The organism is Streptomyces sp. H27-C3 (assembly GCF_030063415.1).
Classification (GTDB): domain Bacteria; phylum Actinomycetota; class Actinomycetes; order Streptomycetales; family Streptomycetaceae; genus Streptomyces.
Genome location: NZ_JASITA010000024.1, coordinates 1 through 115,343, shown reverse-complemented (window position 1 = coordinate 115,343; position 115,343 = coordinate 1). Strand labels below are relative to the sequence as shown.

The window sequence follows — 115,343 nt, the reverse complement described above, 5'->3', positions numbered from 1 at the left end:
TGCTGGGCGATCAACTCGCCGATCAGCCCGTCCCCGGGGTTGTCCTGTTTCCGCTCAACCAGCGCCCCGAGGTAGTCGTTCAGCTGGTCCCGGGCGCCCTCCACATCCGCGGAGGAGGGTCCGCGGAGCAGCCGTCGCGACTGTTCCTCGAAGAACTCGTGGTCCTCGTAAGGGACTCCGAGCAGCGCGCAGATGACCATCGAAGGGACGGGCAGGGCGAAGGCGGCGACCAGATCCGCCGTGGGTCCCTGCGCGATCACCGCGTCGAGCTGCCGGTCCACCGTCTCCTGGATCCGCGGGCGCATCGCCGCCGTCCGCTTCAGGGTGAAGCTCGGAATCAACATCCTTCGCTGCACGTGGTGTTCCGGGTCGTCGACCCCGAGCAGGGCTATCCGGCGCGCGCTGATGCCGGCGACGCGCTCGGTGGGCATCGGGAAGTCCGGGTTCTCCCGGTCGGCGGACAGCCGCGGATCGACGAGCAGGGCGCGGGCCTCGGCATGCCCGGTCACCGCCCAGATCCGCCGCCCGTCGTAGAGGGTGACGTGGGCGAGGGGCCGCTCCTCGGCGGGGGGCTTGTACTCGGTAGGCGGGTGGTACGGACAGGTGCGGTCCTGGGGGAAGAAACGGTCTCGGTCATGACTGCCTCACTGGGGGAGAGGGCGTTGTACTGATCACGTGCTGATCCAGTACTGCTCGCCACTACTCACTACATGCCCAAGGCATCTAATTCGTCTACGCGATGTTCGGCCAACCCGTGCCGGGGATCTCGCCTTCCGCCGCGCCGCGCCGGGCGCCGACGCACCGGCTGAATCTGACGCTGTACGGGTGCTTCGCCTCAACCGCGCGGAGCGAAGTCCAGTATCACCTTGCAGTCCAAGGCCGCGGCGAGGCGTTCCAGGACCGGCAGAGTGGGGGTGAGCTTGCCGGACTCGATGCGGGAGATCACTGCTTGCCCGGTGCCTGCCCGCTCCGCGAGCTCCGCCTGGGACAGCCCCTGCGCGGTCCGCCAGGTGCGCACGAGATCCGCGGTGCTCACCGCGTCCCTTCCTGCTCCTGGCCGTACGGGTAGAGGGCGCGGGTGTCGATGATCCAGTCGCCGACGGGAATCTTGTCGCCGAAGCGATGGTGGACGGTGTTCTCGTACGCACCCGCCTTGGGTTCCCAGTGATGGACGCAGGTCGAATCACGTGGATCGACGATCACGTAGTGGGGGATGCCCATGACCGGATAGTCGCGCACCTTGTCCACGTAGTCGTTCTCCGGGTTGGAGGGGGAGACCACCTCGACAACCAGGGCCACGGCGCTCGCGTCGATCGCACCCATGGTCTTCATCGCGGCTTCGTCGACGACGACGACGTCGGGGCGGCGCATCTTCGCTGCCAGTGGGTGCTCGATGTCGACGGTGTACGCGGCGAGGTCGTCGTCGAGTTGCTGCGCGAGCTGGTTGGTGATGCGCATCGCGTTGAGGTCGTGTGCGCCCGACGCGCTCATCATCATGACGAGCTGGCCGTTGCTGATCTCCACGTGCGGACTGAACGGCGCGGGCGGTTCGAAGCGATCGGCGAAGTCACGCAAATGCTGATAGATCGACTGCTCGGTCATCCTTCCAAGCTACATGACCATTTAGTCATATGCTGCGGCTGTCCGTGACGGCGAGACCGCGATCTGCGTACGCACGAAAGCGACTGTGTCCGTTTCAGCTGCTGAAACGGACACAGCCGCGCCGCGGCGACTACCCCCGCACCGCGGGGGGTCACGTCAGCAGTTGCCGTTCGTGGGCCTGCCCGCGAAGCGGTCGCTCAGCCAGTCCATCGCCGGGAAGGCGCCGATCGTCACGCCACCGATGTGGCCGAGCAGCGGGTGGGAACGCCACTGGACCTTGGCGCCCTTCGCGCACCAGTCGGCGCGCAGCTGCTTGCCGACGTTGTACGGGATCAGCTCGTCGAGGCCGCCGTGGTAGAGGTACACCGGGTGGTCGGGGGCGTGCGAGCCGAGCTTCGACTCGTTCAGGCGCCGCTGCCAGTCGGGCTCGTTCAGCGGGTTCTTGACCGTGACGTCGGAGATGCGCTGGAAGAGGCCGGCGACGGTGTCGACCGCGACGCAGTTCTTCTTCATGAAGTCGACGTACGTGCGGCCCTTGTCGTTGAGGTACGAGTCGAGCTTCAGCTCGGGGAACGCGGCGTTCTGGCCGGTCGCGGCCATCAGGATCAGACCCGCGCCGATGTTGCCGTCGTTGAAGTCGGCGACCTTGAGCAGGTCGGCCGGTACGCCGCCGGTCGCGGTGCCCTCGACCTTGAGCTCGGGGGCGTACGAGTCGTGCAGTTCGGCGGCCCAGCTGGAGGCCTGGCCGCCCTGCGAGTAGCCCATGATGCCGACCGGGGAGTCCTTGGACAGGCCCGCCTCCGGGTGGCGGAGCGCGGCGCGGGCCGCGTCCAGGACGGCCTGGCCCTCGGCCCTGCCGACCGTGTAGGTGTGGTCGCCGGGGGTGCCGAGGCCCTCGTAGTCGGTGACGGCCACGGCCCAGCCGCGCAGCACGGCCTGGTTGATGAGGTTGGCCTCGACGGTGGTGCCCTTGGGGAAGCCCGCGCTGGGCGCGCACTGGTCGGCGAGGCCGACCGTACCGACCGCGTACGTCACCAGCGGGCGCGGACCCTTCCTGCCGTCCTTGGGCACGATGACCGTGCCGGACACGACATTGGGCGCGCCCTTGGCGGTGGTGGAGCGGTAGGTGATGCGCCAGGAGTCGGTGTTCGTCGGCTGGCCCGGCAGCGGGTGGAACGAGGTCCGGGCGGAGCTGACGAGGTCGCCGGGGGCGGCGCTCTCGGCGGGGGTGTCCTGGGCGACGGCGGTGGGCGCGGCGGACGTGAAGGCGAGTGCGGCCAGGGTGGCCACCACTCTGTTCCTGATGTGCGTGCGGCTCATGCGGCTCTCCCAACGTTCCTGTGGGGGCTGGGCTCGTTGCCGAGACCGTAGTGACTGACCAGTAGGTACGGAGCTGACCGGGAAGCTCAGCTTTGCTGACCCTGAATTCCAAATTCCAGCAGAGAGATCCAATGCCGGGCCGCGTGACACGTGCGCCGAGGGCGTGGATGTGCACGACCGGACCCGCCCCGGCTGCCCGCCGCCGCTGGTCGGGGGCCTGCGGGCGCAGACGGAGCGGGCCCCGGACTGCCGCACCCCGGAGGCCGGTGCCCGGTACCGGCAGGTTGACGGTGGGTCGATCAGCCCGACCGGGGCGCCTCGCTGCCAGGCCCGTGTCCCGCCGCCGAGCCGATCACCCGGTACGCACCCGGCGTCGTCCCCGTCCAGCGGCGGAAGGCCCGGTGGAAGGAGGTGTCCTCCGAGAAGCCGAGCCGCGCCGCCAGCTCCGCGATCGGCTCCCGGCCCTCGGCCAGGCCCGCTATGGCCGCGTCCCGCCGCACGGCGTCCTTCAGTTGCTGGAACGACGTGCTCTCCAGCTGGAGCCTGCGCCGCAGCGTCGCCGGGCTGACCGCCAGACGTGCCGCCGTCTCGCCGAGTGACGGGAGGCGGGGTGACGCCCGCAGCGACTGGGCCAGGTCGCGGCGTACCTGCTCGGCCACCGTCGTGCCGTACTCGCGGCGGCTGAGCAGCTCGAAGGGGGCGCCGCCCAGCATCGCGTCGACCGCGGGCTCGTCACGGATCAGCGGGGCCGTGAGCCAGTGCGCGTCGAAGCCCGCCGCAGTACGGTCCGTGCCGAAGCGGACGGCGCAGCCGAAGAGCGTGTCGTACTCGTCCTTGTGCGGCGGCGGCGGATAGTCGAAGTCCGCCCAGCGCAGCGGGATGCGGCGGCCGACCAGCCAGCTGCACAGCCGGTGCCAGATGATCACCAGGCACTCGGTGAGGAAGCGGTCCTCGTCCCGGCCGAGGTCGTTGCGGACACTGAGCACCGCCTCGCCGCCCGCGCGTTCCAGCGCGAGATCGGGCCCGCCCGGGAACAGCCCGTAGAACGCGGTCCCCCGGTCGATCGCTGTTCCCAGGTCACGGCACCCCAGCAGGGCGTAACACATCATCGCGAACGTGCCGGGCCGGCTCGGGGCGGGACCGAGGCCCAGGAACTCGTCCTCCGTGGCGCGGTACAGCGCCCGGAACAGGCGGGCGAACTGGGCGGCGGTGACGCGCGCCCGGTCGTCACCGAGCAGCAGGGGCGGGATGTGGCCCGCCTGGAGCAGCGGCACGGTGTCGATGCCGCGGCGCTCGGCGCCGCGCAGCAGGGCCCGCACGTGGTGCACCGTGATCGTCCGCTTGGCCATGGTCATGGACGGTAGCCGTCCAGGCACTGAGCGCCAAGGTCAGCGGTGGTGACGTTTCCGGTCATCGCCGCGGGACCGCAAACGTACCTACCGTCGAGTACATGACTCGACGACGGCCTGACACGCTCGCGGAGTTCATCGAGTGGGCGGGCGAGCGGTACGCGGACCACCCGGCCCTGCGCTTCAAGCGCCGCACCGGGGCGGAGGGCGACGGATGGGAGACGGTCTCGTACGCCGAACTCCGTGATGTCGTACGGGAGACCGGCCGCGTCCTGATCGGCGGTCTGGGTGTCGCCCCGGGCGACCGGGTCGCGATCCTCTCCGAGACACGCCCCGAATGGACGTACGCGCACTTCGCGGCGCTCGCGGCGGGCGCGGTCGTGGTGCCCGTCTATCCGACGGCGGGCGACGAGGAGCTCGCCTGGGTGCTCGGCGACTCCGGTGCGTCGGTCGTGATCTGCGAGAACGCGGACCGGGCTGCCAGGGTGGAGGGTGTGCGCGGCGGCCTCCCGGCGTTGCGTCACGTGGTGCGGATGGACGCGCTGGGCCACGGGGGCCGGCCGGACGCCCCGGACGGGCCGCTCGCAGCCGCGCCGCTCGCCGAACTGCTCGACCGGTGCGCGGCGGTGCGCGCCGACGACACGGCGGAGATCGTCTACACCTCGGGGACGACGGGCCCGCCCAAGGGCTGTCTCCTCACCCACGGCAACATCGGCGCCGTACTCGACGCCAACCTCGACCTGATCGAGGGCGGCCCCGGTGACCGCACGTACCTCTACCTCCCGCTCGCCCATCTCCTGGCCCAGCTCATCGAGTTCACCACCGTCCTGCACGGCAGCGAACTCTGCTACTTCGGCGGTCGCATCGAGGACGTGGTGGCCGAGCTGGCCGAGGTCCGGCCGACCCATCTGCCCTCCGTGCCGCGCCTGTTCGAGAAAATCTACTCGGTGGTGCTGTCGCTCGCGGAGTCCCAGGAGGGCGGGCGTGAACGCTTCGCGGAGGCGGTACGCATCGGGGTGCTCGCGGCGGACGGGCAACTGCCCGAAGGGCTCAAGGTCGCGTACGAGGAGGCCGATCAGCGTCTGTACAGCCTGGTCAGGGCGGCCTTCGGCGGCCGGCTGCGCTGGGCGCTCACCGGGGCCGCCCCGATCGCGCCGCAGACGCTGGACTTCCTGCGGGCGTGCGGCATCGCGGTCTTCGAGGGGTACGGGATGACCGAGTCGGGTGGCGCGATCTCGCTCAACCACCCGGGCGCGGTGCGCTACGGCACGGTCGGCCGCCCGATCGCGGGCTGCGAGGTGCGGATCGGCGAGGACGGCGAGGTGCTGGCGCGCGGTCCGATGGTCTTCCCCGGCTACTACGGCAACGAGCGGGCCACCTCCGAGACCCTCGACGCGGACGGCTGGCTGCACACGGGGGACCTGGGGGCCCTGGACGAGGACGGCTACCTCTCGATCACCGGTCGCAAGAAGGACCTGATCATCACGTCCTCCGGCAAGAACCTCACGCCCTCCCAGGTCGAACTGGCCGTGCAACAGTCCCGGTTCGTCTCGCACACGGTGCTGGTGGGCGACCGCCGCCCGTACCCCGTCGCGCTGATCACGCTCGACGCGGACGAGGTGGCCCGATGGGCTGCCAGGACGGGCCACGACCCGGCCGACCGCGACGCGGTGCGGACCCTGGTCCAGGAGGCGGTGGACGCGGCGAACGCCCAGGTGTCCCGGCCGGCCCGGATCCGCGCCTTCGCGGTGCTCGATGAGGACTTCACGGTGGACAGCGGGGTGCTCACGCCGACGCTGAAGGTGCGGCGGAAAGCGGTGGTGGAGCGGTACGCGGGGGTGATCGAGGCGCTGTACGCGGAGGGGTGAGCGCGCGCTCACCGGTATCTCCCACCTGACTCTCGAACCCCCTGGCGCGGCAAGCCCGTTGCTCGCCGACGTATCCGCTGCGGGTCGCGCCGGGCGAGGTCGTCGGCTGGTCGGCGAGTCCGGCTCGGGCAAGTCGACCACGGCCAAGGCGGGGGCGCCTGGCGCGGGCGCGGGAGATCCAGATGCTCTTCCAGGACTCGTACGTCTCCCTGGACCCCAGGCTCACCGCCCGCCAGGGCCTGACCACCGCGCTGCGTCTGCGCAGCCGGGACGAGGCACTGGCCGGGGAACTGCTGGACCGGGTCGGGCTCGGCGCCGCGAGGCGGGGGCGAGGCCGCACGCGCTCTCCGGCGGGCAGCGCCAGCGCCTCGCCAGCGCCAGGGCGCTCGTGGTCGACCCCGAGGTGCTGGTCCTGGACGAGGCGGTCGCCGCGCTGGACGTGTCCGTCCAGGCGCAGATCCTTCAGCTGCTGTCCGGCATCCGCCGTGACACCGGGGTCGCCCCCGTCTTCGTCAGCCACGATCTCGCGGTGGTCCAGCACATCACCGACGACAAGGTGGTCATGCGCCGCGGCCGGGTCGTGGAGCAGGGCCCGAAGGCCCAGGTGCTCGCGGCGCCCGCCGATCCGTACACCCGGCTGCTGATGGCCTCGGCGCCGCGGGCCGACTGGGACCCGGCGGACGCGGTCGCGGCCCGCGTCACGGTCTGAGCGGGGGGCACCGCGCGGGCAGGGGGCACAGGCAGGGGCCCTGTCCTCCCCGCCTGGGCGGAAAGGAAACAGGGCCCCTTGAGTACTGCTACTTCGACCGCGATCCGGTCGGTCCGGGCAAACTAGTTGGCCAGGGTGACATTCTCCGCCTGCGGGCCCTTGGGGCCCTGCGTGACGTCGAAATTCACGAGCTGGTTCTCCTCAAGCGAGCGAAAGCCAGACGCGTTGATCGCGGAATAGTGGACGAAGACATCCGGGCCGCCGCCGTCCTGGGCGATGAAGCCGAAGCCCTTTTCAGCGTTGAACCACTTGACGGTTCCGGTAGCCATAAGCCCTCCCATGGGCCAAAGGGTTGCCCTGCTCCAGAACCTGCAAGAAGTCTGAAAACTACAAAAGCCTGCGGCGTCACATGCTCCGCAGGCTCTGTACTGCAAGGGAAACCAAACTGCAACTTGTGGCGAGCGTAGCACGCGTCATCAGGCAAGCGGTAGAGGGAAAGATCACCTCATACGGATGTTTGGTACGGGTGCTCGACGGGCTCCTGGAGGGGCGCCGGAGAGGCGTCCGGAGGAATGGCAGGACGGGTAGGAAGGCCCCCGGCGTCACCATCCGAGACGTACGGGGCTAGCCTCACGATGTGGACAATTCAACTGCTGCCGACCACCGTCGCAGCCGGCCACGTGTCGGCCACATCCAGTTCCTCAACTGTGTGCCTCTGTACTGGGGGCTGGCCCGTACCGGAGCGCTTCTCGACTTCGAGCTGACGAAGGACACCCCGGAGCGGCTCAGCGAGCAGCTGGTGCGCGGCGACCTCGACATCGGCCCCGTCACCCTCGTGGAGTTCCTGCGCGGCGCGGACCAGCTCGTGGCCTTCCCCGACCTCGCGGTCGGCTGCGACGGCCCCGTCATGTCGTGCGTGATCGTTTCGAAGCTGCCGCTGGAGCAGCTGGACAGGGCGCGGGTCGCGCTCGGTTCGACGTCGCGTACGTCCGTGCGCCTGGCTCAGCTGCTCCTGGCCGAGCAGTACGGCGTGCAGCCCGACTACTACACGTGTCCGCCGGACCTCGGCGTGATGATGCAGGAGGCGGACGCGGCCGTACTGATCGGCGACGCGGCCCTGCGCGCCTCGCTGCACGACGCTCCTCGCCTCGGCCTGCAGGTCCATGACCTGGGGAAGATGTGGAAGGACTGGACGGGCCTGCCGTTCGTCTTCGCGGTGTGGGCGGCGCGCAAGGACTACCTGGAGCGCGAGCCGGTCATTGTGAAGAAGGTGCACGAGGCGTTCCTGGCCTCCCGTGACGTGTCCCTCGAAGAGGTCGCCAAGGTCGCCGAGCAGGCCGCCCGCTGGGAGGTCTTCGACGCGGAGCTGCTGGAGCGCTACTTCACGACGCTGGACTTCCGCTTCGGTCCCGACCAGCTCAAGGGCGTACAGGAGTTCGCGCGGCGCACCGGGCCGACAACCGGCTACCCGGCGGACGTCACGGTGGAACTGCTCGGCTGACACTGGGCAGGTGGCATCACGGGGACGGAATGGGCCCCTGCGTGTGCTCACTGATCCACTGGATGGTCCCGTCCCTCATGCCCTTCACCTACGTCTTGGCGTTGTGCTCGCCGCCCTGGATGACCTGGAGGCGGGTCTTCACCGGCCCCTTGCCGTAGGTCTTGACGAAGGTGCGCAGGCTGCCCAGCCCCGACTCCTCGGTGCCGACCCGGAACGCCAGGTAGACGTCCTCGCGGCCAGGCCCGGCCGGTCGCGTGGCGAGCGCCTTCGCCCGCCGCTCCGGGTTGTTGGCCTGCTTCTCCTTCTCGTGGCCGGCCCACACGGTGAGTCGGGCACGGTGTCGGGGTCCGAGGCGATCACGGCCTTGAACGGGTGGGGCCGCTTGAGGACCGACTTGAGGCCGACGAAGCCGCCGGACGACGAGCCCATGTAGGCCCAGCCGTCACGGGACTTGAATGTACGGAAATTCGCCTTGACGAAATCGGGAACGTCGTCCGTCATCCAGGTGCCCATTTTCGGCTGCCCCGGAATGTCGCTGCCGTCGTAGTAGTTCTTGTCGTCCGGATTGAGTCCGTCCCTCACCCAGGCGGTCGCCGGGCACGGGCCGCTGCCCGAGCGCGCGGTACGAACCCTGGGAGCGGGACTCGCGGAGGCTCTGGCGGCTGTACACGAACTCGGCCTCGTACACCGCGATGTGAAGCCGTCGAACGTGCTGCTGACGATCGACGGTGCCCGCCTGATCGACTTCGGCATCGCCCGTGCCACGGACTCCACCGCCTCGCTCACCTCGACCGGCGTCTCGATCGGCTCACCGGGCTAGCCGACGCAGCAGCTGCTCACTGGTCCTGACGGTGGCGGGCGCGCTGGCGGTAGCAACGATCGGGGGCGCTTCGTCCTGGACCTAATGCCGGGCGGACCCGACCCGCACGAACACCCCGGGCTGCACGACGGGCAAGGAGACGATCACGTACACCCTGGAACGCGACGGCACACTGACACTCAAGACGGCGGGGGCGGGGCCGGGGGAGCCTACGGGGGTGCTGCGGCGGAAGGAGTGATCAACTAGTGGGTCCTTCGCCCGCGTCTTCGGGCGAGGGGCTCGCGTGACCTGGTCATCGGATTCCTTCGATCAGCTTTTCCAACGCCTCGTCGGCGTTGTCCGCGAAGAAGGTGACGGAGTCCATGCCGGTGAAGACCGTGCCGTCCGGGGCCATGCCCAGGTACCCATTACGGCGGTCGATCATGCCGATGGGATAGAGGTACGACCCGGCTTCCTCGCTGAGCACCTCGAAGATCTCGGCATCCCACGTGGCCAGGGTGGGATCGAGATTGATCTCCATGCGTGCCATCGTCCTGCCCGCGCCCCGCGCGGGAACCGCCAACCCGCCGAATTCGGCGAGAAATCGTCGAGCCGCCTCGTGAATCTCGAAGCCATCGTGCTCATGGAGGGCGCTCTCCCAGGCAGCAGTGGAAATGGAACGCCCTGGGTGCCATCCCGCTGCTCTCAGCACACTGTCGGTCTCAGCCGACCACTTCCGCTGGATTTCTTCATTCATCGTCAGGTCACCGCCGGAATTCCGAATTGGTCAAGAACATGTTGACACGACGAGCAGGGAGCCTTCGGCGCACCGTGCTTCGGGTTGCCCGACGCGCGTACGTCCACGGCGGCGCTCACGCCACCCCGTGGGTTGACACCCGCGTTCATGGCGTTCGACAGCATTTCCGCCTCGCCGCAGCGTCCGTGCTGGTTCCCCTCAGGCCGCAGGTGCTGCGGGACCCTGTCGTACGCGGCTTGTACGTCCGGGTGCAGATTGTGGTCTCCACCGCCGTCCCCGGCCATCCCGTAGGACTTCTCCAACTTCCGCAGATGCTTCGGAACATCCTCGAACTCATCCTGAAACGCCTTCGCGGACTTCCCCGCCCACTTCAGGACCGCTTCCTCACTGGCCATCCCCTCGACCAGCCGCAACGCATCCGACACATCATCAGCAAAATCCTGCAACTCCCGCGACAGGGACTTCACCCGCGGCGGATCACCCGGCGTCGGATCCTTCTCCAGATCCAACACATGCCAATCACCCGGCCGATGCCCCGCCATCCCACATCCCCCGTCACGCCCGTATCACCAGCAACCGTACGCACGAGCGAAGCTACAAGGCCCGGTGTTCGCACGCGAAGAAGGCTGGATCCCCCGCCCAACCGACACCAACATCACATCGGCGTAGTCACCGTCATCGTCTCGCTGTCCCCAAGGTGCAGCAGGCCCTTCCCCGGCGTGACCGGCCCCCCGACCATGCTGCGCGTCGTCCGCGTGCCGATCAGTTCGCCGCTCGACGAGTCCTGGGCCGACAGCAGAATGCCCCGCCGCGCCTTCTTCGCATCGACCTGCCAGCCGCTGAAGCCGCTGCACACGTCTTCCTCGTCGCCCGCGATGACGAGCCCGAGGCCCCGCTCGGCGCCCCGCTGGATGAGGCGTTTGAACACCGGTTCGGCGTCGCAGTCCTCCAGCAGTTCGCCGTCGTCGACCAGTACGACGACCGGAGCCTCCGGTGTCGCCGATTCGAGTGCTTCCTCCAGGTCGTCGCCCTCGATATCGTCCTCGATGAAGACCTTCAACACGCCTTCCTGGCCGTCGAGTTCACGCAACGGTGACGGGCGCGGCGCGGCGATGACGAGGCGTACGCCCTGCTTGAGGTAGGAGCGGGCGAAGTTCATCAGGACCGTGCTGCGGCCCGACTTCGCCGGTCCCGCGATCACGAACGACGGCACGCCCCGCCCGAGGTCCGGGCCGAAGCCGTTCAGATCGTCTCCGCCGATGCCCACCAGCGCCCACAGCGGGGACACCGACGCCTCCGGGTCGCGCATCTCCCAGGCCGCGTCGAACGAGATGCGGCTCGGCAGCGTGTCGACCCGGAACGGGCGCATCGCGCGGGGCACCGCCGCGTCGCGTTCCGTGGCCGCCTCGCCGATCGCCGCGATCGCCGCCGCCTGGCCCTGGCCCGTGGAGTCGGCCGAGAGCAGGGCGAACTGCGTCTCCGTACCGCTCTCGTTCTTGAACGCGCGGCCGGGCGGAATCTCGTCCGGCACCTTCCGCGAGTTGATGCCGATCATCGAGAAGTCGGAGCGGTCCGCGAGCCGCAGCGCGTACTTGTCCTCGGTGAGGGAGGAGATGCGGCCCACCAGGATCTGCCGGTCACCCGTCATCACCATGTGTACTCCGAGGCTCGCACCCTCGCGCATGATGATGGTCAACTCGTCCGTCAGCTCGCCGTGGTTGATCTCGCCCAGCGTCGGCAGCCAGCCCTCCCACCGGTCGAGAAAAACCACGATGTGCGGCAGCCGCTCATTGACGGGCACCACCGAGCGCTGCTCGCCGATGTCGGCGAACCCCTTGTCCGCCAGCAGTTCCTGACGTCGGGTCAACTCACCCTTGAGCCGGTTGATGAGCCGGATGGCGCGTTCGGTCTGGGCCCGGCCCACGACCGCGCCGCAGTGCGGCAGCCGGGTCAGCGCGTTCAACGCGCCGTTGCCGCAGTCGATCCCGTACAGATGGACATCGGCGACCGAGTGCGTACGGGCCAGCGAGCCCGCCATCGTACGGAGCACCTGCGAGCGGCCACTGCGCGGTGCGCCGCCGATCAGCAGGTGGCCGAAGGTGCTGAAGTCCATTGCGACGGGACGCCGTGCCTGGTCCGACGGCAGGTCCTCGACGCCGTACGCGGCAGGTGGCAGCGCGCCCTCCACCTGCCCCACCGGCACCGGAACGTCGTCGAGCAGCAGGCTCTCGTCCAGCGCGGGCAGCCACGGGCTGTGCTGGGAAGGGATGCCGAGCCGTTCGTTCGCGTCCCGCACCGCGTCAACCAGGACCTTGAGGTCGGTGATCTCCTCCTCCTCGCGCGCCTGCGACTTGGGCTTGCGCAGCGTCGCGCGCCCCAGGTCCTGCCAGTCCAGCGGGCCCGCCCACGGGGCGAGGGTCTGCGGATCGGTCGCGCCCGGCCTGCGGCCACCGACGCGCCCCGACTGGAAGGGAACAAGGGAGGACGCGCCCAGGCGTACGTACGCACGACCGGGGTTGCTCTTGGAGATATTCCCGGCCTCGGGGGAATCGATGACGTCGCTGGACTCGCTGCCGTCGGTGACGCGCAGCGCGATACGGAGGTTGGTGTTCGCCCGAATCTCGGGGGAGACGACACCGCTGGGGCGCTGGGTGGCGAGCATCAGGTGGATGCCGAGCGAACGGCCTCGCTGCGCGATGTTGACCAGGCCCGCGACGAAGTCCGGCAGATCGCGGACCATCGACGCGAACTCGTCGATGACGATGAGGAGTCGGGGGACCGGCGGCTGCGAGGGGTCGCGACGCACCAGGTCCTGGTAGTCCTCGATGTCCTTCGCGTCGGCGGCGGCGAGGATGTGCTCGCGGCGCTTGAGCTCGGCGCCCAACGACTCCAGGGCGCGCTCGACGAGGTGCGCGTCGAGGTCGGTGACCATGCCGACGGTGTGCGGCAGCTTCACACAGTCCTTGAAGGCCGAGCCGCCCTTGTAGTCGATGAGTACGAACGTCATCGACTCGGGGGTGTTGGCGACCGCGAGCGAGGCCACGATGGTCTGCAGCAGCTCCGACTTGCCGGAACCGGTCGTGCCCGCGATCAGACCGTGCGGCCCGTCGCGCCGGATGTCGATGCCGAAGGGCCCGTCGTACGACTCACCGACGACGGCCATCGTCGACTGCCCGCCCATCCGCCAGCGCGCCGCGACCGCGTCACCGGTCGGCGGCTCCAGCTGGAGGACGTCGAGCAGCCTGCTGGACGCGGGCAGCGCGGAGTCCTCGGACTCACCGCTGATGTCGCGCAGGGGAGACAGCGCGCGGGCGAGACGGGCACACCAGGCGGCGGACACGAAGTCGGGGCGTACACCGAGAACCCGGACGGTACTGGTCTGCTCGACGCGCAGCCGCAGCATCGGGACGCTCTCGGCCTTGGGCGCCTCGGTGCCCGTCGCGTGCCAGGCGTGGAAGGAGGGGAAGCCGCCGGGGGCCGTCGGCTGCGGGGATGCTGCCTCGACGTTCTGCGCCTTGGGGTCCGGCTCCTCCGGCTTGGGCTCGGCGACGACGATGGCCTGGCACTCGCCGGGCAGGAAGCGGTCCTCGGAGTCGAGGCACACCGCGTAGATCGCCACGCCGGGACCCTCGCGCAGCAGCCGCACCACACCGGGCATCGAACGCAGCCGGCGCGAACCGTCCCACACGACGACGATGTCCGGGTCGGAGAAGACCGCGCCCTTGCTGCCGTTCTGCTTGGCCGCCTTCAGGCGGGCGTCGAGGAGCTGGGTCAGCTCGCCGATGCGCGCGCCGACGGTCTCGGCGTCCGTGCCGATCAGCACATTGGTGTCATGGGCGCCGGACGGCCGGGTGTGCGGCAGCCAGCGCACCCAGTCCCAACTGCTCTGTGCGCCGACCTCGGTGAGTACGTAGAACTGCACATCCACCGGGCTGTGCAGCACCGCCGACTGGGCCACCGCCCACCGCCCCAGGGACCGGGCGGAGTCTCCGGGCCCGGCGATACCGATGACGCCGAGGGTGCTCAGCGACAGTGCGACCGGGGCGTCCTCGATCTTCCAGGTGACCTGGCGGCGGTGGTCGTCCTGCTCGGGGTCGTCGAGCACCACTTCGGACGGCAGCAGGCCGGTGCCCATGCGCAGCACCAGATGGTCGTGGTCGGTACGCCGCCGTTCCCACAGCCGGGTACGGGGCCCGGTGCCCAGCGACAGCGCGGTGGCCGGGTCCGGGTACGAGCGACGCCGGTCGAACCGCTCGGTGATGAGGGCCTCCTGGGCGTCCTTCTCGATGCGGGCCTTGTGCTCCTTGTATTCCTTGAGGAGCTTCGCGTGGGATTTCCGGCCGTGCTTCTTGTCCATGAAGTAATTGCTGAAGAGCAGGATCGGGCTCATCACGGCCATGATCAGGTAGTACCAGCGCCCCATGACCAGCACCATGACGATGGCCATGACCAGCGGGAACAGCGCCATCAGCCAGGGCAACGGCCGGGTTTCGTGCTCGCGGGGCGGCGTCGGCAGCCGGAAATTGGTCTGCCGGTCCGCGGGACGCAGCCGGGGCGGCCGGTTGTAATCAAGTCCGCCACCGTCCTCGGACCACTTGAGTGCGGCGTCCGGAGGCGAATAGCGGGAGATTTCGAGGAGCGTGTTCCCGACGGCCAGCTGGGCATCCAGCGGCCACTCGTCGCCCTCGACCTCTTCGATCGCGGTGCCGTCGAGCGTGACACCCTTCTTGTCCCCCTGTACGGCGACTTGGCAGGTGCCATCGGTTGCTACTGACAACGTCAGCGCGCGCTGCGGAAGTTCGGGGTCGTCGATGCGGATGTACGTACCGGCGCCGCTGCCGATGTCGTAACGGCCCACACCGAACCGGTGCACGGAGCCGGCCGCGGGGCCGCTCACGACCCGCAGTTCGACCAGCCCGGCGGGTTCGCCCGGCAGGCAGCCCGCCGGATCGTGGAGGCTGACCATGGCACCCTCGCGCAGCGGCGAGGTGGCGATGGTGGCGGAGGCGTCGACGGCGAACCCGTCGACGTACAGCAGGGGGGACCCGTCCCCCGCCCCGCGCTGGCTCCCGATCGGGATGATCTGCGCACCGCCCGCGCCGTGCCCGACGTGCCGCGCGAGCTCGCGCGCGATGTCGCCGACCGAGGACTCGGGATCGGCGTCGAGGACTACATCGGCGCTGGCACCGCCGAGCGGATCGACGACGGTCAGAGTCAGGCGCACGCTCGTCCTCCCCAGGAACCTGCGACCGCCTCCGGAACGAGCGCCGCAGTGACAGTGACGATATCCGCTGCGCCCTTCCCGATGGCAACGGGTGGCGAAGCGCTGTGCAGGAGCTCACGACAGAGACTGCCCCGGTCGGGTGTGCTAGCAGAGGCCCCGCAGGTAGCCTCGTGCCCCAGGCGGACGGACGATCACACCATCTGCCTCATGGGAGCCACGGGGGTTGGCCCTGCGGCGCGTAAGAAAGCGAGTGAGCCTCATGGCCAAAGACGCCGATATCACTTATGAGGAGATGCGGAAGGCCGCGACTCAGGTCGACACGGCCAAGACGAAGATCGAAGAGAAGCTCACCAGCCTTGAGAAGTTCATCGAGGGTCTGGTGAAGAACGGCTACACCACGAGCAAGGGCTCGCAAGCCTTCGAGGACTCCTTCAAGGAGTTCACGAAGGGCGCGAAGGACACCATCGAGGGCCTCACCGGCATGGCTGACTTCCTCAAGAACGCGGCGAAGGCGTACGAGGACCTGGATGACGAGCTCGCCAAGGGCGTCAAGGGCAAGTAGGCGCCGGCTGACGCCCGGTGCGATGGATCTGCGTCCATCGCACCGGGCTTTTTCGTGTGACAGAGTGCGGAAGGGACTCGGTGGAGTGGGCGACCACACCAAAGCGGATTTGGAAGTGATCCGCAGCATGGGCAAGGGGCTTAACCATGTCAAGAAGGCGTTCGACGGACTCGACAAGCTCGGTGAAAAGCACGGGGACGACTTCGGCAACGATGATCTTGCGGACAAGTTCGAAGACTTCGCGGGCAATTGGGAGATCAGCCGCGAAAAGTTGACCAAGGAGGTCGAGGTGTTGGCCGGCATCGCCAAGGCCGCGGCCGAGGCCTATGAGGAGATCGACTCCCAGTTGGCCCAGGCGATTCGCGGAGCCCAAGATCCTAAGAAAAAGGGGAAGTAGCGTATGGCGGGACGCCCACGCGACTGGAGCCCAGTGGCAGACAGCGATCCCATCCCTGGTGATCCTGATCAGATGGCGGCTCTGGGCAAACAGTTGCGTAAGACTGCCGATGAACTGGAACGCCAGATCAAGAATCTCCGGGCCGTTGTCGACGTTGATGCCTGGGACAGCGATGCGGGGAAAGAGTTCCGCGAGAAATCGAAGGGCAGCGTCAAGAAGCTAGAGGCTGCCTTCAAGCGATACAACACCGCAGCCGGCGCGATCGGTTCGGAGGTTCAAGAGGTAGCGGGAAGCCACCAGGACAAGCTCCTTGCTCCGCCGAACAACTACGCGTCCGACTTGAACCGCGCTCAGGAGATGGCTGACGCGGCCCTCAAGGATGCTCAGGACGCAGATACGCGGAAGGGTGCGGCCGAGAAGAGCCTGGATGGCCTGTCCGGGAAGAAGGGGAACGAGGACAAGGAGGGGTTCGAGGACAAGAAGAAAGCGGCCACCGGAGAGATCGAGTCGGCCAAGGCGAAGATCGGTGAGGCGAAACGCATTCGCGATGACGCGGCGAAGCGTGCCCGCGAGTCCATTGACGACGTGATTTCCCACGATTCCCTCAAGGACGGCTTCTGGGACACTCTTGTCAAGTCGATCGCAGACGTCACACAGATGATCTCCACCTGGTGCGGGATCCTGTCACTCGTGGTCGGTTGGATTCCTGTCATCGGACAGGCACTTGCCGGAGTGTTGGGCGCCGTGGCCATGATCGCTACGTTGATAAATACGTTGGCTACACTTGTTCAGGTTCTCCAGGGAAACGCCGAATGGATGGATCTGGGAATGGCGGCACTCGGATTCGTGATGATGGGTGTCGGGAAGGCGTTCTCGAAGGTGGCCGGTAAGTTCGCAGACAAGGCGCTGAAGCGCATTGATCTTGCAAAGACCGCGAAGACATCGAGGCAAATCGGCAGAAATAATAAGAAGTTCAATCAAATCTCGGGTAAGAAGAATCGTCTCGATAGGACGGATGCCTGGAAATCTCTCAAGGAGCCGTTCACGGAACCGTTCTCGAAGGGTGCGTGGAGTAAGAACTTGCAGGCGCTCAGGCCTGGGAATGGGAATTACGACTCCGCGTGGAGTGCCACGGCAGCGCGGGGCGAAGGGAATGCGGCTGTAGGAGCCGGAAAATCCTTCTCCATGGTGGACGCCGGTGTCGCGTCCAAGCTCAAGGACATCAAGCTCGCGGCTCCGGAGATGGGTGACTTTCCGGCCGTCAACAAGATCTCGAGTACTGCTACAAAAATGTCGCTCTTCGGCGGTGGAGTTACGCTGGGGGGCTTGGCGTTGGACAGCAACCTCAACCCGCTCCTGGGCTGAAAGGGTCTGAAATGATCACACCGGAAGATGGCAACCCCCTCGTCGACGACTACGCCTGTCGTCTCGACTTCCAGTCCGGATGGGTGGACCTGACAATGCAAGAGGGCACCAGGGCGGAAGCTGAGTCGTTGGTGAAGAAGGCCGTGGCGCAGTTCAATCCTCTTAAAATGGTTGTGCAAGAGGCTTCCCTGGTGAAGGAATTGACGGACCGGGCCTTGGAGGCGTACGAGGACGGCCCTATTCTCGTAGCCGCATACTGCACCGAGGGAGGAGGGATCCTGGCCAGCCTTGAGGTCGACTCCTACGGGGAGCCCGGAGTTCCGCGCCCTTCTCCCGCCGAGGTCCAGCCGCAACTGCTTGAGTGGGCCAACGCCGAGGTCATCGGCGAACCCGAGGTGGCACACCCGGATCTCCGGGCCGGGCGGGCAGTTCGAGTTCAGTCGATGCTCAAGACCAAGCGAATGTTGGGATTCGGCCGACGCCTTACCGAGTTCATCAAGTACGCGGTTTTTCCCCCAGAGACCAGCAGTGTCATCGTGGCCACGGTCCGTTGGGAGGCGATCCAACGCTCAGAGGAACTCGCTTTGCTGACTGATGAGTTGGTGTCGTCGATGAGGCTGGTGCCGCTTGATGCCGGTGGAAAAGAAATCTCGACAGACCTATTGAAGTGATGGTGCGATGCGCCAAGCAAGTGAATTCGAGTCGCGACCGACGGACTATTCGCTCGTCGTTCCGGACGGCTGGTTCCAGCTCGCGCTGGCGCCCGATGTGCGGGACTCCGGCATCGTCGCCCTTGCCGATCAGCAGTTTCGCGGTGTGGACAATGCTCCGCACATCAAGAAGCAACTCATGCGGGACTTGCAGAAGAAGACGAAAGAAGCTTACAAAGCCGGCGGCGTCGAGCTCTATCTGTCGACGCTGACGATCGGCTCGTTGCCGCTTGCCTCGTCACTGCTGGTCAGTATTCCCTCGCCCGAAGAATTTCCGAGATGCTCCGACCCTCATGAGTTGGCGGAGCATCTCGACCACGACGTCGGCGACGTGAGGGTAGTGGAATTGGCTGTGGCCGGATGGGCCGTGCGCCAGCGGCTGCGGGAAGCCCCCGACCCTGCAGCCCAAATGGGAAATTCATTGCCGACCACTACGCTCACGTATTACTGCCCCATCCCAGCGAGCACCTACTGGCTGATGCTGAATTTCTCCACGCCGCTGGAGCCGTTGGCGGACCGGATGGTGGAGCTGTTCGACGTGGTGGCAGGGACGCTGCACTGGTCGTGACGGTGAGCGCCGGTCCCATGAGAGGCGGAGCCGGCCTCTGCGGGCCGTGGTGCGATCAGGGAGCGGGTGCTGTGTCACCCTATGGGGTCACGCTTTTCCTCCTGACTCATCTCAGCGATTGATCGTCTGGATCTCCTGAACCGTGACGGCCTGGTCGTTGCCGAAGGTGCCGTTGGGGAGCAGCGTCGCTCTGGGGCTTCCGGTTCCGGTCCAGCTGATTTCCCAGGTGACGGTCGCCTGGAGCTTGTATGTCCCATTCCCGGAGGACCGCAGATAGGTGATACCGCAGGGCGGTGTCTCCTGCGCCCGCCCCGTGGCGAAGGGCTCACCGATCGAGCCGCTCGCGTTGAACGTGCACTCGCCGGAAGCGGGGTGCAGCGCGGCGTCCTTCGTGCCGGGCTCCAACTTGAGGGAGACGGGCTCGGCCGTGGTCGTTGCTTGGAGGTTGAGGCCGTTGACGTTCAGCTGCGCGGTGACCTCGACCGGTTTGAACTTGCTTTCGTCGAGCCAGGCCCAGGTGGGCAGGTTCACCTTGGTGTTGGCCTCGGGTGCGAGATCGACCTTGGTGTCGGGCAGCCGCAGTCTGTTGTAGGCGAGTTCGGCGAGAACCTGTGGGGTGATGGCGTTGGGGACGTTGGGAGCCACACCGGTGACGGTCCAGAAGGGCATCTCGTTGCAGATTTGTGCGGCAGGTTCCAGCCACCGGTCTTCGTCACGGATGGCCACCCACCAGCTACCCTCGTCGGCCTTGTCGAGGTTGTAGTTCTTGTACTTCTTCTCCTTGTAGTCGGCTCTGAACATGCCGACGGCACTCTTGGCATAGCTGTGCTGCCCCGGAGTATTGATGGTGGACGTGTACATGCCTTCCACGTACTCCGCGAACTGCTTGGCAGACCGCGGCTCATACCAGCAGGCGGGCGGCTTCCAGTTACCGGCCGGAGTTACGTTGCCGGGTTTTCCGGAACCGCCCTGCGTGGAGCCGGTGTAGCTGATCAGGGAGGTGAGGGTGCCGTTCTGCTCGCTGCCGCTCGTCTTGGCGCCGCCATTGGACTTGTCAGGCTCGCCCCACCCCGCCGAGGCGGTCCCGGTCGTCAGGGCGCACATTCCAGCAGCAAGCGCGATGATCAAGAGGCCGCGGCTGGGCTTCAAGACGTGCACTTCTGGTTGCCCCTCTCCGAGTCGAGCTTGGTGGTCTGCCAGACACCCCCGTCGCTCTTCTCAAGATGGGCGCTGTAGAGGACGTACGAATCCTTGCTCGCGGGGCTCTTCTCGACCTTGCTCGTTGTCCTGTCCTTGTTGAACGCCTTGGTTTCGTCGGCGCAATACACAAGCGCGGCCGATTTCTCATCGAAGAGAGTGAGATCGGGCGAGAAGTAGCGAACAGTTCCGGTGAATGTCTTTCCGGAATCGACGATCGACTTGACCCAGTCCTGACTACCGACGAGAGCATCTCCCTGCTGGTAGAAGGTGAGCGGTGCTGCCTCGGGATCACCCTTGGCCACGGCGTAGGTGACGGCGGACTGGGCGTGGCCGGCGTCCACCAAAATTGCGTTCCTTTTCTCGTCGCCCAGTTTCCAGCTCTCGAAGGACTCTTCGATGTCCTTCGGGAGAGTGAGGTCAGGCCGCCCGGCGGCGCTCTCCGCGCTCGTGCTGGGCGATTCCTTCTTCTTCGTGTCGCCGGTGTCGGCGCCCACGATCTTGTCGTTGGCCTCGGGCTCCTCGTCCCCGCCGCCACAGGCCGTCAGCAAGAGGGCTGCGGTGGCAGCGAACGCGATGGCGGCGGGCAAAGTGCGGCGATTCACGGGCGACTCCTGGTCGGGGCAATGGCTCAGGTAAGAAGAACGACGGTATCCGTGGGGCGTGTGGTTCGCCAGGGAGAACCTGCCCGGCCAGGTGGGCGATCGGGGGTGAAATCGGGCAGGGTGAGTGTGGCCCCGGACACTTCGAAGCGGCCGGGCCGGGGCGTGGGCTTCTGCGCGTCGCTGTTCGCGGTGGCCTCCGCGGGCGGCGCCGCCGGTACGTTCGTCGCCGGGTCGCTGGCGAAGCGGGAGGGGCCCGGGGGCGAGTGGCCGCACTCTCGTAGGCTTGCGGCAACCGAGGAGGGGACGGGGATCATGGCTCGCTACACGGACGCGCTTACCATCGAGCGCGGGGGATTTCAGATCAAGGTGCCGGATTCCTGGTGGGAGTTCGACGTACGTCCCGAGTCCCGGGACAGCAGCATCCGGCAGATGGTCAACGACCGGGTGCGGGCACGGCCGGAGCTGGCTCAGTACCGGGACGAATTCACCGCCTTCCTGAAGAAGTCGGCGCAGGAGGCCTGGCAGTCCGGGGCGATGTACTGCGGGTGCATGGCGGAGAGCTTCGGTGGCGATACGCCGGTCACCGGCTCGGTGACCGTGTCGCTGGTCGGGGCGCGCACGCAGACCGGGGAGCTGCTGCCGACCGCACCGGAGGCGATCGTCGCCCAGCTCGCAGTGCGGGAGGCGAAGCGCGAGGGCGATACCTTCCGCAAGGTGACGACGGTGGACATTCCCGGAGTCGGGTCGGCGGCGCGGGCGTACGGCATTGAGGACATCGAGGTTCCCGGGGACACCCGGAAGATCCGCGTCGTACTGATGCAGACGTTCATTCCGGTGCCGGGCGAGGAAGGCAAGGTCGCCCTGGTGGCGGGCAGCAGCCAGGTGCTCGATCTGGCGGACTCGTTCTTCGACATCTTCGACGCGATCACGTCGACCTTCCGGTTCACGGAGTAGACGACCTTCCGCTTCACGGAGTAGCACCCTTCACGTGTCAGGCTCGAACCTAGTAACTTCGCTCGTGCGTACGGTTGCTGGTGATACGGGCGTGACGGGGGATGTGGGATGGCGGGGTATCGGCCGGGCGATTGGCATGTGTTGGATCTGGAGAAGGATCCGACGCCGGGTGATCCGCCGCGGGTGAAGTCCCTGTCGCGGGAGTTGCAGGATTTTGCTGATGATGTGTCGGATGCGTTGCGGCTGGTCAAGGGGATGGCCAGTGAGGAAGCGGTCCTGAAGTGGGCGGGGAAGTCGGCCAAGGCGTTCCAGGATGAGTTCGAGGATGTTCCCAAGCATCTGAAGAAACTGGAGAAGTCCTACGGGATGGCCGGGGACGCGTTGGCGGCGTACTGGCCGAAGCTGGAGCGGGCGCAGGCGTTGGCGGACAAGGCTCTGGTGAACGGGCGTGCGGCGCAGGCCGACTTGAAGTCGGCTGCTTCCCGGTTGTCGGACGCTGATTCTTGGGTGGGGCGGGCCACCAGGGAGTCGGACGACTTTCAGAAGGACAAGGAGAAGAAGGACGCGCCGGCGCCTGATGAGGACAAGGTGCGGGCGGCGACGCGTAACGCGCGGTCGGCGAAGGACGCGCAGGGTGCGGCGAAGTCGGATGTGTCGTCGGCGAACAGTGCGTTGGACGCGGCGAAGAAGATGGCCGCCGACGCCCGCAAGATGCGCGAGGACGCGGCGCGGGAGGCGAAGGACAAGCTCGACGAGGCGTCGGATGCGGGGATTCAGAACCGGAAGTGGTGGGAGGAGGTCGGGGACTGGGTCACCGACAACTGGGACACCATCGTCGCCGTCTGCAAGGTCGTCGTCGCGGTCCTTGGCATCGTCGCGATGATCATCGGCGGGCCGATCGCGCTGATCGTCCTCGCCGCGGCTCTGATCGTGCTGGCGGACACCCTCAACAAGTACGCCAAGGGTGAAGCGTCGTTGTGGGACGTGGCATTTGCCGCGCTGGACTGCATACCTGGCATGAAGGGGCTGACCACCCTCGGCGGACTCGCCAAGGGCATGAAGGCCCTCGGCAAAACCGGCCTCAAAGGCATGGCGCTGGGCGCCAAGGGTCTGGGCAAGGGGGCGCGCGCGGGCGCCCGACAGATGAAGAAGCTCTTCACCTGTGGCGACCCCGTCGATATGGCCACCGGCGAGATGGTCATGTCCGCCACCGACGTCGAACTGGCCGGGCAGCTGCCCCTCATCCTTGAGCGCAACCACCGCACCGGCGTCCGAAGCGGCCGTCTGCTCGGCCCGAGCTGGGTCTCCACCCTCGATCAGCGGCTGACGCTGTCCGCCACGGGCGTGCTGTTCACGACCGATGACGGCATGGTCCTGAACTATCCCGTTCCCGAGGCCGACATGGCCGTACTGCCGGTCGAAGGCCCGCACTGGCCGCTCAGCTGGGACGGCGTCCCGGGCGGCGAACTCACGGTGCACCAGCCCGAGTCCGGACACACGCTCCACTTCCGGCCGCTGCCCGACCGGTCACAGGGCGCCCTGTGCCTCGCGGCGGTCAGCGACCGCAACGACAACACGATCACCGTGCTCTACGGTGCCGACGGCATGCCCGACGAGGTTGCGCACCATGGTGGCTACCGCATCGGCATCACCTGCGAGAGCGGCCGCATCGCCGAGCTGACCCTGCGCAGCCACCCCGAGCAGCCCACCCTGATGCGCTATGGCTACGACGCATCCGGCAACCTGGCGCGGATCTACAACTCTTCCGATCAGCCTCAGCGTCTCTTCTACGACGAGTGGCACCGCATCACGGGATGGGAGGACCGGAACGGCACCTGGTACCGGTATACGTACGACGCCGTCGACCGTTGTGTGGCGACCCATGGTGTCGACGGCATCCTCGACTACACCTTCGAGTACGACGACCGGGCGTTCGCCACCACTGCCGTCAACTCGCTCGGGCACAGGACCCGTTATCAGTTCAACGACTCCTACCAGCTCATCGCCGAGACTGATCCGCTCGGTCACACGCTCCTTCAGGAATGGGACCGGAGAGACCTTCTGCTGTCCCGCACCGATCAGCTGGGCTACACCGTGCGCATGGAGCGGGACGAGCGGGGCAACCTGACGGTCGTCCATCTGCCGGACGGAACCACGACCTCGGCCCGCTTCAACGGCCTGAACCTGCCGGTGGAGGAGACGGGCCAGGACGGCGCTGTCTGGCGACAGGAGTGGGACGAGCGGGGCAACTGCGTGGCGGTGACGGCGCCGGACGGGGCCACCACTCTCTTCACCCGCGACAGGACCGGTGCGGTGAGCGCCGTGCTGGACCCGACGGGGGCGGCACAGCATTTCACCAACAACCGGGCGGGACTGCCGGTCCTGGAGGCAGATCCGCTCGGTGCGGAGACTCGTTACGATCACGACCCCTTCGGTCGGATCGTCGCGGTCGTCGACGCCCTGGGTGCCGTGACACAGCTGTCCTGGACAGTCGAGGGGCACCTCGCGACCCGGACCGACCCGGACGGTTCGACCGAGGCGTGGACGTACGACGGTGAGGACAATCGCCTCACCCACACCGATGCCCTGGGGCGGGTTACCCGCTTCACGTACACCCACTTCGGCCTGCCAGACGTTCGTACGAACCCGGACGGTGTCCGTTTCGCCTTCACCCACGACACCGAGCTCCGCCTCATCCAGGTGGCCAACCCCCGGGGGCTCACTTGGGACTACGCACTCGACGCCGCAGGCAATCTGATCTCCGAGACCGACTTCGACGGCCGAACACTCGGCTATACGCACGACGCTGTCGGTCGCCTTCTCAGCCGCACCAACCCTGTTGGGCAACGTATGACGTTCGCCTATGACTGCGTCGGTAACCCGATCGAGAAGACCGTGGACGGCACGGCGACCACTTATGTGAACGACCCGGTCGGCCGCCTTCTTCAGGCAGTCGGCCCGGACGTCACCCTCACCTACGGGTACGACCAATTCGGCCGCCCGGTCCGCGAGGTTGTTGACGATCGCGCACTCACCACGGCCTACGACGTCCTGGGGCGGCCCACCCTTCGCACCACGCCCACCGGGGCCACCACCACGTACACCTACGACGCCGTGGGCAACCGCACCACGCTCACGGCGGCCGGGCGCACCTTCGCATCCGAATTCGACGCACTGGGCCGCGAGACCTCACGCAGTCTCGGTGGCAACGGCCTCACCCTGACGCACGCCTGGGACAGCGTCGACCGCCTCACCGGCCAGACGCTGACTGCCCGTCCCAGCTCCGCTCCACTGAGGGAGCGTTCCTACACCTATCGCGCAGACGGCAACCTGGCCGCGATGGACGACCGGACCGCCGGCCGCCGCTCCTTTGACCTGGACACGGCGGGCCACGTCACAGCCGTGCGCGCCGCGGACTGGACCGAGTCTTACGCGTACGACGAATCAGGCAACCAGACGCAGGCTGCCTGGCCGGACCGCCAACCGGGCACCGAGGCCCGAGGGGACCGCTCGTACACGGGCAACCGCGTCACTCGCGCCGGCTCGGTTCACTACGAGTACGACGCCGCCGGCCGCGTCGTACTGCGCCGCAGGACGCGACTGTCCCGCAAGCCGGACATCTGGCGCTACACCTGGGACGGTGAGGACCGTCTCACGGCCGTCACCACGCCGGACGGCAGCCGCTGGCGCTATCTGTACGACCCTCTCGGGCGCCGCACTGCTAAGCAGCGCCTGGCCCCCGGCGGGGACAGTGTCGCAGAGGAGACCTGCTTCGCGTGGGATGGCTCCCACCTGACGGAGCAGACGACCCGCACCACCGGAAACGCCGAGGAGATCACCCTCACCTGGGACCGCGACGGCATGCGCCCGGTGGCTCAGACGGAGCGCAGGACTCTGCTGGACGCGCACCAACACGTCATCGACCAGAGCTTCTTCGCCATCGTCACGGACCTGGTCGGCACCCCCACGGAACTTGTCTCCGAAGCGGGTGACGTGGCCTGGTCCAGCCGCGCCACGCTCTGGGGCGTGACCGCCTGGGACGAGGGCGCTGCCACGTACACGCCCCTGCGCTTCCCCGGCCAGTACTTCGACCCCGAGACCCAGCTCCACTACAACTACTTCCGGCACTACGATCCGACCACAGGCCTCTACATCAGCCCCGACCCACTGGGAATGAGTGCCGGGCCGAATCCCCGTGCGTACGTCCTCAACCCCCTTGCCTGGGTCGACTATTTGGGTCTGCTGACGTGTCGGCAGAACGCCCGAAGGTTGCGTAGGAATTTGAGGCGGGAAGGCCGCGGACCGGCCCGTGGGCAAGCAGCGGCGCATATCGTTCCGTCGGGCGGTAATACAGGCCATTGGGCGCCGGGAGCCAATAGTCGCGCTTTGTTGGACAGGTATGGTGTCAATATCAATGATGCGGCGAACGGGATCCCGCTGGGGCATCCGAGCCCTCATAACTTCACCCACCGTCGGGACTTCCTGCAGCGCGTCGACAACCATCTTCAGCAGGTGGCGGCCGACAGGGCGGCGGACGGTTTCGGCAACCGTGCGATCCGTACCGAGCTGCGCCGTGAGTTGCGAAGCATCGGACGGCAGGTCGCAGACGAACTCTCGGGAGGTACTCCCGGGCCTGGCGCGATATGGACGGCGTAGCGATGACTGACGATTCCCGATCGCCTCTCACAGTGCACCGACTGATGCCGGGTACCGGAGAATGTCGAACCCTGACGCTTGAAATGAGCCATCACATTGAACTCTCCCGATGGGAGCGCAGCGGCTCTCCGGCGGACCTTCCCGCAGCGATCGGTACGCGATGGGCCGGTGACCCGCGATGGCGCGCGTCCGAATTCCCCGCCGGCAATAGGGGATCCCCCATTCTCAGTCGCCGCGTCGCCGAGCTCCTGAAGGACGACCTCTCGCTCGCGGGGACCTTCCTCCCGGTGCTCATCGACGGCTCGGACACCGGGGAGTACGTGCTCTACCTCGTGGAGAGCGTGGTCGATTGCCTTGATACGCGGAGATCGGCGAAGCCGAAGCGATCAGGGGACCCGCTGAAGAAGGCGGTCTTTCGCCCGGATGCCGTGCCTGTCGAGCTGCCGGCCTTTCGGGTGCCCGAAAGTCGCCGCGCCGCTTATTGGAATGGCTGGGCAGTGGACCGGCTGGCCCAGCTCCTGGGCGATGACCTCAACACGCGCCTGGCGTGGTCGGACGACCCGACCCTCACCCCTCACCCCGACCCATGGGGTTTCTGACATGGCCTCCCAACCATTCCAGAACCACATGCGAGACGGGTCGGAGCGGATCCTGGCGAGATTCCCCGAAGAGCTCAAGCCCGAGATCTACGCGGTCTCGCTCCGGATCTGGCGCATCGACGACGACGCGCGCCGCCCCTATGTGGCCATCGGCTACAACACCGAGAGCCAGTTCCGCCGGGAGTTGGGGCGTCGGAGCAACTCGGATCCGGGAGAGATCCGCTGGAACTATGCCTTCTGGCTGCTGGACGGGTTCGAGACCCTCGGCCACGTACCCGAGGACCCGGTCGGCAGCGCCCTGTACTGGGAAGAAGTGAAAGCGCGCGGGCTCTGGTACGAGGGCGGCGGGGAGGAGGATGATCTTCCCGGCGACGTACAGGACGAGCGGGACGCCAAGGACGACTCGCTCGGCGTGCACTTCGCCGACGCCTGCATCGACCTGGCACGCCACCTGCACTCCAGTGGCCGGCTCGCGGAGATCCTTGGGCGGCCGGTGCCGATCGTGGTTTTCGACATGGACTGCCCCGGATGGGAAGTGGAGGCCACTGAGGCGGCGAATCCGCCTGAGGTGGTGGCCGACTATCTGGCGTACTTCGCGGAGGAGACGGCGTGACGTGGGCGGGGGCGGGTGAGTCGTCGGTTGCGAACTCCGCGGCGCGCCAGCCGATGTTGAGCGTCACTTCGGCTTGCGAGGATCAACCACAAGGGCGTCCAGACGGCCGCGACGACGGTGGCGACCCCGGTGGCGCTGATGGTCGAGGCCGGTACCGCGGACGCGGATCCGCGGTCCTGCACGTACGACCTGGTGAAGGCCGAGGGCGGCTACCGGGTCGACAGTGAGGGCGCGGGGTGCAATGTCACCTACCGCAGGTCGTCCGGGGGCGGTTCGTACCCCTTCAAGGCGTCGCTCACCTGGGAGGTGACCTGGACCGAATCGGCCGATCCCGACGGTCCGGTCCAGCAGCCCGGTCTGCCGGGCGGCCTGTCGACGTACGAACAGGACGTGACGGTCAAGGAGACCCAGGCCGTCAACCGTTGAAGCGGTGGAGCGGCGCTGGGGAGTGGCCGAGAGTGATTGCTCCCCCGCGCGGTCGGTCGGGGAGCGTCCATCTGTAGGGGTTCTGTGTGGAAAGGCCGCCCGCCTCTGCCCGATGGGTTGTTGGCCCGCTCACATAGAAGGTGATTCATGCCCATACGCGGGTTGTGGTGTGAGCGATTCAAGATCATTCGAGTGCTTTGAGGGGCTAATGTGTTGCTGATACGGTGCGTTGACTTGACGGTCGTCCGCGCTGTGTCCATTGCGCGCGTGTGCAGACCGAATGTGCGGTAAGTGCCTCAATTCAGGCCAGTATGTGCGGGGAGTGGCGTGAAGATTCAGGAGCGTGCCGGGGTGGGGAACAACAGGGTTTCCGCACCCGCCGGACCGGTTGGCGAACGACTGCCGTCGGCTCCTCGCGAACGCAAACCGGCGTTGGCCGCCCTCGCCGTGCTGCTCATCCTCATCGGCGCGCTCGGCGCGACGGTGCTGGTGCTGCGCGCGGGCGAGCGGGTGGAGGTGGTGAAGCTCACGGGCGACGTCTCCGCGGGCCAGCCCATCGACCGGAAGGCGACCAGCACGGTTCTGGTCGCCGAGGACGAGGCGTTGCAGTACGTGAAGGCCGATCAGCTCGACACGGTGACAAAGAACAAGCTGGTCGCCAGGGTTGATCTCGTCCAGGGCACGGTGCTGATCGGTCCGATGCTCACGGACAGGAAGGGCCTCCCCGCCGGCAAGTCCACCGTCGGACTCGCCCTCAAGGCCGGCCAGTACCCGTCGGGCCAGGACCTCCTCAAGAACGGCTCCACCGTCTCCATCTACCGGGTCGGTGCCAAGACCTCCGGTGGCAGCTCCGCCGGCTCGGCGGGCTCGACCGGCGGTGCGGGCAGTAACTCGCTGCTCGTGCATAGCGCCAAGGTCCAGGACGTCGCCAGTGGCTCGGGCGACGAGTTGGTCAGCTCCAGCTCCCTGCCCGTCTCGGTGATCGTCGACCAGGCCGACGCCGCCAAGGTCGCCGAAGCCGCCGCGGCCGGTGAGGTCGCGCTTGTCCTCGTACCGGCTTCGGCCGACAACTGAGTCCGTGCGCTCCGGCATATCAGAACAGTCAGGGACGTAGGTAGGCATACATGGCGCTCATCGCAATCGCCGCTGACAAGGGATCTCCCGGCGTCACCACCACAGCCGTCGCGCTCGCCGCCGTCTGGCCGCGCAGGGTGCTGCTCGCCGAGACCGACCCCTCCGGCGGTGACCTCGTCTACCGCAGCTCCGCCGCGCACGGCGGCCCGCTCGACCCCAACACGGGGATGCTGTCCATCGCCGCGACCGCGCGCCGCGGTCTCGCCGCCGAGCAGCTGTGGGACCACGCGCAGCCCATGTCCGGCGGACTCGACGTGCTGGTCGGGCTCGGGTCCTCCGAGCACGCGGCCGGGCTCGCAGGGCAGTGGCCGATGCTCGGACACTCCTTCGCCGCGCTCGCCGACTCCCCGTACGGCGCCGCCGATGTCATCGCCGACTGCGGCCGCATCGGCGCGGACTCCCCGACCATCGATCTGCTGCCGCACGCCGGCCTGGTGCTGCTCGTCGCCCGTACGGAGCCGGAGAACCTGGCCCGCGTACGGGACAGGGCCGGTGCACTCGCCGCCCGGCTGCACGGGGCGCAGCGCGGGCCCGCGACTCTCGCCCGTACGCTCATCGGCATCGTCCTCGTCGCCGACCCCGGCAGCTCCGCGAAGCTCGCCAACCAGGTCAACGACATGCTCGTGGGCTCCCAGACCGGTGCGCGTGTGGTCGGCTCGATCGCCCACGACCCGGCAGGCGCCGAGCAGTTGGCCGGACGCAAGCGCGGCAGGCTCGACAAGTCGCTGCTGATCCGCTCGGCGCGCAAGGTCGTCGGGGACATCAACCAGCAGTTCGGCGCGGCCTGGACCGCGCCGGCCGCCGGAGCGACAGGGACGGTCGGCCGTTGAGTGCCGGCGTCGTCGACCACCAGCTGGTCAAACGCTTCCGGCAGGACGCGGGCGACCGTATCGCCGAACAGCGCCGCATCGACCAGGTGTCGGGTGTGTCCCCGATGTCGGGCGAGGACGAGCGGCAGTACGCCCGTGCCGTCATAGCCCAGATCCTGGAGGACTACGCGCGGGCCGAGGTCAACGCCGGGCGTACGCCGCTCGACGCGGAGACCGAGGAGCAGTACGCGGCCGCCGTGCACGCCGCGCTCTTCGGCGTGGGCCGCCTCCAGCCGCTCCTCGACGACTCCCAGGTCGAGAACATCGACATCAACGGCTGCGACCAGGTCTTCATCGGTTACGCCGACGGGCGCGAGGCACCGGGCGATCCGGTCGCCGAGACCGACGAGGAGCTGGTCGAGCTCATCCAGGTCCTTGGCGCGTACTCGGGTCTGTCCTCGCGCCCCTTCGACTCCGCCAACCCGCAGCTCGACCTGCGGCTTCCGGACGGATCGCGTCTGTCCGCGGTCATGGACGTCACGCGCCGCCCGGCGCTGTCCATCCGACGTGCCCGCATGGGCAAGGTCTTCATGTCGGACATGGTCGGCAACCAGACGCTCACCCCTGAGCTGGGACACTTCCTGGCCTGTGCGGTCCGGGCGCGCAAGAACATCATGATCGCGGGGGCCACCAACGCGGGCAAGACGACGCTGCTGCGGGCCCTGGCCAACGAGATCCCGCCGCAGGAACGCCTCATCACCGTGGAGCGGGCGCTGGAGCTCGGCCTCGACCAGTTCCCCGAACTGCACCCCAACGTCGTGGCGTTCGAGGAGCGGCTGCCCAACTCGGAGGGGCACGGCGCGATCGCCATGGCGGAGCTGGTGCGCCGGTCGCTGCGTATGAACCCCTCGCGGGTCATCGTCGGTGAGGTGCTCGGCGACGAGATCGTCACCATGCTCAACGCCATGTCGCAGGGCAACGACGGCTCGCTGTCGACGATCCACGCGAACAGCTCCAGCGAGGTCTTCAACCGTATTTCCACGTACGCGCTGCAGGCCGCCGAGCGGCTGCCCATCGAGGCCAGCCAGATGCTGGTGGCCGGCGCGGTCAACTTCGTCGTCTTCGTGGAGCGGCGCAACGACTACGAGCGGGGCGGCAAGCTGAACCGTGTCGTCACCTCGGTGCGCGAGGTCAACGGCGTGGACGGGCGTGTCCTGTCCAGCGAGATCTTCAAGGAGACGCCCGACGGGCGGGTCGTGGCCCACGCGCCCATCTCCTGCGTCGACGAACTGAGCGCCTACGGCTACCGGCCGTCCGGGACCTGGGGGTGAACGCTCGATGGAGCGACTGACCGGCATGGGCGGCATCTTCTCGCTGCCCGTCCTCTACATGCTGCTGTGCGGCATCGCCGTGGGCGGTGGACTCGCGCTGCTGATCACCGCGATCCGCGGGCTGCCCGTGAAGCCCGCGCACGAGAAGGAGAAGGCGGGTGAACGCCTCCGTGAACTCGCCGCGTTCGCCGGCCGGCGCGGCTCGCTCGCCGTCGGTGTCGGCATGGCCGTCCTCCTCGTCACCCGCTGGACGGTGGCGGGCGTCGCCGCGGGCATCCTCGTCTTCTTCTGGGACCGCCTCTTCGGCGGCGCCGGCGAGGAGCGCGTCGCGATGCGCCGCGTCGAGGCACTGGCCGCCTGGACCGAATCGCTGCGCGACACGATCGCGGGCGCGGTCGGCCTGGAGCAGGCCATCCCCGCCGCGGCCCGCGCCGCGGCCCCCGCGCTGCGTCCGCACCTGGAGGCGATGGTCGACCGGCTGCGCGCGCGTACGCCGCTGCCCGACGCGCTCCAGCAGCTCGCCGACGACCTCGACGACGCCTCGGCCGACATCATCGTCGCCGCCCTCATCCTCAACTCGCGGCTGCGCGGGCCCGGTCTGCGCGAAGTGCTCGGCGCGCTCGCGAAGTCGGCCCGCGAGGAGGTCGACATGCGCCAGCGCGTGATGGCCCAGCGCTCCAGCACCCGGCGCAGCGTCCAGATCGTGGTGGCCGTCAGCGTCTCCTTCGTGCTCGGCCTGGCCGTCTTCAACCGTGAGTTCGTCGAGCCGTACGGAACGGCCGTCGGCCAGCTCGTGCTCGCCTGCGTCTGTGGGCTGTTCGCCCTCGGGTTCTGGTGGCTGCGCAAGCTGTCCCGGATCGACACCCCGGCACGTTTTCTGGTCCGCGATGAACCGTCCGTGCAATTCGTACGTCCTCGGGGAGAGGCGGAGGAGGTGGTCATGCGATGACGACGACACTGGTGCTCGGGGCGATCCTCGGGCTTGGTATTTACGCACTCGTACGGGCCCTCATGCCGTCCAGGCAGGGCGCGCTCTCACGGGTCGCGCAGATCGACGCGCTGCGCGCCCGGGGCGCGCACGCGGGGCGTGCGGCGGTCCAGCGGGACACCGGGCGGTTCGCGTCTTCGCGCTCCCGGCTCGGGGAGCGCATCAGCGACTTCTACCGGCAGCAGGGCTGGGAACAGCGGTCCCTGCGCGCCGACCTGAACGTCCTGGAGCGCGGCTGGGAGAAGTTCCTGGCGACCAAGGTGCTGCTGGGTGTGGCGGGTCTCTTCTTCGGCCCGCTGCTCTTCGCGGTCGGCTGGGCCATCGGGTTCGGCAGCAGCCCGATGATCCCGGTCTGGCTGGCGCTGCTCTGCGGCATCGGATTCTTCATGCTGCCCGACCTCGAGGTCCGCAGGGACGCCGCCGACAAGCGGCGTGACCTGCGGCGCGTGATCGGTGCGTATCTGGACCTGGTCGCGATGAACCTCGCGGGCGGCCGAGGCCTGCCCGAGGCACTGATGGCGGCGGCCGACGTGAGCGACGGCTGGGCGTTGCGCCGTATCCGCGGAACACTCGCGGACGCGCGGATCACCGGCGTGAGCCAGTGGCAGGCGCTGGGCAGCCTCGGCGAGGAGTTGGGCATCGACGAGCTCAAGGACCTGTCGGCTTCACTCGCGCTGGTCGCGGACGACGGCGCGAAGGTACGGGAGTCACTGGCGTCCAGGGCCGAGACGATGCGCCACCGGGAGATGGCGGAGATCGAGGGCAGCGCGGGCGAGAAGTCGCAGTCGATGCTGGTGGCTCAGCTGTTGCTCTGTGCGGGCTTTCTCGTTTTCCTGATCTACCCGGCCGCGATGCGCGTCTTCCAAGTCTGAACCCGTGCCACTTTTCCCTGTTCCCACTATCAGAGAGGAACTGCCTCCCATGAACTTCAAGAACGGCTTCTCCTTCAGCCACCCGGCGGTCGACTTCCTGGTCACTTTCCTGCAGGCCCGAGTGGAGCGCGCACGCTCCGAGGACACCGACCGCGGCGCCTCCGCCGTGGAATGGGTGATCATCTCGGCGGTCGTGGTCGCGATCGTCGGTGTGGTCGCGGCGATCATCAACACGGCGCTGGAGGGCGGCGCGAACAAGGTCGGCGACTGCATCGCCGGCGCCGATCAGTCCGGCACCTGCTGAGCGGACGTACGACAGTCGCCGGCAGATCACGTACCGGCAGATCACGTACCGGCAGATCACGTAGATGAGGAACAACGGCATGGGCACGCGGGCACGGAGGTTCGTACGCCGCAGGGTGCAGGCAGCTCGCACCCGCGGTGACTCCGGCATGACCGCGATCGAGTTCGTCCTGCTCACGCCGGTCCTCTTCTTCATGATCTTCGCGACGGTGCAGTTCGCGCTCTACTCCTTCGCCGACCACGTCGCCCAGGCCGCCGCGCAGGCGGGCGCCCGTGAGGCGCGTGCGGAGGCGGACGAGAATCCGGGCGGCTGGGAGGGCAAGGCGCGGGGTGTCGCGGACAGCTACATCCGGCAACTGGGCCCGCAGTTGGTGCTCGGCCCGGAGATCACGATGCTGCAGCCGGAGCAGAACACGGTCGGGGTGGAGGTCACCGGGAGGGTGCCGTCCGTCTTTCCCGGACTGGACCTGACGGTGCACGCGCAGTCGATGGGACCGGTGGAACGGTTCGTCGAGGAAGGTGGCTGACGTGTGGGTTCACCGCGTACGCGACCGGTTGCGTGACCGCCTGTGTGCGGCGTCCTCCCACGAGTCCGACCGTGGCCTGTCCACCGTCGAGGTCGTGATCCTCGCCCCGGTGATGATCCTCTTCATCCTGGTCCTGGTGGGCTTCGGCCAGCTCGTCGAGGGGCGCGGCGCGATCGACAGCGCCGCGCGCGACGCGGCGCGGGCCGGCTCGATCCAGAAGGACAGAGGGACGGCGATGTCGGAGGCGAAGAGGGCCGCGTCGGCGAACCTGACGGATGTCTGCTCGGGCCCCGTGACGGTGACACAGACGAGCGATGGCTTCGAGCCCGGTGGCTTCTTCACCGTCGAGGTCAGCTGCACGGTCCGCGGCCTGAAGATGCTGGGCCTGGACCTCCCCACGGAGTTGACCGGCCGCTCGACGTCCCCGCTCGACCCGTACAGGAGGGCGGCATGAGGCCCATACGTACGCTCGTCGGGTGGGCGGAGTCGCGCCGCGCGCACATGGACGACAGTGGCTCGGGCGCCGCGGCCGTCATCATCTTCGCGTTCGTGTTCCTGGCCCTGGCCGCGTTCGTCATCGACGGCGGCCTGTCCATCTCGCAGCGCGAGCGCGCGGCGGACATAGCGGAGCAGGCGGCGCGGTTCGCCGCGCAGGACGTCGACAGGGAAGCGCTGTACGTCGGTGAGGGCGGGGCCGCGCCCATCAACTTCCAGAACTGCGACGCGCGGGTGAGTGAATTCGCCCAGGAACTGGGCCTGTCGGGCCCGGACATCGCGGCGTCGGGCTGCACCGCGGCGAGCGCGCAGCAGGTCGAGGTCGAGATCTCGCTGACCTACAACCCGATCCTCACCGGCATGTTCTACAAGTCGGCGCTGACAGTGAGCGGAAGAGCGACCGCCGAGTCCGTCGCGGGCTGACCGACCGGCATCAGCTCCGCTTGCCCATCAGGGTTTCGGGGAAAGCCCGCAGGAGATCCAAAGCGATCAGTCGTTGAAGCTGACCGCCTACTTCTTCTCCGGCTCCTTGGGCTTGACGCCCTCGGAGACCTGCTTCGCCAGGTCGTCGTCCAGCTTCTTGAACTCGCGGACCACCGCGTCCGACATCTCGGCCAGCGCGGTGAGTTGCTGGCCGATGTCCTCGCGGCCGTCCTCCCAGTTCGACTCGAAGTCGTCGAGGGCGTCGTACACCCTCTTGTCGCCGACATCCTCCCGGTAGGACTCGAAGGTCTTCTTCGTGCGGTTCATGCGGGTCTTGATGGAACGGAGCCGTCCGCCGAAAGTTTCGAGTTCGCTGAGGGGGAGCGCCAGGTCGGGCTTCTGGGCCATGGTGATCCTCTTCCTGTCTGTCGACTTCCTGTGTGTCGAGCCTGTCTGTCGCCTCCGTGAGTCGCCTCCGAGTGTCGACTTCCTGTGCGGAGTCGTCGAGCTCGGACGAAACAGCGGTAACGGAACGCGACACCAATTTACCCGGTGGGATCTGCGGGCGGGTGTCAATCTTTGGGGCTGGTGTGATGGCCGCAGTGACCTTACGTGCGCTGGGCAGCCCAGCGCACAGTGCGCCCGAAGCTCCTCCCTGAGGCGGCTAATTTCTGGAGGTCGCCGACCAGGACGCGGTGAAGTTGCGCCCACTGGCCGCTGGAGCGAACCCCTGCCGTGGGTGAGGTGGCGGCCCTCCATACGATCGAGCAGCGGGGGTCTGGAACTCGCTCATGCTGGGCAGCAGGCGGAATACGGAGCGAGCCCCCGAGCGCCGCTTCGGCTGTCATGTCATGGCGCCTTCCGGATGGTGAGCCCCTCCAACCCGGCGGCGCGGGTTGGCCCTTGATGACTATACGAACGAACTGGCGAAGCTCCTGGTGGACGGGCTCTCGACCGTCGGGTCCCCGGTGGCGGCGGCTACCGGTCGGCCGCCGAGTCGTTGAGCTCCTGGCCGTGAGGCTTTCCGGCCAGCCGTGACCGGCCTCCCTCGCCCCCGACGCCCCCTTACGTGCCCAGCAGCCCGGGAGTGCGCCCGCCCCCGGAACCAACCCGGCGACCGGCGGCCCCGAAGCTCCGGGCTTCGGGGAGCGCCGGCCGTGGTCGGCGCCCCGTGGCGCCAGAGCGCTGCGAACTTCACACTTCCTGCCTGGCGAAACCATGCGCCCCTTGAGTAGCGTCGTCACTCCTGTGCCTGCCTCGCTCCACCGGGAGTCGACGGGAGTCGATCAGTCAACCACCGGGCGGCGCCCGCCGCTTGCCTCACCCGGTGACGGTCGTGCCCCGTCGGGTGACCGGCCGGGCGCCTCGGCTCACCCGTCAGGCATCATTCCTTCGCAGGCCGGCTGCGTCGGGAACAAGCCACCTCAAGCGCGGCAGCAGCCTGCATGTCAACCGATCCCGGACAGCCCGCACATGGGGTGGCCGGGGGAAGCGCCGATCAGTTAGGGGGATTCGTGGGGGACGCGGATCTGATCATCAATGTGGATGTGCTCCTGGAGTCGGAGAAGCGACTGGGCACTCTGAAGACGGAATTCGAGGGGCTCGACAAACAAAAGGACCACATGCGCCCCTACTGGGGTAGTGGTGAGATAGCCGACGCCATGGATGACTTCGTAGACAACTGGGACAACTACCGCAAGAAGTTCCTCAGTAACATCGACGCCCTCGGGAAGATGGTCACCGCCACCATCGACGGCTTCGACGGGCTGGACAAAGAACTCGCCGAGCGTGCCCGGAAGAAGAAGTAATGGCGAAGACGCGGCCCACGGACTGGAGTCCGCTGGAGGAGAAGGACCCGGTACCCGGCAGCCCCGAGGAGATTCGTACCGAGGCGTCCGAGATGCGGAAGGTCGCGAAGATGCTTCGCGACCAGGCGACCGCCATCAAGCGGATGGGCGACGACGACGAGCTGAAGGGCAAGACCGCCAAGAAGCTCCGCGAGGAGTCCGGCGATCTGGAGAAGCACCTGCGCGAGGTCGCGGGTCGCTACGAGCGCGTGAACGGGCACCTCGACGGCTGGGCGAACGACCTGGAGGACTTCCAACGGCGCGCGGACAAGATCCTCGCCGACGCGAAGCGCAAAGAGGACGAGGAGGCGGCCAAGGCCAAGAAGGACGACGGGAAGGACAAGAAGAAGGAAGACGGCGACAGCGACGACGACCCGTACAAGACGGAGCGCAGCGCACTGCGGACCGTCGTCTCTGAACGGGGCACGTCCGCGGGGAAGCACGCGAAGAAGATCCGCGACGGCATCGACGACATCATCGAGGACAGCTGGTGGGAAAGCATCGTCGACTACGTCAAGATCGCTATTGACGTATTGAGTTGGGCGGCCACGGCCATCGCTGTCGTGGCTCTTTTCTGCACCCCCGTGGGCTGGGTCGCCGCACTCGCCATCGGTCTGACCATGGCGGTGGCCATTGGCCATACGGTCTTGGCGATCACCGGCGACGGGTCCTGGTACGACGTCGGCATGGACGTCCTGGCCCTGGCCACCCTGGGCGTCGGCAAGATCGCGCTGAAGGGGCTCAAGGGCGTCCAGACCGCGACGCGCAGCGCCTCCTCCCAGGCGGCGGGTGGCGCGGCCAAGGGCTCGGCGCGGGCAGAGAACGCCGCCGGCCGTGCGAAGTCGAACTCCCAGCGCAGCAACGCCAAAGAGTCCAAGGGCAACAAGCGCGGCGCCGACAAGGCCAACAAGCGCCGGGACAAGCAGGAGCGCAACGCCGCCCGCAACGCCGCGCGCAAGGAACGCCAGAGGGAGCTTCCCGAGGCGTCCCAGCGCAATTCCGTGACGGCCGGTGGCGACAAGGAGTTCATGAGCCACTACAAGGACATCCAGCACATGCGCGCCGCGAACCCCGGCAATCCGGCGGTCCAGAGCGCCTCGGCCAATGCGGAGCGGTACAACGCCAGGTTCCGTGCGGCATGGGGTACGGGAACGGCCGCGGACGGCGCGGACAAGATGGTCGGCAGCAGCGACGCCATGCCGTTCAAGCCGTCCATCGAGGGCTACAACGACTTCAAGGACGGCTTCACGGTGGAACGGGGCTCGACATGGTGAACCCGGGCGCGGGCCCGGCGGGCGCCACGCGGACGGGCGACGAGAGTGTCTCCGGCGCCGCTTCAGGTCCTGCCTTCGCAGATTCCACAGGCTCCGTCAGCTCCATCAGTTCCACAGTCCCTGCTTCCACCGGGGGGCAATCGGGGCCGCAAGCCGTGGGGCAGGCTGTCCCCATGAGTGTCGAGCCGCAGCAGGACCGTCCACCGATCGAGGAATCGGCCACCGAGCCGCCGTCGCCGCCTGCCGCCCCTGTCGGCTACTCCCTGGTCATCCCGCCCGGGTGGATCAGGATCCCGCTGCGCCGCAAGCGGGAGCTGGAGGCCGCCGTACGCAAGCTGGTGGCCGAGGCGTGCGGCCGGCTGCCCGCCGGCTTCCCCCGTGACCGCGTCACGCCGTACCGCCTGGAGCTTGAACGCCGCCTCCGCAAGGGTGTGGCCCAGGCGAAGAAGGGGGCGGGACTCGACCTCTACCTCCCGTTCGAGCAGCAGAGCGGCACCCTGATCGCGGCTTCCTTCGTCGTGGCGGAGATATCGGTCGGCGACGGCCGCTCCGACCAGGCGGCCATGCTCGCCCGCATGTCCATGGACGGCGGGACGGGGGCGTTCAGCTCGGCGACGGTCGCGGGCTCGGCCGGCAGCCGCCGCGAGATCATGCTTCCGGCTGATCCCAACGACAGCGCGGGTCTCGCCACGCGCCGCGTCGACTACGCGGTTCCGGTCCCGAAGGACGCCTACCGTTGGGTCACTGTCGCCTTCTCCACCGTCGGAGGTGGATCGCCGGACGATGAACTGGCGGACGCGGCTGTCGAATTGTTCGACGCCATCATGACCACTTTCCGTTGGAGCAGAGAATGAGCTGGCTGGACATCGACTACGACTCCGACCTCTGGTTGGAGATCCCCATCCAGTGGACGGATGTCAACGAGGACGACGCCGCGGAGCCCCCGGCGCCCGGTGACCAGACCCCCGCGGAGTGGGCCGTCGAGATCGCGCGGGACTGCTGGGACGACTCGGAGGTGGACCCGGGCGAGGCAGGCGTCGCGTTCCTCGCCGAGACCCTCCAGGCGTGCGTCGAGAAGTACCCCGGGGCCTTCCCCGGTTACGAGATCGTCCTGCACCTGCCCGACCCCCGTGCGATGCCGCTGCCGGTATACGTCACCGACTTCCCCGCCGTCGGCGACCGCGACACGGAGCTCCGCCGCCTCACGATGGCCGACGACAAGGAGGCGGTCGAGACGCCGATCGTCGAGACCTTCACCACTGAGGACCTCGGCGAGGGGCTGCGCGTGCTGCGCTACTCCACGATGCCGGGCAGCACCGAACTTCTCGTCGGTCTGCGCTACGCCTGGCGCGACAAGGAATTCGACCGCGACCTGGTGATGGTGACGGCCTCGCCCGCGCCCGGACGGGTCTTGTCGGCGCTGGACGACATCGACGAGCTGGCCCGCTCCCTCAGGCTGCGCGCCGACGACGACCTCGACTACGACTTCGAATCCGAAGACACCTGAGACACCGAGCAGACGAGAACAACAGACGAGAGCTGAGGCCCGAGGACCTCAGGACCAAGTCGGGCTTTTCGTACGCCCAGTGAGGTATCGGGTGTGCCATTGGTCTCCGCTGTGCACCGGAGCCGCGAGAACTTCGACACCTGCAACAGCCACTGAGTAGGCTCGCTCCTCAGGTCTCACTTCATCCCCACAGGAATCCCGCCATGGCGCGCAGTACCCCTGACTCGACCGCACGGCCGAGGCCCTTGCCTCGTCGGCGCTCCGCCGCTGACATAGGCAAGGCGCTCCTCGCGTTCCTCGCGCTGGCCGTGCTCCTTGTGGCCGTTCCGGGGGCGCTCGTCACCTTTGTGGGGTGGCCGCTTCCCGACGAGCTTCCGTCGCTGGAGACGTTGCAGAGCGAGATCACCGTCATGGCCTTCGTCCATGTGCTTACGGTGGTCGTCTGGCTGGCGTGGGCGCAGTTCACCGCGTGTGTGCTCGTCGAGATGAAGGCCGCGCTGTCCGGGATCGGGATGCCCTCGCGGGTGCCCGGCGCCGGACCGTCCCAGATGATGGCGCGGCAGCTGGTCGCCGCGCTGCTGCTCGTCGGGGCCACCGCCGCCAGCTTCGCACCGGGGATGTCGCAGCTCGGGCAGCAGATGGAGAACGAGCACCGGCCTTCGACCGCGGCCTCCGCGCAGCAGACCCCCGGCGGGCCGTTCGGTCAGCAGCAGCACGCGCAGACCGCGAACGCCCTCGCCGAACAGGCCGTCTCGCAGGGGGAACAGGCCGCCAGCGAGAGCGGCAAGCAGGACGCCACGAAGTTCTACCGGATCCAGCCTCCCGAGGGGCGGCACCACGATTCGCTGTGGGAGGTCGCCGAGCGCCATCTCGACGACGGCCGCCGCTACAAGGAGATCTACCAGCTCAACAAGGACAGGGTTCAGCCCGACGGTTCGAAGCTGTCGCAGGCGAGCCTCATCCGGCCCGGCTGGATCATGGAGATGCCCGCGGACGCGCACGGCGGCGAGATCGTCGACATGCCCGACGAGACGCCGAAGGTGTCCGAGCAGCTGCGTGAGCAGATCGCCGAGTACGCGAAGTCCGGTGAGCACGCCCAGGGGGCCGGTGGTGGCAGCGGCTCCGTCGGTGGTGACTCCGACACCCGGCAGATCCCCATGCCCAAGCCGCGTCCCGCCGAAGACCCCGCTCAGCAGCCCGCCCCCGTCGCCGAAGAGGCTCCCGCCGCCGATGAGGGCTTCTCCTTCGGGCTCCCCGAAGCCCTCATCGGCGCCCCCCTGCTCGCCGCCGGTCTCCTCGCCGCACTCGGCCGCCGCCGGCGCCACACCCTGTGGCAGTCCGCGATGAACGCCGTCGCCGGTGTCCGCGGCACCGAGCCGCCCACCCCGACCGGCGCCGCAGCCGACGTGCAGGACGCGCTCCTCGTCGGGGCCGACCCCGAGGCGGTACGCCTCCTCGACCTGTCCCTGCGCGGGCTCGCCGCCTCGCTCGGCGCCGAGTCCCGGCCGCTGCCCGTCGTGTACGCGGCCTGGCTCAGCCGGGGCGACCTGCATCTCCAGCTCGCGCACCCCGCCGGTGCGCCGCCCGCCCCCTGGCAGGTCGGCCAGGACCAGACGTTCTGGCGGCTGGAGCGGGCCGCCGCCGAGGTGTACGAGGAGACCGAGACCGCGGCCCCCTACCCGGGCCTCGTCAGCATCGGCACCCTCGACGACGCCCGGCTCCTGCTCAACCTGGAGGCCGTCCCCGGCATCGTGTCGCTGACCGGCGCCCCGGCCGACCGCGCGTCCGTCCTCTCCTCCGTCGCCGCCGAGCTGGCCACCAACGGCTGGTCGGACCGCATGACGGTGAGTCTCGTCGGCTTCGGCGCCGAGCTCGGCGCCCTCGCCCCGACCCGGCTGCGCCACTTCGGCGACGTCGAAGGGATGCTCGAAGCCATGTCGGCCGAGACCCTCCAGCGCCGCAGCGCGCTCGGCACGGCCGGCCACGACTCCGTCCTCACCGGCCGCACCGGACCGGCTCAGAGCACCCGCTGGGCCCCCCACCTCGTACTCCTCGGCGCCGACCCGACCGAGGACGAGACCAGGCAGCTCGCCGAACTCGCCGTCGACGCGGGCCGGCTCGGCATCGGGTATTTCATGGGTACGGACCAGGAGAACGTCCCGGGCGCCGCCTGGGAGCTGGAAGTCACCGCCGCGGGCAAGCTGCTCGCCCCGCTCCTCGGGCTCGAACTCGAAGCCCAACTGCTGCCCCGCGCCCAGCACGAGGCCGTCGTACGGCTGTTCGTCGAGGCCGACCCGAACCACACCCCCGACCCGGCGACCGCCGCGTCCCGCCCCTTCCTCGTCGACATCACCGAGCAGGGCCGGCCCGCGGTGTACGCACGCCTCGTCGGCCCGTACGAGATCATCGGCCTCGACAGCCCGGACAGCGAGCGCAGCCCGCTCATGCACGAGGCGCTCGCGATGCTCCTGCTGCACCGCGAAGGCGTCCACCCACGGGTCCTGGCCTCGGCGCTGTGGCCGCGCGGCGCGACCGAGGACGTGCGCGACGCCCTCATCGAGCGCGTCCGCGCCTGGCTCGGCACCGACCCCGACGGCACCCCGCGTCTGGGCATGGACGCCACCGGCCGGATGACGCTGGCCGCGTCCGTCGTCTCCGACCTCGACGTGCTGCGCTCGCTGCACCACGAAGCCACCGAGGGCAGGGGCGCGCGCAGCGCCTCCGTACGGGAGCGGCTGCTCACCGACGCGCTCGGCCTGGTGCGCGGGCCGCTGCTCGCCGACCGGCCCGAGGGCCGCTACCGCTGGCTCACCCACGAGATCATCGACGCCCGGCTGCCGCTGCTCGTCGCCGATGTGGCGCTGTCGCTGTCCGCACACCACCTGGACAAGGAGCACCCGGAGAAGGCGGTCGCCGCCCTCGAAGCGGCCCTGTTCAGCTCGCCGTCCGACGAGCGCCTGTGGAACGAGTTGCTGCGCTCCACGCACGCCATCGGGGACCCCGCCCGCCTGGAGGCGCTGGCCGCTTCCCTCGTCGCGCGCAACCGCGAACTGGGCGGCGGCGCACGCGGGTTGCTGCCGCCGCGCAGTGAGGCCCTGCTCGACGAGCTGCTGCCGTCCTGGCGCACCAACGTCGCCGCAGCGGGCTGATCCGCAGCTCATGGGGGAGTCCGGGCCGGACATGCCGTACCTGGCGCTGATCGTGGGCGCCGTGCTGTGGGGCGCCGCGGCCGGGCTGCTGATTCCCCGGGCCGGGTACCGCTTCTCCGTCGAACCGGAGACGCCCTGGCGCACGGACTGCCCGGACGGCCACCCGATCACCGGGCCCGCGGGCGGCTGGCTCGGACGGGCGCGATGCGCGGAGGACGGTGCGGTGTACGGGCGGCCCGCACCCGCGCTCGTCGCCACCGCTCTCGTCTGCGGACTGCTGGCCGCCGGGACCGGCGCGCGCCCCGAGCTGGCCGTCTGGCTGCTGCTCGCGCCCTTCGCCGTACTCCTGGCGCACATCGACTTCGCCGTGCACCGCCTGCCCGACGTACTGACCCTGCCACTCGCCGGCGCGGGCGCCCTGCTGCTCGGCGGCGCGGCGCTGCTGCCTGAGCACGCCGGGTCCTGGCCGGCCGCGCTGCTCGGCGGGCTCGCGCTCGGCGGCGGCTACTTCGTGCTGTTCCTGATCAACCCGAGAGGCATGGGCTTCGGAGACGTGAAGCTGGCGCTCGTGGTGGGTGTGGTGCTCGGCTGGTACGGGTGGGCCGTGCTCTTCGCCGGGGCGTTCGCCGGGCTGCTCCTCGGCGCGGTGTACGGGCTCGGGCTCGTCGTCGCCGGCCGAGCGGGCCGTAAGTCCGCGCTGCCGCTGGGGCCCTTCATGATCTGCGGCGCGCTGTTCGGCGTCCTGCTGGGCGGGCTCGCGGGCTGAGACCTCGCCGGCCGGGCACGCCCGTGGGGCCGGGCCCGCTGCGCATGTCCGGGCCGGCCCCGAGCCGTGGTCCGGCCCGGGCACGTCCGTGGGGCCGGGCCCGGACGGTGTTCCGGGCGCCCCGACCGGCCTCCGTCGTGTCCGTGGGCTGGCGTAGGCTGGATCGGTCCGTCCGTACCCCGCCGAAAGGGACACCGAGTGACCGAGAAGGCCGACCTTCAGCCCGTCCTCGACCGTGCCGCCGAGGGTGGGCGGATCACCCCCGAGGAAGCGCTCGACCTCTACCGCTCGGCCCCGCTGCACGCGCTCGGCAAGGCCGCCGATGCCGCGCGCCGCCGTCGCTACGCGGGTACGGAGGAGATCGCGACGTACATCATCGAGCGCAACATCAACTACACGAACTCGTGCGTCACCGCGTGCAAGTTCTGCGCGTTCTACGCCGCGCCCAAGAGCGACAAGGTGTGGACCCGCGACCTCGACGACATCCTGCGCCGCTGCGCGGAGACCGTCGAGCTGGGCGGCACGCAGATCATGTTCCAGGGCGGGCACCACCCGGACTACGGCGTGGAGTACTACGAGGAGCACTTCGCCGCGATCAAGGCGGCGTACCCCCAGCTCGTCATCCACTCCCTCGGCGCGTCCGAGGTCGAGCACATGGCGCGGATCTCCGGGGTGAGCGCCGAGGAGGCGATCACCCGGATCCACGCGGCCGGTCTCGACTCCTTCGCGGGCGCGGGCGCCGAGCTGCTGCCCGCACGGCCCCGCAAGGCCATCGCGCCGCTCAAGGAGTCCGGCGAGCGCTGGTTGGAGATCATGGAGCTGGCACACAACCTGGGGGTCGAGTCGACCTCCACGATGCTCATGGGTACGGGCGAGACCAACGCCGAGCGCATCGAGCACCTGTCGATGATCCGCGACGTGCAGGACCGGACGGGCGGCTTCCGCGCGTTCATCCCGTACACCTACCAGCCGCAGAACAACGCGCTGAAGGGCCGCACACAGGCCACGCTCTTCGAGTACCTGCGGCTGATCGCCGTCGCGCGGCTCTTCTTCGACAACGTCGCGCACATCCAGGGCTCCTGGCTGACCGTCGGCAAGGAGGTCGGCCAGCTCTCGCTGCACTACGGCGCCGACGACCTCGGGTCGATCATGCTGGAGGAGAACGTCGTGTCGTCGGCGGGCGCGAAGCACCGGTCGAACCGGATGGAGATCATCGATCTCATCCGCAAGGCGGGCCGCATCCCGGCGCAGCGCGCGACGACGTACGAGCACCTCCATGTGCACGTCGACCCGGCGGACGACCCGGTCGACGACCATGTCGTCTCGCACCTGTCGTCGACGGCCATCGAGGGCGGTACGGCCCACCCGGAGCTGAAGCTGCTCAGTGCGAACTAGTCCGTCTCTGTGCTGACCATCCACCGGGCCCGCGCGGACGCGGTCGTCGTCGAGGGCGACCGTATCGCGGCCCTCGGATCGTACGAGGAGTTGTACGCCGCCTTCGGCGACCGCGCCCGGAGCCGCGAGTGGGACGGGCGGCTCACGCCGGGGCGCCACGAGCCGGACGCCGTCGCGCTCCTGGAGGCCGCGTACTGGCCCGACCCGCGCGAGGCCGACGCCCTCGGCACCGAGCCGCTGACCGGCGCCGCGCTCGAAGCGCTCGGGATGACCGAGGTCCGCTGGGGCGCGGCGGCGCGGCGCGGAATCCAGCGGCTGTTCGCGGCGGGCACGACGTCCGTGGCGGGGCCGTTCACCCGCCCGGCGGTCCGGATCGCGGTGGAGCGCTCGGGCCTGCCCGTACGCTCCACGCTCCGGCCGCTGACGGTCTTGGGCCCGGCCGACTTCGCGGTGCTCGCCGACGACGGGAGCTGCCTGGTGACCTGCGTCGCCGGGCGGATGGTGTACCGGGCGCGCTGATGTGGGCGGGTGGTCCAAGCGGTTGCCGGCTCTCAGTCGTCGGTTGTCGTGGCACGGTCGGTGAGGCACACGGTCATCGTGACCTCGTCCGAGGTCTCGGTGCTGGGGCTCGCTGACGGTCCCGGGGGACAACCGCCCCCTCCGGAGGCGCCCGGCAGCGGCGAGGGCGTCGAGGACACAGTGGTGGAGGGCTGCGGCCCACTCGTCGGCGTAATGCGTCGTCCGTCGCATCGGTGACGAACCAGCCGCCCAGCACCATGGCCAGCCGGCCGCCGATCAGCCACCGCTTCGTACCTATCCCCACCGTGTCCCCTCCCCAGGAGTGCCGCCGCCCGATGCTGCGGGCAGGGCCGCGCGGCCCACTCACCCGCGCCGCGGGTGACCCTGCCCCGCGCTCCGACGCACCGCACGTCACAATGGAACCGTGACCCGAGCCTCCCTGGAAAAGCAGCCGCACGAAGTCGCCTCCATGTTCGACGACGTCGCCGCGAACTACGACCTCACCAACGACGTGATCTCGCTCGGACAGAGCAGGTTCTGGCGCAAGGCGGTCGCCGCCGCCGTTGACGCCCGCCCCGGGCAGAAGGTCCTCGACCTCGCGGCCGGCACGGCCACCTCGTCGCTGCCGTTCGCCGCGACCGGTGCGTACGTCGTGCCGTGCGACTTCTCGATCGGCATGCTGCGGGAGGGCAAGAAGCGCCACGCTCACCTGCCCTTCACGGCCGGTGACGCCACGAAGCTGCCCTTCCGTGACGAGACCTTCGACGCGGTCACCATCTCCTTCGGGCTGCGCAATGTGCAGGACACGGACCAGGCGCTGCGTGAGCTGTACCGGGTGACGAAGCCCGGCGGGCGGGTCGTGATCTGCGAGTTCTCGCAGCCGACCTGGAAGCCCTTCCGCACGGTGTACATGGAGTACCTGATGCGCGCGTTGCCGCCCGTCGCCTCCACGGTCGCCTCCAACCCGGACGCGTACGTCTACCTCGCCGAGTCGGTCCGCGCGTGGCCCGACCAGCCCGCACTGGCGGCGCGCCTCCAGCAGGCCGGCTGGTCGAAGGTGGCCTGGCGCAATCTGACGGGCGGTGTGGTGGCCCTGCACCGCGGCACCAGGCCCCGCTCCCGGTAAGCCCGTCACAGCCATGGACTACCAGGCGATTCTGGAGCGGATCGCGGCGGACGTCGCCCCGCAGGTCGGCCGCGGCAGGCTCGCCGAGTACATCCCGGCGCTCGCCTCCGTCGACCCGCGCCGCTTCGGCATGGCCATCGCGGACGTCGACGGCAAGGTGTACGGCGTCGGGGACTGGCAGCAGCCCTTCTCCGCGCAGTCGATCACCAAGGTCTTCGCGCTCGCGATGGTCCTGGCCCAGGGCGGCGACACCCTCTGGGAGCACGTCGGCCGCGAGCCCTCCGGCAACCCGTTCAACTCGCTGGTGCAGCTGGAGTACGAGAACGGCATTCCGCGCAACCCCTTCATCAACGCGGGCGCGCTCGTCGTCACCGACCGCCTGCAGAGCCTCACCGGCGACGCGAGCAGCGAACTCCTGGAATTCCTCCGCCAGGAGAGCGGAAATCCCGACCTGGCCTTCGACCCGGAGGTCGCGCAGTCGGAGACGGCCAACGGCGACCGCAACGCGGCCCTGGCCCACTTCATGGCGTCGTACGGCAACATCGCCAACCCCGTCCCCACCCTCCTCGACCACTACTTCTGGCAGTGCGCGATCGAGATGAGCTGCGCGGACCTCGCCCTGGCGGCCCGCTTCCTGGCCCGCCACGGCCTGCGCGCCGACGACACGAGACTGCTGACCCGCAGCGAGGCGAAGCAGATCAACGCGGTGATGCTGACCTGCGGTACGTACGACGCGGCAGGCGAATTCGCCCACCGGGTAGGGCTGCCGGGCAAGAGCGGAGTGGGCGGCGGAATCGTCGCGGTGGTCCCCGGCCGCTGCACGCTGGGCGTATGGAGCCCCGGCCTGGACGAACGGGGCAACTCGGTGGCGGGAGTGGCGGCACTGGACCGCTTCACGACGCTGACGGGGCTGTCGGTCTTTTAGAGGTGCCCTCAAGCGCGCCGCCCCCGCACCCGTACAGCCAGAGCCGCAGGCACACGCACCGACCCAGCTGTCGGCCCTCGCCCCCGCTCCCGCTCCCACGCCCGCCCCGAACCCCGAGCACAGGAAGCGCGTCCTGATCTGGACCGGCACGCTTGCAGCGGCCTTCATCATCGGCGGCGGCGCCACCGCGGGCGCGCTGCTGCTCCAGGACAAGGACAAGGACAACGGCGGCAGCGACATGGTGAAGGACGACAAGCCCGCCGTGGCCCAGAGCGGCAAGCCGAGCGCCGAGCCCCCCAAGTCCGCATCAGCCCCCCGCGTCGTATCGAGCTCGACCGGGGCGTCTGCATCGGCGCCGGGATCTACGCGGCGACCGCCCCCACCGATTCGCGCTCGACATCGACCGCCGCTCCCGGCTGCTCCCCGGCGCGGGAGGAGCGGGACGAGCGCGACGAGGACGCCGCCACGCTCTGCCCGGCGGAGGCGATCACGCTCACGCTCACGCTCACGGAGGAGCGGGAGCGGGAGCGGGAGCGGGAGCGGGAGCGGGAGCGGGAGCGGGAGCGGGAGCGGGAGCGGGAGCGGGACGCGCCGAGCTGAGACGGCGACAGGACGGGACCGGCCGGTCAGCCGGAACCCACGGCCGTCGCCCGCTTCACCTCATCCACGTCGTCCACTCCACCCACCGCACTCACCGCTCCCACCTCATCCACCTCATCCAGCCTCAGACGGAAGCAGTACGCAGTCCTCCCCGACCCCGGCGACGTGTACGTCTCCGCCCGCTCCATCCCCAGCCGCCGCGTCACCGCGATCGACCGCTCGTTGAGGGAGTCCACCATCGCCACCACCTCGGTCACCCCCGCCGCCCGCACCCGCTCCAGCGTGGCCCGCGCCGCAGCCGTCACATAGCCCTTGCCCCAGTGCGCCCGCCCGAGCCGCCACCCGATCTCGATCTCGCCCACCGGGCCGAAGGAGGTGTGCGGCCAGGGCTGGGCGCCCGTGAAGCCGATGACCTCGCCCGACTCGTCAAGCATCGTCCACAGACAGATACCGCGTTCGGCGTCATGTCTGCGTTGCCGGGCGGTCAGCTCGTCGTACGCGGAAAGCTCCGCAGACGTAGCGCCGTGGAACTCCATCACCTCGGGGTCGTCGAAGATCCGGTGCCAGGCCAGGGCGTCCTCCTCGGTGGGCACGCGCAGCTGTATGACGGGGGGTCGCTCGGTCATGTCGGTCACAGGGGGCAACCCTTCGAGTCGGTGATCAGTACGCCCCCTTAGACTGCCCTTGCCCTGTGCCTCTCAGCACGCGATATCGAGTCTTCGGGAGATTCCGCCGTGACCGAGCCCCTCTCCGAGCACACCGCAGATGTGATCGTCGTCGGGGCCGGACCCGCCGGCTCCACGACTGCGTACTACCTGGCCAAGGCGGGACTTGACGTCCTGCTGCTCGAAAAGACGGCGTTCCCGCGCGAGAAGGTCTGCGGCGACGGCCTCACCCCGCGCGCCACCAAGCAGCTCGTCTCCATGGGGATCGACATCTCCGAAGAGGCGGGCTGGCTGCGCAACAAGGGCCTGCGCATCATCGGCGGCGGCGTCCGCCTCCAGCTCGACTGGCCGGAACTGGCCTCGTACCCCGACTACGGGCTCGTCCGTAAGCGCGACGACTTCGACGAGCAGCTCGCCCGCCAGGCGCGGAAGGCCGGCGCGCGGGTGTACGAGCGCTGCAATGTGGGTGCGCCGATCGTCGACGCGCGTACGGGCCACATCACCGGCGTCAACGCGAAGATGGGCGAGGAGAAGACCGAGGTCACCTTCCACGCCCCCCTGGTGGTCGCGGCCGACGGCAACTCCACCCGGCTGTCCCTGGCCATGGGCCTGAACCGCCGCGAGGACCGCCCGATGGGCGTCGCCGTGCGTACGTACTTCACGTCCCCGCGCCACGACGACGACTACCTGGAGTCCTGGCTGGAGCTGTGGGACCGCCGCGGCCCCCAGGACAGGCTGCTCCCCGGGTACGGCTGGATCTTCGGCATGGGCGACGGTACGTCGAATGTCGGGCTCGGCATCCTGAACTCCTCCAAGGCGTTCAAGGAGCTGGACTGGCGCGAGGTGCTCAAGGCGTGGTGCGCGTCGATGCCGGCGGACTGGGGCTACACCCCGGAGAACATGACGATGCCGATCCGGGGCGCGGCGCTCCCGATGGCCTTCAACCGCCAGCCGCACTACACCAAGGGCCTGCTGCTGGTGGGTGACGCGGGCGGCATGGTCAACCCGTTCAACGGGGAGGGCATCGCGTACGCGATGGAGTCGGGCCAGATCGCGGCGGACGTCATCGTCCAGGCGCACGCGCGGGCGACCCCGGCGCAGCGCGAGATGGCGCTGCACGCGTACCCGAAGATCCTCAAGGAGACGTACGGCGGTTACTACACGATGGGCCGCGCGTTCGTGAAGCTCATCGGCAACCCGAAGATCATGAAGGTGGCGACCCAGCGCGGCCTCTCGCACCCGCTGCTGATGAAGTTCACGCTGAAGATGCTGGCCAACCTGACGGAGCCGACGGGCGGGGACGCGATGGACCGCATCATCAACGGGCTTTCGAAGGTGGCGCCGAATTCCTGATGCCGGCCGACGGGCCGGGCTCGCTTCGGTTTCTCAGGGAACGGCCGCCTCACTGGCGGCCGTTCTGCTGTGACCCCAAGACGACCACGTCGGTGTACGTCCCAGTTGGCCTTCCGTCCGTGGCCCCGTTGTCCTGTAGCTAGTCCCCGCATCGGCCCTTGTCAGTGGCGGTGTCTACTGTGTTCGTCAGGTTCAGGCAGAGCGGGCGGTGGTCGTATGGGTGGGGATCAGGGACCGGTGACGGTCGTCGAGGTGGCGTACGCGCTGGCGTGGGATCTGGAGGCCCGCGCGCTGTGGCGGCCCCTGACCGCCGAGGCGGCGCGGGAGCGGGATGGCGCGGGGCTGCCGTACGTCGTGGTGTACCGGATCCCGGGGCGGGAGGTTCCGCTGGAAGTCCGGCTGGTTTCCTGGCGGGACCACTACGTCGGCCTGTGGGCCTACGACGACCAGGGCCGCCGCACCGACGAGCTGGACCTGCGGCTGCTGGACGATCAGAGTCGGCTGCTCAGCCGACGTGCCCGCAGGTGGCAGTACACCGGGTTGGAGATGGCGGAGTTCGACGGCGAGTGCCCCCGCTCCTCGACGGAGCTGTTCCCTGACGGCAGGGGATCGATCAGGCAGCAGCCCCAGGGCGAGCGCGGGCGGACACTCGTCACGGTGCCCGGCGCCGACATACGGCGTTGGGAGGTTCGCCCCGGGTTCGACGACTGGCCGGTGGTCACCGCCCGACGGCGAGGGCTTCCGGGGCCGGTGGTGCTCCAGGCGGCGGTGCTCGCTTCTCACGCGGCGGAGACGCCCGACGACGCGTCCGGGGCGCCCGCCACCTGCTGGCGACCGCCCCGTCCCGCGCAGCCCGGGCCGATCGACGCGCTGTTTCGGCCCGGGACGCGTGTGACCGACGGGTACCACCCCGAGATGACCGTCGTGGAGCCGCGCCGGACCGGGACCCTGCGCGTGCCGAGCGGACTGCTGGCCGTCTCCGGGCCGGACAACCTCTCCGACGATGGGCCCGCCGTCACGGTCCCCGTCCCGCCGGGGGAGTACGTACTCGAAGAAGCGCAGGTCCACTTCGGCTACGACTGTGAGTGGCGCCAGGGCTGGGTCACCCGTACGGACACCACGGCGGTCCGGCTGCGCGTCAGCGAGACACCGGCCTTGTCGTGGGAGATGCGCCTTGGGCCGGATGACGACCCCAGGCTGCTCGGGGAGAACGAGATCTTCGGCTTCGAGACCGACAGTGCGACCGGATGCTTCGCCGACGCTGGGGCCTGGGAGTCGCTCCACCGGCTCTTCGAGCGGCACCTTGTACAGGGGGAGCCGGGTGCCGGGGAGGACATACCCGACTCCATGTACCTCGTGCGTACTCGGGACGAGGCATCCGGCGGCGAACTGGTCGCCTTCGCGACAACCGGCGACGGTACCTACCCCGTGTGGGTGGGACGCTCCGCAGACGGAGCTGTGGCCGAGGTGGTGGTGCTGGTGGAGGTGATGCCGACGGTGCTCAAGGACGGCAGTGCCGACGGGGCGGAGGCGGCGCCGGCTTGAGACCGGGTGTGATACTGGTGAGTTCGCGTACTCAACTGTCACCAGCTCTCCGGGCGCCCAGCCGGGTGGTGACCGCCAGTGGTCTCCAGCGGCGTCTCGGCTCCACGTGCCCCGGCCTCGAAGCGAGCTTGGCCGTGGTGACCCGGTGATAGCCGAGAGCCTCAGCGATGACCGGTGCGGGCATTTGCTGGCCCTCCGAGTACGCCACGGGTGGGGCGTCGCCGAAGGTCATCAGTGCGAACATGCCGCCGCTCGCGGCGTGCGCACCGGCGGCGAACGGGAGGACTTGGACGAGGATGCGTCCGCGTCGGATCAGTTCGGCGATGTGTACGAGTTGGCGTTCCATGACAGTCGATCCACCAACCGGCACACGCAATACAGTCTCGTGAAGTACCGCCCACAGCACGGGCTTTGTTGGATCGTCGAGAAGCGCGGCTCGCGCCGCACGGGCTCGGGCCCACGTATCCATGTCGTGGTCCAGGAGCAGCGCCGCTGAGGGAGCCGTTAGTGCCTGTACGTACTCGTCGGTCTGGAGCAGACCCGGGACCAAGGTCGGGGCGTACTCGCTGATCGTGAGAGCTTGGGCTTCCAGCGCGGCGGCATCCGCGAAATAGGTGGGGCCAAGCCCGGGTTCGGAAAGCGGATCGCGCCGGACGAGGAACCCCGCCGTGGCCGGGACTTCGCACATCTGCCCAAGCGTGAAGCGGCCATCGCCGGGTACGTCGACCGGTTGTCCGAGGGCGCCGACATCTCCATCAAGACGCTGGCCAGGGAGCTGGAGGGTTACGGCCAGTGCGCCATCGGCACGATCCCCCGCGGCCTCTCCAAGTGCCGGGCACCTGCGGCGCGTGCGCCGGCAAGTGGAGGACGCGGAGGGTGCGAGGTGGGTCTTCCGGTGCTTCTTCACCCGGACCGCCCGCTCCGACGCCTGGTGGGCCGCGTTCCTCGACGGGGACGTCCCGCAGTCCGGAATGGCGGACCCCGCGCCCGTGGAGGAACCGGAAGCGCGTGGGCACGACGCCCTCGCCCGACTGGGGCGCCACCAGCCGGAGTTGGCGCTCTCGGCGCTGGAATGCAAGGCGTTGGCCGACGTGGCGGGGGAGTGGTTCCGGCGAGGGGCCACGGAGACGCAGATCGTGCGGGCGGTAGGGACCCTGCTGCCCGACGTGGTCGAGTACCCCTTCGGCTTCGTACGGAAAAGGCTGCTGAAGAAGATGCCGCCCGAGCCCCCGGCCCCCGCTCAGGGCCGGTACATCATGGAGTGCACCGACTGCCACGCCCCCGGGCCGCCGGAATCGCTGCCGGGCGGCCTCTGCCGGATCTGCCGCAGCGAGCCGTACGTACCGGATGACGACCGCCTCTCGGCGGACATCGTGCCGGGGAAGGCGGAACGGCTGCGGGAGGCGGTCCGTACGTACCGTCATGCGGCGTTCGACGGGACAAATGAATAGCGCTCGCTCGCTTCAACCCTAGCATCCGATGGATGACTGCTGACCTGCCTGTCCCCGCCCTGTACTTCGGCGGACCCGAACTTGCCGAGGACGCCCTCATCGAGTGGGCCGCCGCGAAGGTCGTCGAGTGGGGCCAGATGGGCTCGCTCGACGCCGCTCCGCTGGTGGGCTTCCGGAAGACCGCGGGCGTGGCGGTCGCCAAGCTCCACTGACCGATCAGCCGACCGATTCACCGGCGGTTCCAATGACCGGGGGCGGGAGTGGGTACGGGGGTAGCCCACTGCCGTCACCTTGGCCCCGTGCGCACCGGAGAAGGTGCGTGCGGGGCTGTGCACGCTGACGGACGCGTGGAGGCCGGGCACCGCCCAGGTGGGACGTGAACCCGTGTCCGTTCACGGGCAGACGTGAACTCGGCGTCCCGCTAGGGACGGGCGTGACCGCGCGACGGTGACACCGCGAGCGCCCCCGGCGTCCTGAACGCGCGCCGGTAGTCCGTGGGGGAGACGCCGACCACCCGCGTGAAGTGGTGGCGCAGATTCGCCGACGTACCGAGGCCGCTCTGCTCACCGACCTGGTCGACGGTCAGGCCCGTCGATTCGAGGAGGGACTGGGCGCGGGCCAGGCGTTGGTTCAGCAGCCACTGGAGCGGGGTCGTGCCCGTGGCCTCGTGCAGGCGGCGGTAGAAGGTGCGCGGACTCATGCGGGCCTCGCGGGCCAGGTCGTCGACGGTGAGGGGTTCGTGCAGGCGGGCCGTCGCCCACTGGAGGACCGGGCCGAGGTTGTCGTCGTCGGTGGGTGGCATCGGGGCATCGATGAACTGGGCCTGCCCGCCTGTGCGGTGTGTGGGGACGACCAGGCGGCGGGCCAGCTGGTTGGCGACGTGGGCGCCGAGGTCACGGCGGACCAGGTGCAGGCAGAGGTCCAGGGCCGCGGACGCGCCCGCGCTGGTGAGGACGTTGCCGTCGTCGGTGTAGAGGACCGAGTCGTCGACGATCACTTTCGGGTAGCGCTCGGCCAGGGCCGCCGTGTGCTGCCAGTGGGCGGTGGCGCGTCGGCCGTCGAGCAGCCCGGCCGCCGCGAGCGCGAACGCGCCGGTGCACAGCGATACCATCCGCGCCCCGGAGTCCGCGGCGGCACGCAGCGCCTCGACGAGATCGGCCGGGACGTCCTGGCCGTCCTCGACGCACGGGTCCGGCACCGTGGGCACGATCACCGTGTCCGCGCCGGCCAGCGCGTCGAGCCCGTGGGGGGTGGCGAGCGAGAAGCCGGTGCCTGACCCGGCGCCCTTGCCGCCTGAGCCGCACAGCCGCAGGTCGTACCAGGGGTCGGTCAGGTCGGGATGCGGGATACCGAACACCGTGCACGCGATGGACAGTTCGTACAGCTCCCACAGGGAGATCCCGGCGTCCTCGACCACGGCTACCGCGACGGTGTGCATGCCCGGAAGCGTACGGCAGGAATTTTGCGCAGGGAGGCAGTCCTGCCACTGTCGGTGCGCGGCTGCCCCTGCGAGTGTTGCTTTCAGCAGGACAACAGCAACAAAGCTTGTATATAGCGCATTTGGGGAGAACACGCATGAACCGCGAAAACGTCACGGTCCTCGGCCTGGGACAGATGGGGGCCGCCCTCGCGGGCGCCTTCCTCACCGCCGGTCACCCCACGACCGTCTGGAACCGCACCCCCGCCAAGGCCGAACCGCTCGTCACCCGTGGCGCGGTACTCGCCGCGACACCCGGTGAGGCGGTCACCGCCGCCGGGGTCGTGGTCGTCTGCGTCCTCGACTACGACGCCGTACGCGAACTCCTCGACCCCGTCGCCGAGTCGCTCGCCGGCCGCACCGTCGTCAACCTCACCACTGGCTCGCCCGAGCAGGCCCGAGAGACGGCGGTCTGGGCGGCAGGGCACGGCTTCGACTACCTGGACGGCGCCGTCATGACGACGCCGCCCGGCGTCGGCAGTCAGGCCAGCATGTTCCTCTACAGCGGCTCGCCCGCCACGTTCGCCGTCCACCGCGAGACGCTGGCCGCGCTGGGCGATCCGATCGACCTCGGCGAGGACGCGGGCGTCGCCTGTCTCTACGACATCTCGCTGCTCGGCCTGATGTGGTCCACGCTGAGCGGCTGGCTGCACGCCACGGCGCTGGCGGGCGCCGACGGCGTATCGGCCGGGACGTTCACCCCGGTGGCCACGCGCTGGCTGGGCACGGTGACGCACTTCATGACGGCGTACGCCCCGCAGGTCGACGCCGGGCACTACCCCGGCGACGACGCGACGCTCGATGTGCAGCGCGTGGCGATCGACCACCTGGTGCACGCCGGACGACAGCGGGGCATCGCCGGAGCGCTGCCCGAGCTGTCGCAGGCGCTGATCGAGCGGGCGGTCGCCGACGGGCACGGCGGGGACAGCTACGCGCGCCTCGTCGAGCAGTTCCGCAAGGGGTGACGGAGATTCGCCGGATCCGCTAGCAGTGGCCCTCCCCGCGCAGTTGGTCCAGGGCTGCCTGCCAGTCCCGGCCGACGGCGTTGGTGTCGTAACCGCGCGCGGTGTCCTCTCCGCGCGCGGTGTCCTCGCGGTACGGCGCCTCAAGACGCGCCCGCTCGTGCACCCGGCCGCCGACCAGGACCCGGTCGATCCGGGCCAGGTCGTCGAAGTCCGTGAACGGGTCGCCGTCCACGATCGTCAGGTCCGCGATCTTGCCCCGCTCGACCGTGCCCAGGTCGTTCGCGGCACCGAAGATCCGCGCCGGGAGCACGGTGACCGTGCGCAGGGCCTGGGTGGGGGAGAAGCCGTGCGCGACCATGGCGCGCAGCGCCAGGTGCAGTTGCAGGCCCACTGGGGTCAGCGGGCTGTCCGTGCCGAGGCCGAGCAGGCCGCCGCGGGCAGTGATCGTGCGCAAGGTGTCGAGTTCTTGGCGCAGTCGGAGCCGTTCGCCGTCGGTCTGCGGTTTCGCGGCCTGGGTACGGACGGCCAGCACGTCCCAGGGCGGCATCATCGCGGTCACCCGGAGGTCGTCGACGAGGTCCGGGTTCTCGGCGAGCAGCGTGAAGGCGGCGAACGGCGTGGCCAGCAGGCTGAACGCGCCCCGCGCATAGGTCTCCACCACGTCCTGGTGGCTGAGGCCCCCGGCCGTGACGCCGTGGCTGCTCTCGGTCCGCTCGGTGGCTGCCAGGTGGGTCGTGAGGTCCTGGCCGCTCTGGATGCCCTGGGCGCACAGATGCGAGCCGGACCGTACGCCGAGCCGCTCATGGCCGAAGCGGGCCGCCTCGGCCATCGCCGTGGCGGGGGCGCGTACGTACGTCTTCACGAAGTCCCAGTCCAACGCCGCCCCGCGCGCGAGCGAGCGCCGGAGACCCTCGGGGGTGCGGTGGGCGCGGGCCATGCTGTACGCGACGCGGGAGCCGTCGAGGAGTTCGCCGGTGGTGAGCAGCCGGGGGCCGTTGAGGCGGCCCGCGGTGATGTCCTCGCGGAGCCTGGCCTGTTCGTAGCTGAAACCGGCGAGCGAAACCGTGGTGGTGACGCCGTACGCGAGTTCAAGCGCGGTCTGCCGGGCGCCGTACGTGTACTGCCAGGGGTGCGTGTGGGTGTCCCAGAGGCCGGGCAGGACGGTGCGGCGCGAGGCGTCGACGGTACGGGTCGCGCGGCGGCCATCGCGGTGCGGCTCGATCGCGGTGACGCGGCCGTCGCTGATGAGGATGTCGACATCCTCGCGAAGTGAGCGGTCTCCTGCGGCGTCCGTGCCGTCCCAGAGGCGGCCCGCGTGCACGACCGTGTCGACGGGCGTCGGCCGGCGGTAGTCCAGGCGTACGTGGACGGTACGGGGAGACACCCCGGTGTCGCCGTCCGCGGCAGTCCGCAGCAGCCGCAGCCGGGCGTTGGAGAGGTAGAGGAGCGTGCGGGAGTCGGCGGCCCAGGACGGGTGGTCGGCCGCCTCGTCGGCGAGGAGGCGGGGTTCGCCGTCCGGGGCGCCGTCCGGCCGCACCGGCAGCAGCCACAGCGCGGACTCGCTGACGCACGCCATCCACCGCCCGTCCGGAGACCAGACGGGACCCGACGCGTACCGGTCGGCGAGCGAGACGTGCGGGGCGAGGGCGTGCAGCTTCGCCGCGCCGCTCGTGGTGTCGACGACCCGGATCAGGTTGTAGCCCTCGCGGAAGCGGAGGTTGAGCCGGTTGCGGTCGCAGTACGCGAGGAAGCGGCCGTCCGGCGACCAGCTGGGCGGGCCGGGCAGCCCGCCGCCGCCGAGCGGCGCGGCGAGCTTCCGCTCGGCGCCGGCGGCGAGGTCGCGTACGACGAGGCCGCCCGCCATGTCGAGGCAGGCGAGGCGGGAGCCGTCGGGGGAGAGCGCGCCGTGCACCCGGCCGCCGGGCGCCAGCAGCGTGTCCTCGCCGGTCCTCAGGTCGTGCCGGCGCACGGCGTTGAGGCCGTCGCGGTCGTCGACGTACAGCAGGCCGTGCCCGTCCGGGGTCCAGGACGGTCCCTGGAGGTACGTCGTCGGGGCGGCGCGCACCACTTCGCGGGGTTTGGTTCCACCGGAAGTCGGCGCGATCCAGAGGGTGTTCAGGGAGACGAATGCGACAGATCGACCATTGGGGGCGAGCGCGGGCTGCTGGATGCCGCGCACCCGGCGGCTGCCCCGGGGCTCGAAGTCGTACGACTTGGTGCGGTAGCGGGGCCGCTCGACCGGCAGGGTCGCGTGGAACGGGATGAGCTGCCCGGCCCGGTCGCGGTGCGGTCGTACCGCCCGGAACCGGCCGTCGACGGTGAGCAGCAGCCGCTCGTCGTCCAGCCAGCGCGGCGGCACGGCCGCGAGTGTGCCGTCCAGGGCGACCGGCTCGCCGTCCACGACCAGGATGACGGTGGCGGTGCCGACGGTGGTGGGGACCGTGCGCAGCCAGGCGGGCCGTCCGGCCGGGGAGAACGCCGGGGTCTGCAGATTGCCCGGCTCGGTCTCGGCGTGCTCGACGGTGACCGGGCCGCCGGTCGCGGTCGCCGATGTGGTGGTGAGGGTACGGGCCCTGAGCGTGGCGCCGTCGAGGCCGGCCCGGACGAAGACGACGCGGGCGCCGTCGGCGGAGAAGGCCGGATCGAAGTCCTCGTAGGGGGTGTCCTGGCCGGGGCCCGGCCGGCCGGGCAGCCCGGTGAGTTGGCGCAGCGCCCCGTCGCGCACACCGACCGTCCAGATCCGGTACGGGCTGCCCTGCACGGGGTGACCGCCGCGCTCGGAGGAGAACACGAGACGGGAGCCGTCGGGGGACCAGGCGGGCGCGCGGTCGTCCCAGGGGCCTTCGGTGAGGCGGCGCAGGCCCGAACCGTCCACGGCCATCACCCAGATGTGGAACTGGCCGCCCCGGTAGCAGCTCATCGCGACCTGACGCCCGTCCGGTGAGCAGACCGGCCGGCCCGGCTCCAGGTCGGGCTCGGTGAGCGCGGTGGCGGGGCCGCCGTCGCCCGGGAGCGACCAGAGGATGTTCTGTACTTCGGCGATGACCCGGCCGCCCGCTCCGGCGGGGGTGGCCGCGCCATTGGTGGCCGCGGTGAACCGCAGCACGGCGGTGGCGTCGGCGGGCTCGGCGGCGGCGGCCTGGACGCCGGGGATGTGAACGGCCGTAGTGCTCGCGACGAGCGCGGTCCCTGCGGCGGTCTGGAGGAATTGTCTGCGCGGCATCGACGGCATTGCGGCCCCCTGGGTGCGTACGTCGGTGGCGTACGCCCAGTCGCGTACGTCGCGGTCCGTCCTTTTGGTACCTGGTGCGTCAAGGACGGGTCACGGCGGCGCGCTTGGCAAGAGGGCATTTCCGGGCGGGGCGAGGGCCGGGCGCGGGCGGGCCGCCGGGGCTCACGGAAGGGCCGCCGCTCCCGAGCGTGGGAGCGGCGGCCCTCAGACGTATGACGTGCGGGGGTTCCTCAGAGAACCCGGACCGCGCCGGACGGCGGGTCGTAGTCCAGGGTCTGCTCGACCACACCGGTGCCGGAGTTCTGCGCGCCGACGAACTTGCCGCCGCCCACGTAGATGCCCACGTGGTACGCGCTGCCCGCGCTGCCCCAGTACAGGATGTCGCCCGGCTGGAGGTTGCTCAGCCCGACCTGGGTGCCGGCCGTCGACTGGTCCTGCGAGACACGCGGCAGGTCCACGCCGATCGTACCGAACGCGGCCTGGACGAGGCCCGAGCAGTCCCACGAGTTGGGGCCGGTGCCGCCGGAGACGTACGCGTCGCCGACCTGGGCACGGGCGAACGCGACGACGGAGGCGGCGGAGCCGGTCGCCTGCGAGGAGGAGGACGAGGAGCCGGAGGAGGAAGCGGAGGAGGAAGCGGTGCTGCCCGAGTCGTTGGACGAGGTGGAGGCGGCGCTGAGCGTGGTGCGCTCCGAGGAACGCGAGGCGCGCTCCTGCTCGGCGGCCTTCGCCTCGGCTGCCTTCTTCGCGGCGGCCTTCTCGGCCTTCTCCTGGGCGTCCGCCTTGCGGTCGGCCTCGGCCTTGGCCTTCTTCGCGGCCTTGGCCGCCTGGTCGGCGGCGGCGTCCTGCTGGGCACGAAGGTCGTAGGTGTGCGCGACCTGCTGGGTGGCGTCGGCGGAGACGGCGAAGGTGTTCGCGAGGTCCGCGGTCAGGGTCGGCATCTCGATGGTCTCGGTCACCGGCTCGGCATACGCCGGACCGGCAGCACCGGCCACCGCGATCGTGCTGAGGACGCCACCGGCAACTCCGGCTCGGAGCGCCATTTTCGAGGCGCTGCGACGGGGCTTCCGATGGCTGGGTATGTGAGCGGTGAGGGACATGGGTCAACCGCTACCAGGGCAATGGGGGTTCCTTCAAGAAACGTGTGCTGCGCCACAGTTGTGTAACGACTCCTCGAATCCGGCACCCGGCGGCCTTTATAGACGACGTAACGGGCAATACGGGCAGCCGGAGGCAAGGCTGTGATCATTGGCTTTCCGTAATACGCCCGAATTGCCCGACGCCTACCATCCGTTCACCCTGATGGCCAAGCCCGCTTTTGTCGGGGGTGCCTCAGAGTGGCGCAGGTCACAGGATGGTCGCCCCTCGCGGCGGTGAACGCTCGTGAACGCACGCACGCGTCCACATTCGTCCCCGAAGCTCCCTCGCTCAGGTGAGCCCGCGCCCCCTATCACCCCAAGCTGCCCATCTCCAATTTGCCTGTACGGGACATCTCTTGATAGGGCGACACCCCTTGCGACCAGCGGTAACACCTGCGCTTGTCACGTCTCGTGATCACTCGCGCGCTTCGCGTATGAAGATCACCGCTCATCCGACTTCATGATCCTTCGTCAGGTGGTGGAGATCACAAAGGCGTTGTCGTACCCCGTGTCGCAGATCACAGACCGACAGGCATAGGATGCGGGGCAGTCGGGCTTGTGACCTGCTTCACATGTGCGTGATCTTCGAGTGACGGAGATGGCGGGATGGCGGAAGTGGGAATCGCAAGACCCGTTGCGGGTCCAACGGTCAAGGACGACTGGAAGGAGCGAGGAGCGTGAATGCCTACGCGCCCATCCTCGTGCTCGGCGCCCTCGGGGCAGCGTTTGCGATCTTTTCCGTGATCATGGCCTCACTTATCGGGCCAAAGCGCTATAACCGGGCAAAGCTTGAAGCGTACGAGTGCGGCATTGAGCCGACGCCCACACCGGCCGGAGGTGGCCGTTTTCCCATCAAGTACTACCTGACGGCGATGCTTTTCATCGTCTTCGACATCGAGATCGTCTTCCTCTATCCCTGGGCCGTCTCTTTTGACGCTCTCGGGATTTTCGGGCTCGTGGAGATGCTGCTCTTCGTGCTCACCGTCTTCGTTGCCTACGCGTACGTGTGGCGGCGCGGCGGCCTGGAATGGGACTAGAGGGGCTGAGGGGTCACCAATGGGACTCGAAGAGAAGCTGCCGAGCGGCTTTCTGCTGACCACCGTCGAACAGGCCGCGGGCTGGGTGCGGAAGTCCTCCGTCTTCCCCGCGACCTTCGGCCTCGCCTGCTGCGCCATCGAGATGATGACGACCGGCGCCGGCCGTTACGACCTGGCCCGCTTCGGCATGGAGGTCTTCCGTGGTTCACCGCGCCAGGCCGACCTGATGATCGTGGCAGGCCGGGTCAGCCAGAAGATGGCGCCGGTGCTGCGGCAGGTCTATGACCAGATGCCCAATCCCAAGTGGGTCATTTCCATGGGGGTTTGCGCATCCTCGGGTGGAATGTTCAACAATTACGCAATTGTGCAGGGTGTTGACCATATTGTTCCCGTTGACATCTATTTGCCCGGTTGCCCGCCCCGCCCCGAGATGCTGCTGGACGCGATTCTCAAGCTTCACGAAAAGATCCAGAACTCGAAGCTCGGGGTGAACCAGGAGGAAGCGGCCCGCGAGGCGGAGGAAGCAGCCCTCAAGGCGCTCCCCACCATTGAGATGAAGGGGCTGCTGCGGTGACCGAGCAGAACGGCGTCCCCGCCCAGCGCGACGAGACCGGTGAGGTCATCGGTGTACGCAAGGGCATGTTCGGCGCCAGCAACGGCGGCGATACCAGCGGCTACGGCGGCCTTGTGCGGACCGTCACCCTGCCGGGCGCCGCGTCGCGCCCGTACGGCGGCTGGTTCGACGAAGTCGCCGACGAGCTCGAAGGCGCACTGGAGGAGCAAGGACTGCTCCCCGCCAACGCCATCGAGAAGACCGTCGTCGACCGCGACGAGCTCACTTTCCACATCGCCCGCGAGCACCTGCTCCAGGTGGCCAGAACGCTGCGCGACGACCCCGCGCTGCGCTTCGAGCTCTGCACGGGCGTCAGCGGGGTGCACTACCTGGAGGACAAGGGCCGGGAGCTGCACGCCGTCTACCACCTGCGGTCGATTACCCACAGTCGAGTGATCCGCATCGAAGCGAGCGCGCCGGACAGTGATCCGCACGTCCCCTCGCTGGTCGAGGTCTACCCGACCAACGACTGGCACGAGCGCGAGACGTACGACTTCTTCGGCCTCGTCTTCGACGGGCACCCCGCCCTCACCCGGATCATGATGCCGGACGACTGGCAGGGCTTCCCGCAGCGCAAGGACTACCCGCTCGGCGGCATCGCCGTCGAGTACAAGGGCGCCCAGATCCCGGCTCCGGACCAGCGGAGGTCGTACTCATGACTACCCCACCCGCATCTGCACGCGCGACCACCGAAGGTCCCGTATATACAGTCACCGGCGGCGACTGGGACGAGGTCGTCCAGGCCCACGCCAAGACCGACGACGAGCGCATCGTCGTCAACATGGGACCGCAGCACCCGTCCACGCACGGCGTCCTCCGGCTCATCCTGGAGATCGACGGCGAGACGGTCACCGAGGCCCGCTGCGGAATCGGTTATCTGCACACCGGCATCGAGAAGAACCTCGAATACCGGAACTGGACGCAGGGCACCACGTTCGTCACGCGCATGGACTATCTGACGCCGTTCTTCAACGAGACGGCGTACTGCCTGGGCGTCGAGAAGCTGCTCGGCATCACGGACCAGATCCCGGACCGCGCGAGCGTCATCCGCGTCATGCTGATGGAGCTCAACCGGATCTCCTCGCACCTGGTGTGCCTGGCCACCGGCGGCATGGAGCTCGGCGCCACCACGATCATGATCTACGGCTTCCGCGATCGTGAACTGATTCTCGATGCCTTCGAGTTGATCACCGGCCTGCGGATGAACCACGCGTTCGTCCGGCCCGGCGGCCTCGCCCAGGACCTGCCCCCGGGCGCCGTCGACCACCTGCGCGAGCTGCTGAAGACCCTGCGCAAGAACCTGCCGGAGTACGACAAGCTCGCCACCGGCAACCCCATCTTCAAGGCGCGCATGCAGGACGTCGGATACCTCGACCTGACCGGCTGCATGGCGCTCGGCGCCACCGGACCCGTGCTGCGCTCGGCGGGCCTGCCGCACGACCTGCGCAGGACCGACCCCTACTGCGGTTACGAGACGTACGACTTCGACGTCCCCACCGCCGACACCTGCGACTCCTACGGCCGCTTCCTGATCCGGCTAGAGGAGATGCGCCAGTCGCTGCGGATCGTCGAGCAGTGCCTGGACCGGCTCGCGCCGGGCCCGGTCATGGTCGCGGACAAGAAGATCGCCTGGCCCGCGCAGCTCGCGCTCGGCCCGGACGGCCTCGGCAACTCGCTCGACCACATCAAGAAGATCATGGGCACCTCCATGGAGGCCCTGATCCACCACTTCAAGCTCGTGACCGAGGGCTTCCGGGTCCCCGCCGGGCAGACGTACAGCGCGGTCGAGTCGCCCAAGGGCGAACTGGGCGTGCATGTCGTCTCCGACGGCGGCACCCGCCCCTACCGGGTCCACTTCCGCGACCCGTCGTTCACCAATCTGCAGGCCATGGCGGCCATGTGCGAAGGCGGCCAGGTCGCCGACGTCATTGTCGCTGTCGCGTCCATCGACCCCGTGATGGGAGGCGTCGACCGGTGACTGACGTCAGCCTCGGGATGCCCCAGCTCCCTGCCCCCGACTACCCGGCCGATGTACGTGCCCGGCTGGAAGCCGACGCCAAGGAGGTGATCGCCCGTTACCCCGACAGCCGGTCCGCCCTGCTGCCGCTGCTGCACCTCATGCAGGCCGAAGAGGGCCATGTCACCCGCACCGGCGTCCGCTTCTGCGCCGAGATCCTCGGCCTGACCACGGCCGAGGTCACCGCGGTCTCCACCTTCTACTCGATGTACCGGCGCAAGCCGTCGGGCGACTACCAGGTGGGTGTCTGCACCAACACCCTGTGCGCGGTGATGGGCGGCGACGCGATCTACGACGCGCTGCGCGACCACCTGGACATCGGCCACGGTGAGACCACCGGCGACGGCAAGGTCACCCTGGAGCACATCGAGTGCAACGCCGCCTGCGACTTCGCACCGGTCGTGATGGTCAACTGGGAGTTCTTCGACAACCAGACCGTCGAGTCCGCGACGCGGCTCGTCGACGACCTGCGGGCCGGGCAGCAGGTCGCCCCCACCCGCGGGGCGCCCCTGTGCACGTACAAGGAGACGGCCCGCATCCTGGCCGGCTTCCCCGACGAGCGCCCCGGCGCGGTCGAGGCCACCGGCGGCGCCGGGCCCGCCTCGCTCATCGGCCTCAAGCTCGCCAAGGGCGAGATCCCGCAGCCCCGCGTGGTGCACCCGCGCGGCGAGTCCGCACAGGGGGACCACCAGCAGGGCGAGCCGCAGGACCAGCCGCACGATCCGTCGCCGTCCGAGCACTTGAGCTCGCACGACGCGCCGGAGGAGACCTCGGCCTCCGACCCGGCGCACCCTGCCGGACCGGCAGCCGAGGAGGGGGAGTGATGACGTTGGCACCCGAGATCGACACCAACGAGACCAGCCCGGAGAAACTGCTCTCACCCGTACTGTCGGCCTTCTGGGACCAGCCCGACGCCTGGACCCTGGAGACGTACAAGCGCCACGAGGGATACGAGGGCCTGCGCAAGGCCCTCGCCATGTCTCCGGACGACCTCATCGCGTACGTCAAGGACTCCGGTCTGCGCGGTCGCGGCGGGGCGGGCTTCCCCACCGGCATGAAGTGGCAGTTCATCCCGCAGGGCGACGGCAAGCCGCACTATCTAGTGGTCAACGCCGACGAGTCGGAGCCCGGGACCTGCAAGGACATCCCGCTCCTCTTCGCCAACCCGCATTCCCTCATCGAGGGGATCGTGATCGCCTGTTACGCGATCCGCTCCAGCCATGCCTTCATCTATCTGCGCGGCGAGGTCGTCCCCGTACTGCGCAGGCTGCACGAGGCCGTGCGGGAGGCATACGCGGCGGGCTACCTCGGGCACAACGTTCTGGGCAGTGGGCTCGACCTCGAACTCACCGTGCACGCGGGCGCGGGCGCGTACATCTGTGGTGAAGAGACGGCGCTGCTCGACTCGCTCGAAGGCCGGCGCGGCCAGCCCCGGCTGCGTCCCCCCTTCCCCGCGGTGGCGGGTCTCTACGCATGTCCGACTGTTGTTAATAACGTCGAGTCCATCGCCTCCGTTCCCGCGATCCTGAACAAGGGCAAGGAATGGTTCCGTTCGATGGGCAGTGAGAAGTCCCCGGGCTTCACGCTGTACTCACTGAGCGGCCATGTCACCAGCCCCGGCCAGTACGAGGCCCCGCTCGGCATCACCCTGCGCCAGCTGCTCGGCATGAGCGGCGGCATGCGGGCCGGACACCGGCTCAAGTTCTGGACACCGGGTGGCTCTTCGACCCCGATGTTCACCGACGAGCACCTCGACGTACCGCTGGACTACGAGGGTGTGGGCGCGGCCGGCTCGATGCTCGGCACCAAGGCGCTCCAGTGCTTCGACGAGACGACGTGCGTGGTGCGGGCGGTGACCCGCTGGACCGAGTTCTACGCGCACGAGTCGTGCGGCAAGTGCACACCGTGCCGCGAAGGCACGTACTGGCTCGTGCAGTTGCTCCGGGACATCGAGGCCGGCCAGGGCCAGATGTCCGACCTGGACAAGCTGAACGACATCGCCGACAACATCAACGGCAAGTCCTTCTGCGCGCTCGGTGACGGCGCCGCGTCCCCGATCTTCTCCTCGCTCAAGTACTTCCGCGAGGAGTACGAGCAGCACATCACCGGTCAGGGCTGCCCCTTCGACCCCAGCAAGTCGACCGTCTGGGCCGACGACAAGAACGCTCACCAAGGGGTGAACGCATGACAGTCACCACGTCAGCCCCCACGGGAGGCGGCGAGGCAGCGGGCCCTCCGGTGGACCTCGTCACACTGACGATCGACGGCAGCGCGATCTCCGTCCCCAAGGGGACGCTGGTCATCCGCGCCGCCGAACTGCTCGGCATCGAGATCCCCCGGTTCTGCGACCACCCGCTCCTCGACCCCGTGGGCGCCTGCCGCCAGTGCATCGTCGAGGTCGAGGGCCAGCGCAAGCCGATGGCCTCCTGCACCATCACCTGCACCGACGGCATGGTCGTCAAGTCCCAGATCACCTCGCCGGTCGCCGACAAGGCGCAGCGCGGCGTGATGGAACTGCTGCTGATCAACCACCCGTTGGACTGCCCGGTCTGCGACAAGGGCGGCGAGTGCCCGCTGCAGAACCAGGCGATGTCGCACGGCGACTCCGACTCCCGCTTCGAGGGCAGGAAGCGGACGTACGAGAAGCCCGTGCCCATCTCCACGCAGGTGCTGCTCGACCGCGAGCGGTGTGTGCTGTGCGCGCGCTGCACCCGCTTCTCGAACCAGATCGCGGGCGACCCGATGATCGAGATGCTGGAGCGCGGCGCGCTCCAGCAGATCGGCACCGGCGAAGGCGACCCCTTCGAGTCGTACTTCTCCGGCAACACCATCCAGATCTGCCCGGTCGGCGCGCTCACCTCAGCCGCGTACCGGTTCCGCTCCCGGCCCTTCGACCTGGTGTCGACGCCGAGCGTCTGCGAGCACTGCTCCAGCGGCTGTGCGACCCGCACCGACCACCGGCGCGGCAAGGTCATGCGGCGCCTGGCGGCGGATGACCCCGAGGTCAACGAGGAGTGGATGTGCGACAAGGGGCGCTTCGGCTTCCGTTACGCACAGCGCCCCGACCGGCTGACCACTCCGCTGGTACGCAACGCGGACGGCGTCCTCGAACCGGCCAGCTGGCCCGAGGCGCTGGAGGTCGCCGCCCGCGGTCTCGCCGCGGCCCGCGGCCGGGCCGGTGTGCTGACCGGCGGTCGCCTCACCGTCGAGGACGCCTACGCGTACAGCAAGTTCGCCCGGGTCGCGCTGGGCACCAACGACATCGACTTCCGGGCCCGCGTCCACAGCAGCGAGGAGGCCGACTTCCTGGCCGCCCGCGTCGCCGGGCGCGGACGGGACCTCGACGGTACGGGTGTCACGTACACCTCCCTCGAAAAGGCCCCGGCCGTCCTGCTCGCCGGAATCGAGTCCGAGGAGGAGGCGCCCGGCGTCTTCCTGCGGCTGCGCAAGGCACACCGGCTCCACGGGCAGCGCACCTTCGCCCTCGCCACCCACGCCACCCGCGGCCTGGAGAAGGCGGGCGGCACACTGTTGCCCGCCGCGCCCGGCACCGAGACCGAGTGGCTGGACGCGCTCGCGGGCCACGCGGGGCTCGACGACGCGGGGAGCCTGGCCGGCGAGGCGCTGCGGACCAAGGGCGCCGTGATCGTCGTCGGTGAGCGGCTCGCCGCCGTGCCCGGCGCGCTCACCGCCGCTGTACGGGCGGCCACCGCCACCGGCGCCTCGCTCGTGTGGATCCCGCGCCGGGCCGGTGAGCGCGGCGCCGTCGAGGCGGGCGCGCTGCCGTCCCTGCTGCCCGGCGGGCGCCCCGCCACCGACCCACGCGCGCGTGAAGAGGTGGCCGCGGCCTGGGGCGTCGCCGAACTGCCGCACCGCTTCGGCCTGGACACCGGCCAGATCATCGAGGCCGCGGCCACCGGTGAACTGGCCGCCCTGGTCGTCGCGGGCGTCGAGGTCGGCGACCTGCCGGACCCGCTGCGCGCGCGTGAAGCCCTGGACCAGGTCGGTTTCCTGCTCTCCCTGGAGCTGCGGCCCAGCGAGGTGACCGAACGCGCGGACGTCGTACTGCCGGTCGCCGCCGTCGCCGAGAAGCCGGGCACCTTCCTCAACTGGGAGGGCCGGGCCCGGATGTTCGAGGCGGCGCTCAAGCCCGAGCAGATGACGCGCAGGCTCGCCCCGAGCGACGCGTACGTCCTGCACATGCTGGCCGACGCGCTCGACGTACGCCTGGCACTCGGGGACGTACGCGCCGTACGCGGCGAGCTCGACCGGCTCGGCTCCTGGGGCGGCCCGTACGCCACGGGCCCGTCCGAGTCGGCCCGGCCGCTGCCGCGCCCCGGTGACGGCGAAGCCGTCCTCGCGGGGCACCGGCTGCTGCTCGACCAGGGCCGTCTGCAGGACGGTGACGAGGCACTCGCCGGCACCCGGCACGCGGCCGTCGCCCGGCTCTCGGCGGCCACCGCGGCCGAGACGGGCGTCAAGGACGGTGACCTGCTCGCCGTCTCCGGCCCCGCCGGTACGGTCCAACTGCCGCTCCAGGTCACGCCGATGCCCGACCGAGTGGTGTGGCTGCCGCTCAATTCGACGGGCGGCGGAGTCCTCAACGACGCGGGTGCCCGTCCGGGCGACCCGGTCCGCATCGCACCGGTCACGACTGCTGCGACGGAGGTGGAAGCATGATGTACCTCGCTGCTGAAGACGCTCTGCACCTCGCCGCCGAAGACCTGTCGATGTTCGGCCGCGACCCCTGGTGGCTCGTCGCCGTCAAGGCTGTCTTCTGCTTCGCGTTCCTGATGATCACCGTGCTGTTCTCCATCGTGTGGGAGCGCAAGGTTGTCGCCTGGATGCAGCTGCGCATCGGCCCCAACCGGCACGGCCCCTGGGGCCTCCTCCAGTCCCTCGCGGACGGCGTCAAGCTGATGCTCAAGGAGGACCTGATCGTCAAGCGCGCGGACAAGGTCATCTATGTCCTCGCGCCGATCATCGCGGCGATCCCGGCGTTCATGGCCATCGCGGTCATCCCGTTCGGCCCGGCGGGCAACGAGGTCTCGATCTTCGGCCAGCGCACCACGATGCAGCTGACCGACCTGCCGATCGCGATGCTCTACGTCCTGGCCATCGCCTCGGTCGGCATCTACGGCATCGTCCTCGCGGGCTGGTCGTCGGGCTCGACGTACCCGCTGCTCGGCGGTCTGCGCTCGTGCGCGCAGATGATCTCGTACGAGATCGCGATGGGCGCGGCCTTCGCCTCGGTGTTCCTCTACTCCGGGTCGATGTCGACGTCGGCGATCGTGGAGGCGCAGGCGGACCGCTGGTTCATCATCCTGCTGCCGGTCTCCTTCATCATCTACATCATCACGATGGTGGGCGAGACCAACCGTGCCCCCTTCGACATGCCGGAGTCCGAGGGCGACCTCGTCGGCGGCTTCAATACCGAGTACAGCTCGATCAAGTTCGCGCTGTTCATGCTGGCGGAGTACGTCAACATGGTCACCGTCTCGGCGGTCTCCGTCACCCTCTTCCTGGGCGGCTGGCGGGCCCCGTACCCGATCAGCACCTTCTGGGAGGGCGCGAACCACGGCTGGTGGCCGATGCTCTGGTTCGTCATCAAGCTCCAGTTGCTGCTGTTCTTCTTCATCTGGCTGCGCGGCACGCTGCCACGCGTGCGTTACGACCAGTTGATGAAGCTCGGCTGGAAGGTCCTGATCCCGGTCTCGGTGGTCTGGCTGATGCTGGTGGCCACGGTGCGTGTGATGCGCAACGAGAGCATGGACTTCCAGAACATCGTGCTTTACGTCGCCGGGGCGATCATCGGCATCCTGCTGTTGTCCTTCGTCGCGGACATGTTCCGCGACAAGAAGGAGAAGGCGCTGGCGGCGCAGGCCGAGCCCGAACCGGCCTTCGACCCGATGGCGGGCGGATTCCCCGTGCCACCACTGCCCGGGCAAGAGATGCCACCGGTGCCGCGCAGGCGCTCGCGCCAGGAGCGCGAGTTGATTGTCAGTGGTGGGACGGACACTACAAGTGACGGAAAGGAGGCCGACGGTGTCTGACTTTCAGAATCCGGTAGCCGGCTTCGGCGTGACCTTCAAGGCCATGTTCAAGAAGCGGCTGACCGAGCAGTACCCGGAGGAGCAGAAGACCACGGCGCCGCGCTTCCACGGACGTCACCAGCTCAACCGCCATCCGGACGGCCTGGAGAAGTGCATCGGGTGCGAGCTGTGCGCCTGGGCCTGTCCGGCCGACGCGATCTATGTGGAGGGTGCGGACAACACCGAGGAGGAGCGCTACTCCCCGGGTGAGCGCTACGGCCGCGTCTACCAGATCAACTACGCCCGTTGCATCTTCTGCGGCCTGTGCATCGAGGCCTGCCCGACGCGCGCGCTGACCATGACCAATGAGTTCGAGCTCGCCGACAGCAGCCGCGAAGCCCTCATTTATACGAAGGAACAGCTGCTGGCGGGCCTGGAGGAAGGCATGGTCGAGTCGCCGCACTCGATCTTCCCGGGCGCCGACGACCAGGACTATTACGGGGGCCTGGTCACCGAGGCGGCGCCGGGCACCGAGCGGCAGGTCGCCCTGAGTAAGGGGGAGCGGCCGCAGGAGGCCGCTTCGACCTTCGGTGAGGACGAGCCCGCGTCGAAGAAGGTGGTCGGGGCATGAATGCTCTTGCCGCCACCGCCACTTCGACCGGGGAGGCCGTGCAGTTCTGGGTGCTCGGCTCGGTCGCCGTGATCGGCGCACTGTGCACCATCCTGATGAGGCGGGCCGTGCACAGCGCGCTCTGCCTCGCCGGAACCATGATCATCCTGGCGGTCTTCTACCTCGCCAACGGCGCGTACTTCCTCGGTGTCGTCCAGATCGTCGTCTACACCGGCGCGATCATGATGCTGTTCCTCTTCGTGGTCATGCTGGTCGGTGTCACCGCCGCGGACTCCCTCAAGGAGACGCTCAAGGGCCAGCGCTGGCTGGCCGTGGGCTGCGGCCTCGGCTTCGGCGTCCTGCTGATCGCCGGCATCGGCAACGCCTCGCTGTCGACCTTCAACGGACTCGGCAAGGCCAACGCCGCCCGCGGGGGCAACGTCGAGGGACTGGCCGAGCTCATCTTCACCAAGTACGTCTTCGCCTTCGAGCTCACCGGCGCCCTGCTCATCACGGCGACGATCGGCGCGATGGTGCTCACGCACAAGGAGCGCACCGAGCGCGCCAAGACGCAGCGCGAGATGTCCGAGGAGCGCGTACGCGGCAAGCACCTCCCGCCGCTGCCCGCCCCCGGCGTCTACGCCCGGCACAACGCGGTGGACATCGCGGGCCTGCTGCCGGACGGCACACCGTCCGAGCTCACGGTCATGCGGACCCTGCGCGACCGCGGCCAGATCCGCGATGTGTCGAGCGAGGCGATGGCCGACCTCAAGGCACTGGAGCAGCGCTCCGAGGAGCGCCTCGGCCGGGACCAGGAACCGCACGAAGAGGGGGCCGCGAAGTGAACCCGGTCAACTATCTGTATCTCGCCGCCCTGTTGTTCACCATCGGTGCGGCAGGTGTGCTGATCCGGCGGAACGCGATCGTGGTCTTCATGTGCGTCGAGCTGATGCTCAACGCCTGCAACCTCGCGTTCGTTACCTTCTCCCGGATGCACGGCAATCTCGACGGGCAGATCATCGCGTTCTTCACGATGGTCGTCGCCGCAGCCGAGGTCGTGGTCGGGCTCGCGATCATCGTGTCGCTGTTCCGCTCCCGCCACTCGGCCTCGGTCGACGACGCCAGCCTGATGAAGCTGTAAGGGGTCGGAAGAAACGTGGAGAACATGATTGCGCTGCTTGTCGCGGCGCCCCTGCTCGGAGCGGCCGTGCTGCTGTGCGGCGGCAGGCGGCTCGACCGTACGGGCCACTGGCTCGGCACGGTGCTCTCGGCCGCGTCGTTCGTCATCGGCGCGGTGCTGTTCCTGAACATGCTGGGCCAGGGCGCCGAGGACCGCGCCATGCACCAGAAGCTGTTCAGCTGGATTCCCGTCGAGGGATTTCAGGCGGATGTCGCCTTCCAGCTCGACCAGTTGTCGATGACCTTCGTTCTGCTGATCACCGGTGTGGGCACGCTGATCCACATCTACTCGATCGGCTACATGGAGCACGACGAGCGCCGCCGCCGCTTCTTCGGCTATCTCAACCTGTTCCTCGCGGCGATGCTCCTGCTGGTCGTCGCAGACAACTACCTGCTGCTCTATGTGGGCTGGGAGGGCGTCGGTCTGGCGTCGTACCTGCTCATCGGCTTCTGGCAGCACAAGCCCAGCGCGGCCACCGCCGCCAAGAAGGCCTTCCTGGTCAACCGTGTCGGTGACATGGGGCTGTCCATCGCGATCATGCTGATGTTCACCACCTTCGGGACCTTCACCTTCGGGCCGGTCCTGGAAGCGAGCGCGGACGGCGGGGCGAGCGAGGGCAAGCTGACGGCCATCGGCCTGATGCTGCTGCTCGCCGCGTGCGGCAAGTCGGCGCAGGTACCGCTGCAGTCCTGGCTCGGCGACGCGATGGAGGGCCCGACCCCGGTCTCGGCCCTCATCCACGCGGCGACCATGGTGACCGCCGGCGTCTACCTCATCACCCGGTCCGGCGCGATCTTCAACGCGGCGCCCGACGCGCAGACAGCGGTCGTGGTGGTCGGCGCGGTGACGCTCCTCTTCGGTGCGATCGTCGGTTGCGCGAAGGACGACATCAAGAAGGCCCTGGCGGGCTCGACGATGTCGCAGATCGGCTACATGATCCTGGCGGCGGGCCTCGGCCCGATCGGTTACGCCTTCGCGATCATGCACCTGGTGACGCACGGCTTCTTCAAGGCGGGCCTCTTCCTCGGCGCCGGATCGGTCATGCACGGCATGAACGACGAGGTCGACATGCGGAAGTACGGCGGCCTGCGGAAGTACATGCCGGTGACGTTCGTGACGTTCGGCCTCGGCTATCTCGCGATCATCGGTTTCCCGGGACTGTCCGGCTTCTTCTCCAAGGACAAGATCATCGAGGCGGCCTTCGCCTCGGGCGGCGCCCAGGGCTGGATCCTCGGATCGGTGACCCTGCTGGGCGCGGGCCTCACGGCGTACTACATGACGCGCGTGATGATCCTGACGTTCTTCGGCGAGAAGCGCTGGCAGCCGGCCCCCGCCGTGGACAAGACGGCCGATGTCGAGCCCGTCGCCGGGGCCACCCCCGGCGAGCTGCCCCATCCGCACGAGTCGCCGAAGTCGATGACGATTCCGATGATCGTGCTCGCCTTCGGGTCGGTCCTCGCCGGAGGGTTCTTCAGCGTCGGCGACCGCTTCGTCGGCTGGCTGGAGCCAGTCACGCAGTTCGAGCACCCGCACCCGCCGATCAGCGTGCCGGTGATCACAGGGCTGACGGTCGTCGTCCTGCTGGCAGGGGTCGCGGTCGCGTACCTCCAGTACGGGCGCAGGCCCGTCCCGGTGCTCGCCCCGCGCGGCTCGCTGCTCACCCGGGCCGCCCGGCGCGATCTCCTCCAGGACGACTTCAACCATGTGGTCCTGGTCCGTGGCGGCGAGCACCTCACCCGCTCGCTCGTGTACGTCGACCACTCGCTGGTCGACGGGGTGGTCAACGGCACGGCGGCCTCGTTCGGCGGGCTCTCCGGCCGGCTGCGCAAGCTGCAGAACGGCTACGCCCGCACGTACGCGGTCTCGATGTTCGGCGGTACGGCGATCCTCATTGCCGCGACCCTGCTGATGAGGGCGGTCTGATCACCATGTCCTTCCCACTGCTCACCGCGGCCGCGGCGCTCCCGGCGGTCGGTGCGGTCCTGACCGCCGCCGTCCCCGCCGCGCGCCGCACCACCGCGAAGTGGCTGGCGCTGGCCTTCTCGCTGGGCACCTTCGTGCTGGCGGCCCTGGTGGTCGTCCGCTTCGAGCCCGGCGGCGACCGCTACCAGCTCACCGAATCGCATGCCTGGATCCCGGACTTCGGGGTCAGGTACGAGCTGGGCGTGGACGGCATCGCCGTCGCGCTGATCGCGCTCACCGCCCTGCTGATCCCCTTCATCATCCTGGCGGGCTGGCACGACGCCGACCCGCTGGAGACCAAGAGTTCCCGCTGGCGCCCCACCCAGGGCTTCTTCGCGCTGATCCTGATGGTCGAAGCGATGGTGATCCTCTCCTTCGAGGCCACCGACGTCTTCCTCTTCTACATCTTCTTCGAAGCGATGCTCATCCCGATGTACTTCCTCATCGGAGGCTTCGGGGACCGGGCGCACGCGGGCACCGACGGGGCGGCGGCCACCCAGCGCTCGTACGCCGCCGTCAAGTTCCTCCTCTACAACCTGGTCGGCGGCCTGATCATGCTGGCCGCCGTCATCGGTCTGTACGTGGTCGCCGGGAGCTTCTCGCTCGCGGAGATCGCCGAGGCCCGCGCCAACGGGTCGCTGGAGATGGCGACCAACACCGAGCGGCTGCTCTTCCTCGGCTTCTTCTTCGCCTTCGCGGTGAAGGCGCCGCTGTGGCCGCTGCACACCTGGCTGCCCAACGCGATGGGCGAGGCGACCACCCCGGTCGCCGTGCTGATCACCGCGGTCGTCGACAAGGTCGGCACCTTCGCGATGCTGCGCTTCTGCCTCCAGCTCTTCCCGGAGGCCTCGAAGTGGGCGACGCCCGTGATCATCGTCCTCGCGCTGATCAGCATCATTTACGGTGCGCTGCTCGCGGTCGGCCAGCGCGACATCAAGCGCCTGATCGCGTACGCCTCGATCTCGCACTTCGGCTTCATCGTGCTGGGCATCTTCGCGATGACCAGCCAGGGCCAGTCGGGCGCGACGCTGTACATGGTCAACCACGGAATCTCGACTGCCGCGCTGATGCTGGTGGCCGGCTTCCTGATCACCCGGCGCGGTTCGCGGCTCATCGTCGACTACGGCGGAGTGCAGAAGGTCGCCCCGGTGCTCGCGGGGACGTTCCTCATCGGCAGCCTCGCCACCCTGTCGCTGCCCGGACTCGCGCCGTTCGTCAGTGAGTTCCTGGTGCTGGTCGGGGTGTTCGCCGCCTATCCGGTGGCCGGGATCATCGCGACGCTGGGCATCGTCCTTGGCGCGCTCTACTCGCTCGTGCTCTACCAGCGGACGATGACCGGCCCCGTGGTGGCCGAGGTCAAGGCGATGCCCGACCTCAAGATCCGTGAACTCGTGGTCGTCGCCCCGCTGATCGCGCTGCTGCTCCTCCTCGGCGTCTATCCCAAGCCGCTGACCGAGATCGTCAATCCGGCCGTGAAGCACACCATGTCCGACGTCCAGAAGAAGGACCCCAAGCCCGAGGTGGAGGCGGCCAAGTGAGCGCATCAGCTGTCCACAGCCTGTGGACAACCGTCGCGGCGCCCGGCGCCGCGGACGGTTTCACGGCCCCGCACATCGAGTACGCGCAGCTGTCACCGACGCTGATCGTCATCGGCGCGGCCGTCATCGGCGTACTTGTCGAGGCATTCGTGCCGCGCAAGGCCCGTTACTACGCCCAGCTGTTCCTGTCGGTCGTCGCCCTCGCCGCCGCCTTCGCGGCGATCGTGGGGCTCGCGGCCGCCGGATACGGCACGACCAAGGCACACATCGCGGCGGAGGGCGCCATCGCCGTCGACGGCCCGGCGCTCTTCCTTCAGGGCACGATCGTGCTGGCCTCGCTGGTCGCGGTGTTCACCTTCGCCGAGCGCAGGCTCGACCCGGACGCCCATGGCAACCGGGTCGACTCCTTCGCCGCGCAGGCCGCGTCGACCCCGGGCAGCGACAGTGAGAAGTCGGCCGTCAAGGCCGGGTTCACCACCACCGAGGTCTTCCCGCTCATGCTGTTCGCGGTGGCCGGGATGCTGGTCTTCCCCGCCGCCAACGACCTGCTGACGCTGTTCGTGGCGCTGGAAGTCTTCTCGCTCCCGCTGTACCTGCTGTGCGCCGTCGCCCGCCGCAAGCGGCTGATGTCGCAGGAGGCCGCGGTCAAGTACTTCCTGCTCGGCGCCTTCTCGTCGGCGTTCCTGCTGTTCGGCATCGCCTTGATGTACGGGTACGCGGGCTCCGTCTCGTATGCGAAGATCGCGGGCATCGTCGACGGCTCGGTCAAGCAGATCGACCCGGCGCTCGCCGACACCATGGGCAATGACGCGCTGCTGCTCATCGGCGCCGCGATGATCCTCATGGGCCTGCTCTTCAAGGTCGGCGCGGTCCCGTTCCACATGTGGACCCCGGACGTCTACCAGGGCGCCCCGACCCCGGTCACCGGGTTCATGGCGGCGGCGACCAAGGTGGCCGCCTTCGGCGCGCTGCTGCGGCTGCTGTACGTCGTCCTGCCGGGCCTCACCTGGGACTGGCGCCCGGTGATGTGGGGCATCGCGATCGTCACGATGCTGGGCGGCGCGATCGTCGCGATCACCCAGACCGACATCAAGCGGCTCCTCGCGTACTCCTCGATCGCGCACGCCGGGTTCATCCTGGCCGGTGTCATCGCGACCACCCCCGAGGGCATCTCGTCCGTCCTCTTCTACCTGCTGGCGTACTCCTTCGTGACGATTGGCGCGTTCGCCGTGGTCACACTGGTGCGCGACGCGGGTGGCGAGGCGACGCATCTGTCGAAGTGGGCGGGGCTCGGACGGCGCTCGCCGCTGGTGGCCGCGGTCTTCGCGGTGTTCCTCCTTGCCTTCGCCGGTATCCCGCTGACCTCCGGCTTCGCCGGGAAGTTCGCGGTGTTCAAGGCGGCGGCCGAGGGCGGCGCGGGTGCGCTGGTCGTGGTCGGTGTGCTCTCGTCGGCGATCGCCGCGTTCTTCTACATCCGGGTGATCGTCCTGATGTTCTTCAGCGAGCCGAAGGCGGACGGCCCCACGGTCGCCGTGCCCTCGCCGCTGACGATGACGGCGATCGCGGTGGGTGTGGCGGTGACGGTGGTCCTCGGTGTGGCTCCGCAGTACTTCCTGGACCTGGCCAGCCAGGCGGGGGTCTTCGTACGCTGAGCGAGGTTCACTCGGCCTGTGTGATCGGTGTGGTTCTGCCGCCCGGCGCTTCTCCTCTCGGATCTCGGATCTCGGAGGGAGGGGTGCCGGGCGGCGGCTTTTGGTCCGGGTTGTCAGTGCGTGCCTCTACCGTGGGTGGGGGTGAAGGACCAGGTGCGGGGGGACAGTGCGATGAACGGGACGGCTGGTATGGCAGGGATGACCGCGACGGGTGACATCGGCGGCGTGACGGAGAGCGACGCGCTGCGGACGCTGCACCGCGTCTTCGGGTATGAGACGTTCCGTGGGGCGCAGGCGGATGTCATCGAGCATGTGGTGGACGGCGGGGACGCCGTGGTGCTCATGCCGACCGGCGGCGGAAAGTCGCTGTGCTACCAGATCCCGGCGCTGGTCAGGCCCGGTACCGGCATCGTGATCTCGCCGCTGATCGCGCTGATGCAGGACCAGGTCGACGCGCTGCGGGCGCTCGGCGTGCGCGCCGGATTCATCAACTCCACCCAGGACTTCGACGCGCGGCGCGTGATGGAGGCGGAGTTCCTCGCCGGGGAGCTCGACCTGCTCTATCTGGCTCCGGAGCGGCTGCGGCTCGACTCCACGCTGGACCTGCTGGGCCGGGCCAAGATCTCCGTGTTCGCGGTCGACGAGGCGCACTGCGTCGCACAGTGGGGGCACGATTTCCGGCCCGACTATCTGGCCCTGTCCGTGCTGGGCGAGCGCTGGCCGGACGTGCCGCGGATCGCCCTGACGGCGACGGCGACGCACGCCACGCACAAGGAGATCACCCAGCGGCTCGGGATGCCCGATGCCAGGCACTTCGAGGCGAGCTTCGACCGACCCAACATCCAGTACCGGATCGTGCCCAAGGCCGACCCGAAGAAGCAGCTGCTGACCTTCCTGCGCGAGGAGCACGCGGGGGACGCGGGCATCGTCTACTGCCTCTCGCGCAACTCCGTCGACAAGACGGCGGAGTTCCTCTGCCGCAACGGCGTGGAGGCCGTGCCGTACCACGCGGGTCTCGACGGGGGGACGCGCGCGGCGCACCAGTCCCGGTTCCTGCGGGAGGAGGGCCTGGTCGTCGTGGCGACCATCGCCTTCGGCATGGGCATCGACAAGCCCGACGTGCGCTTCGTCGCCCACCTCGACCTGCCCAAATCCGTCGAGGGCTACTACCAGGAGACGGGCCGCGCGGGCCGCGACGGGATGCCGTCGACGGCATGGATGGCGTACGGGCTCCAGGACGTGGTGCAGCAGCGCAAGATGATCCAGGGCGGTGACGGCGACGAGACGTTCCGGCGGCGTGCGGCGTCCCATCTCGACGCGATGCTGGCGCTCTGCGAGACCACGGAGTGCCGGCGGGCGCAGCTGTTGGCCTATTTCGGCCAGGACCCCACGGTGTCGTCCTGCGGGAACTGCGACACCTGCCTGAACCCGCCCGAGACGCTGGACGGGACGGTGCCCGCGCAGAAGGTCCTCTCCACAGTGGTGCGGTTGCAGCGGGAGCGCAGGCAGAAGTTCGGGGCGGGGCAGATCATCGACATCCTGATGGGGCGCAAGACCGCCAAGGTGATCCAGTTCGACCACGACCAGCTGTCGGTCTTCGGCATCGGCGAAGAGCTGGCCGAGGCGGAATGGCGGGGCGTGGTAAGGCAGTTGCTGGCGCAGGGGCTGCTCGCAGTCGAGGGCGAGTACGGGACGCTCGTCCTCACCGAGGACAGCGCGTCCGTGCTGAGCCGGGAGCGTGAGGTGCGGCTGCGCAAGGAGACGAAGCCGGCGGCGGCTGCCCGGACCGGGTCCTCGAAGGGCGAGCGCAAGTCGAAGGCCGCGGCGGCGACTGCCGAGCTGGCCCCGGAGGCCGTGCCGGTGTTCGAGGCGCTGCGGGCGTGGCGGGCGGAGCAGGCGCGGGAGCAGGGTGTCCCGGCGTACGTCGTCTTCCACGACGCGACGCTGCGGGAGATCGCGACTGCGCGGCCGGGGTCCGTGGGGGAGTTGGGTGGCATCGCCGGGCTCGGCGAGAAGAAGCTGGCCACGTACGCGGAAGGGGTGCTGGAGGTGCTGGCCGGGTGCGCGGACTCGGCGGGCGCAGCGGAGTCGGCCCCGGGCGCGGCGCGGGCCCCGGGCTCCGGCCCTACGCCCCCGGCCGCGGTGACTGCCCCGGTCGCTCCGGCCGCGGTGACTGCCCCGGTCGCGCCGGTGCCTGCTGCGCGGCCGGTGCCTGAGGTGGAGGCCGGGCACGACCCGGAGCTGGACTGGGGGCGGGAGCCCGAGTGGGACGACGCGGAGCCGCCGGAGGGGTGAGCCGGGGGGCGGATGGGGTGCGCTGCGTGCGGGTGCGGGTGCGGGTGCCGCTGCGCGGGGCCGGGCGCCGCAGGCATCCGCATCCCGCATCCGCATCCCGCACCCGCATCCCGCACGCGCACCCGCACCTCAGTCCCCGTCCCCTCCGCCGTTCGCCCCGCTCGTCGTCGCCTTGTCCTGCTTGACCGTGCGGTGCACCGCAACCGCCTGCCACTGCTCGCGGGCCAGGTGGCGCAGGGTGGAGCGGGTCGCTCGGGCGGCGAAGCCCGGGTAGTACCTGTTGGCCAGGTCGGTCGCCGACAGCAGGGCCGCGAGGGCCCGGTCGCGTCCGTCCGGAGACGGGGAGCCGGCGCGGATCGACGCGGATCGACGCGGCGAGGCGCTGCCACACCGCCGCCGACGAGTCCTCCGGGCCCGCAGGGTGGCGGTGGTAGGGGAAGAGCCCCAGGAACCGGCGCGTCTCCCGGCGCAGTGCGCCCCGCTCCACCAGGCGGTTCACGTACAGCTCCGTGATGTGCCGCCCGGCGCTCCTTACCCAGCCCTTCGTGCGTTCCCCCTTGCCCCGGCGGCCCTTGCCCGGCGCGGGCAGGCTCGCCAGCACCTGGGCCGCGACCGGGTCGGCGGACGCGAGGGGTTGACCACCTGGATCCGGCCGTGCTCCTCCGTGACATGGCCGCTCAGCTCCAGCTCCGCGAGTATGGCGCCGGCCACGCCGTACTCGACGTACCGCATCCGCACACGCGGCTTGGCCCGCTGCGGGTCCAGGCCCAGCAGCAGGAGTTCCTCGGGGAGGGAGAGGACGGTCGGCATCAGACTGCCGGCCTGATGCGCCCGGACACCTCGCCCAGGCCCACCCGCGTGCCGTGTGCGCCCGGCGCCCACGCCGTCAGAGTGACCTCGTCGCCGTCCTCCAGGAACGTGCGCTTGCCGTTGGTCAGGTCGAGCGGGTCACGCCCGTTCCAGGTCAGCTCCAGGAGGGAGCCGCGCTGTTCGGCGGCCGGGCCGCTGACCGTGCCCGAGCCGTACAGGTCGCCCGTGCGCAGCGACGCGCCGTTGGCCGTCATCTGGGCCAGTTGCTGGGCGGCCGTCCAGTACATGGTGGAGAAGGGGGGCTCGGCGACCACCTCGCCGTTGATCCGCACCTCGATACGGATGTCGAAGCCGCCGGGCTCCTCCTCGTCCGCGTCGTCCAGATAGGGCAGCAGCGGGAAGTCCCGGGCGGGCGGCGCGACATGGGCCGCCTCCAGCGCCTCCAGCGGGGTCACCCACGCCGATACGGACGTCGCGAAGGACTTGCCGAGGAACGGGCCGAGCGGCACGTACTCCCAGGCCTGGATGTCCCGCGCCGACCAGTCGTTGAGGAGGGACAGGCCGAAAACGTGCTCCCGGAAGTCGCTGAGCGCGACGGGTGCGCCCTGCTCGGAGGGGGTGCCGACGACAAAGCCGACCTCCGCCTCGATGTCGAGCTTGATGGACGGGCCGAAGACGGGCGCCGGGTCGGCCGGGGCCTTGCGCTGGCCCGACGGGCGCACCACGTCCGTGCCGGAGACGACGACGGTGCCGGACCGGCCGTGGTAACCGATCGGCAGATGCTTCCAGTTGGGCGTCAGCGCGTCCCCGTCCGGCCGGAAGATCCTCCCGACGTTGGTGGCGTGGTGCTCGCTCGCGTAGAAGTCGACGTAGTCCGCGACGTCGTACGGCAGGTGCAGCGTGACGTTCGTGAGGGGGTGCAGCAGGGGCTCGATCTCGGCGCGGTGCGCCGGGCTCGTCACCCAGGCGGTCAGCGCGCGGCGCACGTCGCGCCACGCGGTGCGGCCCGCGGCAAGCAGCGGATTGAGGGTGGGCCGGGCGAGCAGCGCGGCGTACGGCGAGCCAAGGACGAGCGCGGCCGCTCCCACGTCCAGCACATGGCCGCCGATACGGACGCCGACCCGGCGGCGCTCTGGCTCGTCCGGGGTGGAGAAGACGCCGTACGGGAGGTTGTGCGGGCCGAAGAGGTCGCCTTCGGCCAGGTCGAGCGCGGTTTGCTCGGGCATCGGTGCTGCCTCGCTTTCCAGGTCGTGAGAGGAACACGTTACGTGGCTGTCGCCCGGCATGGCAGTGCCTAAAGAGTTCGCAATGTCCGGAAAAGCCTTGCTGGAATGCGGAATTCCGGCTTAGCGTCCTTTGGGGCAATGGGCAGGGGTGGGCCATGCCCGCTAGGGGGGACAGGTGGCGAGCCGGAGCGCGTTACTCACGGCTGACCGGGACGTACCCGGGCTGATCGTGAAGATCGGGAACTATCCGCTGCACCATGGCGGGGTGGGGGCGATCCGCAGTCTGGGGCGACTCGGTGTGCCCATGTACGCGATCACCGAGGACCGGTGGACCCCGGCGGCACGCTCCCGCTATCTGGAGCGCGCCTTCGTCTGGCCGACCACCGGCACGGAGGACCCCGAGCGACTGGTGGACGGACTGCTGCGGATCGGCCGCCAGATCGGCCGTCCGACGGTGCTGCTGCCCACCGACGAAGAGGCGGCCGTGCTGATCGCCGAGCACCAGGACGCCCTCGCGGGGCCCTTCCTCTTTCCGCGCGTCGACGCGCCGTTGCCGCGCAGGCTCGCCAGCAAGCAGGGGCTGCACGAGCTGTGTGTCGAGCACGGGGTGCCGTCGCCCGCCGCGGTGTTTCCCGAGTCGTATGCCGATGTGGAGGCGTACGCCGCGGTGGCGCGGTTCCCGGTGGTGGCCAAGAACCGCGAGGCCTTCGTACGCCGCAGGCAGCCCGCGGTGAGTGGCACGACGCGCATAGCGGGGCCCGAGCAGCTGCTCGCGCTCGCGCGCGGCTGGGGCGAGCGTCCGGGCGTCATCCTGCAGGAGTATCTGCCGCGCGAGGAGGCGGAGGACTGGATCGTCCACGCCTACTTCGACGCGGACAGTACGGCGCTGGCGATGTTCACGGGGGTCAAGGTGCGGTCCTGGCCGCCGCACGCGGGGATGACGGCGAGTGCGTACGTCGTGGACAATCCCGAACTCGCCGAGATCGCGGCGCAGTTCATCAAGCAGGTCGGTTTCAGCGGGGTGGTCGACCTCGATCTGCGCTTCGACCGGCGCGACGGGCAGTACAAGCTGCTCGACTTCAATCCGCGCATGGGCGCGCAGTTCCGGCTCTTCGAGAACGAGGCCGGGATCGACGTCGTACGGGCCCAGCATCTGCATCTGACCGGGCGCAAGGTCACGGAGGGTGAGCAGCGGGCCGGTCACCGGTACGTCGTGGAGAACATCGATCTGGCGGCTCTGGTCGCGTACCGCCGCAGCGGCTATACGACGCCGCACGCGCCCGCCCGCGCGGACAGCACGGAGCTGGCGTGGTTCGCGGCGGACGACATGGGGCCGTTCCTGACGATGCTGGCGCGGCTCGTGGGGCCGGGCGTCAAGCACCTCTACCAGATGTGGCGGGGCACGCGTCCCGCTCGCCGGGATCCCGCGGTCAAGGTGCGGCCGGCGAGCGACGGTGTCAGTGGCAAGGCCGAGTAATTGACACCCAGGGGAGGGGACTTTACGTGATCCGTCCGGTAGTGGTCATCGGGGCAGGGCCCTACGGCCTGTCCACCGCGGCCCATCTGCGGGCCCGCGGCATTCCGGTCCGCGTGTTCGGTTCACCGATGGTGAGCTGGCGCGAGAACATGCCCGCCGGGATGTTGCTCAAGTCGACGCCGGTGGCATCCAACATCGACGCCCCGCAGCCGGGCCACGATCTGATCGACTTCTGCGCGGAGACGGGCGAGCGGCGGTACGAGTCCGACTGGGACGTGATCCCGGTGGAGACGTTCGTGGAGTACGGGCAGTGGTTCGCCCGGAAGCTGCTGCCGGATCTGGAGCAGGTGCGCGTGGTGTCCGTGGACCGGTCGCGTGAGGGCTTCGAGCTGAAGCTCGACTCGGGCGAGCAGTTCGTGGCGCGGGCGGTCGTGGTGGCGACGGGCCTGGCGGGCCTGGCGCGGATGCCGCGCGAGCTGGCGTCGGCGGTGCCGGAAGGTCTTTCGGCGAACGGCCCGATCTCGCACGCCTCATTCCATCGCGACCTGTCGCGCTTCGCGGGGCAGGACGTCATCGTTGTGGGCGCCGGGCAGTCCGCGCTGGAGAACGCGGTGCTGTTGGCGGAGGCGGGTGCGGCGTCGGTGCGGATCGTGGCGCGGGGGCCGGGCGCGGTGTCCTTCGGAGACGCCCCCGACCGGCAGTCACGGCTGCGGCCCGAGTCGCCGTTCGGCCGGGCCTGGTCGCTGTACGCGCTGTCGTACCACGCCACGCATGTACGCCGCCTGCCCGCGCCCGCGCGCCACTACCTGGTGCGCCGGGTGCTGGGGCCGCTCGGCGCGTGGTGGCTGCGCGAGCGCTTCCTGGCGGGGCGGATCCAGGTGACGGACGGGCGCCGGATCGAGGGCGCGCGGGTGGAGGACGGCCGCCCGGTGCTGACGCTGAGCGGGGGGCGGGGCGCGCAGCGCGAGCTGTCCGCCGACCATGTGATGGCCGCGACGGGCTACCGGACGGACGTGGCGGCGCTGGACTTCCTCGGGCACGAGCTGCGGGCGGACCTGGCGGTGACGCGGGGGGCGCCGCGGCTGGACGCGGGGTACGGGTCGTCGGTGCGGGGCCTGCACTTCACGGGGTTGCCCGCGGCGGCTTCGTTCGGGCCGGTGATGCGGTTCGTGTGCGGCACGGAGTATGCGTCGCCTCGGGTTGCGGGGGCGGTGGCGCGGGGGTGAGGCGGGTGCGGGGGCGCGAGGCGGGGTGCGGGTAGTGGAACAGCCCGCCGCATGCGCCTCGCACCCTCACCCCCCGCACCCTCACCCCGCCGTGCGCGGAATCCGCTTTTCCCACGTCCGGTGGAAGACCACCTCGTTGCCCTCCCGGCACGTCACCTCGTTCGACGTGATGAAGTCCGCCGCGTCACAGGCGATCTCGGAACGCGTGGTGACGCGTACGTCCCAGCCCGTCTCCGGGCGGTGCAGCCGGATCGTCCAGTCCGAGCGGGTGCGCGCGCTCTGCGGGTCCGATTCGTGGATCGTGTACGTCTCCAGCGCGTCCTCGGTGAACTTGAGGCCGTCCGGGTAGACCCGGGTCCCCCCGTAACGCGGGTCGACCTCCATGCGCCATTCGCCGGCGGCCACATCGCGGGTGATGAGGCGTTCGGGGCGCTGGTCGGGGTTCTCGGGGAAGGCGACGGCCAGTGGGGTCGACTGCTCCGGCGGGGCGAAGGTGATCGAATCGTGGGTCGGGGTCCGGACCGGGAGCTCCAGGCTGCTGCCCGCCGGGTCGAGGGTGAAGCCCGCCGAGTCCGCCTGCGGCCAGATCCACGGCCAGTACGCCGACGAGACCGACAGCCGGATGCGGTGGCCGGGCGGGAAGCTGTGGCCGATGCCGTTCAGCTCGAAGGTGACGTCCTTGGTCGCGCCCAGCGGCCACGCGTCCGCCCGGTCGCGCCCGTTGCGCGCCGAGAGGTTGAGGACGCCCCTGGTGATCAGGGTCGAGGAGCCGTCCGGCGCCACGTCGCAGACCCGGGCGGCGGCCTGGCCGAACGGGACGCCCAGGGTCAGGCGCAGCCGGACCCTGGGGCGGCCCAGGATCTCGATGGCGCTCTCGCCCACCGGGAATTCGAAGCTCGCCGACTTCGCGTCCTCCTCCCGCTGGTCGGGCGGCAGGTCCGCGTCGTTGCCGAAGGGAAAGAAGCGGCCCGCGTCCAGGCCGGTGTGCTGCGGCGAGTCGACGACGATCGGGGCGCCCTGGAGGGCGAACGGGACGCTGGTGATGTGTGGCGACGGCCAGACCGCGTCGCCCACCCAGCGGCCAGGCAGCTCCTCGTACACCGTCCGCGGCGGATGCGACTCGCTGATCCAGGAGCGCAGCAGCGGCTCCGCCATGACGTCGGTGTCGTCGGAGTCCTTCAGCCAGTGGTCCCACCAGCGCAGCGTCTCCTGGAGGAAGCCGATGGCCGGTCCTGGCGGCCGCCCCCGGTCCGGGTACTGGTGCGACCACGGGCCGATCAGGCCCCGTACCCGGTTGGGATCCAGATGCTCGACCAGCCGCAGCGCCGTGTCGCGGTACGGGTCGTGCCAGCCGCCCACCGCGAGCACCGCCGCGTCGATCGCCCCGTAGTCCTCGCAGACGCTGCCGTGCTTCCAGTAGTCGTCGCGCGTCTGGTGCGTCAGCCAGGTGTGGATGAGGGGCTCGACCTTCTCCAGGCGGGTCAGCCACATGTCCCGCCAGGCGTCGCCCACCTGCGCCGGGTCGGGCGGGCGTGAGACGAAGGCGAGCATGGTCGCCGCCCAGGCGTGCATGTCCACGGCCAGTACGGAGCCGCCCATGTAGTGCACGTCGTTGTCGTAGCGGTCGTCCGAGGAGCAGACCGTGACGATCGCCTTGAGCGGCTCGGGGGCGAGCGCCGCGATCTGCAGGGAGTTGAAGCCGCCCCAGGAGATGCCGAACATGCCGACCTTGCCGGTGCACCAGGGCTGCTCGGCGAGCCAGTTCACCACCGCGACGCCGTCCGCCAGCTCCGTCGCGTCGTACTCGTCGCCCGGCATGCCCTCGCTGTTGCCGTGTCCGCGCACATCCACCCGCACCGAGGCGTAGCCGTGCCCCGCGTACCAGGGGTGGCGCTGCGCGTCACGCGGCGCGGTCCAGTCGCTCAGCCGGTACGGCAGGTATTCGAGCAGCGCCGGTACGGGCTCCTCGGTCACCGGACGCCAGATGCGGGCGTAAAGACGCGTCCCGTCGGGAAGCGGGATCCGTACGTCCTCCTGGGTCGTGGGGTACGGGAAGTCGGAAGCGGGACGGACATGGATCTGCATGGGTCACCTCAGTGGACGGGGTGCATGGTGGGCTTGAGCCAGGGGCGGCGGCGATCGCGGCCAGGCCGACCGCTACCGCGACGGCGCCGTTGACGCCGAAGTGCACGGGGTTCGACACCTCGCCGTACAACTTCACGACCTGCGCCTGGATGCCGTTGGCGAGGGCCGGCGACAGCGCGAGCAGAGTCGTTACGGCGGCGAAACCCAGGACCCCGGCGACGATCGGGCGTACGGCCCGGCGCATGCCGTCGGGCGGCAGCTTGAATTCGGCGGAGGCTTTGCGCCCGGCCAGGTGACGGCGGCCCATCACGTACTGGATCAGACCGAAGGTCATGCCGATCGCGGCGGCCGAGAAGCCCCAGTGCCAGCCCTTGTGGTCACCGAGCCAGCCGGTGACCAGCGGGCCGGCGAAGGCGCCGATGTTGATGCCCATGTAGTAAAGGGCGAAACCGGCGTCGCGGCGGTCGCCGGTGCGGTAGAGCCTGCCGACCATGCCGGCGACATTGGGCTTGAGCAGGCCCGTACCGGCGCTGATCAGGCCGAGCCCCGTCCAGGTCATGCCGTCGGTGGGGACGGCCATCGAATAGTGGCCGCAGGCGATGAGGACGCCGCCCCACAGCACGGCGCGGTAGGAGCCGAGGACGCGGTCGGCCAGCCAGCCACCGGCCACGGCGACCAGATAGACCATGGTTCCGTACGCCGCCGAGACCGAGGCGGCGGTTGCCGGATCCATGCCCATGCCGCCGTCGGAGACAGCGTCGGCGAAGTACAGGACGAGGGTGGCCTGCATGCCCAGGAACGAGAAACGTTCCCAGACCTCCAGGCCGGAGAGGGTCATCAGGCCACGCGGCTGCCCGAAGAAGGCGTGGTCGTCCTCGGGCGGTGGCTGGTCTGAGTCGGTGTCGGGCACAGTGCTGGACAAAGGGCCTACTCCTGGTCGCATGAGCTGAAAACGAACATACCGGGGCTCATCGGACTGCGCTCGGGGCGACGGGAAGGCGCTCTCGGTGATCGAAAGCTGACCGGATACGCTGACTTGAGTTGTGGACAGCGACAGATCGACAATCCGTGTGATCGTCAGCAGACAGGAGTAGCCCTCGTGACCGTCGTCGGGCCGTTCGGACTGAGCGTGCGGGACCAGGCTCTTGAGGCCGATGTGCAGGCCGGATTGGCGGCTGTCGAGGAGGGACTGCTCGACGCCACCAAGAGCGAGGTCCCCTTCATCACGGACGCCGCCCGGCACCTGGTGCGGGCGGGCGGCAAGCGGTTCCGTCCGCTCCTTGTCATGCTGGCCTCGCAGTTCGGTGATCCCCACGCGCCGGGCATCGTGCCCTCCGCCGTGGTCGTCGAGCTGACGCATCTGGCCACGCTGTACCACGACGACGTGATGGACGAGGCTGATGTGCGCCGCGGAGTGGCCAGCGCCAACGCGCGCTGGGGCAACTCGGTCGCGGTGCTCACCGGTGACTTCCTGTTCGCGCGGGCGTCGCACATACTGGCCGATCTCGGACTCGAAGCCGTGCGTGTCCAGGCGGAGGCGTTCGAACGCCTGGTCACCGGCCAGATCCTGGAGACGTCGGGGCCGCGCGACGGCCGCGACCCGGTTGATCACTACCTGGACGTCATCGCAGGCAAGACCGGCTCGCTCGTCGCGGTCTCCGGGCGATTCGGCGCGATCATGGCCGGCGCGGACGAGAGTGTCGTCGACATCCTGACGCAGTACGGCGAGCGGCTCGGCATCGCCTTCCAGCTCGCGGACGACCTGCTGGACATCTCCAGTGAGGGCCATGAGTCGGGCAAGACGCCCGGCACGGACCTGCGCGAGGGCATCCCCACGCTGCCGGTGCTGCACCTGAGGGCGCAGGCGGCGGCGCACGGGCGTCCGGGGGACGTGGAGCTGTGCGAGCTGCTCGACGGGGACCTCACGGACGACGCCAGGCTCACGGAGGTGCTGCGGCGCATGCGTGAGCACCCGGCCCTGGAGCAGGCGCGACGCGACACCGTGCGGTATGCGCAGGAGGCCCGCGACACACTGGCGCCGCTGCCCGAGTGCTATGCGAAGTCGGCTCTGGAGGAGCTGTGCGACACCGTGGTGCACCGCGCCGGATGACGTGACGCCGGGATGTGGCGCAGGTCACATCTTTGGGTTGAGTCCAGGCTGAGATCCGCTTCGTACGTATGCCCAGATGCCGTCGCAGGGGGCGATGGCACGGGATACGGGGAGAATTCCGGTCATGAGCGATATCGCGCAGCGACGACGTACCCGCAAGACCATCCTGATCGCCACCACCGCGGTCGCGGCCGCGGCGGGCGTCACGCTCGCCGCGCTGCCGGCCTTCGCCGACAGCGGCAGTACCAGCACCAGCACCCGTGGCGACGCCTCCTTCTTCGCGGCGAGCCTCAAGGGCGGCAACGAGGTGCCTGTGCCGGGCGGCCCGGCCGCGGGCGACAAGGACGGCGCCGCGCTGGAGTTCCTCAAGGTCGAGGGCAGCACGGTGTCCTTCGCTGTGAAGTGGCGCGGCGCCGACCGGCCGACCGCCCTGCACATCCACCAGGGCGGCAGGGGCGTCAACGGCGGCGTCAAGATCGACTTCACTGATCAGCTCGGCAAGAGCGAGAGCGGCAGGAGCAGGAGCCGCAGCCTCACCGGGTCCGTCGAGGTGAAGGACGCGGCGCTGCTGGACGCGTTCAAGGCCGGTCCTACGGGCTTTTACGCGAACCTCCACACCGCGGAGTTCCCGGGCGGCGCGGTACGCGGCCAGTTCCACAAGGTGACCAACGCCTTCGACTTCGGCCACGCGCTGAAGAGCGTCCAGGCCCCGGTGCTCAGGGGCAAGCAGATCTACGAGTGCAAGAAGCGCACGGACGGGAAGTTCTCGTTCCAGCAGCGCGATGTACGGGCCGTGCTGGCCGGCGGCATCGCCCACTCCTTCGTCGAGCCGAACTCGGGCACTCCCCAGTGGATCGCCCCGGACCGCAGCGCGGTCACCGGCGCGGTGATCTCCAGGACGCCCAACGGCGCCGCGAACATCCCCGAGCTGGACCTCCAGGCCCAGCAGTCGGGCAAGAAGCGCGGGCTGCTCGCGCACACCGGCGAGATCCTGCGGCTGAACACGGTGGGTGGCGTCGCGCCGGCCGGTAGCTGCACGGAGGGCTCGCTGGCCGCGGTCTCGTACCGGGCCGACTACGTCTTCATCCAGCGCTGACCGGGAGAACCGACCGCGTAGGGGCACGAGATAGATGCAAGGGGCACCGGTGTTTTCTCCTGCCCCGCGGGGGAGACGCCGGTGCTTTGTGTCATACCGCAGCAGTAGATGGAGTTGATCCCGGGGGCTGACGCTTCGCATCCGCCGATTTGGTCAGATTGGGACCACCACTCCCCACCAATTCGGGTGAGAATGGCGCCGCGGGGTGGACGAGTGCAACTGACGACGGCCGCCAACCACGGAGGTAGAGCACACATGGCACCGAACGACAGCGCGCAGCCCACCGAGGAGACCAAGGGCTTCGTGGCGAGCCGGCGCAAGGCCGCCCGCTACATCGTCCCGGTCGCGGTTGCGGGGGTGGCGGCGGCAACCATCGGGCTCGTACCGGCGCTAGCCAACTCCGGCGACCCCGACCTTCCGAAGATCTCCGCGCAGCAGCTGATCGAGAAGATCGCCGCGTCCGACACCCAGCGGCTCTCCGGCACCGTGAAGATCAGCACCGACCTGGGCATCCCCTCGCTGGGCGGCCTGGCCGAGGGCCTGGCGAGCGGCATGGGTCCCAAGGGCGGCGGCGAGGGTGCGTCGGCCGACCCCAAGGACAAGCTGATGGAGCTGGCCTCCGGCACGCACACGCTGCGTGTCGCGGCGGACGGCCCTGACAAGCAGCGGGTGTCGATCCTCGACGACGCCGCCGAGTACAGCCTCATTCACAACGCCGGCGAGGTCTGGGCGTACGACAGTGCCTCGAACGAGGCCTTCCACGCGAAGGCGCCCAAGGATGCCGGTAAGGATTCCGGTAAGCAGGAGAAGCTGCCCGAGGGCGTCCCGACCACCCCGAAGGCACTCGCGGAAGAGGTCCTGAAGGCCGCGGACGACACCACATCGGTGACCGTCGACGGCACGACGCAGGTCGCGGGCCGCGACGCGTACCAGCTGCTCATCAAGCCCAAGGGGTCCGGCTCCACGATCGGCGCCATCAGGATCGCGGTCGACGCTGACAACGGCGTACCGCTGAAGTTCACGCTCTCGCCGAGCAGCGGCGGCAAGGCCGCGATCGACGCGGGCTTCACCAAGGTCGACTTCGGAAAGCCGTCCGCGGACACCTTCAAGTTCAGCCCGCCCAAGGGCGCGAAGGTGACCGAGGCCGACGAGGGCAAGGAGCAGGGCAAGGGCGACAAGGGCTTTGAGGAGTTCGAGAAGGAGTTCGACGGCGGCAAGGGCGGCCTGCCCTCCGGCCTCGATGACCTTCAGGGGCTGAACGTCCTCGGCGAGGGCTGGTCCTCGGTCGCCGTGATCAAGTCGCCTGCGGGCGAAGGCGCGACGGCGCCCAAGGCCGAGGGCAAGGCCGGTGAGAAGGGTGGCGACCTGCCGCCCGAGGCCGAGCAGTTCATGGACGCGCTGGGCGACAAGGTGTCCGGCAAGTTCGGCACGGGCACGATCTTCTCGACCCGCCTGGTCAACGCCCTGATGACGGACGACGGCACGGTGTACGTCGGCGCGGTCACCAAGGACGCCCTGGTGAAGGCCGCCAACGAGGCCAGGTAATCGGCACATGGGGCCGGGAACCGGGAGCAGGTAGGTAGATGGAAGAGCTGTCCGCCGCAGGTGGGGCCGTGATCGATACCCGCGGGCTCACCAAGCGTTTCCGCGGCGGGCAGCTCGCCGTCGACGGCCTCGACCTCACCGTCCCGGCCGGCAGCGTGTTCGGCTTCCTCGGGCCCAACGGCTCGGGGAAGACGACCACCATCCGGATGCTGATGGGCCTGATCGAGCCGACGTCGGGCACGGCGACGATGCTCGGCAGGCCCGTGCCGCGCCACGTGCGCGCGGTGCTTCCCGAGGTGGGCGCGCTCATCGAGGGGCCCGCGCTGTACGGCTTTCTGTCCGGGCGCGACAACCTCACTCGATACGACTCCGCCGACCCGGCCGCCGACCCCCGCACCCGGAAGATCAGGGTCGCGGCGGCGCTCGACCGGGTGGGGCTCACGGCGGCCGGGTCCAAGAAGGCCAAGGCGTACTCGCTGGGGATGAAGCAGCGGCTCGGGCTCGCTTCCGCGCTGCTCCAGCCCCGCAGACTGCTCGTACTCGACGAGCCGACCAACGGCCTGGACCCGCAGGGCATGCGGGAAATCCGTTCGCTGGTACGGGAGTTGGCGGCAGAGGGCACCACGGTCTTTCTCTCCTCGCACCTGCTCGACGAGATCGAGCAGGTCTGCACCCATGCGGCGGTGATGGCTCAGGGGCGGCTGCTCGTCCAGGGCCCGGTCGCCGATCTCGCGGCCGGTGCGCGCGGGCGCCTCGCCGTCACCACCCCGGACGCGGCCGACGCGGCGCGGGTCCTCAAGGAGCTCGGCGTCACCGGGCTGGCCGTCGAAGAGGACCGGGTGACCGGCGAACCGCCCCCGGGAGACATGGAATTGGCGGACCTCAATGCCGCGCTGGTGCGGGCCGGGGTCCGGGTGCGATCCTTCGGGGTCGAGCGGGCCTCACTGGAGGACGCCTTCGTCGCGCTGACCGGGGAGGGCTTCGATGTCGCGGGCTGAGACGCCGCACCAGGGCCGCCGCACGGGCCGGAGCGCGCTGTGGACCCTCGGCCTCTTCCGGTCCGAGCTCACCCTCACCTTCCGGCGCTGGCGCACGCTCGCGCTGCTCGCGGTGCTGGCCGCCGTGCCCGTACTGATCGGCATCGCCGTGAAGATCGAGACGAGCGACGGCTCCTCGATCGGCAGCGGTGGCGGCGGCGGAGAGGGCCCCGCCTTCCTCACCCAGATCACCAACAACGGTCTGTTCCTGGTCTTCGCGGCGCTCGCCGCGACCCTGCCGGTGTTCCTGCCGATGGCCGTCGGCGTCGTCGCGGGCGACTCGGTCGCGGGGGAGGCGAACGCCGGGACACTGCGCTATCTGCTGGTCGCCCCGGCCGGCCGCACCCGTCTGCTGCTCGCCAAGTACACGGCCGCCATGGCCTTTTGCCTGGTCGCGACCCTGGTGGTGGCGGCATCCGCGCTGGTCACCGGCGCGTTGCTCTTCCCGCTCGGTGACGTCACGACCATTTCGGGGACGCAGATCAGCTTCGGCGAAGGCATGGCGCGGGCGGTGCTGATCGCGGCCGTCGTGGCCGCCTCACTGACCGGGCTCGCGGCCCTCGGCCTGTTCATCTCGACCCTCACCGGCAGTGGCATCGCGGCGATGGCGGCGACGGTCGGACTGCTGATCACGGTGCAGATCCTGGACACGATCCCGCAGTCGCACGCGATCCACCCGTATCTCTTCCCGCACTACTGGCTGTCCTTCACGGACCTGCTGCGCGAGCCGGTCTACTGGGACGAGGTGCTGAAGAACCTGGGGCTCCAGGGGCTGTACGTGGCGGTGTTCGGCTCCGCGGCCTGGGCGCGCTTCTCGACGAAGGACATCACGGCCTGAGAGTCCCCGGCCGGGCCTGAGATCGCCGCGCGCAGGCCCGAGGACAAGGCAGGGGCCCCGCTGCGACGCGGGGCCCCGTACGGGATGCCGTCGAGCTGTCCCCCGACTCGGCTCGACACGACACGTACCGTTTCCTCAGGGCATTGTTCGGGTTCGGACGAAGGGCTGTCAACACGGACCGTTTCGTACCGCCCTATGCTCACCGAATGGCCACACCAGGTAGTCCGTCGGGCCCGCCCAACCCGCAGCGCCGCAGCGAGAAGTCGCGACTGGCGATCCTCACCGCGGCCCTGGAGCTGTGCGCGGAGAAGGGGTACGGCGGCGTCACGATCGAGGCGATCGCGGCGCACGCCGGGGTGAGCAAGAAGACCATCTACCGCTGGTGGCCGTCCAAGGGCGCGGTGGTGCTCGAATCCGTGACGGACGGGGTGGAGGGCGGCACACCGTTCATCGACACCGGCGATCTCGCGGCCGATCTGCGGACGCACATGACTGGTCTCGCGGTGCGGTTCGCCACCGCGCCGTACGGCCCCGCGTACGCCGGCATCCTCTCCGAGGTGCTGCACGACGACGCACTGGCGCGGACGCTCAACGAGCAGTTGATCTCGCAGCGCTTCGCCGCGGCGAAGGACCGGCTGCGCAGCGCGCAGTTACAGGGCGAACTGCCGGAGGACACCGACCTCGAACTGGCCGCGGAGATGCTCTACGGCCCGCTCTACTACCGCTATGTCCTCCGGCAGTCACTGCACACTCCCGCGCGTATCGCGGAGCTGATCGACCATGTCCTGCGTGCTTTCAGGCCCTGAGCGCTCCGGGGCCCGGGTGCCTCAGAACGTGAGCTTCCAGCTGTCGATGTAGCCGGTGTCCTGCGCGGCCACGTCCTGGGCGCGCAGCTTCCAGATCCCGTTGGCCGGCTCGCTCGACGCGTTCACCGTGTAGGTGGTGATGACGTTGTCCGCCGAGTCGTTGCTGCTGGAGTCCTTCAGCCGGTACGCCGTTCCGTCGGGCGCGACCAGGTCGAGCACCACATCGCCGCGCCAGGTGTGCTTGACGTCCACGCCGACCTTGAGCGCGGTGGGAGCGTTGCCCGTGCGGCCGGCGATGGTGACGGGCGAGGTGACGGCCGCGCCGTTGTCGGGAATGGCGACGTCGGTGGTGTTCTCGGTGGACTCACCGGGCGGTGTGGTCGGCTCGGTGCCCAGCGTCCAGATCGCGTGGGCGATCGCGTCGCTGTTGCGGTCCAGCGCGGTGTCGTTGATGTTCGCGGTGGTGTCGCACGACGAGTGGTAGCAGCGGTCGAAGGCCTGGCCCGCGGTACCGCCCCACTTCTGCGCCTGGGCGCTCGACTTCGTACGGCTCGCGCCGGTGAAGAGGCCGCCCACCGGGATGCCGACGTTCTTGAAGCTGGCGTGGTCCGAGCGGCCGTCGCCCTCGGTCTCGATCTCGGTCGGGACGCCGAGGCCGGTGTAGAAGTCCTTGAAGGTCTTCTCGATGGCCGGGTCGTCGTCGTAGACGAAGTAGCCGGGGTTCGGCGAGCCGATCATGTCGAAGTTCAGGTATCCGGAGAACTTCGTACGCTCGGTGCTCGGCAGTTGGTTGACGTAGTACTTCGAGCCCACGAGCCCGAGCTCCTCCGCGCCCCACCAGCCGAACCGCAGATGTTTCGTGGGCTTGAGCTGGGCGCGGGAGACGGCGAGCGCGGTCTCAAGGACGGCGGCCGAGCCGGTCCCGTTGTCGTTGATCCCGGCGCCCGAGGTGACCGAGTCGAGGTGCGCGCCGGCCATCAGGACCTGGTTCGCGTCACCGCCGGGCCAGTCGGCGATCAGGTTGTAGCCGGTCGCGCCGCTGGAGGTGAACTGCTGCACGGAGGTGGTGAATCCGGCGGCGTCCAGCTTGGCCTTCACATAGTCGATGGACGCCTTGTAACCGGGCCTGCCGTGCGCGCGGTTGCCGCCGTTGGCGGTGGCTATCGACTGGAGCTGGTTGAGGTGCGCCTTGACGTTGGCTATCGGTATGTCGGGGGCGGCGAGCGCGGCCCGCGGGGCGGCGGAAGCCGACGGCGCGGTGGCGGCGAGCAGTCCGGCGAGCGCGAGTACGGCCGCGGCGGCGGTGCGTCTGGACGTGGAGAGATTCATGTGGGGGCTCCGGATTCCGTGGGGACAGGACGGAACGTGCGAGACGCCCCGCGATGGGTGTGACGCGGGGCGTAGGAGCTGTACTGAAGCTGGTGGTGCGCTGTGCGTGCTGCATGTTCGGCGCGGGCCCGATGCCCAGTCAAGAGCGGAAACCGGTCACTGGTGTTCGTATACCGGGACTGTGTGCGTTTTCAGCGGACGGCCGGGGCTCCGGCGGACGTGTCCAGTGGCCCGCCGGGGCCCCGGTGCACGCCTTCAGTGGAGGCAGAACTCGTTGTCCTCGGGATCGGCCATGACGAGCCACTCCCCGCCCGGCTCCTTGACGTGGTGCAGGACGCTCGCGCCGAGCCCTTCCAGGCGCGTGACTTCGGCCTCCCGGGTGCCCTGGGCGGTGTGCACGTCGATGTGGAGCCGGTTCTTGCCGGTCTTCACCTCCGGCACGTGCTGGAACAGCAGGCGGCGGCCGAGGCCCGTGCCGCTGTCCGCGTCGTACGGGTCGTCCGGATGCCGGACGGCGACCAGTTCGCGCCATGCGCGGCGGCCGTGGAATTCCACCGTTGCTTCGGGCGGTGCGGCGCCGATGCCGAGCAGGCGCTCGATGAGGCCGCTGTTGTCCTCCACCTGGTAGCCGAGGGTCGCGGCCCAGAAGTCGGCTTGGGCGTGCGGGTCGGCGGCGTCGATGACGAGTTTCCAGTGCAGTGTCATGTCAACCACTTGTACTGGTTACGTGATGGAGGCCGCAATGGACACGCCAGGACTGACCCTGCGTGCGCCGGAGGGCCGCCCGTTCGTCTTCGATCCCGGCGCGCTCTGCCTGGAGCTGCTGCCGACCGGCGGCCCCGGTGCCTACGCCCGGTACGAGGTCCTGCACACCCCCGCCGACCTGGTGCGCTGGGCGCGGGAGAGTCGGCTGCCCGGCGGGCTCGATGTGCTGGTGAGCGAGGCGGAGCTGGTGGACGCGCGGGCGCTGCGCGACGCGCTGTGGCGGCTGGCCGAGGACCGCGCGCACGGCCGCGCCCTGTCCTTGGCCGACCTGGATGTGCTCAATGCGCGGGCGGCGCGGGCGGCGTTGGTCGCCCGTATCGGCCCGTCTGCCGACGCGGGTGCCGGCGGTGGTGCGGCGCGCGGGTGGGCGCCGGGGGCGACCGGGGAGCAGCTGCTCTCGACGGTGGCGCGCGACGCGATCGACCTGTTCACGGGCGCGTTCGCGCACCGCGTCCGGATCTGCGGCGCCCACGACTGCGCGCTGCTCTTCGTCGACACCTCCCGCCCGGGACGGCGCCGCTGGTGCGCGATGGGGCGTTGCGGAAACCGCCACAAGGTGCGGGCCCACCGGGCCCGCCGGATCGACCGGAGTGACCCGAACGGCGCGGAGAGCTGATGCCTGCTGGACGTTACGTCGCCGGTTCGCGCGGCGGTGTGACCACGGCCTCGGGGCCGGCCGCGGAGACGGTGTCGGCGAGCGCGGCGGTGGCCGCCCGCGCCGTCCGCAGCCGTACCGCGTCCGCCCTGGTGCGTCGCGCCGTACGCAGCGCGTCCCAGGTCAGGACGGCCAGCGCCACCCAGACCAGGGCGAAGCCCGCCCAGCGCTCGGGCGGCATGGCCTCGTGGAAGTACGTGATGCCCAGGACGAATTGGAACACCGGCGCGAGGTACTGCAGCAGCCCCAGCGTCGACAGCGGCACCCTGATCGCCGCCGCGCCGAAGCAGACCAGCGGGACGGCCGTCACCAGCCCGGTCGCGGCCAGCAGCGCCGCATGGCCCGTGCCCTCCGTGCCGAAGGTGGAGCCGCCCTGCGATCCGGTCCAGAGCAGGTAGCCGAGCGCGGGCAGGAAGAGGATCGCGGTCTCGGCGGAGAGCGACTCCACCCCGCCGAGGTTGACCTTCTTCTTGACCAGGCCGTACGTCGCGAACGAGAACGCCAGCGTCAGCGAGATCCACGGCGGCTGCCCGTACCCGATGGCCAGCACGAGCACGGCCGCGAAGCCGATGCCGACGGCGATCCACTGGGCGGGCCGCAGCCGTTCCTTGAGGAGCAGGACGCCCATGGCGATGGTGACCAGCGGATTGATGAAGTAGCCGAGGGAGGCCTCGACGACATGGCCGTTGTTGACGGACCAGATGTACAGGCCCCAGTTGACCGTGATGACGGCCGCGGCGACGGCTATCAGCGCCAGCCGGCGGGGCTGGCGTATCAGCTCGCCGACCCAAGCCCAGCGGCGCAGCGCCAGCAGTGCGATGGCGACGACGGCCAGCGACCAGACCATGCGGTGAGCGAGGATCTCCAGCGCGCCGGACGGCTTGAGCAGCGGCCAGAACAGTGGGACGAGCCCCCACATCGCATAGGCGCCCAAGCCGTACAGCAGGCCGGTCCGCTGCTCGCTGATCGTCTTCATTGAGTCTCCCGCCCCGCACCCGTTGTCGCGTCGACGGTAACGCCGCCCCGGCCAGCCTGTCATGTCCGTATCGCATGACGGTCATGACAGGGGAGCCGATGGTGACGCGGGTCATATCGGGCGGGTCGGTACCGGTACTGGGATGCGGCGCGCGGGCCGCTCCCGGTGCGCGGGGGTCAGGCGAGAGCGGTGGCGATGGATGTCGCGAGCGGGGTGGTGGGCCGGTCGATGAGCCGCGCCAGATCGCCGCTCGTCCCGGCGAGCAGCCCCCGCGCGATCGCTTCGTCCACGTCCACGAGGATCGTGGCGAAGCCCTCGGGGAGTCCGGCTCCGACCAGGATCCGCTGGTGCTCGGCGGCCGGGACGGCGTTGTACGAGACGGCCTTGCCCGAAGCCTCAGCGACCTCGGCCGCGTACTCGCCGAAGCTCCAGGCGACGTCGCCGCTCAGCTCGTACGCGCGCCCCAGGTGCGTGTCGCTGTCGCCGACCAGGACGGCGGCCGCGGCGGCGGCGAAGTCGGCGCGGGTGGCGGAGGCGACCCGGCCCTCGCCCGCGTTGGTGACGACGGCGCCGTGCTCAAGGACCACACCCAGCTGGTCCGTGTAGTTCTCGGTGTACCAGCCGTTGCGCAGGAAGGTGTACGGCAGCCCCGAGTCGAGGATCAGCTGCTCGGTGACCTTGTGCTCGTCGGCCAGCAGGAAGTCGGCGTCGGGCCCGCCGAGGACGCCCGTGTACGCGAGCTGCGCCACCCCTGCCGCCTTCGCCGCGTCGATCACCGCGGTGTGCTGCGGGACGCGCTGTCCGACCTCGCTGCCGGAGATCAGCAGGACGCGGTCCCCGGGGCGGAAGGCGCCGGCCAGGGTCGCGGGCTCGCTGTAGTCCGCGATCCGGATCTCCACCCCGCGCGCCGCGAGGTCCGCCGCCTTCTCCTTGCTGCGTACGACGGCGGCGACGATGTTCGCCGGTACCTGGGCGAGCAGCTCGTCGATGACGAGACGGCCCAGGGCGCCGGTGGCTCCGGTGACGACAATGCTCATGGGGGTTTTCTCCTGTTCGCGGGGGTTCGAGAACTCACCCTACGGCAGGCGCTAACTGTGAGTAAGTACCCACTTTGAAGTAAGGTACCCACATGGCAGTAAGCGGAGAAGTGGGTACGGGAGCGAGCAGAGGCCCCGACGTCAACCATGCGGGCTGCCCCTCGCGGGTCGTGCTTGAGCACGTCACCAGCCGCTGGGGCGTGCTGGTGCTCGCCGCCCTGCTGGAGCGTTCGTACCGCTTCAGCGAGCTGCGCCGCGAGATCGGCGGGGTGAGCGAGAAAATGCTGGCTCAGACCCTCCAGACGCTGGAGCGCGACGGCTTCGTCGACCGCGACGCCAAGCCCGTGATCCCGCCCCGCGTCGACTACGCGCTGACGGAGCTGGGCCGGGAGGCGGCCGACCAGGTCTGGGGGCTGGCGCGCTGGACCGAGCGGCGGATGGACCTGGTGCTCCGGGCGCGGGAGACGTACGACGAGGCCCGGCCCTGAAGTGCGCCCGGGGCCGGGCCTCGCAAGGGGACGTGGGTGACAGCGAATGGTCAGCCGACCACGGTCCAGGTGTCGTTTCCGGCGAGTAGTGCGCCCAGGTCGCCCTTGCCGTCTCTCTCGATGGCGGCGTCCAACTGGTCCGACATCAGGGTGTCGTAGACGGGGCGGTGGATGCTGCGGAGTACTCCGATGGGGGTGTGGTGCAGGGTGTCGGGGTCGGCGAGGCGTGAGAGTGCGAAGGCGGTGGTGGGGCTGGTCGCGTGGGCGTCGTGGACGAGGATCTGGTTTTCGTTGTCGGGGGTGACGGTGGTGACTTTGAGGTCGCCGGTGGCGGGGTCGCGGATGACGCCTTTGGTGCGGTCGGCGCCGAAGCGGATCTGCTCGCCGTGTTCCAGGCGGATGACGGCTTCTTCGGCCTGTTGTTTGTCTTTGAGGGCTTCGAAGGCGCCGTCGTTGTAGATGTTGCAGTTCTGGTAGATCTCGACGAGGGCGGTGCCGGGGTGGTCGGCGGCCTGGCGCAGGACGCTGGTGAGGTGTTTGCGGTCGGAGTCGACGGTGCGGGCCACGAAGCTCGCTTCGGCACCGATCGCGAGTGAGACCGGGTTGAAGGGGGCGTCGAGGGAGCCCATGGGGGTGGACTTGGTGATTTTGCCGATTTCGGAGGTCGGGGAGTACTGGCCTTTGGTGAGTCCGTAGATCCGGTTGTTGAAGAGCAGGATCTTGAGGTTGACGTTGCGGCGCAGGGCGTGGATGAGGTGGTTGCCGCCGATGGACAGCGCGTCGCCGTCGCCGGTGACGACCCAGACGCTCAAGTCCCGGCGGGAGGAGGCCAGTCCGGTGGCGATGGCGGGGGCGCGGCCGTGGATGGAGTGCATCCCGTAGGTGTTCATGTAGTAGGGGAAGCGGGAGGAGCAGCCGATTCCGGAGACGAAGACGATGTTCTCTTTGGCCAGGCCGAGTTCGGGCATGAAGCCCTGTACGGCGGCCAGGACCGCGTAGTCGCCGCAGCCGGGGCACCAGCGCACTTCCTGATCGGACTTGAAGTCCTTCATGGATTGCCTGGCCTCGGCTTTGGGTACCAGCGAGAGCGCCTCAGTCATTGATGGCCTCCTTGAGAGCCTCTGCGAGCTGCTCGGCCTTGAACGGCATTCCGTTGACCTGGTTGTAGGAGTGCGCGTCCACCAGGTATTTGGCCCTGAGCAGGGTGGTGAGCTGCCCGAGGTTCATCTCGGGCACGACCACTTTCTCGTAACGTCCCAGAATCTCGCCGAGGTTCCGGGGAAAGGGGTTGAGGTGGCGCAGGTGGGCCTGGGCGATGGGGATGCCGGCGGTGCGCAGGCGCCGGACGGCCGCGGTGATCGGCCCGTAGGTGGAGCCCCAGCCGAGGACCAGGGTTTTGGCCTGGGCGGGGTCGTCGACTTCGAGGTCGGGGACGCTGATGCCGTCGATTTTGGCCTGGCGGGTGCGGACCATGAAGTCGTGGTTGGCGGGGTCGTAGGAGATGTTGCCGGTGCCGTCCTGCTTCTCGATCCCGCCGATCCGGTGTTCAAGGCCCGGGGTGCCGGGCACCGCCCACGGGCGGGCCAGCGTGTGCGGATCGCGCTTGTAGGGCCAGAACACCTCGGTGCCATCGGCCAGCTCGTGGTTGGGTCCGGTGGCGAACTGCACCCGCAGGTCGGGGAGTTCGTCGATCTCCGGGATGCGCCAGGGCTCGGAGCCGTTGGCCAGATAGCCGTCGGAGAGCAGGAATACCGGGGTGCGGTAGGTGACCGCGATCCGTGCCGCGTCGAGCGCGGCGTCGAAGCAGTCCGCCGGGGTGCGGGGTGCCACGATCGGCACCGGCGCCTCACCGTTGCGCCCGTACATCGCCTGCAGCAGGTCGGCCTGCTCGGTCTTGGTCGGCAACCCCGTCGAAGGACCGCCGCGCTGAATCGCCACCACGAGCAACGGCAGCTCCAGTGACACCGCCAGCCCGATGGTCTCCGACTTCAGCGCCACACCCGGCCCGGAGGTGGTGGTGACCCCCAACTGCCCGCCGAACGCCGCCCCCAACGCCGCCCCAATGGCCGCGATCTCATCCTCGGCCTGGAAGGTGCGTACCCCGAAGTTCTTGTGCTTGCTGAGTTCGTGCAGGATGTCGGAGGCCGGAGTGATCGGATACGACCCCAAGTACAAGGGCAGGTCGGCCTGCCGGCCGGCCGCGATCAGCCCGTAGGACAGGGCCAGGTTCCCGGAGATGCTGCGGTAGGTGCCGGCCGCGAACGCCTTGGTGGCCGGGGCGACCTCATAGGAGACCGCGAAGTCCTCGGTGGTCTCGCCGAAGTTCCAACCGGCCCGGAACGCGGCGACATTCGCCTCGGCGATCTGTGGCTTCTTCGCGAACTTCGCCCGCAAGAACCGCTCGGTGCCCTCCGTCGGCCGGTGATACATCCACGACAGCAACCCCAAAGCGAACATGTTCTTGCTGCGTTCGGCCTCCTTGCGGGGAAGCCCGAACTCCTTCAGAGCCTCAAGGGTCAAAGTCGTCAGGGGCACCGGATGGACCTGGTAGGCCTCCAACGACCCGTCCTCCAGCGGGGAGGTCTCGTAGCCGACCTTCGCCATTGGCCGCTTCGTGAACTCATCGGTATTCACAATGATCTCCGCGCCGCGCGGCACATCACCGATGTTCGCCTTCAACGCGGCCGGGTTCATCGCCACCAGCACATCCGGCGCGTCGCCGGGGGTGAGGATGTCATGATCGGCGAAATGCAGCTGGAAGCTGGAGACACCGGGCAGGGTCCCGGCCGGTGCACGGATCTCGGCGGGAAAATTCGGCAGCGTCGACAGATCGTTCCCGAACGTCGCCGTCTCCGACGTGAACCGGTCCCCCGTCAGCTGCATCCCATCACCCGAGTCACCGGCAAACCGAATGATCACCCGATCGAGGCGGCGGACCTCTTTTTCCAGGGGTTGAGGTGCCGGTGCACCGCGCTGCTCTCCGACGACAGCCTCACCGGCTTCGTCGGTTCCGTCGGCTCCATCGGTCTGCCCGGTTGGGCTACTGACCTGGCTGGTCACTGAACTGGACCTCCCTCGAGGCGGCTGCTCCGGACCGGCCGGCTCACCGGCGGCCATGGAGCCCACCCTACGTCCGGGAGGGTGCCGTTCCCTGGGATGCTCGTAATCCGGACCTTCTTCTGACATAACCCATTGTGCTGGTTTGTCATGGCTCCATCGCCCCCCGGCGCTCTCCTTGAAGACGCTCCGTACTCATCCTTTGGTTCTGGGCCCGCGGACCGGATCGTCTCCGGTCCGCTGCTCCAACTGCATCTGACAGGGTGTCAGTTCATCAGGAATTCAGATAGGTCAGTACGGCCAGCACTCGTCGGTGGTCCCCCACGCTCGGTGAGAGACCGAGCTTGAGGAAGATGTTGCTGACGTGCTTCTCGACCGCACCGTCACTCACCACCAACTGCTTGGCGACCGCCGAGTTCGTCCGTCCCTCGGCCATCAGACCCAGGACCTCCCGCTCCCGCGGTGTCAGTCCGGCGAGGACGTCCTGCTTGCGGCTGCGACCCAGCAACTGGGCCACCACCTCGGGGTCGAGCGCGGTCCCGCCCTGGGCCACCCGGACAACGGCATCGACGAATTCACGTACCTCGGCCACCCGATCCTTCAGTAGATAGCCGACACCGCGACTCGATCCGGCCAGCAACTCCGTCGCGTACTGCTCCTCGACGTACTGGGACAACACCAGCACCCCGATCCCCGGGTAGTCCCGGCGCAGCCGCACTGCTGCCCGTACCCCTTCGTCGGTGTGTGTCGGCGGCATTCGTACGTCCGCGACCACCACATCCGGTACGGCGTCCCGTGCCGCCAGATCGGCGATTGTCTTGATCAGCGCCTCCGCGTCCCCGACGCCCGCCACGACGTTGTGTCCGCGGTCGGTCAGCAGCCGAGTCAGGCCCTCCCGAAGCAGCACTGAATCCTCGGCGATGACCACTCGCACTCTGTCCTCCACGACCGTGTAGCCCCCCAGCAATTGTTTGCTTTCCACCCGTCGCCCACCAGCATCCCAGTATCGCGACCCGGTGTGCGTCCGGGCGTTGGGAATAGTGGCGTACGACTTGGGCCGGGGGGGCTCGGGCCGGCCCGCGCGGGGGAGCGCCGGGGTCAGCCGCGCCAGGGCAGCTCCGCCGTGACCGTGGTCGGCCCGCCCACCGGGGAGTCGATGACCAGGATCCCGTCGACCGCGTCGAGCCGCTCCGTGAGTCCCGCCAGGCCGGAACCGGACTCGGTGTCCGCGCCGCCCTGCCCGTCGTCGCTCACCTGAAGCAGCACCCGGTCCGTCGACTGCCACACGTCGATCCGGGCCCGGCTCGCCCGTGCGTGCTTGCTGACGTTCTGCAGGAGTTCGGAGACGGTGAAGTACGCGATGCCCTCGATGGCCTGGGCCGGGCGCGTCGGCAGATCCACCTCGACCTGCACCGGCACCGTGCACCGGGAGGCGATCGCGGAGAGTGCCGCGTCCAGGCCCCGGTCGGTCAGAACGGCCGGGTGGATGCCGCGGGCGAGGTCACGCAGCTCCTGAAGGGCGACCTTCACCTCGCCGTGCGCCTCGTCCACCATGCGGGCCGCGGCCTCGGGGTCCTCCGTCAGCTTCTCCTTCGCCAGACCCAGGTCCATGGCGAGGGCGACGAGCCTGGCCTGCGCGCCATCGTGCAGATCGCGTTCGATGCGCCGCAGGTCGGCGGCGGCGGTGTCGACGACGACGCCCCGGTCCGACTCCAGCTCGGAGACACGGCTGGCGAGCCGGGACGGGCCCAGCAGTCCGGTCACCAGCAACCGGTCCACGGAGGTCAGGGCCCGGATGACCCACGGGGCGGCCAGGGTCACGATCAGGCCGAACGCGCTGGTCACCGCCAGCTCGAAGGGGCTGTCGAGATAGACGTTGTGCGCGCCGTCGCCGTACAACTGGATGCCACCCACCCCGCCGTACATGGGGAAGACCCACTGCCACAGCGGATACGTGAGCATCGCCCAGCCCCACGACCAGACAGTCACCGCGAGGGTGAAGGCGAAGAGCGCCCACGGCATGTGCAGGACGGCGTAGAGCAGGTGCCGCCAGGACACTCCGCTCTTGATCATCGCGCCGATCCAGGGCATCGCGCCGTTCGCCTTGGGGCGCACGGGAGCGGGGTCGGCCACGTGCACCTTCAGCAGGCACCTGGCGCGGGCCCGCTCCACCATCCCGAAGCCCCGGCAGCAGGCCAGGACCGCCGCGAGCAGGGGCACGCCGAGGAAGGTGACGAGCAGGCCGGCGCTGAGCGACGTCATGGTGACGGCGAAGCTGAAGAGCAGCAGGCTGATCGGCACGCTCAGGAAGAGATAGCCGAGCTCGCGCCAGGCGCGGGCCTCGACGGGCGCGCGCAGCGCCGGAGGCAGCAGGTGCCTTCGCGGGGAACCGTGCTCGGGCTCCCACTTGTCCCGGATCTGCGGTGCGTACTCCGTGGCCATCGCTGCCGTCCGTTTCTGCTCTGCTGCTGCGGAGCCTGAGTGAGCGTCTACCTCAAGAATGCTGGGGCGCGAGGCCCAGGACCATGAGGGCCGTCACCGTTTGCGGACGGGGGTTTTCCCTACCCCCGCGGCGCGCTTCGCCCCGCCGCCGGCCTGGTGATCACGGGTGTTCCCGTGTTCGCCTTCGCGGTCGCGCCAGGGCAGTTCGGCCGTGACCGTGGTGGGCCCGCCCACCGGGGAGTCGAGGGCAAAGACCCCGTCGACCGCGCCGAGCCGGTCCGCGAGCCCGGACATCCCGGTGCCGCCGTCCAGCCGCGCGCCGCCGCGCCCGTCGTCCTTCACCTTGATCAGCAGCCGGTTCCCGGCCCGCCACACATCGACGGACGCGTTGCGCGCGCCGCTGTGCTTGCTGACGTTCTGCAGGAGTTCGGAGACGGTGAAGTACGCGATGCCCTCGATGGCCTGGGCCGGGCGTCCGGTCAGCTCGACCGTGACCTTCACCGGGGCCGTGCAGCGCGACGCGATGGAGGAGAGCGCCGCGTCCAGGCCGCGGTCGGTCAGGACGGCCGGGTGGATGCCGCGCGCCAGGTCCCGGAGTTCCTGAAGGGCCAGCTTCACCTCGCCGTGCGCCTCGTCGACCATCGCCGCGGCGGCGACCGGGTCCTTGAAGTCGCCGGTCAGCTTCTCCTTGGCCATGCCGAGCCCGATGGCGAGGGCGACGAGCCTGGCCTGCGCGCCGTCGTGCAGATCGCGTTCGATGCGCCGCAGGTCGGCGGCGGCGGTGTCGACGACGACGCCCCGGTCCGACTCCAGCTCGGCGATCCGCCGCTCCAACTCGTCGGAGGGGCAGAGCAGCCCCCGCACCATCGCCCGGTCGCCGTTGGCCAGTGCCCGCACGAGGTACGGCAGGACCGGCCAGAGCACGAACAGACCAACCACGACCACCGTGAACGTCAGTACGCCCCAGGGCAGCCGGACCAGCGAGTACAGCGCCGTCCGCCAGCCCACCGGGTCCTTCAGGCTCGCCCACAGCCACGGGAGGAAACCGCGGTCCCGCAGGCCCGCCTGGGCCGGGCTCGGCTCGTCGACCCACTCGCCGAGCAGCACACGCGCGCGTGCCCGCTCGATCCTGCCGAGGTAGCGGGCGCCCAACAGGCTCAGGGCCAGCAGCGGTAGCCCGACGACGGTGACGGACAGACCACAGCCCAGCAGGAGGGCCACCACGACGAAGGTGAAGCCGATCAGGGCCATCGGCAGATTGAGAAGGAGATGCGCGATCTCCTTCCAGACGTGCGGCCCGTACGGGAAACGCACGGGTGGCGGCCGGTCGGACCGGTCGGACGGGGAGAGGCAGTCGCTGGTGCTGGCGGTCATATGCCCAGCCTGCCGGGCCGACGCCGCGGATGCCATGGGGCGGCTGGGTGTACGGAAGTAGGGATAACCCCACCCCGGTGTGACGCGGCTGCTTACCGAGTCTTTACCAGGGCCTAGACTCCCGTGCGTACAGATCGTCGAACAGGACGCAACGAGGCCAGGGAGCGAGGGGCGGACGTGCCGGAATCGACTGTTCTTGCGGCGCAACCCATGACGAATTCCGCGACAAATTCCGCCGCGGAGCTCGCTGCGGATCTCGCGACGAATCTCGCGACGGAGTCCACGGACTACTTCGAGAGTTACTCGGTCGTCGGGCTGCTCGCGCTCGTCGGCGTGCTGTTCGTCGCCGTGGCCTTCGGGGCCGGGCGGCTGCTGCGGCCCGTCGTGCCGACACCGGAGAAGATGCTCACGTACGAGTGCGGAGTGGACCCGGTCGGCGATGGCTGGGCGCACACGCAGGTCCGCTACTACGTCTACGCCTTTCTGTACGTGATCTTCGCCGTCGACTCGATCTTCCTGTTCCCGTGGGCGACGGTCTTCGCCGCGGCCGGATACGGCGCCGCGACCCTGGTCGAGATGTTCATCTTCCTCGGCTTCCTGGCCGTGGGACTGCTGTACGCATGGAAGAAGGGCGTCCTCGAATGGGCGTGACCCCTGTCGATCTGCCGGAGCCACAACGCTTGGGCGTGCTCTCACGGCTCGCGCCGGAACCGATGAAGGTGGTTCTCAATTGGGGCCGCCGCTACAGCCTGTGGGTCTTCAACTTCGGACTCGCCTGCTGCGCGATCGAGTTCATCGCGGCATCCATGGCGCGCCACGACTTCATCCGCCTCGGCGTGATCCCCTTCGCGCCGGGCCCGCGCCAGGCGGACCTGATGGTCGTCTCCGGCACGGTGACGGACAAGATGGCCCCGGCCGTGAAGCGGCTGTACGAGCAGATGCCCGAGCCCAAGTACGTCATCTCCTTCGGCGCCTGCTCCAACTGCGGCGGCCCGTACTGGGATTCGTACTCCGTGACGAAGGGCGTCGACCAGATCATTCCGGTCGACGTGTACGTCCCGGGCTGCCCGCCCCGTCCCGAGGCGCTGCTCCAGGGCATTCTCAAGCTTCAGGAAAAGATCTCCCGCGAGTCGCTGAGCGAGCGCTACGGCTACGGACGGCCCCCGTCGGCCGCCGCGTTGCAGAGCGGCCTGCTCACACCGCCGCCCGCTCCCGCTTCGGTTCCTGTCCGCGCTTCGGCCCCAGCCTCGGCTCCAGCCTCGGCCCCAGCTTCGGCTCCGGGGGAGGACGACGCGAAGTGAGCGACCCGACCGAGAACACCCTGACGGCGTACGACACCCTCCCCGACGCCGTCACCGAGATCTTCGGCGAGGAGGCGACCGCCGGACACTCCTACGACCTGCTCACCGTCGACGTCCCGATCGGTTCGTGGATCGCGGCCCTGGAGATCGCCCGCGACAAGCTGGGCTGCACCTACTTCGACTGGCTGAGCGCGGTCGACGAGCCGGGCACCGGCTTCCAGGTCTGCGCCCATGTCGTGGCCCTGGAGAATCGCCGGGTACGCCGCCTCCTCATCCGTACGACCGTCCCGCACTCGGCGCCGGTCGTCCCCACCGCCGTGGAGATCTACGCGGGCGCGGCCTGGCACGAGCGCGAGACGCACGAGATGTTCGGCGTCGACTTCACGGACCACCCGCACCTCGTGCCGCTCCTCCTGCCCGACGGCTTCGAGGGCCACCCGCTGCGCAAGGACTTCGTCCTAGCGGCCCGGGTCGCCAAGGCATGGCCGGGCGCGAAGGAGCCGGGGGAGTCCGACCACGGCGGCCCCAAGCGCCGCCAGATGCTGCCGCCGGGCGTCCCCGACCCGAACGAATGGGGCCCCCTGAAGGGCCAGCTCCCCCCGGCCCAGTCCCGCCCGACCCGCACGCCACGCGCGGGAGCGGCCGGAGCCGGCGCGGGAGCGGCGGGAGCTGCGGCAGCCGACCGCCCTGCCCGCCGAGCCCGCAGCGTGAGCGCGGGCTCGGCGAGCCAGGCTCTGGAGGCGCCGGTGGGCCCGCAGGCTCAGGAGGCGCCGGTGGCGACTGAGGTCCCGCAGACCCCGGCGCCAGATGCCCCACAGGCTTCGGTGGGCAAGCAGGTGCCGGAAGCCACGCAGCCTCCCGCCACTGAGGCCTCTGCGCCCGGCGCGGCAGCCGAGGGCGATGCGCAGGCCGGGCCGCTGGTGTCGGCACCGGAACCGCCGCCGACACCAGCACCGGCAGCGGAACCGCCGCCGCCCCGGCCCACGCCGCCCGCACGTTCCACGGACACCCCGTGGCACAACGCCCGGGACGCGGACCCGGCCGAAGAGGCCGACGCCACTCCGGACACGGAAGCGACCGAAGTGACGGCCGAGGCCGATTCAGCCGACTCGGCCGACTCGACGGAATCGGCCGGAAGTACCGACGCGGAAGCGGACCGTCCCGCCGACGAACGAGGGAGCGACGCGTGAACGACGTACTCGATGTCGCCCTCCGGCTGCTCATCGTCTTCGCCGTATTCCTGGTGCTCCCCCTGGTCGTGGGCCAGACCGAGCACAAGGTGATGGCGCACATGCAGGGCCGGCTCGGCCCCATGTACGCGGGCGGCTTCCACGGCTGGGCCCAGCTCGTCGCTGACGGTGTGAAGTTCGCCCAGAAGGAAGACATCGTCCCGGCCAACGCCGACCGCCGTATCTTCCAGCTCGCGCCCGCCGTCGCCCTCCTCCCGTACCTCCTCGTCCTCGTCGCGATCCCGATCGGCCCGAGTGAGGGCGCGGTCGGCCAGGTCGTCGACGCGGGCATCTTCTTCGTGCTCGCCGTCATGGGCGTCGGTGTGCTCGGCTCGCTCATGGCGGGCTGGGCTTCGGCCAATAAGTTCTCCCTCCTGGGCGGCCTGCGCACCGCCGCTCAGCTGCTCGCGTACGAACTGCCGATGCTGCTCACCGCCGCGTCCGTGGCGATGGCGGCCGGCACGGTCTCGCTCCCCGGCATCCTCAATGCCTTCGAGTGGTGGTGGCTGCCGTGGCAGATCGTCGGCGCGCTCGTCTTCTTCGTGGCCGGTCTCGCCGAACTCCAGCGCCCGCCGTTCGACATGCCCGTCGCCGACTCGGAGATCATCTTCGGCGCGTACACGGAATACACGGGCCTCCGCTTCGCTCTCTTCCTGCTCGCCGAGTACGCCGGAATCGTCGTCCTGTGCGGTCTGACCACCGTCCTGTTCCTCGGCGGCTGGCACGGCCCGTGGGGCGCGGACGGACTCGGCTGGGTCTGGACGCTCCTGAAGACCGCGATCCTCGCCTTCGGCGTCATCTGGCTACGCGTCACCTACCCGCGCCTGCGCGAGGACCAGTTGCAGAAGCTCGCCTGGACCGTGCTCATCCCGCTCGCTCTCGCGCAGATCGCGCTCACCGGCATCGTGAAGGTGGCGATCCAGTAATGGCTCCGATCCCAGGGTCCGGCCTCGCCAAAGGCCTGGCCGTCACACTCCGCACCATGACGAAGAAGACCGTCACCGCGCAGTACCCCAATGTCCAGCCCGAACTCCCACCCCGCTCGCGCGGCGTGATCGGCCTGTTCGAGGAGAACTGCACGGTCTGCATGCTCTGCGCCCGTGAGTGCCCCGACTGGTGCATCTACATCGACTCCCACAAGGAGACGCTCCCTGCCGCCGCCCCCGGTGGCCGCGAGCGCAGCCGCAACGTCCTGGACCGCTTCGCGATCGACTTCTCGCTCTGCATGTACTGCGGTATCTGCATTGAGGTGTGTCCTTTCGACGCGCTCTTCTGGTCCCCGGAGTTCGAGTACGCGGAGACGGACATTCACGAGCTGACCCATGAGCGGGACAAGCTCCGCGAGTGGATGTGGACGGTGCCCGCGCCACCCGCGCTGGACCCGGCGGCCGAGGAGCCGAAGGAGATCGCGGCAGCCCGCAAGACCGCCGACAAACTCGCAGCCGCCCAGGAGCCAGCCGCTCAGGAGCAGGTGGCCCAGGAACAAGTCGCCCAGGAACAGGCAGCCGCCCAGCAGGAACAGGCCGCCCAGGAACAGCCACCCCGGCAGGAACAAGCCGCGCGTGAGCACACAGCCGAGCAGGGGCAGCGCGAAGAGGGGGCCACCGAATGAGCCACCTCGCAACGGCCGCCGCCGAACACGGTTTCCTGTCCCCGACCGGCGTCGAGATCGCCTTCCTGCTCGTCGGCATCGCCACCCTCGGCGCGGCCGTCATCACGGTCACGACCAAGCAGCTGGTGCACGCCGCCCTCTGGCTGGTCGTGGCACTCGGCGGCATCGCCGTCGAATACCTCCTGCTGACAGCCGAGTTCATCGCCTGGGTCCAGGTCCTGATCTACGTCGGCTCCGTCGTTGTTCTCCTTCTCTTCGGGCTGATGCTCACGAAGGCCCCCATCGGCCGCTCCCCGGACGCTGATTCGGGCAACCGCTGGGTCGCTCTCACCGTGGCCCTCGCCGCGGCGGCCGCACTCGTGTGGGTGGTCGTCGACGCGTTCCGTACGACCTGGATCGCCCTGGACGGGCCCGCCCAGGGCTCCACCAAGGTGACCGGCGAGATCCTCTTCCAGCACTGGGTACTGCCCTTCGAGGCGCTGTCGGTCCTGCTGCTGGCCGCGCTGGTCGGCGCGATCGTCCTCTCCCGCAAGGACAGCGTCGACCCGAACGCCGCCACCACCCCGGCCGCCACCGCCCCGGAGGACAAGCGCTGATGCACCTCGCCTATCCCGCCGTGCTCGCCGCCCTCCTCTTCTGCACCGGGCTGTACGGCGTACTCGCGCGCCGCAACGCGATCCTGGTCCTGATGTCCGTCGAGCTGATGCTCAACGCCGTCAACCTCAACCTCGTCGCCTTCGACGTCTGGCTCCGCGACACCCTGCACTCCGGCCAGGCACTCACGCTCTTCACCATCGCCATCGCCGCGGCGGAGATCGGCATCGGCCTGTCGATCGTCCTGATGGTCTACCGCAACCGCGGCACGTCGGACATCGACCGGCTCCGCGACACCGCCGAAGGCCCCGACGACGAAGCTTCCGCCCCGGCACAGAAGGCTGAGGCCGCCGCGTGACCATCACGACCCTCGCCGTCCTCGTTCCACTCCTTCCGTTCCTGGGCGCCGTGGCCGGCCTGCTGCTCGGCCGCACCGCCCCCGGGTTCGTGCGGCCCCTGGCCGTACTGCCGACCGTGGCCGCCGCCGTGCTGGCCGTGCTCGTCGCCGTACGCCAGGGCGGCGGCAAGGACATCGAGGCGTCGACCCGGCTCACCCCCACCGGCTCGGTCCCCATCGACCTGGCCCTGCACCTCGACGGCTTCGCGGTCCTGGTCGCGGTCCTGGTCGGGGTCGTCGCGACCTGTGTGCAGATCTACTCGACGGGCTATCTGCGCGACGACCCGCGCTACCCCTCGTACGCCGCCCTGGTCTCCCTGTTCACCTCCGCGATGCTGCTCGTCGTCTACTCCGGCGACCTGATGGTGCTCCTCGTCGGCTGGGAAATCATGGGCATCTGCTCGTACTTCCTCGTCGGCCACTACTGGGAGACGCCTGCGGCCCGCGCCGCCTCCCTGAAGGCCTTCCTGGTCACCAAACTCGGTGATGTCCCCTTCCTGTTCGGCCTGTTCGCGCTCGCCGCCGACGCGAACTCCTTCCGGATCTCCACGATCCTGGACGTGGTCGGCGACCGGGGTCTCGACCACCCCACCCTGATCGCGCTGCTGCTCCTCGCGGGCGTCGCCGGCAAGTCGGCGCAGTTCCCGCTGCACACCTGGCTGCCCGACGCGATGGCGGGCCCCACGCCCGTCTCCGCGCTGATCCACGCCGCGACGATGGTCGCCGCCGGTGTGTACTTCGTGGCCCGCCTCCTCCCCGTCTTCGCGGCCTCCGCCGCGGCCCTGACCGTCCTCGCCGTGATGGCCGCCGTCACCATGGTCGGATCGGCGCTCGCCGCCTTGGCCCAGGACGACATCAAGCGGGTCCTCGCCTACTCGACCATCGGCCAGCTCGGCTATATGACCGGCGCCCTGGCTGTCGGTGACCGTGGCGCGGCCGTCTTCCACCTCCTGTCCCACGGCGCCTTCAAAGCGCTCCTCTTCCTCGGCGCCGGCGTGATCATCCACGCCGCCGGCACCAACTCGCTGGCCGCCATGTCCCGCATGGGCGGCCTCGCCAAGCGCATCCCCGACGCCTACTGGACGATGACGATCGCCCTGCTGGCTCTCGCCGCCATCCCGCCCTTCGCCGGCTTCTTCTCCAAGGAAGCCGTCCTCGTCGCCGCCGAGCACGCCTCCCTCGGCGCCACTCGGGGCGTCCCCTCCGGCGCCGGCTGGATCGTGCTCGTCGCGGGCCTGGTCACCGCCCTCCTCACCGCCGCGTACGCCACCCGCCTGTGGCTGCTGGCCTTCCGGGGCCGCGGCCCCGCCGCGCCGGACCACGGCAAGCAGCCACTCGCCATGAACGGCGTGCTGTGGCTGCTGGCCGTCCCCTCACTCGGGTTCGGCCTCACCGTCGGCCAACTCGCGGGCTGGTTCGACGTCCACTCCCTCGCCCCGACCGTCACCACCGCGGTCCTCGGCACGGGCGTCGCCCTGGTCGGCGGCCTCGTCACCTACGGCGCCTGGCGCTACACAACGGCCCTCACGGCGACCCGGCCCCCGATCGGCGCCGTCGCCGCCCACCCGGACGCCGACCCGGCAACCTCCGAGGCCGAAGCCATCGCCACCCACACCGCCGCCTACGGCGACATCGCGTCGGCCCCCGACCCGGCGGACCCCGGCCGTCTCCTGCTCGGCCCGCTCCACCGCCACGCGGCCGCCGGATTCCACCTCGACGCCGTCTACCACACCCTTTTCGTACGGCCCGTCCAAGCGGCCGCCGAACTGGTCCGCTTCCTGGACCGCGAGGTCGTCGACACCTACGTACGCGGTGCGGGCACCCTCCCGCGCCTGCTCGGCGCGGGCGTCCGCCGCGCCCAGACCGGCAATGTGCAGACCTACCTCAGCGCACTGCTCGCCGGGTCCGTCGTCCTGGCGATCGCCGCCGTCATCGTCGCCGCCGTCGGAGCGTGAGCAGTGATCGATATCAGCCCGTCCGTGATGCAGTTCCTCCTGGCGTTCATCGTCGTCGCCCCGCTCGTCGGCGCCGCCGCCGCGCTCCTGCCTGCCCCTCCCGGGCTCAAGGGCAAGAACCCCGACCAGGCCGTGCTCCGCCACGGCATGGTCGTCACCGGCGCGATCCTCATCGCCGCGATCATCCTGGCGCTCGGCTTCGACCATCCCCAAACTCTCGACTCCGCTCGAGCAGGGGAGACCCCATCCCACCCGTCGAAGATGCAGGCCACGACCGACATCAGCTGGATCCCGGCGCTCGACGTCAGAATCCACCTCGGCATCGACGGCATCTCGCTCCCCCTTCTCGTACTGACCGCGCTGCTGACCTTCCTCTGCGCGCTCTACAGCTACTTCAAGATGCCAACGGGCCCGTCCCCGAAGGCATTTGTCGCCCTGGTGCTCGTCCTGGAGTCCGGCACCCTGGCGACCTTCGCCGTTCTCGATCTGCTGCTCTTCTTCCTGGCGTTCGAGATGGTCCTCATCCCGATGTACTTCCTGATCGCCCGCTGGGGCGGCGCCCAGAAGCAGGCCGCCGCCTGGAAGTTCATCCTCTACACGCTGCTCGGCTCCGTCGTCATGCTGCTCGGCCTTCTCCTCATCGGACTGAAGTCGGGCACATTCGACATGGTGGCACTCGCCACTGACAACGGCCGTGGACTGACCACATCGGTGCAGGTCGTAGCCGTTCTCGCGATCGGCATCGGGCTCGCCGTGAAGACCCCGATGTGGCCGCTGCACAGCTGGCTCCCGGACGCCCACACCGCCGCCCCCACCATTGGCTCGGTCCTGCTCGCGGGCGTCCTGCTCAAGATGGGCACGTACGGGTTCGTCCGCATCGCGATTCCCATCGCCCCCGACGGCATGCACACCTTCGCGCCGTACCTCGCGGCCTTCGCGGTCGTCGGCATTATTTACGGATCCCTGGCCTGCCTCGCCCTCGCCCGCAAGGGCGCCAAGGGCGACCTCAAGCGCCTCATCGCTTACTCCTCCGTCGGCCACATGGGCTTCGTGCTCCTCGGCATCGCGTCCATGACCCCCACCGGCGTCAACGGCGCACTCTTCGCCAACATCGCCCACGGCCTGATCACCGGTCTGCTGTTCTTCCTCGTCGGCGCCCTCAAGGACCGCTACGGCACCGCGGACCTCGACACCCTGGCCGGAGCCACCGGCGCCGCCCTCTACGGCCGGGCCCCCCGCCTCGGCGGCCTGCTCGCCTTCGGCGCCGTCGCCTCCCTCGGCCTGCCGGGCCTCGCCGGATTCTGGGGCGAGATGCTCACGATGTTCGGCGCCTTCCAGCCCGCCGAAGGCCTCAGCCGCCCCGCCTTCCTGACCTTCATGGTGATCGCCGGCATCGGCACCCTGCTCACCGCCGCGTACCTGCTCGTCGTCGTACGCCGTGTCTGCATGGGGGAGCAGCGCGAAACACCCGAGCCCATCGCCGACATCCAGGGCTACGAGTTCGCCGCCTGGACCCCGCTCGTCGCCCTCACCGTCCTCGCCGGACTCTGGCCCGCGGTCCTCCTCGGCCTCACCGACCCGGCCGTGCAGAAGCTCCTCGCAGGAGGCAAGTCGTGACCGTGGCCGCCGAAAGCGCAGCCAGCCTCGTCCAGTCCGTCGACTGGGCGGCGATCGCACCGCCGACGATCACGGCGGCGGTCGGCCTGCTCGTCCTGGTCGCCGATCTCTTCGTACGCGAGAGCAGGAAGCAGCTCCTCGGGTGGATCTCGATCGCCGGTCTCGTCGTGGCCCTGCTCGCCCTGCTGCCGCTGCGCAAGGGGGACCGTTCGACGTTCTGCCTCACCTCCGACGCCGCTGTCTGCAGCTACACGGCGGACTACTTCACGCTGGTCATTCAGCTGCTGGTGCTCGGCGGCGCGCTGCTCACGGCGCTGCTCTCGCTGACCGAGACGAAGAAGCTCCCGGCCGGCGAATTCTGGTTCCTGCTGATGTCGTCGGCGGCGGGCGCCGCCCTGCTGCCCGCCTCGCGGGACCTCGCCACCCTCGTGGTGGCCCTTGAAGTGGCCTCACTGCCCGCCTTCGCCCTGGTGGGGCTCAAGCGCGGTGACCGTCTCTCATCGGAGGCGGCGCTGAAGTTCTTCCTGTCGTCCGTCACCGCGACCGCCGTGATGCTGCTCGGTGTCAGCTTCGTGTACGCGACGACCGGCACCCTGCACCTCACGGAGATCGCCACCCGCCTCGACGACGTACCGGCGCAGCTGGACACCCTCGCCAAGGCGGGCGTCGCCCTGACGCTCGTCGGCTTCGCCTTCAAGTCGGCCGCTGTCCCGTTCCACTTCTGGGTCCCCGACACCTACGTGGGCGCGCCCCTGCCTGTCGCGGCCTACCTGTCCGTCGTCGGCAAGGCGGTCGGCTTCACCGGGCTCATCCTCGTCACCGTCGTCGCCTTCCCCTCGTACGCGGACGTGTGGGGCCCGGCGATCGCCGTGCTGGCCGCGCTCACCATGACCGTGGGCAATGTGGCTGCCCTGCGCCAGTCCGCCACGCGCGCGTACAGCGCGGTTCGCCTGCTGGCCTGGTCCTCCGTCGCGCAGGCCGGCTACCTCCTGGTCCCGATCGCTGCCGCCGCGTACTCCAGCGACGACCAGATCGGCTCCACGGTCGCGTACGCGCTGATGTACGCCGTGGTGAACCTGGGCGCCTTCGCGGTCGCCGCCCTCGTCGCCCGTACGAACCCGCTGAACCGTATTGCCGATTACCGCGGCCTGTACGCGACCCGCCCCCTCGCGGCCCTGGCGCTCGGTTTCTTCCTGCTCTGCCTGGCGGGCCTGCCGCCCGGCATCATCGGCCTCTTCGCCAAGGTCACGGTCTTCTCCGCGGCCGTCGACGCGGGCCTCGGCTGGCTCGCCGTCGTCATGGCCGTGAACGTCGTGATCGCGCTCTACTACTACCTCCGGTGGACCACCGCCCTCTTCCGCGCACCCGCCGAGAACGAGGCCGGGGCCGGGGCCGGGGCCGATGCCCCGGGCGAGCGGGTCAAGCACGCGGTGCCCATGCCGGTCGCCGTCGCCATCACTCTCACGGCGGTCGCGGGCATCATCCTGTCCGGCGCCCCCCAACTGGTGCTGCGCTTCGCCACCGGCGACCTCTTCCAGTAGGCCCTGCGCCCGGGGGCAGGGCCGCACGCCCCGGGGCCCTTCTCCCGTAAGGCCCACCTTGGGTTCCAGTGGTCGTTGCAACACCGCCTGGTTTTCAGGTGGTGAGTAGATCACGTAGACGCTCGGCTGGAGTACTCCAGCCGAGCGTCTTGCGTGGGCGGCCGTTGAGTTCCTGGGCGACGTG

The 115,343-nt window shown here is 69.4% G+C and carries 100 protein-coding genes and 5 pseudogenes (1 of these 105 running past the window's edge); 73 read left to right on the top strand and 32 right to left on the bottom strand.

All coding sequences use genetic code 11. The features are described from left to right. From QMK30_RS23490 to QMK30_RS23470, 5 genes are all read right to left on the bottom strand, one after another. Positions 1-509 carry the 5' end (the start) of a cytochrome P450 gene (locus QMK30_RS23490; protein ID WP_283520274.1) on the bottom strand. 550 nt of this gene lie to the left of the window's left edge, so only the first 509 of its 1,059 coding nucleotides appear in the window; its start codon is at positions 507-509; its stop codon lies beyond the left edge, outside the window. 326 nt (positions 510-835) lie between these two features. Then, a complete protein-coding gene (locus QMK30_RS23485; RefSeq protein WP_283520273.1) occupies positions 836-1,036 on the bottom strand; it encodes a helix-turn-helix domain-containing protein in 201 nt (66 codons plus the stop codon). After that, positions 1,033-1,602: a Uma2 family endonuclease gene (locus QMK30_RS23480; RefSeq protein WP_283520272.1), complete on the bottom strand. Its 570-nt coding sequence runs from the start codon at positions 1,600-1,602 to the stop codon at positions 1,033-1,035. The genes QMK30_RS23485 and QMK30_RS23480 overlap by 4 nt, the downstream gene beginning before the upstream one ends. 156 nt (positions 1,603-1,758) lie before the next feature. Then, positions 1,759-2,922: a lipase family protein gene (locus tag QMK30_RS23475; protein ID WP_283520271.1), complete on the bottom strand. Its 1,164-nt coding sequence runs from the start codon at positions 2,920-2,922 to the stop codon at positions 1,759-1,761. Positions 2,923-3,221: 299 nt separating this feature from the next. Continuing rightward, a complete protein-coding gene (locus QMK30_RS23470; protein WP_283520270.1) occupies positions 3,222-4,271 on the bottom strand; it encodes an AraC family transcriptional regulator in 1,050 nt (349 codons plus the stop codon). Positions 4,272-4,372: 101 nt separating this feature from the next. Here QMK30_RS23470 and QMK30_RS23465 point away from each other — a divergent pair, with 101 nt between their 5' ends. Both QMK30_RS23465 and QMK30_RS23460 read left to right on the top strand, forming a co-directional pair. Continuing rightward, positions 4,373-6,139, top strand: a complete 1,767-nt coding sequence (locus QMK30_RS23465; protein WP_283520269.1) for an AMP-dependent synthetase/ligase — start codon at positions 4,373-4,375, stop codon at positions 6,137-6,139. 137 nt (positions 6,140-6,276) lie between these two features. After that, positions 6,277-6,848, top strand: a pseudogene (locus tag QMK30_RS23460) (ATP-binding cassette domain-containing protein); the annotation flags it as partial. Between the two features lie 122 nt (positions 6,849-6,970). Here the strand turns inward: QMK30_RS23460 and QMK30_RS23455 are convergent. Further along, positions 6,971-7,177: a cold-shock protein gene (locus QMK30_RS23455; RefSeq protein ID WP_283520268.1), complete on the bottom strand. Its 207-nt coding sequence runs from the start codon at positions 7,175-7,177 to the stop codon at positions 6,971-6,973. A gap of 308 nt (positions 7,178-7,485) precedes the next feature. On the opposite strand from QMK30_RS23455, the gene QMK30_RS23450 reads away from it, so the two are divergent. Then, complete coding sequence (locus tag QMK30_RS23450; protein WP_283520267.1) at positions 7,486-8,349, top strand: menaquinone biosynthetic enzyme MqnA/MqnD family protein; 864 nt, start codon at positions 7,486-7,488, stop codon at positions 8,347-8,349. A gap of 16 nt (positions 8,350-8,365) precedes the next feature. On the opposite strand, the pseudogene QMK30_RS23445 reads toward QMK30_RS23450, so the two are convergent. Beyond that, positions 8,366-8,919, bottom strand: a pseudogene (locus QMK30_RS23445) (alpha/beta hydrolase-fold protein); the annotation flags it as partial. Position 8,920: 1 nt separating this feature from the next. Between QMK30_RS23445 and QMK30_RS23440 the strand changes: the two are divergent. Continuing rightward, positions 8,921-9,166: pseudogene (locus QMK30_RS23440) on the top strand (protein kinase domain-containing protein); the annotation flags it as partial. Positions 9,167-9,461: 295 nt separating this feature from the next. On the opposite strand, the gene QMK30_RS23435 reads toward QMK30_RS23440, so the two are convergent. From QMK30_RS23435 to QMK30_RS23420, 3 genes are all read right to left on the bottom strand, one after another. After that, a complete protein-coding gene (locus QMK30_RS23435; RefSeq protein WP_283520266.1) occupies positions 9,462-9,905 on the bottom strand; it encodes an SUKH-3 domain-containing protein in 444 nt (147 codons plus the stop codon). A 2-nt stretch (positions 9,906-9,907) separates the two neighbouring features. Next, positions 9,908-10,447, bottom strand: a complete 540-nt coding sequence (locus QMK30_RS38900; RefSeq protein ID WP_502963207.1) for a YwqJ-related putative deaminase — start codon at positions 10,445-10,447, stop codon at positions 9,908-9,910. Positions 10,448-10,560: 113 nt separating this feature from the next. Continuing rightward, positions 10,561-15,129, bottom strand: a complete 4,569-nt coding sequence (locus QMK30_RS23420; RefSeq protein ID WP_283520265.1) for an FtsK/SpoIIIE domain-containing protein — start codon at positions 15,127-15,129, stop codon at positions 10,561-10,563. Positions 15,130-15,388: 259 nt separating this feature from the next. Between QMK30_RS23420 and QMK30_RS23415 the strand changes: the two genes are divergently transcribed. The 5 genes from QMK30_RS23415 to QMK30_RS23395 all read left to right on the top strand — a co-directional run bounded on the left by QMK30_RS23415 (position 15,389) and on the right by QMK30_RS23395 (position 18,731). Further along, a complete protein-coding gene (locus tag QMK30_RS23415; RefSeq protein WP_283520264.1) occupies positions 15,389-15,691 on the top strand; it encodes a WXG100 family type VII secretion target in 303 nt (100 codons plus the stop codon). Between the two features lie 85 nt (positions 15,692-15,776). Continuing rightward, complete coding sequence (locus QMK30_RS23410) at positions 15,777-16,088, top strand: hypothetical protein (protein WP_283520263.1); 312 nt, start codon at positions 15,777-15,779, stop codon at positions 16,086-16,088. 33 nt (positions 16,089-16,121) lie between these two features. Further along, on the top strand, positions 16,122-17,453 hold the full coding sequence (locus tag QMK30_RS23405) for a hypothetical protein (protein WP_283520262.1): 1,332 nt from the start codon (positions 16,122-16,124) through the stop codon (positions 17,451-17,453). Positions 17,454-17,464: 11 nt separating this feature from the next. Next, positions 17,465-18,124, top strand: coding sequence for a hypothetical protein (locus QMK30_RS23400; protein WP_283520261.1), 660 nt, complete (start codon positions 17,465-17,467; stop codon positions 18,122-18,124). Positions 18,125-18,131: 7 nt separating this feature from the next. After that, positions 18,132-18,731: a hypothetical protein gene (locus QMK30_RS23395; RefSeq protein WP_283520260.1), complete on the top strand. Its 600-nt coding sequence runs from the start codon at positions 18,132-18,134 to the stop codon at positions 18,729-18,731. A gap of 111 nt (positions 18,732-18,842) precedes the next feature. On the opposite strand, the gene QMK30_RS23390 is transcribed toward QMK30_RS23395, so the two are convergent. Then, positions 18,843-19,889, bottom strand: coding sequence for a hypothetical protein (locus QMK30_RS23390; protein ID WP_502963206.1), 1,047 nt, complete (start codon positions 19,887-19,889; stop codon positions 18,843-18,845). After that, positions 19,877-20,533: a hypothetical protein gene (locus QMK30_RS23385; RefSeq protein ID WP_283520258.1), complete on the bottom strand. Its 657-nt coding sequence runs from the start codon at positions 20,531-20,533 to the stop codon at positions 19,877-19,879. The genes QMK30_RS23390 and QMK30_RS23385 overlap by 13 nt, the downstream gene beginning before the upstream one ends. 312 nt (positions 20,534-20,845) lie before the next feature. On the opposite strand from QMK30_RS23385, the gene QMK30_RS23380 reads away from it, so the two are divergent. From QMK30_RS23380 to QMK30_RS23315, 14 genes are all read left to right on the top strand, one after another. Then, positions 20,846-21,487 (top strand): hypothetical protein, encoded by a 642-nt coding sequence (locus QMK30_RS23380; protein ID WP_283520257.1) that lies wholly within the window; start codon positions 20,846-20,848, stop codon positions 21,485-21,487. Between the two features lie 225 nt (positions 21,488-21,712). Beyond that, positions 21,713-26,143: an RHS repeat-associated core domain-containing protein gene (locus tag QMK30_RS23375; protein WP_283520256.1), complete on the top strand. Its 4,431-nt coding sequence runs from the start codon at positions 21,713-21,715 to the stop codon at positions 26,141-26,143. 2 nt (positions 26,144-26,145) lie between these two features. Then, positions 26,146-26,742: a hypothetical protein gene (locus tag QMK30_RS23370; RefSeq protein WP_283520255.1), complete on the top strand. Its 597-nt coding sequence runs from the start codon at positions 26,146-26,148 to the stop codon at positions 26,740-26,742. 1 nt (position 26,743) lies between these two features. After that, entirely contained in the window at positions 26,744-27,355 is a 612-nt protein-coding gene (locus QMK30_RS23365) for a hypothetical protein (RefSeq protein ID WP_283520254.1), read from the top strand. Between the two features lie 117 nt (positions 27,356-27,472). Beyond that, the gene (locus QMK30_RS23360; protein ID WP_283520253.1) at positions 27,473-27,781 is read left to right on the top strand and encodes a hypothetical protein; all 309 of its coding nucleotides are present in this window, start codon (positions 27,473-27,475) and stop codon (positions 27,779-27,781) included. Positions 27,782-28,108: 327 nt separating this feature from the next. Next, positions 28,109-28,855 (top strand): hypothetical protein, encoded by a 747-nt coding sequence (locus tag QMK30_RS23355; protein WP_283520252.1) that lies wholly within the window; start codon positions 28,109-28,111, stop codon positions 28,853-28,855. A gap of 50 nt (positions 28,856-28,905) precedes the next feature. Further along, positions 28,906-29,745: a hypothetical protein gene (locus QMK30_RS23350; RefSeq protein ID WP_283520251.1), complete on the top strand. Its 840-nt coding sequence runs from the start codon at positions 28,906-28,908 to the stop codon at positions 29,743-29,745. Continuing rightward, entirely contained in the window at positions 29,742-31,055 is a 1,314-nt protein-coding gene (locus tag QMK30_RS23345; protein ID WP_283520250.1) for a TadA family conjugal transfer-associated ATPase, read from the top strand. Before QMK30_RS23350 ends, QMK30_RS23345 begins: the two co-directional genes overlap by 4 nt. Before the next feature lie 7 nt (positions 31,056-31,062). After that, positions 31,063-32,004: a type II secretion system F family protein gene (locus QMK30_RS23340; RefSeq protein ID WP_502963205.1), complete on the top strand. Its 942-nt coding sequence runs from the start codon at positions 31,063-31,065 to the stop codon at positions 32,002-32,004. After that, positions 32,001-32,915: a type II secretion system F family protein gene (locus QMK30_RS23335; protein WP_283520249.1), complete on the top strand. Its 915-nt coding sequence runs from the start codon at positions 32,001-32,003 to the stop codon at positions 32,913-32,915. Before QMK30_RS23340 ends, QMK30_RS23335 begins: the two co-directional genes overlap by 4 nt. 49 nt (positions 32,916-32,964) lie before the next feature. Then, a complete protein-coding gene (locus tag QMK30_RS23330; RefSeq protein ID WP_283520248.1) occupies positions 32,965-33,219 on the top strand; it encodes a hypothetical protein in 255 nt (84 codons plus the stop codon). A gap of 79 nt (positions 33,220-33,298) precedes the next feature. Further along, positions 33,299-33,745 (top strand): TadE family protein, encoded by a 447-nt coding sequence (locus tag QMK30_RS23325; RefSeq protein ID WP_283520247.1) that lies wholly within the window; start codon positions 33,299-33,301, stop codon positions 33,743-33,745. 28 nt (positions 33,746-33,773) lie between these two features. After that, entirely contained in the window at positions 33,774-34,199 is a 426-nt protein-coding gene (locus tag QMK30_RS23320; protein ID WP_283520283.1) for a TadE/TadG family type IV pilus assembly protein, read from the top strand. Beyond that, positions 34,196-34,663, top strand: coding sequence for a pilus assembly protein TadG-related protein (locus QMK30_RS23315; RefSeq protein WP_283520246.1), 468 nt, complete (start codon positions 34,196-34,198; stop codon positions 34,661-34,663). The genes QMK30_RS23320 and QMK30_RS23315 overlap by 4 nt, the downstream gene beginning before the upstream one ends. A gap of 87 nt (positions 34,664-34,750) precedes the next feature. Here QMK30_RS23315 and QMK30_RS23310 read toward each other — a convergent pair whose 3' ends face one another. After that, positions 34,751-35,071 carry a hypothetical protein gene (locus tag QMK30_RS23310; protein ID WP_283520245.1) on the bottom strand — a complete coding sequence of 107 codons (321 nt, stop codon included), beginning with the start codon at positions 35,069-35,071 and terminating at the stop codon, positions 34,751-34,753. 1,106 nt (positions 35,072-36,177) lie between these two features. Between QMK30_RS23310 and QMK30_RS23305 the strand changes: the two genes are divergently transcribed. The 10 genes from QMK30_RS23305 (at position 36,178) to QMK30_RS23260 (ending at position 47,171) form a co-directional block, all read left to right on the top strand. Further along, on the top strand, positions 36,178-36,471 hold the full coding sequence (locus QMK30_RS23305; RefSeq protein ID WP_283520244.1) for a hypothetical protein: 294 nt from the start codon (positions 36,178-36,180) through the stop codon (positions 36,469-36,471). Further along, positions 36,471-37,784 carry a hypothetical protein gene (locus tag QMK30_RS23300; RefSeq protein ID WP_283520243.1) on the top strand — a complete coding sequence of 438 codons (1,314 nt, stop codon included), beginning with the start codon at positions 36,471-36,473 and terminating at the stop codon, positions 37,782-37,784. The genes QMK30_RS23305 and QMK30_RS23300 overlap by 1 nt, the downstream gene beginning before the upstream one ends. Positions 37,785-37,957: 173 nt before the next feature. Beyond that, on the top strand, positions 37,958-38,638 hold the full coding sequence (locus QMK30_RS23295) for a hypothetical protein (protein ID WP_283520242.1): 681 nt from the start codon (positions 37,958-37,960) through the stop codon (positions 38,636-38,638). Beyond that, a complete protein-coding gene (locus QMK30_RS23290) occupies positions 38,635-39,291 on the top strand; it encodes a hypothetical protein (protein ID WP_283520241.1) in 657 nt (218 codons plus the stop codon). The genes QMK30_RS23295 and QMK30_RS23290 overlap by 4 nt, the downstream gene beginning before the upstream one ends. Before the next feature lie 203 nt (positions 39,292-39,494). Then, positions 39,495-42,440: an AfsR/SARP family transcriptional regulator gene (locus QMK30_RS23285; protein ID WP_283520240.1), complete on the top strand. Its 2,946-nt coding sequence runs from the start codon at positions 39,495-39,497 to the stop codon at positions 42,438-42,440. A gap of 31 nt (positions 42,441-42,471) precedes the next feature. After that, positions 42,472-43,206, top strand: a complete 735-nt coding sequence (locus QMK30_RS23280; protein ID WP_283520239.1) for a prepilin peptidase — start codon at positions 42,472-42,474, stop codon at positions 43,204-43,206. Positions 43,207-43,404: 198 nt separating this feature from the next. Next, positions 43,405-44,601, top strand: coding sequence for a cyclic dehypoxanthinyl futalosine synthase (mqnC, locus tag QMK30_RS23275; protein ID WP_283520238.1), 1,197 nt, complete (start codon positions 43,405-43,407; stop codon positions 44,599-44,601). A gap of 9 nt (positions 44,602-44,610) precedes the next feature. Beyond that, complete coding sequence (locus tag QMK30_RS23270) at positions 44,611-45,120, top strand: imidazolonepropionase-like domain-containing protein (protein WP_283520237.1); 510 nt, start codon at positions 44,611-44,613, stop codon at positions 45,118-45,120. Positions 45,121-45,544: 424 nt separating this feature from the next. Further along, on the top strand, positions 45,545-46,246 hold the full coding sequence (locus QMK30_RS23265) for a demethylmenaquinone methyltransferase (RefSeq protein ID WP_283520236.1): 702 nt from the start codon (positions 45,545-45,547) through the stop codon (positions 46,244-46,246). 13 nt (positions 46,247-46,259) lie between these two features. Further along, positions 46,260-47,171: a glutaminase gene (locus QMK30_RS23260; RefSeq protein ID WP_283520235.1), complete on the top strand. Its 912-nt coding sequence runs from the start codon at positions 46,260-46,262 to the stop codon at positions 47,169-47,171. A 362-nt stretch (positions 47,172-47,533) separates the two neighbouring features. Here QMK30_RS23260 and QMK30_RS23255 read toward each other — a convergent pair whose 3' ends face one another. After that, positions 47,534-47,668 carry a hypothetical protein gene (locus tag QMK30_RS23255; protein ID WP_283520234.1) on the bottom strand — a complete coding sequence of 45 codons (135 nt, stop codon included), beginning with the start codon at positions 47,666-47,668 and terminating at the stop codon, positions 47,534-47,536. 129 nt (positions 47,669-47,797) lie between these two features. After that, a complete protein-coding gene (locus QMK30_RS23250) occupies positions 47,798-48,397 on the bottom strand; it encodes a GNAT family N-acetyltransferase (RefSeq protein ID WP_283520233.1) in 600 nt (199 codons plus the stop codon). A gap of 108 nt (positions 48,398-48,505) precedes the next feature. Between QMK30_RS23250 and QMK30_RS23245 the strand changes: the two genes are divergently transcribed. Next, complete coding sequence (locus QMK30_RS23245) at positions 48,506-49,789, top strand: geranylgeranyl reductase family protein (protein ID WP_283520232.1); 1,284 nt, start codon at positions 48,506-48,508, stop codon at positions 49,787-49,789. A 216-nt stretch (positions 49,790-50,005) separates the two neighbouring features. Beyond that, the gene (locus tag QMK30_RS23240; protein ID WP_283520231.1) at positions 50,006-51,334 is read left to right on the top strand and encodes a DUF4241 domain-containing protein; all 1,329 of its coding nucleotides are present in this window, start codon (positions 50,006-50,008) and stop codon (positions 51,332-51,334) included. Positions 51,335-51,365: 31 nt separating this feature from the next. Here QMK30_RS23240 and QMK30_RS23235 read toward each other — a convergent pair whose 3' ends face one another. Further along, positions 51,366-52,022, bottom strand: coding sequence for a DUF5753 domain-containing protein (locus QMK30_RS23235; RefSeq protein ID WP_283520230.1), 657 nt, complete (start codon positions 52,020-52,022; stop codon positions 51,366-51,368). 160 nt (positions 52,023-52,182) lie between these two features. Here QMK30_RS23235 and QMK30_RS23230 point away from each other — a divergent pair, with 160 nt between their 5' ends. After that, positions 52,183-52,785 (top strand): hypothetical protein, encoded by a 603-nt coding sequence (locus tag QMK30_RS23230; protein WP_283520229.1) that lies wholly within the window; start codon positions 52,183-52,185, stop codon positions 52,783-52,785. A 32-nt stretch (positions 52,786-52,817) separates the two neighbouring features. Then, positions 52,818-52,997 carry a hypothetical protein gene (locus QMK30_RS23225; protein WP_283520286.1) on the top strand — a complete coding sequence of 60 codons (180 nt, stop codon included), beginning with the start codon at positions 52,818-52,820 and terminating at the stop codon, positions 52,995-52,997. A gap of 209 nt (positions 52,998-53,206) precedes the next feature. On the opposite strand, the gene QMK30_RS23220 is transcribed toward QMK30_RS23225, so the two are convergent. Then, positions 53,207-54,223 (bottom strand): helix-turn-helix domain-containing protein, encoded by a 1,017-nt coding sequence (locus tag QMK30_RS23220; RefSeq protein WP_283520228.1) that lies wholly within the window; start codon positions 54,221-54,223, stop codon positions 53,207-53,209. 137 nt (positions 54,224-54,360) lie between these two features. On the opposite strand from QMK30_RS23220, the gene QMK30_RS23215 reads away from it, so the two are divergent. Beyond that, positions 54,361-55,227 (top strand): NAD(P)-dependent oxidoreductase, encoded by an 867-nt coding sequence (locus tag QMK30_RS23215; RefSeq protein ID WP_283520227.1) that lies wholly within the window; start codon positions 54,361-54,363, stop codon positions 55,225-55,227. A gap of 19 nt (positions 55,228-55,246) precedes the next feature. On the opposite strand, the gene QMK30_RS23210 is transcribed toward QMK30_RS23215, so the two are convergent. Then, positions 55,247-58,459, bottom strand: a complete 3,213-nt coding sequence (locus QMK30_RS23210) for an amidohydrolase family protein (RefSeq protein ID WP_283520226.1) — start codon at positions 58,457-58,459, stop codon at positions 55,247-55,249. A 230-nt stretch (positions 58,460-58,689) separates the two neighbouring features. Further along, positions 58,690-59,559, bottom strand: coding sequence for a C40 family peptidase (locus QMK30_RS23205; RefSeq protein ID WP_283520225.1), 870 nt, complete (start codon positions 59,557-59,559; stop codon positions 58,690-58,692). 716 nt (positions 59,560-60,275) lie between these two features. On the opposite strand from QMK30_RS23205, the gene QMK30_RS23200 reads away from it, so the two are divergent. The 15 genes from QMK30_RS23200 (at position 60,276) to recQ (ending at position 78,534) form a co-directional block, all read left to right on the top strand. Further along, positions 60,276-60,635, top strand: a complete 360-nt coding sequence (locus tag QMK30_RS23200; RefSeq protein WP_283520224.1) for an NADH-quinone oxidoreductase subunit A — start codon at positions 60,276-60,278, stop codon at positions 60,633-60,635. Between the two features lie 19 nt (positions 60,636-60,654). Further along, a complete protein-coding gene (locus QMK30_RS23195) occupies positions 60,655-61,209 on the top strand; it encodes a NuoB/complex I 20 kDa subunit family protein (protein ID WP_283520223.1) in 555 nt (184 codons plus the stop codon). Continuing rightward, the gene (locus QMK30_RS23190; RefSeq protein ID WP_283520222.1) at positions 61,206-61,907 is read left to right on the top strand and encodes an NADH-quinone oxidoreductase subunit C; all 702 of its coding nucleotides are present in this window, start codon (positions 61,206-61,208) and stop codon (positions 61,905-61,907) included. Before QMK30_RS23195 ends, QMK30_RS23190 begins: the two co-directional genes overlap by 4 nt. Further along, positions 61,904-63,226, top strand: coding sequence for an NADH-quinone oxidoreductase subunit D (locus tag QMK30_RS23185; RefSeq protein WP_283520221.1), 1,323 nt, complete (start codon positions 61,904-61,906; stop codon positions 63,224-63,226). Before QMK30_RS23190 ends, QMK30_RS23185 begins: the two co-directional genes overlap by 4 nt. Positions 63,227-63,243: 17 nt before the next feature. Continuing rightward, positions 63,244-64,089 (top strand): NADH-quinone oxidoreductase subunit NuoE, encoded by an 846-nt coding sequence (nuoE, locus tag QMK30_RS23180; RefSeq protein WP_283520282.1) that lies wholly within the window; start codon positions 63,244-63,246, stop codon positions 64,087-64,089. After that, positions 64,089-65,453 carry an NADH-quinone oxidoreductase subunit NuoF gene (gene nuoF, locus QMK30_RS23175; RefSeq protein ID WP_283520220.1) on the top strand — a complete coding sequence of 455 codons (1,365 nt, stop codon included), beginning with the start codon at positions 64,089-64,091 and terminating at the stop codon, positions 65,451-65,453. The genes nuoE and nuoF overlap by 1 nt, the downstream gene beginning before the upstream one ends. Next, positions 65,450-67,945, top strand: a complete 2,496-nt coding sequence (locus tag QMK30_RS23170; protein ID WP_283520219.1) for an NADH-quinone oxidoreductase subunit G — start codon at positions 65,450-65,452, stop codon at positions 67,943-67,945. Before nuoF ends, QMK30_RS23170 begins: the two co-directional genes overlap by 4 nt. Beyond that, a complete protein-coding gene (gene nuoH, locus QMK30_RS23165; RefSeq protein ID WP_283520218.1) occupies positions 67,942-69,318 on the top strand; it encodes an NADH-quinone oxidoreductase subunit NuoH in 1,377 nt (458 codons plus the stop codon). The genes QMK30_RS23170 and nuoH overlap by 4 nt, the downstream gene beginning before the upstream one ends. Then, positions 69,311-69,928 carry an NADH-quinone oxidoreductase subunit NuoI gene (gene nuoI / locus QMK30_RS23160; protein ID WP_502963204.1) on the top strand — a complete coding sequence of 206 codons (618 nt, stop codon included), beginning with the start codon at positions 69,311-69,313 and terminating at the stop codon, positions 69,926-69,928. The genes nuoH and nuoI overlap by 8 nt, the downstream gene beginning before the upstream one ends. Further along, positions 69,925-70,752, top strand: coding sequence for an NADH-quinone oxidoreductase subunit J (locus tag QMK30_RS23155; protein ID WP_283520216.1), 828 nt, complete (start codon positions 69,925-69,927; stop codon positions 70,750-70,752). The genes nuoI and QMK30_RS23155 overlap by 4 nt, the downstream gene beginning before the upstream one ends. Further along, the gene (gene nuoK, locus QMK30_RS23150) at positions 70,749-71,048 is read left to right on the top strand and encodes an NADH-quinone oxidoreductase subunit NuoK (RefSeq protein ID WP_018101339.1); all 300 of its coding nucleotides are present in this window, start codon (positions 70,749-70,751) and stop codon (positions 71,046-71,048) included. The genes QMK30_RS23155 and nuoK (QMK30_RS23150) overlap by 4 nt, the downstream gene beginning before the upstream one ends. 15 nt (positions 71,049-71,063) lie before the next feature. Further along, positions 71,064-73,010, top strand: a complete 1,947-nt coding sequence (gene nuoL / locus QMK30_RS23145) for an NADH-quinone oxidoreductase subunit L (protein ID WP_283520215.1) — start codon at positions 71,064-71,066, stop codon at positions 73,008-73,010. Between the two features lie 5 nt (positions 73,011-73,015). Next, positions 73,016-74,587 (top strand): NADH-quinone oxidoreductase subunit M, encoded by a 1,572-nt coding sequence (locus QMK30_RS23140; protein WP_283520214.1) that lies wholly within the window; start codon positions 73,016-73,018, stop codon positions 74,585-74,587. Beyond that, on the top strand, positions 74,584-76,239 hold the full coding sequence (gene nuoN / locus QMK30_RS23135) for an NADH-quinone oxidoreductase subunit NuoN (protein ID WP_283520213.1): 1,656 nt from the start codon (positions 74,584-74,586) through the stop codon (positions 76,237-76,239). Before QMK30_RS23140 ends, nuoN begins: the two co-directional genes overlap by 4 nt. A gap of 189 nt (positions 76,240-76,428) precedes the next feature. Continuing rightward, positions 76,429-78,534: a DNA helicase RecQ gene (recQ, locus tag QMK30_RS23130; protein WP_283520212.1), complete on the top strand. Its 2,106-nt coding sequence runs from the start codon at positions 76,429-76,431 to the stop codon at positions 78,532-78,534. A 418-nt stretch (positions 78,535-78,952) separates the two neighbouring features. On the opposite strand, the pseudogene QMK30_RS23125 reads toward recQ, so the two are convergent. Together QMK30_RS23125 and fahA are read right to left on the bottom strand one after the other, a co-directional pair. Then, positions 78,953-79,266, bottom strand: a pseudogene (locus tag QMK30_RS23125) (GOLPH3/VPS74 family protein); the annotation flags it as partial. A gap of 77 nt (positions 79,267-79,343) precedes the next feature. Beyond that, on the bottom strand, positions 79,344-80,570 hold the full coding sequence (gene fahA / locus QMK30_RS23120; RefSeq protein WP_283520211.1) for a fumarylacetoacetase: 1,227 nt from the start codon (positions 80,568-80,570) through the stop codon (positions 79,344-79,346). A 175-nt stretch (positions 80,571-80,745) separates the two neighbouring features. Between fahA and QMK30_RS23115 the strand changes: the two genes are divergently transcribed. Further along, positions 80,746-82,047, top strand: a complete 1,302-nt coding sequence (locus QMK30_RS23115) for a carboxylate--amine ligase (RefSeq protein WP_283520210.1) — start codon at positions 80,746-80,748, stop codon at positions 82,045-82,047. Between the two features lie 26 nt (positions 82,048-82,073). Further along, positions 82,074-83,273, top strand: a complete 1,200-nt coding sequence (locus QMK30_RS23110; RefSeq protein ID WP_283520209.1) for an NAD(P)-binding domain-containing protein — start codon at positions 82,074-82,076, stop codon at positions 83,271-83,273. Between the two features lie 81 nt (positions 83,274-83,354). Here the strand turns inward: QMK30_RS23110 and QMK30_RS23105 are convergent, their stop codons facing one another. Together QMK30_RS23105 and QMK30_RS23100 are read right to left on the bottom strand one after the other, a co-directional pair. Next, on the bottom strand, positions 83,355-85,358 hold the full coding sequence (locus QMK30_RS23105; protein ID WP_283520208.1) for a CocE/NonD family hydrolase: 2,004 nt from the start codon (positions 85,356-85,358) through the stop codon (positions 83,355-83,357). Positions 85,359-85,428: 70 nt separating this feature from the next. Beyond that, a pseudogene (locus QMK30_RS23100) lies at positions 85,429-86,301 on the bottom strand (peptide MFS transporter); the annotation flags it as partial. Positions 86,302-86,457: 156 nt separating this feature from the next. Between QMK30_RS23100 and QMK30_RS23095 the strand changes: the two are divergent. The 6 genes from QMK30_RS23095 to QMK30_RS23070 all read left to right on the top strand — a co-directional run bounded on the left by QMK30_RS23095 (position 86,458) and on the right by QMK30_RS23070 (position 92,790). Further along, positions 86,458-87,468, top strand: a complete 1,011-nt coding sequence (locus QMK30_RS23095; protein WP_283520207.1) for a polyprenyl synthetase family protein — start codon at positions 86,458-86,460, stop codon at positions 87,466-87,468. Between the two features lie 124 nt (positions 87,469-87,592). Beyond that, the gene (locus QMK30_RS23090; RefSeq protein WP_283520205.1) at positions 87,593-88,564 is read left to right on the top strand and encodes a CHRD domain-containing protein; all 972 of its coding nucleotides are present in this window, start codon (positions 87,593-87,595) and stop codon (positions 88,562-88,564) included. Positions 88,565-88,819: 255 nt separating this feature from the next. Continuing rightward, positions 88,820-90,109, top strand: a complete 1,290-nt coding sequence (locus tag QMK30_RS23085) for a LolA family protein (RefSeq protein WP_283520204.1) — start codon at positions 88,820-88,822, stop codon at positions 90,107-90,109. A gap of 38 nt (positions 90,110-90,147) precedes the next feature. Continuing rightward, a complete protein-coding gene (locus QMK30_RS23080) occupies positions 90,148-91,107 on the top strand; it encodes an ABC transporter ATP-binding protein (RefSeq protein ID WP_283520203.1) in 960 nt (319 codons plus the stop codon). Beyond that, positions 91,094-91,984 carry an ABC transporter permease gene (locus tag QMK30_RS23075; RefSeq protein WP_283520202.1) on the top strand — a complete coding sequence of 297 codons (891 nt, stop codon included), beginning with the start codon at positions 91,094-91,096 and terminating at the stop codon, positions 91,982-91,984. Before QMK30_RS23080 ends, QMK30_RS23075 begins: the two co-directional genes overlap by 14 nt. A gap of 206 nt (positions 91,985-92,190) precedes the next feature. Further along, entirely contained in the window at positions 92,191-92,790 is a 600-nt protein-coding gene (locus QMK30_RS23070) for a TetR/AcrR family transcriptional regulator (protein WP_283520201.1), read from the top strand. 21 nt (positions 92,791-92,811) lie between these two features. Here the strand turns inward: QMK30_RS23070 and QMK30_RS23065 are convergent, their stop codons facing one another. Both QMK30_RS23065 and QMK30_RS23060 read right to left on the bottom strand, forming a co-directional pair. After that, the gene (locus QMK30_RS23065; RefSeq protein WP_283520200.1) at positions 92,812-94,119 is read right to left on the bottom strand and encodes a M28 family metallopeptidase; all 1,308 of its coding nucleotides are present in this window, start codon (positions 94,117-94,119) and stop codon (positions 92,812-92,814) included. A gap of 255 nt (positions 94,120-94,374) precedes the next feature. Further along, positions 94,375-94,824 (bottom strand): VOC family protein, encoded by a 450-nt coding sequence (locus QMK30_RS23060; RefSeq protein WP_283520281.1) that lies wholly within the window; start codon positions 94,822-94,824, stop codon positions 94,375-94,377. Positions 94,825-94,861: 37 nt separating this feature from the next. On the opposite strand from QMK30_RS23060, the gene QMK30_RS23055 reads away from it, so the two are divergent. Next, complete coding sequence (locus QMK30_RS23055) at positions 94,862-95,500, top strand: CGNR zinc finger domain-containing protein (protein WP_283520199.1); 639 nt, start codon at positions 94,862-94,864, stop codon at positions 95,498-95,500. A 13-nt stretch (positions 95,501-95,513) separates the two neighbouring features. Here QMK30_RS23055 and rarD read toward each other — a convergent pair whose 3' ends face one another. Together rarD and QMK30_RS23045 are read right to left on the bottom strand one after the other, a co-directional pair. After that, positions 95,514-96,515: an EamA family transporter RarD gene (rarD, locus tag QMK30_RS23050; protein WP_283520198.1), complete on the bottom strand. Its 1,002-nt coding sequence runs from the start codon at positions 96,513-96,515 to the stop codon at positions 95,514-95,516. 176 nt (positions 96,516-96,691) lie between these two features. Next, on the bottom strand, positions 96,692-97,552 hold the full coding sequence (locus QMK30_RS23045; RefSeq protein WP_283520197.1) for an SDR family oxidoreductase: 861 nt from the start codon (positions 97,550-97,552) through the stop codon (positions 96,692-96,694). A gap of 92 nt (positions 97,553-97,644) precedes the next feature. Here QMK30_RS23045 and QMK30_RS23040 point away from each other — a divergent pair, with 92 nt between their 5' ends. After that, positions 97,645-98,040, top strand: a complete 396-nt coding sequence (locus QMK30_RS23040) for a winged helix-turn-helix transcriptional regulator (protein WP_283520196.1) — start codon at positions 97,645-97,647, stop codon at positions 98,038-98,040. Positions 98,041-98,090: 50 nt separating this feature from the next. Here QMK30_RS23040 and QMK30_RS23035 read toward each other — a convergent pair whose 3' ends face one another. The 5 genes from QMK30_RS23035 to QMK30_RS23015 all read right to left on the bottom strand — a co-directional run bounded on the left by QMK30_RS23035 (position 98,091) and on the right by QMK30_RS23015 (position 104,913). Further along, the gene (locus QMK30_RS23035; protein WP_283520195.1) at positions 98,091-99,140 is read right to left on the bottom strand and encodes a 2-oxoacid:ferredoxin oxidoreductase subunit beta; all 1,050 of its coding nucleotides are present in this window, start codon (positions 99,138-99,140) and stop codon (positions 98,091-98,093) included. Then, positions 99,133-101,100 (bottom strand): 2-oxoacid:acceptor oxidoreductase subunit alpha, encoded by a 1,968-nt coding sequence (locus QMK30_RS23030; protein WP_283520194.1) that lies wholly within the window; start codon positions 101,098-101,100, stop codon positions 99,133-99,135. The genes QMK30_RS23035 and QMK30_RS23030 overlap by 8 nt, the downstream gene beginning before the upstream one ends. Before the next feature lie 271 nt (positions 101,101-101,371). After that, positions 101,372-102,031, bottom strand: a complete 660-nt coding sequence (locus QMK30_RS23025; RefSeq protein WP_283520280.1) for a LuxR C-terminal-related transcriptional regulator — start codon at positions 102,029-102,031, stop codon at positions 101,372-101,374. A gap of 164 nt (positions 102,032-102,195) precedes the next feature. Then, complete coding sequence (locus QMK30_RS23020; RefSeq protein WP_283520192.1) at positions 102,196-103,539, bottom strand: sensor histidine kinase; 1,344 nt, start codon at positions 103,537-103,539, stop codon at positions 102,196-102,198. 93 nt (positions 103,540-103,632) lie between these two features. Next, complete coding sequence (locus QMK30_RS23015) at positions 103,633-104,913, bottom strand: sensor histidine kinase (RefSeq protein ID WP_283520191.1); 1,281 nt, start codon at positions 104,911-104,913, stop codon at positions 103,633-103,635. A 210-nt stretch (positions 104,914-105,123) separates the two neighbouring features. On the opposite strand from QMK30_RS23015, the gene QMK30_RS23010 reads away from it, so the two are divergent. The 10 genes from QMK30_RS23010 to QMK30_RS22965 are packed head-to-tail and all read left to right on the top strand — an operon-like array spanning position 105,124 to position 115,159. Beyond that, positions 105,124-105,564, top strand: coding sequence for an NADH-quinone oxidoreductase subunit A (locus tag QMK30_RS23010; RefSeq protein WP_283520190.1), 441 nt, complete (start codon positions 105,124-105,126; stop codon positions 105,562-105,564). Further along, entirely contained in the window at positions 105,534-106,214 is a 681-nt protein-coding gene (locus tag QMK30_RS23005; protein ID WP_502963203.1) for an NADH-quinone oxidoreductase subunit B, read from the top strand. The genes QMK30_RS23010 and QMK30_RS23005 overlap by 31 nt, the downstream gene beginning before the upstream one ends. Next, on the top strand, positions 106,211-107,404 hold the full coding sequence (locus QMK30_RS23000; RefSeq protein WP_502963202.1) for an NADH-quinone oxidoreductase subunit C: 1,194 nt from the start codon (positions 106,211-106,213) through the stop codon (positions 107,402-107,404). Before QMK30_RS23005 ends, QMK30_RS23000 begins: the two co-directional genes overlap by 4 nt. After that, positions 107,401-108,369, top strand: a complete 969-nt coding sequence (locus tag QMK30_RS22995; RefSeq protein ID WP_283520188.1) for a complex I subunit 1/NuoH family protein — start codon at positions 107,401-107,403, stop codon at positions 108,367-108,369. Before QMK30_RS23000 ends, QMK30_RS22995 begins: the two co-directional genes overlap by 4 nt. Further along, positions 108,369-109,055: a NuoI/complex I 23 kDa subunit family protein gene (locus QMK30_RS22990; protein WP_283520187.1), complete on the top strand. Its 687-nt coding sequence runs from the start codon at positions 108,369-108,371 to the stop codon at positions 109,053-109,055. Before QMK30_RS22995 ends, QMK30_RS22990 begins: the two co-directional genes overlap by 1 nt. Then, positions 109,052-109,651, top strand: coding sequence for an NADH-quinone oxidoreductase subunit J family protein (locus QMK30_RS22985; RefSeq protein ID WP_283520186.1), 600 nt, complete (start codon positions 109,052-109,054; stop codon positions 109,649-109,651). Before QMK30_RS22990 ends, QMK30_RS22985 begins: the two co-directional genes overlap by 4 nt. Next, positions 109,651-110,007 carry an NADH-quinone oxidoreductase subunit NuoK gene (nuoK, locus tag QMK30_RS22980; RefSeq protein WP_283520185.1) on the top strand — a complete coding sequence of 119 codons (357 nt, stop codon included), beginning with the start codon at positions 109,651-109,653 and terminating at the stop codon, positions 110,005-110,007. Before QMK30_RS22985 ends, nuoK (QMK30_RS22980) begins: the two co-directional genes overlap by 1 nt. Continuing rightward, a complete protein-coding gene (locus tag QMK30_RS22975) occupies positions 110,004-112,001 on the top strand; it encodes an NADH-quinone oxidoreductase subunit 5 family protein (protein WP_283520184.1) in 1,998 nt (665 codons plus the stop codon). The genes nuoK (QMK30_RS22980) and QMK30_RS22975 overlap by 4 nt, the downstream gene beginning before the upstream one ends. A 27-nt stretch (positions 112,002-112,028) precedes the next feature. Beyond that, positions 112,029-113,618 carry a complex I subunit 4 family protein gene (locus QMK30_RS22970; RefSeq protein ID WP_283520278.1) on the top strand — a complete coding sequence of 530 codons (1,590 nt, stop codon included), beginning with the start codon at positions 112,029-112,031 and terminating at the stop codon, positions 113,616-113,618. After that, entirely contained in the window at positions 113,615-115,159 is a 1,545-nt protein-coding gene (locus QMK30_RS22965) for an NADH-quinone oxidoreductase subunit N (protein WP_283520183.1), read from the top strand. Before QMK30_RS22970 ends, QMK30_RS22965 begins: the two co-directional genes overlap by 4 nt. The last annotated feature ends 184 nt before the right edge of the window (positions 115,160-115,343 follow it).

Excerpts from the sequence above, each read along its gene's own strand:
- rarD (WP_283520198.1), bottom strand. The coding sequence starts at position 96,515 with ATGAAGACGATCAGCGAGCAGCGGACCGGCCTGCTGTACGGCTTGGGC.
- QMK30_RS23365 (WP_283520254.1), top strand. The coding sequence starts at position 26,744 with ATGGCCTCCCAACCATTCCAGAACCACATGCGAGACGGGTCGGAGCGG.
- QMK30_RS23020 (WP_283520192.1), bottom strand. The coding sequence starts at position 103,539 with ATGGCCACGGAGTACGCACCGCAGATCCGGGACAAGTGGGAGCCCGAG.
- QMK30_RS23010 (WP_283520190.1), top strand. The coding sequence starts at position 105,124 with ATGACGAATTCCGCGACAAATTCCGCCGCGGAGCTCGCTGCGGATCTC.
- QMK30_RS23300 (WP_283520243.1), top strand. The coding sequence starts at position 36,471 with ATGGCGAAGACGCGGCCCACGGACTGGAGTCCGCTGGAGGAGAAGGAC.
- QMK30_RS23340 (WP_502963205.1), top strand. The coding sequence starts at position 31,063 with ATGGAGCGACTGACCGGCATGGGCGGCATCTTCTCGCTGCCCGTCCTC.
- QMK30_RS23105 (WP_283520208.1), bottom strand. The coding sequence starts at position 85,358 with ATGCAGATCCATGTCCGTCCCGCTTCCGACTTCCCGTACCCCACGACC.
- QMK30_RS23290 (WP_283520241.1), top strand. The coding sequence starts at position 38,635 with ATGAGCTGGCTGGACATCGACTACGACTCCGACCTCTGGTTGGAGATC.
- nuoF (WP_283520220.1), top strand. The coding sequence starts at position 64,089 with ATGACGTTGGCACCCGAGATCGACACCAACGAGACCAGCCCGGAGAAA.
- nuoE (WP_283520282.1), top strand. The coding sequence starts at position 63,244 with ATGCCCCAGCTCCCTGCCCCCGACTACCCGGCCGATGTACGTGCCCGG.
- QMK30_RS23140 (WP_283520214.1), top strand. The coding sequence starts at position 73,016 with ATGTCCTTCCCACTGCTCACCGCGGCCGCGGCGCTCCCGGCGGTCGGT.
- QMK30_RS23250 (WP_283520233.1), bottom strand. The coding sequence starts at position 48,397 with ATGACCGAGCGACCCCCCGTCATACAGCTGCGCGTGCCCACCGAGGAG.
- QMK30_RS23480 (WP_283520272.1), bottom strand. The coding sequence starts at position 1,602 with ATGACCGAGCAGTCGATCTATCAGCATTTGCGTGACTTCGCCGATCGC.
- QMK30_RS22970 (WP_283520278.1), top strand. The coding sequence starts at position 112,029 with ATGCAGTTCCTCCTGGCGTTCATCGTCGTCGCCCCGCTCGTCGGCGCC.
- QMK30_RS22985 (WP_283520186.1), top strand. The coding sequence starts at position 109,052 with ATGAGCCACCTCGCAACGGCCGCCGCCGAACACGGTTTCCTGTCCCCG.
- QMK30_RS23215 (WP_283520227.1), top strand. The coding sequence starts at position 54,361 with ATGAACCGCGAAAACGTCACGGTCCTCGGCCTGGGACAGATGGGGGCC.
- QMK30_RS23455 (WP_283520268.1), bottom strand. The coding sequence starts at position 7,177 with ATGGCTACCGGAACCGTCAAGTGGTTCAACGCTGAAAAGGGCTTCGGC.
- QMK30_RS23395 (WP_283520260.1), top strand. The coding sequence starts at position 18,132 with ATGCGCCAAGCAAGTGAATTCGAGTCGCGACCGACGGACTATTCGCTC.
- QMK30_RS23210 (WP_283520226.1), bottom strand. The coding sequence starts at position 58,459 with ATGCCGTCGATGCCGCGCAGACAATTCCTCCAGACCGCCGCAGGGACC.
- QMK30_RS23435 (WP_283520266.1), bottom strand. The coding sequence starts at position 9,905 with ATGAATGAAGAAATCCAGCGGAAGTGGTCGGCTGAGACCGACAGTGTG.
- QMK30_RS23070 (WP_283520201.1), top strand. The coding sequence starts at position 92,191 with ATGGCCACACCAGGTAGTCCGTCGGGCCCGCCCAACCCGCAGCGCCGC.
- QMK30_RS23195 (WP_283520223.1), top strand. The coding sequence starts at position 60,655 with ATGGGACTCGAAGAGAAGCTGCCGAGCGGCTTTCTGCTGACCACCGTC.
- QMK30_RS23225 (WP_283520286.1), top strand. The coding sequence starts at position 52,818 with ATGACTGCTGACCTGCCTGTCCCCGCCCTGTACTTCGGCGGACCCGAA.
- QMK30_RS23335 (WP_283520249.1), top strand. The coding sequence starts at position 32,001 with ATGACGACGACACTGGTGCTCGGGGCGATCCTCGGGCTTGGTATTTAC.
- QMK30_RS23280 (WP_283520239.1), top strand. The coding sequence starts at position 42,472 with ATGCCGTACCTGGCGCTGATCGTGGGCGCCGTGCTGTGGGGCGCCGCG.
- QMK30_RS23075 (WP_283520202.1), top strand. The coding sequence starts at position 91,094 with ATGTCGCGGGCTGAGACGCCGCACCAGGGCCGCCGCACGGGCCGGAGC.
- QMK30_RS23065 (WP_283520200.1), bottom strand. The coding sequence starts at position 94,119 with ATGAATCTCTCCACGTCCAGACGCACCGCCGCCGCGGCCGTACTCGCG.
- QMK30_RS23185 (WP_283520221.1), top strand. The coding sequence starts at position 61,904 with ATGACTACCCCACCCGCATCTGCACGCGCGACCACCGAAGGTCCCGTA.
- QMK30_RS23235 (WP_283520230.1), bottom strand. The coding sequence starts at position 52,022 with ATGTGCGAAGTCCCGGCCACGGCGGGGTTCCTCGTCCGGCGCGATCCG.
- QMK30_RS22990 (WP_283520187.1), top strand. The coding sequence starts at position 108,369 with ATGGCTCCGATCCCAGGGTCCGGCCTCGCCAAAGGCCTGGCCGTCACA.
- QMK30_RS23205 (WP_283520225.1), bottom strand. The coding sequence starts at position 59,559 with ATGTCCCTCACCGCTCACATACCCAGCCATCGGAAGCCCCGTCGCAGC.
- QMK30_RS23015 (WP_283520191.1), bottom strand. The coding sequence starts at position 104,913 with ATGACCGCCAGCACCAGCGACTGCCTCTCCCCGTCCGACCGGTCCGAC.
- QMK30_RS23045 (WP_283520197.1), bottom strand. The coding sequence starts at position 97,552 with ATGAGCATTGTCGTCACCGGAGCCACCGGCGCCCTGGGCCGTCTCGTC.
- QMK30_RS23295 (WP_283520242.1), top strand. The coding sequence starts at position 37,958 with ATGAGTGTCGAGCCGCAGCAGGACCGTCCACCGATCGAGGAATCGGCC.
- QMK30_RS38900 (WP_502963207.1), bottom strand. The coding sequence starts at position 10,447 with ATGGCGGGGCATCGGCCGGGTGATTGGCATGTGTTGGATCTGGAGAAG.
- QMK30_RS23465 (WP_283520269.1), top strand. The coding sequence starts at position 4,373 with ATGACTCGACGACGGCCTGACACGCTCGCGGAGTTCATCGAGTGGGCG.
- QMK30_RS23035 (WP_283520195.1), bottom strand. The coding sequence starts at position 99,140 with ATGACTGAGGCGCTCTCGCTGGTACCCAAAGCCGAGGCCAGGCAATCC.
- QMK30_RS23350 (WP_283520251.1), top strand. The coding sequence starts at position 28,906 with ATGGCGCTCATCGCAATCGCCGCTGACAAGGGATCTCCCGGCGTCACC.
- QMK30_RS23330 (WP_283520248.1), top strand. The coding sequence starts at position 32,965 with ATGAACTTCAAGAACGGCTTCTCCTTCAGCCACCCGGCGGTCGACTTC.
- QMK30_RS23285 (WP_283520240.1), top strand. The coding sequence starts at position 39,495 with ATGGCGCGCAGTACCCCTGACTCGACCGCACGGCCGAGGCCCTTGCCT.
- QMK30_RS23370 (WP_283520255.1), top strand. The coding sequence starts at position 26,146 with ATGACTGACGATTCCCGATCGCCTCTCACAGTGCACCGACTGATGCCG.
- QMK30_RS23415 (WP_283520264.1), top strand. The coding sequence starts at position 15,389 with ATGGCCAAAGACGCCGATATCACTTATGAGGAGATGCGGAAGGCCGCG.
- QMK30_RS23240 (WP_283520231.1), top strand. The coding sequence starts at position 50,006 with ATGGGTGGGGATCAGGGACCGGTGACGGTCGTCGAGGTGGCGTACGCG.
- QMK30_RS23085 (WP_283520204.1), top strand. The coding sequence starts at position 88,820 with ATGGCACCGAACGACAGCGCGCAGCCCACCGAGGAGACCAAGGGCTTC.
- QMK30_RS23060 (WP_283520281.1), bottom strand. The coding sequence starts at position 94,824 with ATGACACTGCACTGGAAACTCGTCATCGACGCCGCCGACCCGCACGCC.
- QMK30_RS23380 (WP_283520257.1), top strand. The coding sequence starts at position 20,846 with ATGGCTCGCTACACGGACGCGCTTACCATCGAGCGCGGGGGATTTCAG.
- fahA (WP_283520211.1), bottom strand. The coding sequence starts at position 80,570 with ATGCCCGAGCAAACCGCGCTCGACCTGGCCGAAGGCGACCTCTTCGGC.
- QMK30_RS23040 (WP_283520196.1), top strand. The coding sequence starts at position 97,645 with ATGGCAGTAAGCGGAGAAGTGGGTACGGGAGCGAGCAGAGGCCCCGAC.
- QMK30_RS23080 (WP_283520203.1), top strand. The coding sequence starts at position 90,148 with ATGGAAGAGCTGTCCGCCGCAGGTGGGGCCGTGATCGATACCCGCGGG.
- QMK30_RS23090 (WP_283520205.1), top strand. The coding sequence starts at position 87,593 with ATGAGCGATATCGCGCAGCGACGACGTACCCGCAAGACCATCCTGATC.
- QMK30_RS23005 (WP_502963203.1), top strand. The coding sequence starts at position 105,534 with ATGGAAGAAGGGCGTCCTCGAATGGGCGTGACCCCTGTCGATCTGCCG.
- QMK30_RS23260 (WP_283520235.1), top strand. The coding sequence starts at position 46,260 with ATGGACTACCAGGCGATTCTGGAGCGGATCGCGGCGGACGTCGCCCCG.
- QMK30_RS23220 (WP_283520228.1), bottom strand. The coding sequence starts at position 54,223 with ATGCACACCGTCGCGGTAGCCGTGGTCGAGGACGCCGGGATCTCCCTG.
- nuoH (WP_283520218.1), top strand. The coding sequence starts at position 67,942 with ATGATGTACCTCGCTGCTGAAGACGCTCTGCACCTCGCCGCCGAAGAC.
- QMK30_RS23400 (WP_283520261.1), top strand. The coding sequence starts at position 17,465 with ATGATCACACCGGAAGATGGCAACCCCCTCGTCGACGACTACGCCTGT.
- recQ (WP_283520212.1), top strand. The coding sequence starts at position 76,429 with ATGGCAGGGATGACCGCGACGGGTGACATCGGCGGCGTGACGGAGAGC.
- QMK30_RS23055 (WP_283520199.1), top strand. The coding sequence starts at position 94,862 with ATGGACACGCCAGGACTGACCCTGCGTGCGCCGGAGGGCCGCCCGTTC.
- QMK30_RS23315 (WP_283520246.1), top strand. The coding sequence starts at position 34,196 with ATGAGGCCCATACGTACGCTCGTCGGGTGGGCGGAGTCGCGCCGCGCG.
- QMK30_RS23475 (WP_283520271.1), bottom strand. The coding sequence starts at position 2,922 with ATGAGCCGCACGCACATCAGGAACAGAGTGGTGGCCACCCTGGCCGCA.
- nuoK (WP_283520185.1), top strand. The coding sequence starts at position 109,651 with ATGCACCTCGCCTATCCCGCCGTGCTCGCCGCCCTCCTCTTCTGCACC.
- QMK30_RS23310 (WP_283520245.1), bottom strand. The coding sequence starts at position 35,071 with ATGGCCCAGAAGCCCGACCTGGCGCTCCCCCTCAGCGAACTCGAAACT.
- QMK30_RS23470 (WP_283520270.1), bottom strand. The coding sequence starts at position 4,271 with ATGGCCAAGCGGACGATCACGGTGCACCACGTGCGGGCCCTGCTGCGC.
- QMK30_RS23325 (WP_283520247.1), top strand. The coding sequence starts at position 33,299 with ATGGGCACGCGGGCACGGAGGTTCGTACGCCGCAGGGTGCAGGCAGCT.
- QMK30_RS23170 (WP_283520219.1), top strand. The coding sequence starts at position 65,450 with ATGACAGTCACCACGTCAGCCCCCACGGGAGGCGGCGAGGCAGCGGGC.
- QMK30_RS23155 (WP_283520216.1), top strand. The coding sequence starts at position 69,925 with ATGAATGCTCTTGCCGCCACCGCCACTTCGACCGGGGAGGCCGTGCAG.